The sequence below is a fragment of the Vibrio orientalis CIP 102891 = ATCC 33934 genome, assembly GCF_000176235.1.
Taxonomy (GTDB): Bacteria; Pseudomonadota; Gammaproteobacteria; order Enterobacterales; family Vibrionaceae; genus Vibrio; species Vibrio orientalis.
Genome location: NZ_ACZV01000004.1, coordinates 1,095,760 through 1,211,102, shown reverse-complemented (window position 1 = coordinate 1,211,102; position 115,343 = coordinate 1,095,760). Strand labels below are relative to the sequence as shown.

Below are 115,343 nucleotides of genomic sequence, written 5' to 3'. Positions count from 1 at the left end.
TATAAGCGTCCACTGCCTTCCGGTGAGATCAAATCAAGCCATGTGTTTGGTTTTGCTCTGGCGATCGGGGTGGTTGGGTTTGTTGTTCTTTATGCGGGAGTGAACGCTTTAACTGCTTGGCTTACCTTCGCGAGTTTACTCGGTTATGCAGTGGTCTACACGCTCTATTTGAAGCGCGCAACGCCGCAAAATATTGTCATAGCGGGGATTGCTGGGGCGATGCCTCCGTTATTGGGCTGGACTGCCGTGACAGGCGAGCTTCATGCCCATGCGTGGTTATTGGTTATGATCATTTTCATTTGGACGCCACCACATTTTTGGGCGTTAGCGATTCACCGTAAAGATGATTACGCTAAAGCAGACATTCCGATGTTGCCTGTAACTCATGGCGTGGAATACACCAAAACATCGATTTTGCTTTATACGGTACTGTTGTATCTGATTTGTCTGTTACCCGCTTTAGTCGGAATGACCGGGATCTTCTATCTTACTGCATCGACGGTACTATGTTCGTTGTTTGTCTGGCATGCGTGGAAATTGAAGTACACCAATGACGAGAGTCGAGCGATTAAGACATTTGTCTTCTCTATCTACCATTTGATGTTGCTTTTTGTCGCTTTACTGATCGATCACTACATTATGTAGTCAGCACTTACCTGCTAGAGCACCTTACCGTTGCAGGTGCTGAAGACTACGTTTTTCAATGCGCTTAAAGATAAAAGAAAGCGTCAGGCATAAGACTAGATAAGCGAGACCTACGATCAACCAAATTTCAAATATCAAACCGGAGGAGTTGGCCATTTCAGTGCCAACGAACGTCATTTCTTGAATCGAAATCAGCGACACAATGGAAGTATCTTTGACTAATGAAATGGCTTGTCCTGCTAGGGCCGGTGTGATTGCCGCCAATACTTGCGGGGCAATGACATAGCGGTATTTCACCCAAGCGGATAAACCTAACGAGTCTGCCGCTTCCCACTGGCCTCTTGGGATACTAGTTAATCCAGAACGTACGACTTCTGCAACATAGGCAGAAGAAAGTAACCCAACACATAAGATCCCTGAGAGTATGTTTTCCCATAGGTTAGCCGGACCAAACAGAACGCTTTGAATAACGTTAAGATTACCATGGTGGTTGCGAAGTAAATCGTTGAGACCAAGCAACGGGATAAGCTGGCTGGAGATGAAAAAATAGAAAATGAATACAAATACCAACGGCGGTATATTGCGAATTAGCTGAACGAACGCATTGGCAGGAAGGCGCAAGACAGCGACCGTTGATTGTCTTGCTAGGCCGAGAACCGTACCTAAGGTTAGGGCCAATAGCATCCCCCAAATGCTGATGCGTAGTGTCGAAATCAGCCCCTGAATAAAATATGGCAATGAGCCATCAGAGCGCGGTGTGAAGATTAATCCCAGCGCCTCTTGCCAGCGCCAGTTATAGTTTACTCCCACGGCTGAGCGGTCGTATAACCAATATGCTACAGCTAATAGAATCACAATGAGCACAACATCGAGCTTATTGAATGTGCGATTGGATTCATTTGAAGTTGGATGAGGGAGTAATTTAGCTTTTGACACGTTGAGTTATTTCCTAGCGTGATTTCTTAGCAGCAGGGCCCTACCCATTTAACTGGGTAGGGCGGCCGCAATTATTGACCAGAGGCGATTTGATTTTGCCAATCAAGGGTAGAGAACCAATATTCGTAGCGCTCTTTCAACCAGCCATCGTCGGTACGGGCTTGAATCCAAGCGTTGAAGAAGGCTTCTTTGTCAGCTTCGCCTAAGCGTACCGCAAACGCTTCGTTACCTTTTGACAGGCGCTCAGTGAAAGGAATAAACAGTTTATCGCTATTTTTTACTGTTTCATGTTCAGGTTTAGGGCTAGAGGCGATAACTGCATGAGCGTTGCCATTTAGCACTTCTTGGAATGCTTGTGCATCGTCGTCAAATTGAAGAATTTTTGCTTTCGGGAAAGTTTCACGAGCAACTTGAACAGTATGAGCACCGCGGCGAGCCGCTATCTTTATGCGGCGTGAATCAAAGTCACTAAATTCGGAGAAGCCGCTCGCTAGTTCTTTATTCGCAGCAATTTGAACGCCTGAATGAGAATAAGGAGATGTGAACAGGACACTCTTTGCTCGTTCAGGGGTAATGCTCATACCACCAATGATGACGTCGAACTTCTGCGCGAGAAGAGCAGGAATGATGCCATCCCAAGCGGTTGGAACAAATTCCACCTTCCAGCCAGAATCTTTAGCTAGCCTTTTCGCTACATCAATTTCAAAGCCGATTAAGTCACCTTGCCTGTCTCTCATCGCCCAAGGGACGAAGGTCGACATCCCCACTCTTAATGTCCCACGATCATTAATTTTATCGAGGTTAGGGGTTTCAGAGGCGATGCTCGGCAAGCTGATAGCTAAGCCTAGCAATGCGGTAATAGTAGCTTTGAAGCGTTTACCTTTTAACAAAGCTCTCCCTAAGTTTTGCATAGTTATTTCCTTTATTGTCCGCGCCAACTAGCGCCAAGTTTATGTTCCATCCAAACAGAAACCCCTGACAACATCAGCGTCAGAGAAAGATAAATAGCGGCAACAGTGAACCAAATTTCAAAAGGCATTGCCGTTTCTGAGACGATGTTACGTCCCTCTGTCGTTAAATCAAAAATAGCCATTACACTGACAATTGAAGAGTTCTTAATCAGTGAAATCACTTCATTGGTGAGAGGGGGTAAAGTCCGTTGTAAGAGCTGCGGTAGAATGACATCGTAGAAGGTGTAAAACGGGTTGAGTCCAAGCGATTTTGCTGCCTCAAATTGCTCTTTAGGAATACTATTTAGACCACCACGGAATATCTCTGCGGTGTAGGCGCCTTGGAAAAGAGAAAGCGCTAATACAGCTGTTGCAAATCGATCTAGGCCAATTACTGGGCCAAATACAAAATAAAGAACATAAATTTGCACCAGTAGCGGTGTGTTACGAATCACCTCTATATATAAATTTGCTATACCTCTACCCACCCAGGAGTCAGATAGCTTGAGCGCCGCTGTTGTTAGGCCAATCAGTAGGGTAAAGCAGAGGCTTAAAGCAGAGATTTTGATAGTCACAACAAGGCCATCTAATAGTTCCGCTGGCCACCACTCACCATCTTCAAAAAATAGGATGTAATCAGGGACGCGTTCCCATTGCCACTGGTAGCCCATGCTTCTTGCACCGGAATCTAACAGCCACACAATACCGATCGCTAAAAGGGCAATTTGCAGTAGGGCAGATAAAACAGGCTTAAGTACGTTCATCATGCCTTAGTGACTCAAAATCTGTTGCAGAAACTGCTGAGTTCTCGGATGACTCGGATTAGAGAACAATTGTTGTGGCGAGTTGACTTCGAGGATCTCCCCTTGATCCATAAAGATAACCCTATCGGCCACTTTACGCGCGAATCCCATTTCGTGAGTGACGCACATCATAGTGATACCGTCATTTGCCAAATCCATCATAACGTCTAACACTTCTTGGATGGTCTCAGGGTCTAACGCAGAGGTCGGCTCATCGAACAGTAAAATTTCAGGCTGCATGCACAGTGAACGCGCAATGGCGACCCGTTGCTGCTGACCTCCTGACAATTGTATTGGATACTTATTGACCTGATCTTCGATGTTCACGCGGCTAAGAAAATGCATTGCACGCTCAGTTGCTTCCGCTTTAGATAAGCCGAGAGTGCGAGTTGGTGCGAGAGTTAAGTTCTCGAGAACAGTGAGGTGCGGGAATAGATTGAAGTGTTGAAAAACCATCCCCACTTTGCCGGCTTTCGGTGCTATTTCACTACTGCCAAGTACTGAAATGTTGCCGTTAGAGATAGACTCCAAACGATTAACTGTACGGATTAAAGTGGATTTCCCAGACCCAGATGGCCCACAGACCACTAATATTTCACCCTTCGATACACTCAGGTTAATCCCTTTAAGCGCTTGGAATGTGCCGAACCACTTGTCGACATTATTAAATTCAATGGCGTTCATGCCTAATCTTATTTTGATTCTAGTTATATGCATACATTAGCAATATCAGCAAGATATTGCATCTTGCGTGCTGGCATTGTACGTAGAATCCATGAGGAATAGATCAATTACTTGATGTGTAATTTATTTTTTACATGTTGTGTAAATTGTAAAAATATAGGAAATATTGCCTTTTATTCAAAAAAGTGCTTGCAAGCTAAGTTTTTGCTAGATAAGTTACACAGAACAGGAACAATAAAGCATGAGCGTTTTTTCACCACCTCATTTCGGTGTAGCGTTCAAGTCGAGAGAAATAGGAAGAAGTAAGCGATGTTTCAAACTGATGATGTACGAATTAATAAATCAAAAGAATTATTACCACCAGTTGCGGTTTTAGAGAAGTTTCCAGCAACTGAATCTGCTTCTTCAACAACATTTCGTTCAAGAGAAGCGATCTCAAATATCTTAAAGGGTGATGATGATCGTCTGCTAGTTATCATTGGCCCTTGTTCAATCCATGATCCAGAAGCTGCGATTGAATATGGTAAACGCCTTAAAGTTCTTCGTGATGAACTTGGTGACCGTCTTGAAGTTGTGATGCGCGTTTACTTTGAAAAGCCGCGCACAACAGTAGGTTGGAAAGGTCTTATCAATGACCCGTACTTAAACGATACGTTCAAGATTAACGACGGTCTTCGTATAGGTCGTAAACTGCTGCTAGATCTGACTGATATGGGCATGCCAACGGCAAGTGAATTCCTTGATATGATCACGCCTCAGTACGTAGCGGATCTGATCAGCTGGGGTGCAATTGGTGCGCGTACGACTGAATCGCAAGTACACCGTGAACTAGCATCAGGTATTTCGTGCCCAGTCGGTTTTAAAAATGGTACAGACGGCAACATTAAGATTGCATCTGATGCGATTCGCTCTGCAAGTGCTTCACACCATTTCTTGTCGGTAACTAAGTACGGTCACTCTGCTATTATTGAAACCGCAGGTAACCCAGATTGTCATATCATATTGCGTGGTGGTAAAGAACCTAACTACAGTGCGGATCATGTTGGTGCCATCAAGCAAGAGCTTGAAGCATCAGGTCTGCCGCAAAAAGTGATGATTGATTTCAGTCACGCAAATAGCTCTAAGCAATACCAACGTCAGATGGTCGTTTCGGAAGATGTAGCGGGCCAAATCTCAGGTGGTGAAGATGCGATCTTCGGTGTCATGATTGAATCGCACCTTGTAGAAGGTCGTCAGGACCTAGTAGCAGGTGAAACACTTACCTACGGTCAGTCTATCACTGATGCATGTATTGGTTGGGATGACACAGAGAAAGTACTTCGTCAGCTAGCTGATGCCGTTGCTGAGCGTCGTAACAACAAATAATTGCGCTGTTAAATAAATCCTAGTTATAAAAATTAAAAGCTCCTTCGGGAGCTTTTTTGTTGTACCAGCAGTGTGTGACTATATAATCGGCGGGTTGTTGTTATTTGGGGTGATGTTATGTGGCGAAAACTTTCTTTAGTCTTATTAAGCTTAACGGCGGTAAGTAAAGTGACCGTTGCATCGGAAGATCTTTTCTTATACTCACTTCCCCAGTCGGATGATGTTCCAGCGCTAGAAGAGCCACTTAGTTCGAATTCAAAGCTATCAATGGATGCAGAGCATGCCAGTGAACTCGACTTAGATTACTCTGAGCCATGTGGTGTCAAATGTGGTTTAAGTAATACAGGACTATTTTTACTGCAAATGGTCGTTGAATCTAAAGCGGATCAAGAGTATCGCTATCAACTTATGAATCCGAACTACGAACCGTAACTAACCTCACCAGCTCATTAGAAATGTCGCAATTAACTTACGGTCCCCTTTTTAGGGTAATGGTTCTCAGCGTAATGGACTGCGCATTTCAGGCTTTGTGTTAGTTGACATATCAATCGGGCATGTATGCCCGTTTTTTTATCTTCCATAGCTTAATTATATTCACTCCGTTTCACTTATTCTTAGCATTCTCACTTTTGACACAATCCGCTCATTTTTCATCAGCATACATGTGTAGGTCACTAAATATTTCAAAAATTTCCTTATATTACCTATACTTATAATTAGCTGAGACTGAGTGCATAATTGGTGTAATTGACTGAAAAATAAGAAGTATGTGCTTTATTGTGTTACTCTTGGTTACAAAATTTATAAAAAATAAATCAGTTTAAAGGTTCTAAGTGTTTGAGGAGACCTTATGGACGTGGAAGTTGTACGCCAAGCTGCAATTGTAAAAGAAGTTTCCGGGGATGTGGTTGGGGTTAACCCTGATGGTAAAGCGCATAAATTGAGTGTCGGTGATCAGATAAACGCCGGCGGGATTGTCATTACATCTAATCGTTCGACGCTTGTTATTGAAACGGCACATTCTGATTTTCAGTTTGGGGAAAACTGTGTCGCCTGTGAGCAAGAGCAGGATGTTTGGGGGAATGCTCCAATCGCGGCCGAGGTGAATTTTGACATTCCTCAGCTCGACTCTGCATCATTTGGAACGGAAGATTTAGCTGCTATTCAGCAAGCTATTTTAGAAGGTGCTGACCCAACAGAATTACTCGAAGCGACCGCCGCTGGTGGAGGCGTTGGTTCCGCAAATGCTGGTTTTGTTACCATTGACTATAACGGTGCCGAGGTGCTTGCAAGCACTTTCTTTGAAACATCGGGTTTTGCCAATGACGATGACACCATTATTCGAGATGACGATATAGCGCCGTTAATTCTTGCTGATGGCGGGGAGAGCTTAACTGCTCAGTTAACCGAAGGTGACTTATCCGGCTCTACCTACCCAGTTTCAACAACAAGCTCGGCGACTATATTTGCTGGTGGTTTAGCTCTCGACCCTAGTTCATTTGTTCCTGACACACTTTCTCTTGCTTCTCTCCTCAATGAACTAAACTCAGACATTACCTCAAACGGTGAAGCGGTTTCATTTACTTACAATGCTGCAGATAATTCAATTGTCGGTGTATTAAACGGTGAAGAAGTACTCCGTATTGATATTGATGTTACCAGTGTTGGAAAAGACGTTAGCTTAGAACTGACAACGACCATTTCCCAACCTATTGACCACGTACCTTCAGTAGGAGGCGGTCAAGTTGCCTTCACGGATGATCAAATTACGGTCTCGTTTGAGATCACTGGTACTGATGTGGGTGGCAATCCGATCGAGGTTCCTATTGATGCGCAAGTATCGATTAATGATGGCTCGGCACCAGAATTTACCTCAATTGATGTTGCCAACGTTTACGAAGCTGGCTTAGGTGATGGCTCTAAAGTAGGTCCAACAGAGACTGAGTATTCCGGTTCGTTAACCGGCGAGCTTGGTAGTGATACGGTTACCGAACTTCAAATCGATGTTGAAGCATTTAATGCTTCTCAGCAATCTTCTCCTATTACTTCTCAGGGACAAACGATTGTTCTTGAAACCGTCGTGGGCCAACCAGGCAACTATGTCGGTTATATCACCTTAAATGGCGCTCGCGTTGATGTGCTTAAAGTGTCGATTGGTGATGTGGCGACGACGGAGACTACATTCAACGCCAACTACAAAGTTGAATTACTTGAAGAAATTGATCAAGGCGAGCAGGGGAGCGCAGTTCAAGGAGACATTGTTTCTATTTCATTGCCTGTGTTTGCTATCGATGCCGATAATGATCAATCGGCGCGCTCGGATCTCATCGTCAACGTTGGCGATGATATCCAGATTGTAGCTAATGGCAGCTTAAGCGTCATTGAACCTACGGTTGGTGATTCTGCTGAAAGTAATACCATCAACATTATTACCGAGGCGGGTGCAGACCAAGGCCAAGTGACTTCGTTTACCTTTGATGGCACTTCTTACACTCTTGAAGCGGGCAAAACCGAATACCCAGTGGTCGATGGTAAAGTGGTTATTACGCCAGACGGCACGCTTTCGTTTATTCCAAACAGCAACGTAGACCACGCTTCAAATGATGAAGTGAAACACACCATTGTGGTGACCGTGACGGACAACGACGGTGACAGCTTAACCAGTCAGGTTGAGCTGACCATTACCGACGGTAACGATCCGGTGATCACCCAAATTACCGAAGCTAACGTGTATGAAGCGGGCTTGGGTGATGGCTCAGGCGTCGGCTCCACGGAGACGAGTGCGAGCGGCACCATCACATTTGAAACCGGCAGTGACAGTGTTACGGCACTGAAGATTGATGTGGCCGAATTTAATGGCCGAGCGGATGCTGACGGCATCTTCTCTGGTGGGCAACGAGTGATCTTGGAAGAGAGCTCGGATGGTGTATATCGCGGTTATATTGTCGTGACCGAAAACGGTGTGACTAGCCAAGTTGACGTTCTGAGTATTACGTTAGACCAATCGAGCCTTGGCAACTACTCCGTTACCTTGCTGCAAGAGCTTGACCATAACGTTCAAGGTCAAGATAACCTAGAAGTTCACCTTCCTATTTACGCGGTAGACAGCGATAGTGATAAGTCGCCAAACAGTGATCTAGTGGTTAATGTGGGTGATGATATTCAAGTGGTGGCTAACGGTACGCTCAGTGTGGTTGAGCCTGACACTGATAGCTCGGCGCAAAGCAACATTATTGATGTGCTGACCGAAGCGGGCGCAGACCAAGGCCAAGTGACGTCATTTACCTTTGATGGTACTTCGTACACTCTTGAAGCGGGCAAAACCGAATACCCAGTAACCGATGGTAAAGTGGTTATCACGCCAGACGGCACGCTCTCGTTTATTCCAAACAGCAACGTAGACCACGCTTCAAATGATGAAGTGAAACACACCATTGTGGTGACCGTGACGGATAACGACGGTGACAGTTTAACCAGTCAGGTTGAGCTAACCATTACCGACGGTAACGATCCGGTGATCACCCAAATTACCGAAGCTAACGTCTATGAAGCGGGCTTGGGTGATGGCTCAGGCGTCGGTTCCACGGAGACGAGTGCGAGCGGTACGATCACATTTGAAACTGGCAGTGACAGCGTTACGGCTCTGAAGATTGATGTGGCCGAATTTAATGGCCGAGCGGATGCTGACGGCATCTTCTCTGGTGGGCAACGAGTGATCTTGGAAGAGAGCTCGGATGGTGTATATCGCGGTTATATTATCGTGACCGAAAACGGTGTGACTAGCCAAGTTGACGCTCTGAGTATTACGTTAGACCAATCGAGCCTTGGCAACTACTCCGTCACCTTGCTGCAAGAGCTTGACCATAACGTTCAAGGTCAAGATAACCTAGAAGTTCACCTTCCTATTTACGCGGTAGACAGCGATAGTGACAAGTCGCCAAACAGTGACCTTGTGGTTAATGTTGGTGATGATATTCAAGTGGTGGCTAACGGCACGCTCAGTGTGGTTGAGCCTGACACTGATAGCTCGGCGCAAAGTAACATTATCGATGTGCTGACCGAAGCGGGTGCAGATCAAGGCCAAGTGACGTCATTTACCTTTGATGGCACTTCGTACACTCTTGAAGCGGGCAAAACCGACTACCCAGTGACCGATGGTAAAGTGGTTATTACACCAGACGGCACGCTCTCGTTTATTCCAAACAGCAACGTAGACCACGCTTCAAGTGATGAAGTGAAACACACCATTGTGGTGACCGTGACGGATAATGACGGTGACAGCTTAACCAGTCAGGTTGAGCTGACCATTACCGACGGTAACGATCCGGTGATCACCCAAATTACCGAAGCTAACGTGTATGAAGCGGGCTTGGGTGATGGCTCAGGCGTCGGCTCAACAGAGACGAGTGCGAGCGGCACCATCACATTTGAAACTGGCAGTGACAGCGTTACGGCACTGAAGATTGATGTGGCTGAATTTAATGGCCGAGCGGATGCTGACGGCATCTTCTCTGGTGGGCAACGAGTGATCTTGGAAGAGAGCTCGGATGGTGTATATCGCGGTTATATCACCGTGACAGAAAACGGCGTGACTAGCCAAGTTGACGCTCTGAGTATTACGTTAGACCAATCGAACCTTGGCAACTACTCCGTTACCTTGCTGCAAGAGCTTGACCATAGCGTTCAAGGTCAAGACAACCTAGAAGTTCACCTTCCTATTTACGCGGTAGACAGCGATAGTGACAAGTCGCCAAACAGTGACCTAGTGGTTAATGTGGGTGATGATATTCAAGTGGTGGCTAACGGTACGCTCAGTGTGGTTGAGCCTGACACTGATAGCTCGGCGCAAAGTAACATTATCGATGTGCTGACCGAAGCGGGTGCAGATCAAGGCCAAGTGACGTCATTTACCTTTGATGGCACTTCGTACACTCTTGAAGCGGGCAAAACCGACTACCCAGTGACCGATGGTAAAGTGGTTATTACACCAGACGGCACGCTCTCGTTTATTCCAAACAGCAACGTAGACCACGCTTCAAGTGATGAAGTGAAACACACCATTGTGGTGACCGTGACGGATAATGACGGTGACAGCTTAACCAGTCAGGTTGAGCTGACCATTACCGACGGTAACGATCCGGTGATCACGAAAATTACCGAAGCTAACGTCTATGAAGCGGGCTTGGGTGATGGCTCAGGCGTCGGTTCTACGGAGACGAGTGCGAGCGGTACGATCACATTTGAAACAGGCAGTGATACTGTTACGGCACTGAAGATTGATGTGGCCGAATTTAATGGCCGAGCGGATGCTGACGGCATCTTCTCTGGTGGGCAACGAGTGTTCTTAGAAGAGAGCTCGGATGGTGTATATCGCGGTTATATTACCGTGACCGAAAACGGTGTGACTAACCAAGTTGACGTCCTGAGTATCACGTTAGACCAATCGAGCCTTGGCAACTACTCCGTCACCTTGCTGCAAGAGCTTGACCATAGCGTACAAGGTCAAGACAACCTAGAAGTTCACCTTCCTATTTACGCGGTAGACAGCGATAGTGACAAGTCGCCAAACAGTGACCTTGTGGTTAATGTTGGTGATGACATGGCTAAGATTGACGGCTTTGGTGATGGTAGCAAGTTTACCGTCAACGAAGATGACACTGTTTACGGATCTTCACCGGGGCAGGCGTTTGCTACAGGCACCTTCGACACCAATCAAGGCGCTGATACCGTCGTTAAGTATCAACTAACCAATATCAACACTTCCGAAAGTGGTCTGAAATCGGGTGGTGTTGATGTAGAGATCAAAGATGTTAGTGATGCGACTGGACCGACCGTTTATCACGGTGTGGCGAATGGCATTGTGGTCTTTACTCTTGAGTTATTTAGCGATGGTAGTTACATCTACAGCCAAATTAAAGCACTCGATCATGCTCAAGGCGAAGACAGCTTAACTATTCCATTTGATGTCGTCGCAATTGACCGCGACGGGGATGCTTCCCAGCCAATTCGCCTGCCAATTGAAGTCGCGGATGACAAACCTACATTGACTGGTACCACTGGTGATACACAAGTCGATGAAGATGATTTGTCTGGAGTGGGTTCAGATCAGAGTCACAGCACTCACGTTTCCGGTACGTTTACCGTAACCGAAGGGGCGGATAGTGTCGTTAAATATGAACTAGCCGATGCGGATAAGATTCTCGAAGATTTAACCAGTGGCGGTGAAGATCTTTCATGGCGACCAGTCGCACAAAATGGTACCGAGTTTAGTTATACTGCTGAAACCGCAAGTGGTGAAGCGGTGTTTACCATCATTTTTGATACGGCTGACAATAGCTACCGTTTCGAGTTGCTTAAATCCCTCGACCACCTTGCAGGCGACGGAGAAAACAGTCTTCAGATCGATTTCACTATCAAAGCCACTGACTTTGACGGCGATGAGAGTAATGTGATCACGTTGCCTATTCGAGTGGTTGATGATATTCCGACCTTAACGGGACAGTCGCTTACAGCGGAAGAGGGAGAAGGCTGGAGTAGTACGGTCAATATGTTTGCCGACCAGACTGATAAAGGCGCCGACAATGCTTCTCTGACTCAGGTTGAAGGCACTCAAGATAGTAATGGTGCACAAATTGTCTTTGCTGACGGCCATGGTGGTTACACTACCAGCGTAGATTTGGCGTCAGGTTCTCAGAACCTGTTTGTATTTGAACAGACTACAGGTTCAGATGGTCAGGTTAGCCAGCGCCATATCGGTTGGTTGGTGATTGATTCTGACGGCGAAGTGACATTCGCTGCGGCTAAAGATCTAGAGCACAGCGGCGAAGAAATCAACTTCACAGTCAATATCACTGCGACTGACGGCGATAAAGATACATCAGTCGTGCCGTTAGATATCACTATCACTGACCATGAAGCTGAGCCGATTGCACTTAAGGTTGTGACTTTCGAGGACGCTGGTCGCGACTCGCAAATCAACTATGCTCCGGGCGAAGCACCAGAGTGGGAAAACGCACAAGACAATCAAGATGGATTAGCTGACTCACCGGCTAAGGTCGAGTTGTCTGTTGACCTATTTGATAGAGATAACGCAGAAGATATCGGTCAGTTGACCATTGAAGCGGGTAATCACCGAGGGACCTTCTACTACGAAGATAACGGTGTGTTCTACAAACTAGAACCAAATGCTTCAGGGGATATCATCTTCGATGGTTCTGTTCTACAGCAGAGCTTTACGCAAAATGGCAACAATACCATTGCAACGATTGACAACCTCTACTTTGTTCCAGATCGTAACTTCTCGACGGGTGGTAAAGAGGTTGAAATTAACTATCAGCTACAAATTGATAATAATGGCACCATAGATCATACCCTTGATTCTAGCTTTAATATTGAGATTGAAAGTGTCGCAGATATCGCAACCTGGGATGATGCCAACAGCCAGTACCATTACTCGTTAACCGAAGATGGTGATAACGCAACAATTGATATTCAAGCGGTAACACAAGATAGCAGCAGACCAGAGACTATTAGCTATGAACTCCGTGTCACTGCTGGAGACGGCAATTTCGAGCTTGTCGACAAAGATGGAAATCCTCTGACTCCAGATAGTAACGGTGTTTATCATGTCTCATCGGCAGATATTAATACCATTCAGGTCAATCCAGTTGACCACTTCTCAGGTACCATTAAGCTTGAAGCCGTTGCGGTTACCAATGAGACTAAAAACCCTCTATCAGGTAAAAGTGAGGCACACTCTCAGCCACAAGAGCTGACCTTTGACGTTGCACCTGAAGCGGACAAAGGTAGCTTTAGCGTCAACCGTATCAACATCTTCGAAGATAATGCCGCCACTCAAGATACTCTTGATCCGACAACTGATCGTGACCCGTTCACTCTTGATGAAGTGATTTCAATGTCACCATCGCAAGATAGCGATGGTTCTGAAACTCTCTACGTGCGTATCTCAGACATTACTGAAGGTGCTGAACTCGCTTGGACAGGTAGCGGTGCTAGCCAGATCACTGAAGTGACGATCAATGGTGTAACCTACCAAGAAGTTCCTTATGACCAGATTCACAACGTAGAAGTTATTCCAAAGCTGCACAGCAATAATGACTTCAAATTTGACGTTACAGGAGTGGTCAAAGACAGTGCATCTCTAAGTAGTGGCACTCAGGTCAGTGAGCAAGTTCTTGGCACTAAAACGGTTAATGTTGAAGTGAAAGGTGTGGTTGATCTTCCTCAGGGTAATACCGCGGATTCGAATTGGACTAACTTCGAAGAAAATGGTGTTGATGGTGTCGAAATCATCATTAAGGAAGACCAAGAGGCAGCGCTGAACTTCACCATTCAGTCTGGGGAGCACGCTGACAACGCTAACGATACTTCCGAGTCGGTAACTGTATTGTTATCGAATATCCCTCATGGCGTTGTAATCGAAGACAGTGACGGCAAGGTAATTGATCTCAACTTCGTCGGTTATGAAAAAAATCCAGACGGTACGCCAAACCTCGATAAGCCGATTTATGAAGCCAACATTACTGGCGAACAGAACGAAACCGGTATTGTCATTAAGCCAGTTGCTTCTTCGACTGAAAATATTGATCTTAAGGCCACTGTGATCGTAACGGAAAACGATGGTCATAGTCGTAGCTTCGAACAAATTGTGCGAGTCAACGTTGAGCCTGTAATCGATACCAACTTGAGTTACGAAAATGAAACCTCAGTTGGTCTTGAAGACTCTGCTATTAACATCAACTGGTATCCAGAAGGTAAAGATTATCCAGATAGTGATGAGCACTTTACTTCGATTACTATTGGTGGCATTCAGCCTGGTTACACCGTCGAAGTCGCGGGAAAAACTGTCGCGGTCAACGCAGATGGGACAATTGTCATTGAACCTCAGCCGGGTCAGTCGTATGAAGACTTTACCACTCAGGCCCTCACAGACGGATTTATTCAAATCACGCCACCGAAGGATTCAAGTACAGACTTCGACCTGACGACGACAGTGGAAATCGAAGAGCGTGATCATGAATACACCAGCGATAATATTGTGGGTGAAGGTGGTCGTGTAACCGCAACTATAAACGGGTCGGTTCATGTTGAGGTGAGACCTGTCGTTGAACCTGATGATAAAGCCGATAACAGACTGGTTGTGACCAATGAAGCGGGAGATGCTATCCAGACGGCAATTCAAGCTGATAATAAAGGTCTGATTCGATTTACCACTAACAGCGATAATACGAGTACAAACGATGAGTACGTCGTTAAGTACCAAAACACTGACGCTTCATCGGACGAGTTGGTACAAGATGTCATTATCCAGCTGACCGATGAAAACGGCAATGCTTTGTCTGATGCTGTTCTTAGCCAACTGGTGGTGACGGGGGCTGCATATGAAGGTGATGGTCGCTGGGTCATTCTAAATGAAGACAACTTCAGTATTAGCGCGCCACACGGGCTTGATTTTGACCCTAGTAAGCCAAATCAACCTAACATCTATAATAAGCTTACTTTAGATGTGTTTACTCGAGTGATTGATGAAGGTGAAGACGCCAATGAGAATTCATTGGTCGCACGTCGCGAAACGTCTTTAGAGCTTTCTTTCCCTGAATTGGTCAATGCTGGCAACGAAGTTGCTGCGGAAATTGATATCGTTAATAACGCCGTTATCGATGCAACCGAAGATACGCAGGTAGATTTAGGTCATCAGCTTAACAACGTTATTACCTTAACTCCTCCGACTGGAAATGAGTCGGCTGATGAAGTGACTATTATTATTGCGGGTAACGTCATGATTGGCGGGCAATCCTATCCAGTAAATATCAGCGGTGCAGAAGTCGATTTCGTCAATGGAAACTATGTGTTCCAGACAAAAGTCTCTGCTGATGGTACGGTCGACCCGTTTGATGGTTTAACGCTTAATCTGCCTAAAGACTACTCTGGTGATTTTAAATTGCCGATTACCGTTATCACTAAAGATACCTCTTCCGGTGATGAGAACACCGATTCTACTGATCTGATTATCAAAGTTGATCCGGTTGCTGATGTTAATGGCGACAAACCTTCGATCACTGTTGAAGTGACGGGCTCACTGGATAGCGCGGGCAACCAGATTGATCAGAATGGTGATGGTAACCCAGACAAAGTAGGCTACGAAGACAGCTATATTCAGCTCGACTTTGACCAGCAATTGGGTGATACCAACAACGGTGGCGTCGAGGGCGGTAGTGAAGCGTTTAGCTCGATTACTCTGACGCTTGCCTCCCCAGCCGAGGGTGCTTTCTATGAAAAAGTGGTCGCGCCTGATGGCAGTGTGACGTTTAACAATCTCGGTACATCGGTTACCTTCGATAAGAGTGAGATTGATGCGCATGCGCTAGACAATATCCTGTTTAAGCCGACGAAGAACTACCCGACAGGAAACGATGACAACAAGGTCGCGATTAACATCACGGGTACAGTGACGGATACGGCGACCTTTAATGAAAGTGGTTCTACAAGCACCACCAGTCACTCTGGTGATTTCTCAACCAGTGTCGAATTTGAAGTGGTGCCAGTGCTGGATGAAGTGGTTATAACAGGTCCTGAGAACAGTTCTGGCCAGATAGAAGTATCTGGTACTGAAGATCAGCCTATTTCGCTGGGCAGTTCCGGTAATGTATCTATCTCACTGACCGATACCGATGGTTCTGAATCATTTGTATCAATTAAGTTTACGGATGTGCCAGACGGTTTCCAGTTCACTGCAGAACCTGGCAGCGGTTATACGGTTAAAAATAATGGCAATGGTGAGTGGAGTGTCAAATTACCTGCGGGCAGCGGTGACAGTCTGGATTTAACAGCGATATCGGTTGTTCCACCTAAACATTTCAGTGGCTCGGCAGAGTTTGGTGTTAGCGTGTTCACCCAAGAATCTTTGCTAGGTGTGCCGACGGAAGCTACGAATCTGCCCAACTTTGTTGTTAATGTGGCTCCAGAGGGAGACATCATTGATACCGATGTAACTGATTCGGTTAGCGGTAACGAAGGTCAGAACATTGATATCGCCATCAATGCGTCTGTGGTTGATAGAGCAATGTCAGCTACAGGAAGTGGCACATACAACGAAAATGATCCGGAAACCATTCGCGTTGAGGTAACTAACGTACCTACGGATGCGTCAATCCTCTATCCTGACGGTACTCCAGCCAGCTACAATGCTGCGACAGGTACTTGGGTACTGGAAGTGGATGCTCAGAAACTGGATAAAATCATCTTTAATTCAGGTCAGCACAACAGTGATGCGGGCAATGCGTTAGGTATTGATAGCCCGATTCATATCTCAGTTCAGTCAGTGGATAATGGTGCCCTTGGGCCTAAGTCTGAGTTCGATGTTGAATTGGTTATTGACCCAGTCAACGATCAGCCAACTTTCGTCAACGTGATTGATCTTGAGACCTCAGAAGATGTAGTGGGTGGTCTCGCGATTAACCAGTTTGGGATTGCTGATATAGATGCCACCTATGATGACCCTGATGCAACCTACGAGCTGACGCTGCAAGTGAATGCCGGAACGTTAGAGTTCCTGAGTGATGCCAAGGTTAACTTTACCATCGCTGCTGATGGCAGCCTTATTGCAACAGGTAAACTAGTCGACATCAATGCTGCGTTGGCTGCCGGGAAAGTTATCTTTAAACCTGATGCTGACTTTAATGGGCCAGTTACTGTGACCGCGACGGTCGATGACGGTGGCAATAACGGTACGATTGATCCGGGTAATAGCTCAACTTCTTCAACCAATCAGACAACCTTTGTGATTAACGTTACTGAGGTAAACGATGCGCCTGAGCCGAAAGACTTTGACTTAGGTGATTTGCAAGAAGAAGGCAGTCTAACCATCAGCGTACAAGACTTGATTGATGGTACTTTTGATAAAGAAGGCGACACCATCAGCGTTGACAGTCTGACCCTCGTGGAAGGTCAGGGTAGCTTGGTTCAACAAGGCGATAACTGGGTGTTTGTTGCTGCGAAAGACTACAACGGCCCGGTGAAAATTAGCTACGTGGTTAAAGATGATGGCACGACCGATGGTCAAGCGGATCATCAGACGGGGAACGCTGAGATTACCTTCGACGTAACTCCGGTTAACGACAAGCCGATATTGGATATAGACGATATTACCTCGCAGATTGATGAAGATGCGAACCAGCAGTTAAGCGGAATCTCTGTCAGTGATGTCGATTATGTTGGCGCTTCAGCTAATGACCTGATGACGGTCACTCTAAGCGTAGATGACGGCACACTCTCTCTCGTTGCTCCGGCTGGGTCGAGTGTCACTGCGACAGGGAACGGTAGTGGTACTCTGACTTTGTCGGGTACGCTCGCTGACCTGAACGCGTTGCTTGATAAGCCAAGTAGTAGCAGTGAAGGGGTGTTTATTGATGCGAGTTCTGTGTCAGGTAATAGTGTCGATCTGGAAGTCACAGCGAAAGATAGTTGGAACTCTTCAGGTCTTGCGCTAGAGGCTGATCCAAAGAATTACACCATTACCGTTAATCCAGTAGCGGATGCGCCAACCCTAGCACTTGATAGCAGATATAGCTTCAACAAGAACATTACTGCAACGCAAAGCGCTAGCACAAGCGGACTTGCGATTGTTGGTATTATGGCGGCGTTAACTGATGCAAGCGAAGCGCTCACATTAGAAGTGAGGGATGTGCCTGCCGGTGCGACCATTGAGAGCAGTACTGGTGATGTGACGCATGTGGGTGATGTGTGGAAGGTGTCCCCTGAGGCGATTGAAGGTTTAACCATTAAAGGTGCGACTGAGGGTGATCATACTCTGCAGGTCACTGCGGTATCGCATGAACTTGCCCAAGACGGAACCATCCTTGATCAGGCTGAGTCGAGTAACCATATCGCGATTAATCTCAATGTGGTCAACAATATTGCTGATTTAGTGATTAACCACGCATCGGACACCGAAGCGGTTCGCCTCGATGGTAGTGGCTCTAACAGCACGCTTACAGGTGGCAGTGGTAATGACCTATTAGTCGGCGGTGATGGTAACGATACGCTCATTGGCGGAGCTGGTGATGATTATCTAGAAGGTGGTGACGGTGATGACGTCCTTTATGGTGGACTAGGCTCTGACATTCTTGTCGGTGGTACTGGCATGGATACCTTTGTCTGGAATGAAATTGATGATGGTTCATTGGATACCATTAAAGATTTTAACGTCAGCGAAGGGGATAAAATCGATCTACGTGAAGTACTACCTGAGCTTAAATCTGATTCAGTGAATATGGACGAGTTACTGAAACACCTTGATGTGCAGGTGGATGGTGACAACGTTGAATTACGTGTTCACCCGCAAGGTGAGGGGACGCAAGATCAAGGCATCTTGGTTGAGAACCTTGTTCATCAGCTTGATAGTGGCTTTAGTGGGATGTCCCATGAAGATATGGTTTCATCGTTACTTGAACACGTGATGATTCACGACAATAACTAAAACAACAACGCCCCGTAAGGGGCGTTTTGTTTTGTGTAAACAAATCTAGTTCACTTTGTATGTCGCTACAAAGCTAGTTACTGCATGTGTAATTGTCTCTTTTACTTGCTCGCAGCTTGGCGGTGGAGCGTGAGTGATCAATTGAGGCCAGAAAATGACGGCTTTAATACTGCCAATGTACTGCTCAATCGCCAGAGGAATATTGGTAATCTCAAGCGCACCCGCATCAATCCCTTGCTGAGCCCAATTTTGCAGGCCGTAAGAGTCTTCAATCGATTCGAACTTTGACACCAGTACTTTCGAGGTTTCATGACAGCGAATACACTCAGCCATCACCAAGCGTGCGGTGATTTGAAAATCTTCATTATTGATGTAACACATCTGCTTGAGCGTTAATTCAGTTAACTGCTGCTCTATCGACACAGAAGGTTCAAATTCGACCTCGCAATGGCCATCAAAACGACACATGAGCTTATCTACAATCACCTCAAAGAGAGCATCTTTGTTTGGATAGTATTTGTAAAGCGTGCGTTTTGAGACCCCCGCATGCTTAGAAATACCTTCCATACTGGCTTGATCAAAGCCTTTCTGAGAAAAAACTTCGATGGCGGACTTGATGATATCTTCTTGTTTTATATCACTTCTTTTTATCATTGCTCGTTTTCCAGAATAGACAAAGTAAACGATGGTGTTTACTTTTTAATTCAGAGTAACTAAAGTATACACCATCGTTTACTTTCTTGGATAGCGAGAGATCATGAAAATGAGCAGTGTCTTAAAAGCATCAGTAATTTCTGCATTGGGTTTGGTTGGTTACAACCAGTATCAAGCTACGGATAACGCACAAGAGCGTAGCCAAAGTGCTCACCAACGCGCAGAGAAAGTTGCGCAGTCTGCGCAGTTCAAAGACGGAAAAGTTATCTCTCGTTTGCCTAGTTTTCCTTCCGAAGAAAGCATGTCTTCTGTTATGTGGAAGTTTTTCTTCGACCGCGGTGCGTTGAAGCCAAGCCACACTTTACCTCACCAGCCTGTAGATATTGCCGCATTAACGCAGAAAAGTGATGTTATGCGAGTTACATGGCTAGGACACTCGAGTCTTTTTATTGATATCGACCAAACACGCGTGTTGGTTGACCCAGTGTTTGAGTACGCTTCTCCTTGGGTTGCGAAGAAGCTGTTTAGTCGAAATGTTGAAGCGCCAGTGACTCGTGAACAGCTTCCAATGCCAGATGTCATTGTGATCTCTCATGACCACTATGATCATCTCGAAGAATCAACAATTCGTTATTACGCCAATAGCAATGTTCAGTTTTTCGTGCCTTTGGCCGTGGGTAAGCACCTAGAAGCTTGGGGTGTGTCTCCTAGCCAGATTACAGAATTTGATTGGTGGGAATCAGCGACGGTTAATGGTGTTGAGTTAATTGCGACTCCTGCAAACCATAACTCTGGCCGAACAGGGTTTGATTCAAACAGCACGCTGTGGGCGTCGTGGGTGGTCAAAGGTCGCAATGGCTCTTTCTTTTACAGTGGAGATACTGCGTACGACAGCCATTTTAAACAAATTGGTGATAAGTACGGTCCATTTGACTTGGCGTTTATTGAAGTGGCCGCCAATGTGAAAGAGGGTAAAGGCTTTCCAGTAGAAAATTGGGGCCACATGCAAGCTAAACATACCATGCAAGCTTTTAAAGACTTGAAGGCTGAAAACCTGTTTCCTGTTCACTGGTCAACGTATGAGCTGTTTGCCCATCGATGGGATGAACCAATGACAGACTTGATTGTTGAAGCCGAGATTTCGGGTGCTAATCTGGTGACACCTATGGTGGGTGAAACACTCAAGATGACTGATGATTTGAGAACCAGCTATTGGTGGCAAGAACAGGATTTTAAGCTAGCAAACCTGCCTATTACACTGCAAAACTAGATTATTTTTTAGTAACTTAATGCCTTTTCATTATTTGCCCGCTTTTAGCGGGCTTTTTTTGATAATCACTTTCATTTACAACCACCAAAAGTATACTGTTGCATAACAAATAGATAACAATATGGCTAGGGAAGGGGAGTAAATGAATAAGGATCAAAGCTTATTCCAGTGGGAGCGGGTACAAAGGTTTAATCTACCGGTTTGGACTGTGCTCGTCGGTGTGCTGATAGCGCGAACAAGCTTTTTTATGGCTTGGCCTTTCTTAGTGGTCTTCTTGTATCAAGATTATGGTGCCAGCGCGATTGAAGTTGGTTCTATGCTTGCAGCAGCCTCATTGTTGGGCTCTGGCGTTGGGTTATATTCAGGTTATTTGTCAGATAAGTTTGGCCGCAAATGGCTAATGGTTACAGGCTGCGTGATTGCTTTCTTTGCATACACTGGAATCGGACTTGCTGATCAAATGTGGCAGTTTTACATTCTTGTTCTGATGACGGGGCTAATGCATCCACTTATCGATGGCCCTGCTAAAGCGGTACTAGGTGATTCCCTTGCAGACCATAAGGATCGAGAGCTTGCCCTTAACATCCGTTACTTCGTCTTAAATATTGGTGGCGCTATTGGTCCATTGCTGGGTGTTACGCTGGCGCTTGCCAACCCGCAAGGTTTGTTCCTAGTCACAGGCCTTACTCACCTTGCTTATGCCTTTTGGGTTATCTTCGGTATTGAAAGAAAGCAGTCTCTGCGTGACAAAATTAAAGAATCTTCGGTACTGCCTAACTTTCGTCAAACTCTCAAAGTGATCAGCCAAGATAAAATCTTCATTTTGCTGTTAGTTGCTAACTTACTGCTGATGTTCGTCTATGCGCAGCTTGAATCATCAGTACCACAAGTGATTGTACGCAGCGGTATCGCTGACGCTGCAACGTTGATAGCGATGCTGATGTTTGTTAATACGGCCACCATAGTAACGCTGCAGTTTCCACTGCTCAAATTGATGGAATCCTTCCCGCTATTTACTCGAACTCGTATTGGTATGGTTGCCATTGCTATTGGTCAATTAGCCTTTATTGTGTCACCAAATGACTCAGCACTTGGTTGGGCTATTGCTTGTTTCATCATTAGTGTCGGTGAAGTGATTACCTTCCCAACCATTAACGTGCAAATCGACCGTTTGGCTCCTTCTCATCTGCGCGGCTCCTATTTTGGTGCGACGGGAATCTACACGCTAGGTTTTGCTATCGGCCCACTAGTCGGCGGGGTGATGATTGAATGGCTTGGATCTACTTGGCTGTTTGGATTGTGTTTTGTGGTGTGTATTGCAATGATTTGGCTCTATTTCGCAGCAGAGAGAGTGGAAGACACCATCGAGCGCGAAGTTGCACTGCAGTAGCCAAAGAACTGGCTACTGCATGATAGCTTGATTAGTTTAAGGCTGGTGGAACTTCAACTTCACCAGCTTTTTGTGGCTCTAGCTGAATAGTCTGAGTAGGGAAGGCAATGTCAGCGCCATGAGAGCGGATGATCTCATAGATTTTTAGCAGCACATCTTGCTTCACTTCATGGTAGCGAATCCAGTTAACCGTCTTGGTAAAGGTGTACACCAGTAGCGTCAATGAAGAAGGCGCAAAGCCGTTAAAGTTAACGATCAGTGTTTGTTTAGTATCAATGTCGTTATGGTTTTCTAGCATCGCTTTGATTTCAGCCACAATCAGCTCTACCTTCGCCCCATCTTGATAACGAATACCGATATTTTCATTGATACGTCGATTGAGCATACGAGAAGGATTCTCTACCACTATGCTGCTGAACACAGAGTTTGGGACGTAGATTGGTCTTTTATCAAATGTGCGGATGATGGTCATGCGCCAACCAATTCGTTCGACCGTTCCTTCAATTTGACGATCAGGAGAGCGGATCCAATCACCGACTTTAAATGGGCGGTCAAAGTAGATCATCATGCCGCCAAAGAAGTTGGACAGCAGGTCTTTAGCGGCTAAACCGACAATTAAACCACCGACACCACCAAAGGTTAGTAGGCCCGATAGGCTTAAACCAAATGCCTGCATAACCGTTAGAGCACCAATCACAATAAAGAACAGTCTTGCGACCTTAGCGACTGCTTGAACGGTGGTCTCGTCTCGGTTCTGGTTAGCGAGCACGTACTCTTCGATATTGTTGATTAGACGCATAGTGATCCAAACAAAGATCCCTATGACGAGTATCAGTTTGAGCGTACCTAGCCAGTTGAGCTTAGAACCCATGTAGTCTTGCAGCAAAAAACCAGCGGAGATGGTGGCAGGCCAGCACCAAATAAGCGTACTTATGGGTGTCTTTAGGGCCGATAAAGTAAGATCATCCCAGTGAAATTGAGTCTTACTCACCAATATTTCTAAGCGACCATAAACAATACGCCAAGCAATCCACACCAATAAACTGGCAATGGTGATAAACAGAACATTGGTATCCCAGCTGTTTAACATCTCAGCGATGGATGGGGGTAAATAGGTGAGCAAGTCGTTCATTTTTCAATTCTATTTCATTATTTTGTAGAGTAAGTATAAGACTTTGCCTATAGCCACACTAGTCTCTTTATTGAATATGTATTGTTGATATATTGGCAAGGTTAAAACTGTGTCAAGATTCTGGAATGGGTTTGATAACCGAAATCGACAGGCGCACACTTTGGCGCTTCTCTTCCCCTATCGAAAATAGGAACAATGATGAAATCAGCTGATAAACAGTTTGCTGTAATTGGACTAGGTCGATTTGGCCTTTCTGTATGTAAAGAACTTCAGCAAGCAGGCGCAGAGGTTCTTGCGGTTGATCTTGATGAAGAACGAGTAAGAGTTGCAGCGAGCTTTGTTAGCCAAGCGCTAGTGGCAAACTGTACCAATGAAGAAACCGTGGCAGAGCTTCGTTTAAGTGATTATGACATGGTGATGGTATCAATTGGTTCAGATGTAAATGCCAGTATTTTGAGTACCTTGGTGGTTAAAGAAGCCGGAGCGAAAAACGTTTGGGTCAAAGCTAACGACAAGTTCCACTCTAAAATTCTACACAAGATTGGTGCAGACCACGTAATTATGCCTGAAAGAGATATGGGCATTAGGGTGGCGAGAAAAATGTTGGATAAGCGTGTGCTCGAATTCCAAGAGCTAGGTTCTGGATTAGCGATGACGGAAATAGTTGTTGGTGCGAAGCTTATGGGCAAAACGTTAGGCGATCTCGCGCTATGCAAAGAGCAAGATGTGCAAGTCCTAGGCTTTAAACGAGGTCCAGCGATCAATAAAGTGCCCGATTACGAGAAGCGACTTGAAATTGGTGATTTGATCATCATCGTTGGTCCTCGTGATACGTTGGCTAAGAAATTGAGTTCATTATGAATCCGTTTTCCCGTACCGACACATTCTATGCGTTAGATTCGGACAAAAAGCAGCGTAAAGGCTCTGAACCGAGAGTCATTTTACTCAGTTTTCTGGGGGTTCTTCTTCCGTCTGCTGTGTTACTGACGCTTCCGGTTTTTTCAGTAACAGGGCTCTCGATTACCGATGCTCTGTTTACTGCAACTTCTGCGATTAGTGTTACGGGTTTGGGTGTCGTTGATACCGGAGAACACTTCACTATCGCTGGTAAAGTTCTATTGATGCTGTTGATGCAGATCGGCGGTCTGGGACAAATGACGCTCTCTGCAGTTTTACTGTATATGTTCGGTGTTCGCTTAACTTTGAAACAGCAGGCATTGGCCAAAGATGCATTAGGGCAAGATCGACGAGTCAATCTACGCCGTCTTGTTAAACGTATCATTATCTTTGCTTGTATGGCAGAGACCATTGGCTTTGCGATATTAGCGTACCGCTGGGTGCCAGAGATGGGTTGGAGTGAAGGCCTGTTCTATGCATTGTTCCATGCTATTTCTGCGTTTAACAATGCAGGTTTTGCGCTGTTTTCTGACAGTATGATGAGCTTTGTTGACGATCCGGTTGTGATATTCGCTTTGGCAGGTTTGTTTATCTTTGGCGGTTTAGGTTTTACCGTCGTTGGTGACGTATCAACAAACTGGCGTCGTGGTTTTCGAGCACTTCAGTTACACACTAAGATTATGTTGGTCGCAACGCCTGCCTTATTGATTGTTGGTACATTGTTGTTTTGGGCGTTAGAACGTGGCAATCAAGCGACAATGGCGGGACTAACCCCAGCAGGACAATGGTTGGCAGCATTCTTCCAGTCTGCTAGCGCGCGTACTGCGGGCTTTAACAGTGTTGATTTAGCGCAATACACTCAGCCAGCCTTACTGGTGATGATCATCTTAATGCTCATCGGTGCAGGATCGACCTCTACCGGGGGCGGTATTAAGGTATCGACTTTCGCGGTGGCTTTTGTCGCGACGTGGGCTTTCTTAAGACAGAAGAAGCATGTAGTGATGTTTAAGCGAACGGTTGGTTGGCCTGTGGTAACGAAGTCTCTGGCGATTATTGTCGTTAGTGGAGCGATCCTAACCGTTGCCATGTTCCTGCTGATGCTCACGGAAAAAGCGAGTTTTGATAAAGTATTATTTGAAACGATCTCAGCGTTCGCGACCGTTGGTTTAACCGCAGGTTTAACAGCAGAGCTCTCTGAGCCTGGCAAGTATATAATGATTGTAGTGATGACGATTGGTCGTATTGGACCGCTAACGCTTGCTTATATGCTTGCTAGACCTGAACCGACGTTGGTTAAGCATCCGGAAGGTGTCGTGCTAACCGGGTGATGGATAGCTATTTATTGCCAAAATGATCTGAGAGTGCTGCTCGGCGATGCTTAGCAGCACCTCCCCCTTGCATATCCACAGTATTCTCATATCCCTCTTTAATGAAGCGCTGTGTCGGGCTGTTTGGTTCAAGCCGTCTAAGTTGTGGTGAGTCAAAGGTTCCCGCAATTTGATAGACCGACCTACCACTGCCTGTTTGTACCGTTACTCGCTTACCGTCAAACTCAAATTGTGTGGAAATTAAGCGGTTGTTACGAAATACCCCTTGGGAGTTGAGTGTCAGTACTTCGGTTTGATACGGTGGAGCTCCCACTTCTATCCAACGACCATAAACATGTTTTGGGTGAACATAGTCTTGGTAGCTGAAATAGATCAGGCTAGAAAATCCCAGCAGTAATAAAAAAAAGACTAGGATGGCAGCAGTTTTAATCGCGGAAGTTTTAGTCATAGCAGCAGGGACTATCCCATTAATTTTTGATGCTTGGAAACCGTACAGATTGAAGGCTATTTAGTCCCAACACCAGTCAGACTGTAGGATATTGAGTACTAACGCAATTTTGCCCTACAGAATATTGAACCCCAGCCCAAACTTAGGTGTAGGAATTCGGTTGTTTCATTATAGTTTAGTGCTCATTTTGTTTGTTATGGAGTAGCAGATGAACTTTTTCATTTGCGCAAACGACTAGTTGATGATTCCTTATTCCGATAACAGGCTAATATTTTTCATTGCATAGTCGCTCTTTCACCTATAAATCATAAAGTTGGCTTTTAAATTAGGTGAAAATTATCTATTGCTGAATTGGTCCAGTTCGTATAAAACGATCGTTGAAAAATATTAGCTCGAAGGAGAGAAGGATGATCAAAGCGAACAGCTATTTTGAAGGACAAGTTCAGTCGTTAGGATTTACACAACAAGATGGTGATTCTAGTGTCGGTGTTATGGCTGCGGGTGAATACACTTTCGGTACGGCGGCTGCAGAACGCATGACTGTCGTAAAAGGCGCTTTGACAGTTAAGAAAGCGGGTGAAGAGCAGTGGGTGACTTACAATTCAGGTGAGTCATTCAATGTTGAAGCAAACTCGTCATTTGACTTACAAGTTGCAGTGTCGACTGCTTACCTATGTGAGTACCTAAGCGCTGAGTAAGTCGGTTGGAAAGACCCCTCCTTCTTAAAGAGGGTCTAACTGAAATTTCAATATAAAACAGAGTCCTAGTGGCTCTGTTTTTGTTTTTCTCATCCCAGTGGGCTTGGATTTCCTTCTTGTATTTACGTTTTGGTGTGATTCCTAAACTAAGTATGACAGTACTAAACGAAAGTCGTATTGATAGCAATGCTAGTTAGATACATGATAACCACTTTTAAAATATGGTAATTGAGGAGCTATTGATTAACCTGCTATTTTCAATGTTTAGTGATTAGTAATCTGAATCTGGATTTAAGTATCTGAGTTTAATTGCAATTTTTAAGCGCTAATTTTGGCAATTGTGATCTGTAGACTTTTCGAGTGGGTTATCAACTATTATAAAGCACATACTGAATTATTTGCATAAAGGTCAATTATGGCAGGACTAGCTGAAAACAGAAATCAGAAGAGTATCGACCTCGTTGCTGAAGAGGATCAACCAGAACAACACACAGCAGATCAATCGACGTCTATTCGTTATGGTGAAGATGCATTTCAGGACGTACTCCCTTTGTGTGAAGTTGCATGTATTGTCACGACACCGACTGGTAGGGTTCTGAAATGTCGCACCAAATACGTAGGGGTGCATTCAAACAACGTCTTGTTACTTGAAATGCCAACGGTTTCGGCGAAGGAAATGTCATTGTTCATGCAACGAGGCTATTCCATCAAGGCGTGTGTTATCTCTTCAAAAGGAGAGGGAGCCCGTGTGTATTTTAAGAGTAAGATTGAATATGTACTCAATGGAGGAGACACCGAGCTGCTGCTAATCAGTATGCCGAAGTCGACTCAGGTTGTAGTAGGACTCAGAGCCAGTGCACGTTTGGAAATCAGTCTTGATGGTGTTTTGTCACCCAATAAACACAAATACCCGTGCCAGATTAGAGATATCTCTCAACATGGTTGTTTGATCGTGGTAGATCGAGCGAAAACAAGTTATGGCGTTGGCTCAGTGATAGAGCTAACCATTGAAGCCAATACGTTGGATGAAACAAGTAGCCAGCAGTTTTTGAAAGCGATAGTAAAGAATGTATCTAAAACCTCGCATTATCATAAGTATGGCGTTCAGTTTGATGACGATAGCTTAATCCATGCGGGGGCTGTGATTGAAGCATTGCAGTTCTGTTCTCTGCAGCAAAAATTTACTTTATAGTTCATTTCTCTAAGCCCATTTTATTCGAGAATCTCGACTAAACTTACTAGTGAAGATACTCACTCTGAGAAGGAGCGCAAAGATGGAATTACGAAATGAGCGTGGTGAGAAAACGCAAGTTGCTGATAACCTCACAATAAAAGAAGTGCTTGAAATGGGTTATTCTATCGACCTATGTGACGAAGCGTTCGATCCAAATGAACATTGGGTTGCAAATGCGGACAGCCAAGCTGCGAAAGGGGAGTTCCCTGAATCCTAGGGAAGTCGCCTCATGGAACTTGAATCAAAAGAAATCCGAGCTTAGCTCGGATTTTTTGCATTTTAAAAGGGCTATGCACCAATATTGAATAGTAGCGTTGGTATCTATGCGCAAATTTTCGATATAAGGTATGATGAAAACCTCAATGATTTTAGCCTGCTGCCGATACAGATATGTAAACGGTAAAGTAAAACGACAAGAGAACGAATGAATATAATAGGGATTGCCATAGGAGCAACAGGGTTGCTTCTACTGGGTATGTTTATGTGGATGCTTGCTCTGTCACTTAGAAAGAAGCGACTAGAGCAAGAGCGTAAGCAAAAAGCTATCGCTTTTCGTAAAGCGGTAGAGAGAAACCGTCGGCAAGAACAAGAAGAGCGTGTGATAAAAGCCGAAGGTGGAGATATTCCGACGATTCTCTATCTTGCGAAAGAGGCTGAGCGAAAAAACATTAAGGAAGCTATCTACTGGTATACCAAAGCCGCGAAGCTGGACAGTGTGACGGGTATGTATGGTGTTGTTCGGATCAGTAACAAGATGCAGCAAGATGTCGTCTTAAAAGAACAAGCGAAGTTTTGGCAAACGTGTATTAATGCCTCTGAAGGAAGCTTACCGCATAAGTTTGAGATGGCACAGGCTTTGATTAACGGTCGAGGAACAGAGGTTAACACGCCAAAGGCAATCTCTGTCATGGAACAAGCGGCGAAAGAGAACTATGTTGATGCTCTTGTGTTTCTTGGCGACTGGTATTCACCAGAAAACAGCAACGATCCTAACATGTCGACTTCGTACTACCGTCGCGCAACCGAACTTAAAAGCAACGAAGGTCGCATGAAGTTAGGCTTGAACTATATCAATGGTATCGGAGTGGCGAGCAATTTCGCGCAAGGATGTTACTGGTTAGAACGAGCCGCTGAAAAAGGCCACCTAGAAGCGATGTATAAAGCTGGCGAAGTATGGATGGGTCAAAGGCCTAATGGCAATTCACTCAGCTATATTTGGTTGTTCCTCGCTGCGCAACTTGGCCACGAACCGTCACGAGTGTTGCGTGATCAAGTCGCGCTACAAATTGGCGTAGATACAGTGGTTGGCCTGCAAAGCTTATCTAAACCTATGTTGAAAAAGATTCGAGAGAATAAAGTTGGCAAGCATTCAATCATCAAGGCATTAAATAAGCTGTATAAGCGTAAAATCCCGATTGATGAAAATGGTACGTTGTTAGATGATCAGTCGCTAGAGTCCGTTGAGCCACAGCAAGCTTCCTCAGAACAAAAGCTCGATTTCTCGCAATCACCAATGGATAAACAGTAAAAAGAAAAACGCCCGATGAAATTCATCGGGCGTTTTTCTTATAAAGTAGTTGTGTTTCGCTGCGGCTTAAAAGTGCAGTTGGATAACTGAAGTGACAACGGCGCCTGGGCGGCGAACACCTTCAATTTCAACTTTTATTTCACGCTCAATTTCTAAACCTTTACGGACAGGTGTCACTTTAGATAGGGTGCTGACCGCGCGTAGGCGATTGTCTGCTTTAACAGGGTAAGGGAAACGAACCTGATTTAAGCCAATATTCACCACCATTTTAGCGGTAGGAAACATGTTCTTATCCGGATCAACGCTGTCAGTTAACTTAGGCAATAGTGCTAGCGTTAAGAATCCATGAGCAATCGTCGTTTTAAACGGAGACTCAGCTTCAGCGCGCTCTGGATCAGTATGAATCCATTGCATATCTTCAGTCACTTGACCAAATTGGTTGATACGCTCTTGTGACATGTCAAACCATTCGCCAGTGTGAATAACATCACCAATTTGCTGTTGAAGTTCTAGGTACAAAGCTTGCGCCTCTGGCTTCATTTCGATCGGCTTTGGCTGCTGCGGAACGACTGGATCAGGTTTTACTTCATCGTTTACTGCTGGAGTGTGAAAGTCACGCAGGCGTGTAAATAGATGGCGATTATGAGCCTTGTTAACAATCTCTCCCCAGTATTCACGCACAGTAGGCGTCATCCAGTGCATAAACTCTGAATGCTGTTTAGAATTTGTTAGACCGCGATGTTTAAATAAGTCAGCGACTTTCATAAAAACCTCAGATAAAGACCATACGACTCTGTTAATTCATTATTTTGAAACAGTTCACACTATTGTGCAATGACTTTCGGGCGTACAAGTGTTACTCGAAAGTGCTTTTTTATTTTAAAATCAATTGATTATAAATAAAACACTATTTTATTGTAACTTTGTCAATAGAGCTTTTAGCTTAGAAAATGAGGCGGGAATCACGTTATAAAGTGTGAGTATCTCTCAATAACTGCTTAGTTTATCAGCACTTAGACCACGGGTTGCGAATTAATGCTTTACAAGTTTAGGGCTTATACCTAATATACGTCCCGCAACGGAGAGATGGCTGAGTGGTTGAAAGCACCGGTCTTGAAAACCGGCATACGTTAATAGCGTATCTAGGGTTCAAATCCCTATCTCTCCGCCACATTCAGAAAGCTCGCATTTATTGCGAGCTTTCGTCGTTTTAGACGAATGGAATTGATAGGGATTTACCAAACCCTTAGTAGAGTGCACCCCCGACACTCCGTCACATTCAGCAAAAAGGCCGTTAAGAAATTAGCGGCCTTTTCGTATCTACAGTACTGACAATCATCTAACGGTATGTCTTTCTATGTGCTAAGTCTCCAAGTATTTTAGCTTTCTTCCCTGTAAGAAAATGCATTGACCAGAGTGAATAGAGCCTCAGATTAACATGTGATTTGGCGTTGGGTGTTTGAATCCACTTTGGAGATGAATTCTAGCCATTCGGCAACGGGCAGAGGGCGAGCGAAGTAATAGCCCTGAGCGCAAGAGCAGCCAATTTGGCGTAAGGTCTCTACGTGTGATTCGGTTTCTACACCTTCAGCAATGACTGAAAGCTCAAGCACCTCGGCAAGTTTGAGGATGGCACTGGTGATTTCGTAATCCAATTTGGATGTATTCACTTCTCGGATAAATGTACGATCAAGTTTGATGCAGTCTGCCGATAGGTTTTTGAGCATAGAAAGGGAAGAATACCCAGTTCCAAAGTCATCAATGGCAATTCGGTAACCTTTCGCATGCAGTTTTTCGATGGTGCGAGAACAGGTTTCAAAATCACGCATCATATCGCGCTCGGTTATTTCGAGCAGGAGTTGTTCAGGTTCACACTCAGTCTGGTCAAGAATTTCTTGTAATTGCTCAGCAAGATCGGTTTTATAAAACATTCGTGCGGAGAAATTGACGGAGATGATTAAATTGTCGATATTCGTACCGGCGCGTTTCCATTCAGTAATTAGCGTGGCGACCTTCCTGAACACCCATTTATCAATTTCGATAATGAGATCAGTTTTCTCTGCAACTTCTAAAAAGTCGAAAGGCGGCAGTAAGCCAAGTTTCGGGTGTTGCCATCGTACGAGCGCCTCCGCCCCTACTATACGCTGACTGTCCAGACACACTTTTGGTTGGAAGTGGACAACCAATTCATCGTTCTTGATGGCGTTGTGTAATCCCATGTTGATTTCGATGAGGTCAGTGACTTCATGTGTCATCTGATCGGCATAGATACGAAATTGATCTCTACCGTTTCTCTTCGCATGATACATGGCAGTATCAGCGTTTCTCACCAATGTTTCTCCATCCTCTCCATGAATAGGAAATTGACAGATCCCGATACTAGCAGAGACAAAAATCATTCTATCTTCAATATAATATGGCATTCTTAATGCCTTATTAATTTGATCGGCAACCCGTTCACCCTCTTCAGAATCCATATCAGAGAGCACGATCATGAATTCATCGCCCCCCATACGCGCTACGAACCCAGTATCGCCGATGAGCTTGGTAAGAATCTCTGAAATACTTACCAATAAGTTATCTCCAGAGGCATGACCGAGCGAGTCGTTAATGGTCTTAAACTCATCAACGTCTAGATAAAGGAGAAGGAACGGGCTGTTGTTTGATTGTGAAAATGCAATCTGTTCATCAAGCTTTTTGGTTGCTAACAATCGGTTCGCAAGCAATGTCAGTGGGTCGTGGTGAGCAAGAAAGTCGAAGTTCTTTTTCTCTTCCTGGAGCTCCAGATATGCTTCTGATAATCGTGATGACATATTGTTATAAGCGTTCTCAATGAGGCTCCATTCATCGGTACGCCCTAAGTCGATTGGCTTTTTGGTACCGTTGGAAACGAGTCTATCAAACCCGTCTTTTAGATCATCAAGCGGCTTTCTGATATGGAGGTTAACTACTCTATTAATCAACAATATAGAAAGCAGTATCGCAAATATACTAATCACGATGGCATTGAATCGTGATTGACCTATTTCTTTCTCAAGCTGCTGCGTCAATTCGATGGCTTGTGTTTGTACGCGTGTTTCTGTCCCTTCTACCATTCGCAGCAATTCATTTTGAGCGGCAACTAACGCGTCCATTACAAGCCAACGTTGTTCAAGGTTAGCCCGGATTCGACGTAGAGCGGCATTATAGCGCTTAACGGTTTTCTGAATTTTTTTCTTTTGAGCAACGACTGCAGGCGTGTGTATATCCACGTTTTCAAGATGAAGAAGAAGTATATCTAGCTCTTTTTCTACTTCTATTAACAACACCTTTTCAGTTTCAGGCGTGATTCGGCTATGGATATCGCCAATCATTTTACCCGTAGTGAGAAAGGCTTCCCGTAGCATATTCACAAGATCAATCTCGTTATTGTGGTGCTGAATACCCTGGTTATTTAGGTGGGCGATCTTACTGTCAGAAATAACAAATTCTAACTCATCAATTTGAATCGCGAGTCGAGTATCAATCTTATGAGTTTGTTTTAATATTCGATTGAGAGCGAGAGAACTTCCTAGAAAACGATGGAAGTTGTCGATAAATGCATCAATATTGTTGGAGAATGTTTTATTGGTTGAAAGGTCTCTCAGTTTTTGCAGTTGGAGATCAATATTGGATGCTTGGGCTGACAGGGTAGTTTCACTGAAAAGAAATGTCTGTTCGAGTAATTTGACTTTTGACGTTAGGTCAAATACGCGGCGACTGATTTCCGAATTAACGATCAGTTCCGATACGTGGGCACTGGTTTCTGTTTTTAACGTTGATTCAACGTAATAGAGTGATCGGATCACAATCAATACGGCGACACTTACGATCAGCAATGAGACCAAACTGGAAACAAGGAGACGCTGCGTAATATTTATGTTTTTAATAATCATTTCGGCTTCCAAATCTTTAAATAAGCTTCGCGATAACCGTTTTGCGGATCATAAATGCCACTGGCTTGCTGACTAACCAGTGCGTCGACGTTATCTGGAGTGACTAAATGCACAGGAGCGGAGTAACCACTGGGCTCTAAACTGTTAAAGGCCCGGTTAAGTTCGTCAATGATTTGCCAACCTTGCAAATACAAAGGCTCAGGAACGGTAGCCAGTTGAAAATCACCGTTGTTAATTCGTCTATATGCCGCTTTACTTCCATCTCCGGCTGATATGTTGCTCGGAACGTGATTGCGTTGTTTGCGGTTTGATTCTAAAGAGGGGATAGCATAATCAATGTAAAGGTCGTTGATGGCTAAAATATGGGTGATTTTTCTATCATATTTATCCCAAAGACTTTCCATTGTCTTAGGCATTAGATCTGAAACCTTGTCGAGTGGTAGATCGTTGACTTCCAACAGCTCGCAGTCCTCGCAACGTTTGATGGTGTTCGCCATGGTATCTGATTTTATCGTCGCTATTTTGTAGTTTGAGTCGGTGAAAATAAGCGCGTTCGCTTTGCCTTCTGAATTTACGATAGCAAGTAACGCGGCGATTTCTGCGACATCTAAAGGGTCGGTGGTGATGTTCATGTATAGACCTATGTCATCATTACCACCCGCTAACTCTGTTGCATGCCAACCGATAACGATAATGCCAAGGCTTTGTGCAAATTTTAGGACATCTTTATGTCTTACGGCATCAATACCACCAAGAACGATTGCGTCAGGCTCAAAACCGATCGCTTTTCGAATCGCAGCGCCTTGACGAACTTCGGAGCCAACGCCGTCGAGAAATCTCAAGTGCCAATCAAGATGCGAATTAGCTTCAGACATTCCTTTTCCGACACCATACACTCCGCCATTTCTGAGATCAGATGCAACGAAGATAATACTTTTTTCGTAAACTGCCTGCGGTCCATTAGTAGGACCGTCCCAAGTCGTATTACCGGAGACTGCTTTTTGTACTTTTGCTTTTGCGTAGTTAAGAAACGTTTCGCTACTGCTGCTCGCGTAGCTATAAGAGCTAATGCATATTGCACAAAAGAGTACGAGAAAGCGCCTAATCAATATCGTCATAAATTTATAATGTGTAATTTAACTTATAATTCGCGTGTATATATTTATAATAATGTTATTACACAATCAAACAATTGGTAACAATTATGGATAACTTGGTTGATAAAATAATAAAGAAGTGTTTCTTAGTAGTTCTTTCGTTTAGTACTTTAGCGGCATTAGCTCATGAATCAGATATGGATGAGAAAAGCCATATCTTCCATCATTTTCAATCTGCTGTTAGCGAAGAGCCGAAGTCAATCAAAAGTGACATAGCCAAGCAAACGATCCGAATTGCACTTATCTATCCGAGTGCGGATATCTCAGACTTCTGGGTTCGTAACTATACGGCACTCACTAAGCGCTTGTCGGCATTGAATATTTCGTATGAAATTACCGAGTTTTCATCTAAGCAAATTGAGCATTCTCTTCAAACCCAGTATGCAGACAAGGTGTTGAGCGCCGAAAAAGCGTACGACTTTGTCATTTTTGGACCGTCGGAACTGGATCTGCAAGCCAATAATATTCAAAAACTATCGGCTTCTAATGACTTCAAAACGTTCATATGGGCTTTCCATACACCTAATGAAAACTGGGAGTCTCAACCGGATGCATGGTTTGATTTTTCTAGCAGTATGGGCGCAGAAGTGCTTTGCGGTCATGTGATTAAACATTTGGGTAAAGATATCGAGTTTGCTGCGAATCGAGGGATTCCGGGCATTACAGATACCCAGCGCTCACAAGGATTTATTGATTGTGTAGAAGAGGAAGGCGATTGGTTAACCGTCTATGAGCATTTTGGCCAATATCAAAAATTGGGTGGTGCCGATGGGGTGAAACTCATCCTGGATAATTTCCCTGAAGTGACCATGATCCACAATGCAAACACTGCGATGACAATGGGAGCGGTTGGTGCGCTGCGAGACGCTGACAAACTTGACCCTATTTATGTCACTGGCTGGGGAGGCACCGCAAAAGAGATTGAAAAAATCCGTTCAGGAGAGTTAGATGCTACCCCAATGCGTATGAGTGATGATCTCGGTGTTGCGACTGCAGAAGCCATAAAATTTCATTTGGAAGGCCGTGCCAATGAGGTACCTTTAATCTACTTAGGTCGGATTACCGTGGCACATAACGAAATGAGTGATGCTGAAATTGATAATCTTACGCGTGAGGCTTTTCGGTATTCAGGCGTGAATGAATAGGCGTCGTTTTAGACCAACGGAATTGAAAGGGATTCGCGCAAATCCCTCCTTCAATGTAAGCCAAGCACTCTGTCTATCGTCAACGCCGGCCATTAACTCGAAATTGCTGTGGAGTGACATCAAAATACACTTTAAACGCTTTGATGTAAGAAGAGTCGTTTTGATACCCCACTTGGTCGGCAATGCTTTGAATTGATAGATCCTCGTCTAACAGAGAGAGTGAGTAAATCAGCCTGATTTGTTGTCGCCACAGCTGAAACGACGTATTGAACTCTTTGGAGAACAAGCGCGACAAGGTTCGTTCCGATGCACCGACTTTCTCTCCCCACTCTTTGAGTGACCAATCCAATGCTGGCGTCTCAGTCAGCGCTTCGAATATCAGCTTTAAGCGCCTATCTTCTGGTAGTAACAACTGAAACGTCTGTACGTTATCTTTCATGATTTGATCATGCAGGACTGCGAGAAGGTTAGATACTTCTTCATCAGTCACAAGCCCTTCACATTGGCGGCGTATTTCTTGTAGTAACTCATTCAAGAACGGTGTCAATGTGATGGTTCGAACTTGATGCTCATACTCAGTACCGAAAACAGGGTTAAGGTAAATGCCGACAAATATCGTATGGCTTAGTGCAATAGATTCATGCTGAATACCTGCAGGCACAAACAGCGCAGACGTATGGGGCACAAGATGCTGGTAGTGGTCAGTTTTGGTTTGCAGCAACCCTTTGATCGGGAAGATAACTTGATGCCACGTGTGTTGGTGCATGGCGTCGATATAACCTTTGGGCATGTTGATAGTCTTTACCAAAGCAGGTGAGTGAGGATTAGCAGCCATCATCTCATTTGAGGTCATAACACCGGAGTGAGTATCGATTTGGCGGGTTGGCGTCATTAGTTGTCCTTACGGCTCTACACTGACATATGTTCACTAGGCTATCATGCTCAACAAAGTGAATGAAGTCAGAATGTGCAATCAGGTTGCTAGCAATAGAGGGATGAATATGAAGAAGTTAGGTGTCGTAAACAGCGTATTAGCAGGTAAAACCGTTGCTTTCGCACATGGTGCAAACAGCGCGATCAACAAACAGGTTTTATCGCACCGTCAGCTCGCGACAGAACTTGGTTTCACTAATGACGAGCAAGGTGATCCGCGTTTTCATGGTGGCATTCAAAAAGCCCTACATATCTACCCGAGCGAACATTATTCTGTCTGGCAGCAAGATATTGGCGACAAAGCCGTTTTTAAATCTGCTGGTGCGTTTGGTGAAAACCTTAGCTCAAATGGTGTGACAGAAGAGTCGATTTGCTTGAAAGATAAGATTCGCATTGGCTCAACCTTATTGGAAGTATCTCAAGGACGTATGCCTTGCTGGAAACTCAATGTGCGTTTTGATCAAAACGATATGGCGAAAAGAGTGCAAGACACACTTCGAACAGGTTGGTATTTCCGAGTTTTGGAGCAGGGTGATATCGGTGCCGGTGATGAGATTATTTTGGTTGAAAGGCCATATCCTGACTGGCCACTGTCTCGCATCATGGGTGCCGTATTTACGGGCTGCCTAGATAAAGAAGAACTTAACCAATTAGCGGAACTACCGCTGGTCGACTCTTGGGATAAGCTTGTCGAACGCCGCCTAGAAACCGGCGAAGTTGAAGATTGGGAAATGCGCTTAGTTGGCCCCACCGCTGGGTAATTTCCTTCTAATGGCACCAAATTCATAAGCCACGTTTCAAAGCTAAGGACGTGGCTTTTCTATATCCATTTTTAAGCGTTGCGATTATTATCCAACCAAGTTTGTAATCTTTGAGAGTGCTCAAGCATCTCCTCAAGTTGTTTGTCATTCCATTGCTCAAAGCATTGGTCAACGGTGGGTAGAAAGCTAAAAAAAGCACTTTGAACCTTGTCCAACCCTTGTTGATTAATACAGATCCATTTTTTGCGTCCATCGTGATCGTCTTTGCGAATCTCTATCAAATCCATCTCAGAAAGCTTGTTCACCACCTTAGTAATGCCGGGCTGATTCATTTGCATCACTTCTGCTAGCTGACTGATCGTCTGCTCTTTGTCTGGGTGACGAGAGAAGTGATTGAGTAGATTGAACTGAGATTGATTAATGCCATGAGGTGTCAAAGCCTTACTTAACCAGGCGTCAGTTAGTTGATTTATTATTCCAAGTGATATCAATATCTTGAATGAATTTTGCTGTTTTTCTGTCAACATTTTATAGAATATCCTTGATTTATATTCCTTGGAATGTATATTCATTCCATGGAATGATTCTAGCAGAGCAAGGGATAACATGAACAGAAGAAATTTTATCAAAGTCTTAGGGGCAGGCGGCGTTGTTCTCGCGGCGAGTCCAATTTTAGTCAATCAGTTGAACACATCCAATGGTGCCACTTATCGGCCGACGCATACCTATGACGATATAAGAAAGACACTGTTAAGCTACGCAATGCTAAGTGCAAACCCACACAATATTCAGCCATGGAAGGTAGCTTTACCAAATCAACAACAGATTCTTCTTTATGTGGATTCCGAGCGCCTGTTACCTCAGACTGATCCGATTCATCGTCAAATTCATATCGGTCAGGGAACGTTTATTGAAGGGTTAGTGATTGCGGCGACTCGTTTTGGTATTCGAGCTGACGTTGAGTATTTTCCGCAAGGGGAGTACGACAATCAGAGTCTTGAAGAAAAGCCGGTCGCAGCGATTACCTTAATTCCCGATTCAGAGGTACAAGCCGATCCTCTGTTTGGTTACCTCGCAATTCGTCAATCGACAAAGACACCTTATCAGCCAGATATAGTAGCTGAGGAACAATTGGAGCGTATTAAGAGCATTGCTGGTGGTGATGGTTTCGCGATGAAGTTCATTGATGCAAAGAGTGACAATGGGGCCATGAGCCAATTTCTTACTCAAGCAATGACGATCGAAGAGCAGCAAGCGGCAAGGAGCTTGGAGACAATTGCCATGTTCCGTTTCAATGACAATGAGTTTGCTCAGCACCGAGATGGTTTTGGTCTGGCACAAAATGGCGTTTCTGGCGCGAAACGTTGGTTAGCTGAAAAACTGTTTGTGACTCGTGAAAACGCCGAGAGTGACCCGAAGCGTTTTGGTGAAGAAGGTATTAAAGCAACGCAAAAAGCAGCAGAGAACGCTCCTCACTTTGGCTTATTAGTGAGTAACGAAAATAGTCGTTTAGCGCAAGTCAAATGTGGGCGCATTTATCAAAGAATCAACTTAGTGACGACGTCGCTAGGGTTGGCTCAACATCCAATGAGCCAGATCCTACAAGAATATTCAGATATGTTGCCGTTACAAGATGAGTTCAAACAGCATTACTCAATTTCATCGAATCAAACCGTACAAATGTTGTTCCGTTTGGGTAAGTCAGAATTGACTCCCCCGTCACCGCGCCGAGAAGTGAGTGACATAGTACAAGTTTAATTCGAACGGATTTGGATTGAGCCACTTACAAAGCGTCAGAGACGTAAGTGGCTTCTTGAGAGGTTATTTCGATCGCGGAGCTTGGCGTTTCGGCTTACCTTGGAACTGCTTAACGCTCTTTTTAGCATTGGTTCGGCGGTTGGCTTTCTTATCACGTGGGGCACGTTTGCTCTCACCCGTTGACGGCTTGTCTGTCACCGGAAAGCCTTCAAGGTCTTGTGTTGCTAATTCTCGTTGAGTCAGCTGGCGAATGGCATTGAGTGCTTCAGTTTCGCCATGGCAAACTAAAGACATCGCCACGCCTTGTTTACCTGCGCGAGCAGTACGTCCGACGCGATGAACATAAGTCTCGGCGTGCATAGGCAGTTCAAAGTTTATGACCACAGGAAGCTGTTCGATGTGGATCCCGCGCGCTAATAGATCGGTTGCGATCAGTACGTTTGTTTTCCCCGACTTAAACAGAGTCAACGCTTCTTCACGCTCCACTTGACTCTTATTACCATGTAAAGCGTTAGTTGTAATACCGGCTTTATTGAGCTTTTTCGCTAAGCCATCGGCGTTCTCTTTCGCGCCAATAAACACCAATACCTGTGACCACGTATTCTGCTTGATAAGTTCAATCAAGGCTTTAGTTTTACTGCCCTTATTTACCAGATAGAGCGTCTCGGCAATATCTTGGTTGGTACTGTTTTCTTGATGCGCGGCGACCTGTTTTGGGGCGAGCATCAACTGCTGTGCTTTTTGCTTTAGGTCATCGGAGAAGGTCGCCGAGAACATTGCGGTTTGGCGCTTAGCTGAGACTTGTGATGCGATCGTTTGTACATCTGGCCAAAAGCCCATATCCAGTAGACGGTCAGCTTCATCCAAAACAAGATAATCAACTTGGCTTAAGTCCAAACCGTTATTGGCTAAATCAACCAGACGCCCAGTTGTCGCAACCAAGATGTTTGGACTGTCAGCTAACGCTTGTTGTTGCAGTTCTTTATCGACGCCGCCACATAAGCACACTGCATTTAGACCTAGCGTTTGACCAACTTGATTGAGCGCTTCGCTGACTTGAATCGCCAGTTCACGGGTTGGTACCAAAACCAATGCTTGCTGCTTGGTGTCTGCTTTTAGTTTTTCCAGCAATGGCAGTCCATAAGCCAGTGTTTTGCCACTGCCAGTATTTGCCAATGCCAATACGTCTTTACCCGCCATCAGTTCAGGGATCGCCAATGCTTGAATATCAGTTGGCTTTTGGAAGCCTTGAGGCAGTGCGTGGATAAGCTCAGAGCTGAATGAAAGAGTAGAAAATGACATATGCGAGGCCTTTTATTTAGCAGCATTGAAAACAATAAAGATACGGTAAAACGCAGCGGCGGACTTTAGCACAATCTCTATTATCTAGTGTAATGCTTTGACACTGAGTGTTGGCGTAATTGTAAAGTTGATTGATGACTTAATGGGCTTTTTGATTGCTGCTACTCGAACCCATAGATAGCAATTATCAATTGAATCCGACTAAATTGACTGTTTATCTTCGCTCTATCGATTGTTTGGATCGAAGCTTTTAGGATTTTGATGTTTTCATCAATAACACTGAGAGAGATATGAAACATCCCATCCCTAAAGTTATCACGTTGACCTTGTTTTCAGCGTTGTCTCATGCACAAGTAACGGATTCTAGCACAGACCAAGTACAAGACATGTCGGACCCATTAGCTGTGTACACTCAAGGAGGATTTGGTGTATCGGATAAAGGCCTAAACCTAAAACTTGGTCAAAGCTATGACACTGGCAATCCTGACACTATGGCGATGAACATCATTGAAGTAAAAGGCATTGCGGGTGAACAGTTAGGTTGGAGTGGCTCAAGCCAGCGTGACGATTCTATTGATAGCGTGCGCATTCGCAACTTTAGTGTCGATACTACCAATGGCCGCGGTGCGCAGTTAGATATGAACTATAACGTCGAGAAAGAGCTGCTAGATACGTCGTATAGCGTCATTCAAGCTTTGCCAAAGTGGGGGGCGCTACAACTCTATCCATTGGCCGGAGCGGGTGTACGAGTCAACAATGGTCAGGTGGACACCACATTAGATACCGAATCAGGAAGCTATCCCATTGATAGGACGGTTGGCTATACCATACCCGGTGTATATGGCGTGGTTGGGATGTACAGTAAACTTGCTATCACGGATAAGCTTTGGTTGAACTACAACCCAATGTGGTTAACCGCGATAGCAGGTTCGGATGACTTTATGGAATCCGCCTTCGGTCAAGGAAAGAGCGACGTGTTAGCCAATGAAGTATCACTCTCTTATCAATTTACGCCGAGATTTAATGTGCGCTATTTTGCTAACTGGACTCAAGATCAGTCGCTTAAAGAAGGCAATCAACGAGTTGAAATAAACTACCAGTTCTAGTCTCTTACAAAGCCAGTTATTCCCATGACTGGCTGTTACTGCTTACCTTCCACTTGCTGCCAGAAGCTATCGATCTTAGTGTACACCTCCGCCTGTCGGAGAATATCGCTATGGTTGTAGTTAAAGCCATAAATAGCTTCAGCTTGTAGTTGTGCTTCTTGTCTCAATTGACTGCTCAATAAGATGGTTCCATCGCTGCTGGCCCCAATATCTCCTGCGCCTTTGTTATAACCAAAGATTAATAAGTGTGGTGGACGTAGGCCGTTTATATCGGTTGGGAAAAGGTTTTTAATCGCATGGCCGTTTGGCATTATGCCTGTCCATGATGGCATCGCGACAGGAGAATATCTCACTCCGGACTCGGCAGATGGGACTCCCCCAAATGGTGAAGCAATGGAGGTGAACGATTGAATCGAATTGCAGCGGTTGCCCACACTACAAACATTCAAATATCGCTGCGTTAAAACCCCTCCCATACTATGCGCGACGATATGAACGGGGCGAAAATCATGTTGTTGCTTGAGTTGCCTCATCATACCGGCTACAGAATGAGATAAGAAAGTCAGCGACAACGCAGAAGGGTAATTCACTAACCATGGTTGATATTTATCCCGATCAAGATGGTGAATCATCTCTGCAAAGTCTTGAGCGCTGCCGCCCATCCCATGAATAAACAACACTGGTATTTTTTCTGGGCTGTACTCCTCTAAGAAGAAAATACCGGCATAGTCTTGCTCGATAAACTTCATCGGCTGCCACATGCCCATTTCTTTGGCGTTTTTGGAAAAAGCAGTGTTGTTTAGCGTCACTACGCGGCCAACGCGTTCTTGTTCAACTTTGAGTTCTAAATAGGGTATGACCGATAAACCTTTAAGGGCAGGGATTCCTTGGCTTAGTCGCAGTGACGGTGTGAGCAGAACGTGATTGTCGACCAGATTATCTTTTTCAAACAGGTAACTGGGTTCGTCAAGTTGATAGGTAAAGTCGAGGTTTTGATCTTGGAAGATAAAAATAGAGTCTGCTAAATCGAAAAAAGAGGGCAAGGAAGCTTGGTCGACTTTTTCCATTGAGTTGACCATCAGGACGCTTTGTTTATCAAGAGAACTGAGTTGGACGATGATATGGCGTTGTTTCTTATCTGCCTCAGGAACATGAATACTAAACTCTTCGTAGATGCTATCAACCGTCTTCAGATCAGAACGCAGTGACATGAGTTGACCGCAACCGACAAGGAGTAAACTCAGTGCCGTAATAAGAGGGAGTTTGAACATCATTTCCATATGTGCTCTGTGTGTGATGTTCTTATCATAGCGGTCTAAACCACTGTGTGTAAAACGGGTAAACCCACTTCCAATGTTTTTATTAACAAGTCGTTATGGCTTTGCGGGCTATGTTTGGCAATGGCTTGACGGATCGGTTGGGATCAAAAAAAACCCGTGGACTAGACGGGCTTTGACTTAAACAACTATTTGGTTTTTTATGCTTTACGGCGTGACAACACCGAACCACATATCAAATTGATCAAACACGGACATGAGTTTGTTGAATGCAACTTGATCAGAGACTCTAAAGTCACCAGCTTTGATTTCCTCTTGCAGTGTTGCTTGTTTGGTCATCATGTTTTCAAATGCTTGACGGGTCATAGTAATCGTCAGGTCAGCATCGCTAAATTGTTTGTCAGAGTAAGACTTAAGTACTGAGTTGCTTAAATCCATTGCGTATTGACCGTCGCCCTTCACGTCGATATTGACTTTAAGGTCTAATCCTTTGGCCGCGTCAGGTTTTACCGTAACACCTAAGTAGTTCATGAACTGGTCAAACGGCATGTTTTTAGCGATCGCCGCTGTGTTTGGCGTTGGGACTGGTTTGATACCTTGACGAAGCTCTTTTGCACCGCCTAGGTAGTAGTTACGCCATGGGCCAGATTCTGCTTGGTAACCTAGTTGCTCCATTGCATCTGCTTCTAGGTAGCGAGCATCCATATTTTCTGGATTTGCGAAGGTCACATTGTTCAGTAGCGTCACTGCCCAGCGGTATTCGCCTTTTTCAATTGCTGCTTCAGCGAGGTCGATAACCTTGTCTTCTCCGCCCATTGCTTCGACATATTTTGTGCCTTGCTCAGTTGGTGTTAGCGGGTTTAGGTTAGCTGGATTGCCGTCCCACCATGCGCCAAAGTAGAAGTCATACGTTGCACGTGCGTTGTGCGATACCGTGCCGTAGTAACCGCGGTTGTACCACTCTTTACCTAATGAATCTGGCAGCTTAATTGATGCTGAAATCTCATTGGGCGTGTAACCTTTGTTTGCTAGGCGAAGCGTTTGGTCATGGACAAATTTGTACATGTCGCGTGTTTTTTCTAGCTGGTTTTGGATCTTTTCTTTACCAAAGGTTGGCCAGTGGTGCGACGCAATCATGGTATCCGCTTTATCGCCGTAGGTATGCAGCGCTTCATCAATGTACTGTGCCCAAGAAGAGGCATCACGAGTCTTAGCACCGCGTAGCGTTGAAATATTGTGGATGGTGTGCGTCATCACTTCTGCTGCCATCATGGTCTTGTACTGTGGAAAGTAGAACATGAACTCCGATGGCGCTTCTGATTCTTGTGCCATCACGACTTCTAATTCAACACCATCAACTTCCATCTCTTGACCTGTGATATTGGCAATATGGGTCGGTTTTACAATCCCCGGAGCTCCTGAAGAAGTAGTTTTACCTAGACCACCATCGACTTGGCCCTTGCTGCTTGCATCAAGCAAGTTACCGTACATGTATGATGCTCGGCGTGACATGGTATTACCTGCCATTAAGTTCTCAGCAATGGAGTGAGAGAAGAAGCCCTCGGGCGCAAGGATATCGACCTTACCTGCGTCAATGTCTTCTTGGCTAGTTACGCCCAAGATACCGCCGAAATGGTCAACGTGCGAGTGAGTGAAAATAACCCCTGTAACCGGTAAGTCTTCAACGTTGTCACGCAGCAATTTTAAGCCTGCAGCGGCAGTTTCTGGGGAGATAAGTGGATCAACGACGACCCAGCCATCATCACCTCGAATGAAGGACATCACTGAAAGATCAAAACCGCGAACTTGGTAGATGCCTTCTTTCACTTTGAATAGGCCATCAAGGTTATTTAGCTTTGCTTGACGCAGTAGTGACGGGTTAATGGTCTCCGTATCTTTACCTTGATCGATAAAGTCGTATTTACTGAAATCCCAAATGATTTTGCCGCTGGCGTCTGTAATGGTTTTCTCTGGCCAAGTGGCAATGAAGCCACGAGAAGCATCGTCAAAGTCACTCTGATTGTCGAAGTTGAGGTATTGTTTCAGCTGGTCGTTTTTCGCAATAGTGAAGTTTGAAGCTTCTTTCGGTGCACTGGTTGTTGGTGCAGCGAAACTGAATGCTGGAGCAAGAGTAGCAACGATAGCTAAAGACACGATTGATTTTTGAAAGTTCATAACTTATCTCTCTCTGAAAGTGCGAACGGGTATGCGTTCGTCGATGAGGAGATAATAAAATGTCTTAATTTATCAATCGATGGCTTAAAGTTTAAATGTGGATTTAGTTTTATTTAATCCATATTTATATTATCGGTGTTCTTTAGTCACTGCCAGTAAGGACTCTTTTAACCATTGATGTCCCGTATCTTGTTGTTGAGAGTGGTGCCAAGTCATGTACACCGGCAAAGGTACTGATTCAAATGGGAGTTGAAACACCTGCAACTGGTGGCTAGGAGCAAGTAAGTCTGCATGCCATTGGCTTGTGACACATAACCAATCGGTTTGCGCGGCCATCATGACCGCATTACAGATCGAATCCGTTTTATAGACGATATTTCGTGAGGGTTGCGGTTTGCAGGCCAACGAGTCGAGGATATCTTGATTGAGGCGCTGCGTTCCCCACAGCAAATGACGTTCGGCAAAGAACTGCGCATGGTCGAGTGAGCGTTGGACTCGCGGGTGATCTTTGCTGCACACTACGACTAGTGGCAGGTTGAATAGAAATTCATTGTGATAGCCGTGCTCATCAAGAGGCGTCGTGGTGATAATCAGATCCACTTTACGCATACGTAAATCATCTTGGCGATTACTCTCATCAACGTGTTCGACATCTGCTGATAGTTTGACGTTTGGAGCGTATTGGTCTCGATACTCAATCAGCGGCGGCAATAATATCAAATCTAGGTCTTTGTGACTGGAGATACGAAATGTACGCTGACTCATTTCAGAATTAAAATGCTGCCTCGATTTAGCACCATTTAATAGTAGGTTTAAAGGTTGCTGGATCTCTTCATGCAATTCGATAGCGAAATTGGTGGGTGCAATTCCTCGTCCTTTACGAATAAACAGTGGGTCTTGATACTGTTCACGTAGTCGATTGAGCGCATGGCTGACGGCAGGAGCCGTAATCCCTAAGCTGTCAGCCGCTTCATTTACGCTACGTGTTTTCATAACCACATCGAATGTCTTAAGCAGGTTGAGATCCATATTTGTCCGTAGATTAACGTTTCAATTACGTGCCATTCTTATCGGAGTCAATAACGAGAGGCAAGGCTTTTCACCATAAAGTGGTTAAGGTTCTACAAATTACACTGATAAGGGTGCAACTCTATTCGTTAGCAAAGTAAGACCTTAGCTTCTCCCTTAGCCACATGTTGGATGGGCTTTTCCGCTCTCTATTGTGCGCCATCAATCGATAGCGAATTGGAATGTCAGTAAAAGGAGTTGGCAGAACTTGGATCTCTAACTTTTCAGCGAAACGCTTGGCAATGCTCTCAGTCATAGTCGCGATACAATCACTGGTTGAGACCATCGACATTTGTGACACTAATGAGGTGCATTCCGCCGCGACTTTACGATCATGTAAGCTCTCTTCTGTGAAATAGTCAGCAAGATAAGCGTCTTCGCGGCGCAGTTTTAGGGTGATGTGTTTCTCGCTATAGAACTGCTCGATAGTGAGCTGAGTAGACACGCGCGGGTGATCTTTTCTCGCAATGATGCAGATCTTGTCTTCAAACAAGGGCTCTGAAAAAAATGTACTGGTTGAATAATCTGCAAATTCGATAGCGAGATCCGCTTGGTGTTGATTTAGACCATGAAGTAGGTTGTCTTCATTGGAGTGAGTAGGCTGTAATTCGATCGTGACATTGCCAAGCGTGGTATCGGCTTCAATCTTAGGTAACAGCATCAGCATCACTGGCTCAGAGGTATAAATCACAAATTTCCGAGGGTTCTCTGTGCTAAATCCGTCGAGACTCTCAAGGGCATTATTGATCTGAATGAGTGCGGGTTCGATATGACGTATCAATTCTTGTGCGTGGTGAGTGGGGGCAATGCCTCGGCCAGAACGCACAAACAGTTGGCTGCCAACTTGTTGCTGCAGTCGCTTCAATAGGCCGCTTACGCCAGGTTGAGTCATACCCATCTCTTCTGCGGCTAGGGTTATGGACTTATGTCGATAAACGGCGACAAATACTTTAAGTAGGTTTAAGTCTAAATTGTTTAGCATGATCTCTAACACATAGCAGTTTGTGATGTATTAAATATAGTTTCATGCATGTATTGCTATGTGTCAACGGGGTAAATTAGCTTCATACCCGATATCAAACCCCAAGAGGTTCATCATGAAAACTCGATTTGCTCCTTCAGTTCTTTCTCTCGCAGTTGTAATGTCATTTGGCGCATCAGCCAATGACTATGCATCAATCGATACCTATGAAGGTAAACCTGCAACCGAGCATACAGTGAACGCGAATGCCGCGATGACTAAAATCCTACCATGGGAAGATACATCTGCATTTGAGCGTACAACTCGCGGCCTGATTGCTGAGTTCGGCACACACGAAGCGGGTGAACTAAAAAATCGTTTTGAATACATGACGGATATGTCAGTAGAAGATCTACCACCAAGCGTAAACCCTTCTATCTGGCGTCAGGGAATGCTCAACTACGCGGCTGGTGGCTTGTATGAAGTGACTGATGGCGTATACCAAATTCGCGGTGCTGACTTGTCTAACATGACTATCTACCGCACTGACAATGGCTACGTTATTCATGATCCGCTGTTATCAAAACAAGCGGCGGCGGCCTCTTGGGAGTTTGCCAAGGCTCACCTTCCTGCGATTAACGGCGAGCACAAAATCACCGGACTTATCTACTCGCACATGCACGCTGACCACTTTGGTGGCTCTCGTGGTGTTGTTGAATCTGGTGACTTTGCAGAAGATGCGCGAATCTATGCGCCAAAAGACTTTATTAAAGAGTTAGCCGATGAAAACGTGATCGCAGGTACTGCGATGGGTCGACGCGCCAACTACCAATACGGCACAACGTTAGACAATAACACCAAAGGTATTGTTGATAATGCTCTAGGCTTGGGGACGTCACGCGGTGAAGTAACGTTAGTTGCGCCAACGGATGAAATTCAAGAGCGCGAAAAAGTAATCACTATCGATGGCTTAGACTTCCATGCGATCAATATGCCAGGGGCAGAAGCACCTGCAGAGATTGTACTGTACGTCCCTGAATATCGCTCGCTCAATACCGCCGAGCTTACCTATGATGGTATGCACAATATCTACACCTTCCGTGGTGCAAAAGTTCGTGACTCTTTAGTTTGGACTAAGTACTTAACTGAGCTAAAAATGCGCTTTGTTGATAGTGGCTTGGTAGACAATATTCACGCGGCTCACTCAGCGCCGGTTTGGAACAATGCCAATACTGATGTTAATGAAATCTCAGAATACATGACGCTGCAGCGTGATAACTATGGCTTTATTCATAACCAAGCGATGCGTTTGGCTAACCACGGCGTAACGATTCATGATGTCGGCCGCGAGATTGAGAAGATTGTTCCTCAATCACAAATCGATACTTGGCATACTAATGGTTACCACGGTTCATACAGCCATAATGCTCGCGCAGTCGTGAATTTATACTTGGGCTACCATGACATGAACCCAGTGAACACTAATCCGTTACAAACGACCGAAAAGTCATGTGTTTATGTTAATGCGGCAGGCGCAGACACTTTGTACAAAGCAGGCATGAATCACTTTAACCAAGGTGAATACCAAGAAGCGTCTCAGCTATTTAATGACTTAGTGCAGTGTGACCCTAACAACATCGATTACCGTTTTGCACTGGCAGACAGTTTTGAGCAGCAAGGTTACCAGTCAGAAACTATGGCGTGGCGTAACAGCTACCTACAAGGTGCAGTAGAGCTACGTACTGGTGATATTCAACCGTCAATTAAACTAGCGTCTGAAGATGTAATTGCTAATACACCAACAGGTATGTTCTTAGACTTTATCGCAGTAAGTTTGAATGCACCGAAAGCAGAAGCAGCAGAGCTGAACTTCAACTTTGGTGTTTACCACCCAGACATTGAAGAGCGCTACTACGGTGAAGTATCAAACGCTAATATGTCTAACATTGAGGTAGAGAAGATCCCAGCGGTTGATGTTGAGCTAATCATTCACAAGTCAGACTTTACGCGAGTCGTTCTAGGTGAAACAACGCTAGATGAGTTAGTGAAGTCAGGCCAAGCGGGTATTAAAGGCGACGCGTCTCTTATCAAGCAACTAGGTGGTTCACTCGATAAGTTTGATGGTCTGTTTGAAATCTTACCGATGCCGACTAAATAGTTGAGTTAGAAGTAAAACTAAGCCCCGCAATTTGCGGGGCTTTTAGCTTAAGGGGCATAAGCGTAACAAAGTTCGCTTTAGTGAAACTCTGGTTCACTAGGGTCCTGAAACTGTTGAGGAAATTTTGTATAAAGTTCTTTGTCATTAATGTATTGAGATGAGTCTATTAACTCGTCGGTTAAATAGGATTTTTTCTGACAGGACTCTATAAATAGTGTTTCCTTTCCTTTGCTCACCGAAAGTACGCAACCACTTGCTACGGCTGTCATTGAATATCGATATTCTCCTATATAAAAGAAGATATCATGTCCTTGAGCGTTTGGTCCAAGTTGGATGTTATAAGTTAAAAATCGCCCTCTGGGAGCGTTATTATCTTGTGGGTACTCGAGTTCTATATCATTCACTTTTCCATAGCGATATTTTACATATCCCGTATCAGGACTTTTATGTTGATAACCACACAAAGAGACCAACTTACCGTTGTCAAGTAGGGCGTTATAATAGATATCTTCATCATCGTTACATAATGTCTTCGTTAAGCCATCTAATTCATCGCTGATTTGAGGATGTTTGGCATAAGCCGTAGAAGAACCGAGAGTAAGACAAGTTACAAAAGTGACTAGAGTCATTGTTATTTTCATCTAAATACCTGTTTTTCCCATAAATACTTAAAATTATTCCTGCGCGCTTGATAACTGTCAGTGTTCTCATTAATTATTTTTGTGGCCCTGTTTACTGACTCGTCAGTAGCACCATATTTGTCTGTAATAACGGCCATCCCCTTACTTACCCAAAACCACGCAGCAGAACGAGTGGCGTACTTTATATCTAATAACAGTTCAGGATGATTAATGGTATCAATTACATCACTAGGCCACTGAGATTGGTTAGTCGCGTGCCAGTTATTAAATTCTGTGTAATTATATCGGCCTGTAAGTTGTTTTAGGCCTCTCCCCCTAAAGTTCCAGCCATCATTTGTGGTGAGATAATCACCGTTCCTCATTTCGCGGCGCCCTCCATACATAACATTAAACAGTATCCTTTTATCGTCTAATGTTGGTCTGGTGCCATCTTTTTTAAGAAAAACCCCGTTTTTCTTCTCATGTATTCCGTGGACGTCAATGTACCTCTGTCCTGCATGTTTAGGGTGATCTTGGGGGTAATAACGGCCTCTCGCCGTAGAAAATGGGCCTTTATCAAGCGTCGTGATACGGTAGTTAGTATATTCCGCTACCTGCAAATTAGTCCCCGTTTCTTGCATAATTTGAGCGAAAAAATGGGTTCGTCGTAAAGGGGTATCCAGTTGATAAAACTCGATATGTGCATTGAGTTCATCGACGATACCTTGTAATTGCCTCTTATTAGATTCTTTTACTTCTGGGTAGATAAGCTGTAACACCTCAAGGGTAAACGTGAAGCTGTTCTTGGTCGACGTATTTAAAGGCCACCAGTTCCATACCTGTTTTGTTTTACTCAACGTCTGTGTATTAGGCATCCATATTAAGTTATCTATACGGTTCTTTTCATGCTCTATTAGCTTTTTAAAGTCATTGTTGCTGTATTTTTCAGTTAACTTATCTAAGAAAGGCTTTTCGCCTGACTTGATGGCCCATTCGCTAGCATGCCTAGTAATTGCATACTTACAACTATCCCAATCAGTTAAGTTCTCGATGATATCAGAGCCAGGGACATCTTCTGCACCAAGAGTGAGTTTTTTGAACAGAAGTTGGAAAAACTCTGATGGTTCATCTTGATCAAGAAAACCATCGCTTTCAAAACTGTCTTCAACGATTTTAAATTGAACAGTATCGTCATTATTGGCTTGTGTTGCGTCAGCAGAGGCTGGCTCAGTGTTTGATGTTTGACCAAAGAACATATCAATAAAAAACTGAGGTGGTTGTTCTGTTGAGAATACTTCAAAGTGAACTTGGTAACGACTCTTATAGGGTTTATTTTGGCCGAGTTGAGCAGCGTCAAAACGACCCAAGTAACCGATAGGATCTCCGGCTTTTACGGTTAGCTTCGAGCGACCACCAAAGCTGTTTACCTTGTGAGCCCCATCAGAGCTTAGCTCCACGGTTTTTGGTTGTACTACTTCTACTAAGTTGTCTTCAATGCAAACCCAAGCGGCAGGAACTGGTTGGCCGTCGTCACCCTTAACATCGTTATCAGGGAAGGAACAACGAGCCATGTGACGCTCAGTACTGCCGATGAATTGCATGCTGGAATCTTTAACTTTTGAATACTTAACTCGGGTTCCTTTAGTGATCGTGCAAATTTTTTCGCCTGCATTCAGCTCGCCATTTTTCGAAGTAGGATCAGATCTTCCAGTCAACTTATCGACTTTGACGCGGCCTTCAACTTCAGTATAGAGCCAGCTAGGAATAGCGTAGGTTTTGGTGAATGTGCTAAAGAGCTCTGTTGGCTCAGGATATTCAGAAACAGCCAGCCAAATGGTACTGCCTGCCGAAAGGTCGACATTGGTTGACCGTTCCCCTTTGTTGTCAATTATTTCATAGGCGGCCATAAGGTATTTACCGCTTCTTACTGGCTCAATGTTTTCTAGCCTCAATAGCTTACTCTCTACGGCTAAAGTATGAGCGACTTTGGACATGTCTGAGCTAGCTCGTGCTCTCCATCTTTGCGTTGTTTGAACACAAGGAATAACAGCCATGTCAAAGTCGCTGTTTTCCATGTCATAGGTAGTGTGACTAGAATCAGTCAGGAAGCTATCACTGATATCAACTGGTTGTTTTTCTTTATGTGTCGCTAGCCAGACAGTGTTCCCTTCAGCAGCGATTGTATCTGTGTTGTTCTGATTGTTGATAACGGTAAATGTTTTAAATATATAGCCATCGGCGGCAACTGCAGCATCATTCGTTGCTTCAATGACAGAGCTAGCCCTTAAAACTACCTCTTTGGCACTTAAACCGGCTTCGAGGCGAATGTTTTGGTTTTTTGTCAGTTCGTAGCGGGCATTTGCCGAAACCTCTCTATGAGGGGCGCATAGCGGGGCTAGATGCATATACAGTGAGTAAAACGTAAACGTATCGTCACTGTTCTGAGGGTTAGCCACTGAGTGTTGAATCAAACAGAAATCATTGCTGAATTGGAGCTCTTCTCCCATAAATTCAGACGTTTGATATTCTTTTCCTACACGGCAAGCGACAACAGTTCCATCTGCAATGGCTCTAACAGGTCGATCACTTTCAAGCCAAGGGGTATTTTGGTCGGTAAAATGAATACCGCCATGCCAAGATGAGTTATTCGGGTTAAATCCGAACTGGCCAATTTTTTCGTGTTGTAGCAGCGTTTCTAGTTCATTTTGATCTTTGAACTCGCTACCGTCTTCTTTGGTTAGAGGAAATACAAACTTCATGAATATGCTTAACCCGAAAAATTAAATGGAATGTAGTCTTGGTCGTCCGGTTTATTTTGAGTGGTAGTTGATGACGATGATTCCGACTCTTTTGGCTCTTCTGACGCTTTAGATTTCGGTTGTCTGTTTCCAGAGTCCAGTTTTGTACTTGTAATTGTACTCAGCTCAGTCACTACATTCGCATCGGCGGTTTGTTTAGTTGCAGTGACCGTATTTTTTTCAAGTTCGTTGACTACGGTATTATTGGTATGTGTAGTCGGTAATTCTGCTAGCTTTCCTGAGTAACCACTGCCTGAACCTGCACTGCCGCCTGAATTTAGGTTCACGCCAGCACCGACTAAGTGCACACCCGCTGGGTCGACTTTAACAAAGCTTCCTGCCGCTTTTAGGGTTATCTCACTACCTGCCTCAATGACGACTTTGTTGCCTGCCTTCACGTGAATTTCAGAACCGGAATCGTTGACCCATACACTGCCGGTTTTCAGGTGCAGACTGCCTTCAACAATCAGTGTTTGATCTTTTGAAACTTTGGCTCTTTCATCCCCTTCAACCGTTTGGTGCTGATTACCTAGAACCTGAGTTCGTTGGGTACCCGTAATTGTGAGGTGCTTATCGCGCTTGATATGCAAAGTACTGTCATTGTTAACTTCACTATCCCAGTCTTTTTGGGCGTGAAGATAAATTTGCTCTTGTCCTGATTGATCTTCAAAACTCAGTTCATTGAACCCTTCACCTTGATGGGTTTCAGTGCGGATAACCGTTTTGCTTTTATGCTCTGGAAGAGGGTAAGGCAGCGTATTGGTGAAGTGATAAGTTCGCCCGGTAATGATCGGCTGATCAGGGTCGCCATTAAGAAACTCGACAATCACTTCATGACCGATTCTAGGGATGGCGACTACGCCATATTGGCTGCCCGCCCAAGCTTGTGAAACACGTACCCAACAAGAGCTGTGTTCGTCTCCGTTTGAGTAGCGATCCCAAGGAAATTGAACCTTTACTCGTCCGTATTCATCACAGTAAATTTCTTCATTCTCTGGCCCGACAACAGTTGCCATCATAGGTCCGTGAATCAACGGCTTAAGCTCAGGAGTAGGCTGCCAGTTATATTGGCTTGGTATAACAGAAAATGTATTCGAATAGGTGGTTGCGCCCGATCCTGCTTCTTCTTCGAGTGCTTGCGGTTGCGAGCCAAAGTGGTCAACAGAAATAATGATCCAGTTTTGATTTATTGCGTCATCAAAGTGGTCTTGTAGCTCGAACTGATAACCAGCTTGAAGCATTGGCACATTGCTGGCGCCTTTTGCTAGGTGAGCATCTCTACGAAGGTACTCTAACCGTGTCTGAGTATATTTCTGACCAGACTGATCGTCTTTAAAGCGCCCAGGAGCATCAAAATGTTCATAGATTGAATCTGCTTGGTGGGCATCAGAGGTACTTACGTGTTGCTGGAATGAGTAGCGAGGCTTTTTAAAACTTCGATCTTGCATTCCTACGTGACTTGATTGGATAGACGCTGACACTTCAAAGTGGGAAATATAAGGTGTATCGCTTGTGCCGCCAGCAAGCGAGTTGAAAGATACTGGGGTTGCTAAGTTAGGCAGTGTGGCACTGTCGTCACTAAAGAGCAGGGTATGCTGACCATTTTTAAAGGCAAAACTGTAATTTATCCCTTCTTCTGCAGCTAAGCGCTGTAAAAAGGCAAGGTCGGTCTCCCGATACTGAACGCAGAATTCTCGTAGGCTGTAGTCATTTTTAAGTGAAAACGCGAAGTCTTCGATTTTCATCTCTTGAAGTAAGATTGAGAGAATTTCAGGAACGGATTTTAGCTGGAAGATTCGACAGTTATGTCTAAGTGATAGTCGCTCTAATGCTGGAACTAAGGTAAGGCGGTAAAAAGTATGGTGATGACCAGTGTCGCCTTTACTAAAGCTTCTCGCGATACCATGAACTCGGCGGGAAACTTCACCGTTACGATACAAGGTTAATTGGACAGGTTTGTCAACAACGTCCGGTGCCCATAAATCAGGTCGACGACTCGCTAACTCAATATCGTAATGGTATCCGTTGCAGATTTCGCCACTCTCGAATTGGTGCTGAGAGAGCGTTTCTGTGCCTTGAAACTCTCTGACCACGAAGGTATCAGAATTAAGTCCATCTACGGAGATTGTAAAGTTCAAAGTGGTCATTGGCGCGGTCCTACAAAATGACTAAAACTCTAATCAAGAGACAATGCAGATCATCTCTTGATTAGAGCAATAAATGGCCCACCGTAGGGTAGGCCATTGATCTCGTAGCGATTAAGCTTCGACAGGTTTACGCCAGTCGTCAGAACCAGACGTACCTGCGTTAACGTGATCCCAAGTGATCTTACGGTAAGACATTGAAACAGTAAGATTTTGAGTGAAGTCAGACATTGATGGGTCTTGGCAGTGCGGCATCTCGCAGTTGATGTCTACAATTGATGCGTTCTCAAGCTTAGTGGTAAAGAAGTTCTCTTGTTTACCTTCAATTGAAGTGCGGTACCACTTAAGCTCAACAGTCTTCATTTTTTCACCAGATGACAGTGCGTTGTACAGTAGAGGTACAGCTTTGTTCAGTGAAACAGTAAATGTGAACGGCTTATGTACACGTTGACCTGAAGGTTGACCAGATTGTGGATCTGTTGGAACTGTCACAGTGTGGTCAAACTTTTGTACTAGCATTTCATCTTCATGTCCCTCAACAAATGAGTCACCGATAGAGTCAGCAGTGCAAGCACCTGCAGTAATTAGGCCCTGAGTTTCACCATCAATAGAGATATAACATGGAGTTGGCATAGTATTTCTTCCTTTAGTAAGTTCAAATAACATTTAAGTGCGATTACTAAAGAGCAACTGCTATGCCTGATTTTTATTTTGTTAAAAATCAATGGGTTATGTTTTTGCTGCATAAGTGGTGAGCAAATCTTTACCTAACCTAAGCAATATTGTGAGGAGCACGGAGCAAGTATGTGCGAAATTACTCTGCGCGTTTAAATGGTTTGAGCATTTTGCTACCGAATACGTTGATGAGAGCGCCAGTAACGATCAAGCTTCCGCCTAGGTAAGTCCAAAAGGATGGAACCTCGTTAAATATCCACACGCCAAGTAGCGCTGAAAATACGATTTGAATATAGGAGTAGGCAGACGCTTTGCCAGCAGCTTGCGTTTGCATCGCCTTGGTTAACCCATATTGCCCAACTTGAGTAAATACGCCCACTAGAACAAGCATCAATGTTAGGTATAGGCTTGGCCAGATAAACTCATCCCACATTAAAAATACCGATGTAGGTAGAGCGACCAAAGGGAAATAGAAGATAATCACCGAGCTGTCTTCAGTTTGGCTGAGCTTACGGACAATGACGTAAGCAATCGAGCTACCCATTGCACCAATTAGTGCCGTCATCACGCTAAATAGCGGAAGATCATATGCGACGCTGCTGCTCAGGCTTGGTTGCACCATCACCATTAATCCCACTAAACAAAACGCAATACAAACCATGGTGGATGACTGAACGCGTTCTTTCAAAAATAGCACGCCCAACAGCGCAGTAAACACAGGGTGTACGTATTGCAAAATGGTGGCTTCAGCAAGGGGCAGCGTAGTTACCGAGTAATAGACGCACATCAGAGCAAGTGTACCCACTGTCCCACGAACTAGGAGGAGTGGCCTGTTGTTACCCCAAACAGAAATACGCTTACGTTTTACATCTAGATAGCTAATGATCAGTGAGACAAGTGCACGAGCGGCGACAATCTCGAAGACAGGAATTCCGTAAGTGCTGACATATTTAACGCATGCGGACATTAGCGCGAAACCAAGCGCTGAAAGGATCATGTAGCGTATGCCGACGGGAATTTGGTCGAAAGAAAAGGGAGATAGCGGCATGAGTGAACTTATTTTAGGAGATGTAACGACAATCATGTCATTTGCACCGTTAAGGTTCAATGGTTCTTATTTCATTGATGCTAGTCTCTCGTGAATTAAGTGAAGTGAGGATATTTACTCCAATGGATTAAGCGGATAGATTGAATGCAAACCTCTATCTAAGGAACGGACAATGAGTGTCGAGCTAAAGAAGCACTGCCATCTTCATTTACCGGGAAACCGAGAGTATTCTCCTGCCGAACATTTTACTCAAATGGCAGCTTGGTGCGCTGAGCACAATGTCAGTCACGATGTTTATGGTGATGGAGAAACGATTCAAGCGTTTGAGAAAAAAGTCGCAGATTTGTTGGGCTACGAGGCCGGACTGTTCGTCGTGACAGGCACGATGACCCAGCCAACGGTGCTGGACATGGTTGCGCGTAAGAAAAGAAACCCAATAGTGGCGATGCACTCTTCCAGTCATATTTGTGTGCATGAAAAGCAAAATTATCAGCTGCAAGACCGATTTAAAATCTTACCTATTGGCAACTCATATCAGCCATGGACGCTAAAAGACCTGCAAGCATGGCGGGATGAAATTGCTGCCGTTTTATACGAATTACCGATGCGTGAGATCGGTGGTCAACTCCCAAAATGGGAAGATCTTGAAGAGATAAAGTCTTACTGTGCAATCAAGGGTATTCACCTTCACATGGACGGAGCTCGTTTATGGGAATGTGCGGCTTACTATCAAAAGACATATCAACAAATTGCCCACGGGTTCGATACTGCTTACGTCTCTTTATATAAAGGAGTCGGCGGGTTAGGAGGATCGATGTTGTTGGGATCAAAAGAATTCATCGAAGAAGCTTCAATTTGGATGAAGCGACAAGGTGGTAACCTTTATCAACGCACTCCTTATATTGTCTCTGCAGCGATGCAATTTGATGACAGGTTGGCAAATTTGCCGAATTTGTTTGAGCGAACCCAGCAAATCTATCGACTGCTAGAGGCGTTTCCGTCATTGGTGGTGAACCCAGCGCAGCCTCAAGCCAATATGTTCCACCTGATTTTGCCTTGCAGCTATGAAAAAGCGTTAGAAGTGCAAAAACAGATGGCGATGGAAAAAGGCATCTGGTTTGGTACGCCTCAGCGTATGGAGCATCCAAATCACTGTAAAGTGGAATGGTATGTGGGGGATAATTTACAAGCTACCAGTGATGATGTGCTGTGTAATTTCTTTGCTGAACTACTTGAAATGACGACCTGTTAACACCACATCAAGATTAACCGCTCGCTCTATAATGAGCCCACTAATTTAAATTAGGTATTGTAATGAATCCAATTCTTGCGCTTTTGAAAGAGAACAACATCAGCGATGAGCAAATTAACGAGCTTTTTCAAACGTTAACCCAAAACCCACTCGCGGCGATGGCGACGATCGGGCAGCTTGGTTTGCCTCAAGATAAACTGCAACTACTTATGGGGCAGGTGATGCAAAATCCTGCACTTATCAAAGATGCCGTCGAAGAGCTTGGCTTGGATTTTTCAAAAGTAGAAGAAGCCAAACAGAAGCTGCAAAAGCAGCAATAACTTAGAACAGTGAAAGCCAGTCAAATCCATTGACTGGCTTTTTTCTTTACACTGTTTCTCAATTTGAGAGCCTAGTGAATAAGATAATTATTCAGCTTGGTATACTCACAAAAAATCGACAAGAGAGTGTGATGATATGTCAAAAACAGCGAAGCTCCGTAACGAAGATAAGTTAGTCAAAAAGGCGTTAGAAATTGGCGGGAAGATGGCCAAAATGCAAGGGTTTGACTTGCCGGATTCTCCGCAACCACTCAGAGTTAAAGCCATCTATCTGTTCTTGGTCGATGCTAAGCAAATTGCCCCTCTCCCAGAGAGTAAACTCGATGGGGCAAATATTAAACACAGATTAGCATTATGGATTCATAAGGCGTTGCCTGATAACGACCCTTTAAAGTAATTCCTTCCCTTGTGGTCTTGCTCTGTCGTCGGCTACACCACGTCAAGAAACTATTTAACATCGTTCCAAACATAATCCAAAACTAAACTTTTGGATTATGTTCTATCCTTATTGTTATAAAAATTATTAATACTTTTGTTGGCTTTGCTTGAACATGGCTTCATGTGTCGAGATATTTGCCAATGAAAGTTTTTCTTGTCGCCTCTATCACTGTTCTAATGACCGCCTGTAAATGGGAGTACCCGTGCGGTGACTTGTCTCCTGTGACGGAGGTGGTATCAAACTGTTCAACTTCTCATACTGAATCTGAATCTGAATCTGTCGCTGTAGCATCCAAAGCAAAACTCAATAGCATTCAACTTAATGGCTTAATGACCTTAGGCAGCACCGCTCAAGTCGTGATCAGTTGTGATGACTGTCCCGGGACTGTCTATTACCGATGGCTCATCGACAATACGGTAGTCAGTACCACGGATAGCCATGAGTTCACATTATCTGACCTTGGAAAAACAGTTCGTATTGAAGTTCAACTTACCGATTCTGAACAAGTGATAAGCCAGTCTGAATACGCGACATTCCAGAGTATTGTCGTAGAAGAGATCATCAGCAACGACTTTGCATTCGCGGCTAGGAAAACGGATGGTTCGATCGTTACTTGGGGGATATCAGCCAACGGAGGCGACTCGAGTTCTGTGGCGGGTGAGTTGGTGAGTGTAGAGACGATTGTACCCGGTAACGGCACATTTGCAGCAATTAAAACAGATGGTAGCGTCGTCACTTGGGGAGACGCATCGTATGGCGGCGACTCAAGTGCAGTTGCTGGCCAATTAAATGATGTTACCAGTATCACGGCTTCTAACTTTGCCTACGCTGCAGTAAAAGGAGATGGTACGGTTGTCGCGTGGGGAGATGCCACCCGAGGAGGGGATAGCTCTGCTGTTCAGGCTCAGCTAACCAATGTTCTTGATATCAGCAGCAACAGTTTTGCCTTCACCGCGCGTAAAGGTGATGGCAGTGTCGTGGTATGGGGTGATGCGCTCAGAGGCGGTGATTTGGAAGGGTTGGCGCCAAGTAATATCACCAACGTGATAGGCAACACCAGCTCTTTTGTTGCGATCGATAATAGTGGTTCTACATATTTTTGGGGACTAGACAGCTCTGGGGGCGTGCCCGTTTCTGTTATGCCAAACTATGCTGCGAGTGATGTTCAATCCGCTGTGGGTAATGACCTGGCTTATGCTCTGCTCAAAAATGATGGCTCTGTCACCAGTCATGGCTACAATCCGTATGGTGGTGACATGGCGACTTTAGCGGCAAGAATAACCAATGTGGGTTCTTTGTACAGTACTTGGTTTGGTTTCGCTGCTCTAATCAATGATGGCAGCATTGTTAGCTGGGGAAGTATTGACGGCGTCAGTTATGGGGTATCGGGCAACACCGCATTCTTAGAGCCAACGGTGACTAATGCGACTATGATTGCCGCCACAAGAGATGCCTTCGCCGCTGTTGAGTCGGCAGGTACGGTTGTGGCGTGGGGAGACGCTAATGACGGTGGTGATAGCAGCGCAGTGAGTGCCGACTTGGTTAATGTCGATTTTGTTGTAGCGGCACGCGGGGCATTCGCGGCCAAAAAATCAGACGGTAGTGTTGTTGCTTGGGGCGACGCGACCCGAGGTGGGGATACGTCACTCAATCTAACGGGCTCACTAAGCAATGTTGAGACCATCGTGAGCTCTCTTTACGCTTTCGCGGCGATTACTGATGATAAGCAAGTCGTGACTTGGGGGCTGCTTAGTCACGCTGATATCAGTTTGGTAACGGATGATCTTGAGCCAACAGTCATCCAGTTAGACAACTCTTATGGTCCTTAGAGCTACCCTCGGTATAATTGATTTACAAAACAGAATCAAAATTGCTAAAGATAAGCTCCTAGAAGCGATACAATGCTCGCGTTGCAAGATCGTAACCTGAATACTCATTCACAGAAACCTTAAAGTAATTATACATGTCTAAAGATTTCGACTTCACCACAGAATACACACTCGACAAGCCTTTCTTTGCAGAGTGTTATGATCAAACTAGTCTGCCTGCTAGGTTCCCACAAGCTTATTTGAAAGGGATACTCTTTCTTATTTTTGGTGTGGTGTTAGTAGAGTTTAAGCTGCTACCTAACGGTTACGTCGGTTGGTTCTTTATTGTATTGAGTGTGATTGAAACATGTAGTGTTTACTTCAAAAGAACATGGTGGCTATGGCGACAAACTATCAGCTCAAGCCGTGGTAGCAAGGTGGTTCTTCAAGTGAACGCGAATGGTGTGGGTTATAAAAGCGGTAAAATCGACCGACAAATTGCTTGGAATGAAATCGATCAACTTGAACAAACCGGCTTAGGCTTAATCCTTCATTTGGGTAAACAGCGTCAGTACATCAGTAAGTCCTGCTTAAATGAAGAAGTGATCGCGTTTATGGTAGAGCGGCACGAAGCTTCAAAAGCAAGTTAATACTGTTACGGGCAATAAGACTTTGCTGATAGGCGAGTCACTAAGTTTTCATTAAACAAAGTGATCAAATTGAGTAATACCACTTGCTCTTTAGTGAGTTGCATTAGGGCTATACAGTGGGCATTTTAAAAGTGTTAGTAGGAAGTTCGCACTATGCGTAAAACAGACAAGAAGACTGAAAATCAAATTCGAGACGTTTTAACCGAAGTTTGTGAAGATACGTTAAAAGGCTACGATGGTTTTCTTTGGGTGACTCATACGGTCAAACTCTCCTCTTTTCCACAAAGCTTAGAAATAGTCTGTGTATTCGAAACGAACCAAGATAGAGCAAGTTTTTTGGAGGGAGAAGGTCAACAGCATGTCTCAGCAACTATCCAAAATGCGTTTAATAAAGTTGGGGTCCAACTGAAGAATGTAGGTAAGCAAATCAGTTACGATACACAGCAAAATCGCGAGCACGGTCATCAAAGGAAGTGATTTGAGTTTGTGGTGGAAACTTGAGACTTTGTTTTACTAGTTTTGATATAAAGCCTGAAGGCTAATGTCAGTCCTCTAAAGCAGGACGATTAACGCTTGCCAATTTAAGGCTAGGGTATACCTTAGCTGTTTTGGTTAAATCGCCTTTGCCCCAAAATGAGTTGTAACTTCTCAGCCTAGTCGGAAATTTTTCAATCAGTCCCTTATTTTCTATATGATATTTATAATTGTGGTTCAATATATTCACAGGAGATTTCATGAAAAAACGCTTATGCGAATTGTTTTCGGGTACTGACGATAAACAAGCACAAGCATTGGTTGAGATCTGGGGAGAAGTCGTGGATCAGATATTCCATGAAATGGACAGGATTTCTGTACCTCAAATGACAGAGCTTCACATCAACTTACGAGAAGAAATGATCCTCGAACTCGCTAAGTTGAGGAACTACATTGAATCTAAGGTCATTGAAGCTCAAACCTCTGAACTACTGCCAAATGACATTGATTTAGAATTAGAAAGAGAACATTGTTTAGGTGAATTCGGGCAACAAAAGATACTGAATACAGGAAAAATTCTAGCCGAAAATGTATGGCTAGAAAAATATAATAACCGTTGGAAATTAAAAACAAGAGCAGCGCTTGAAAAAGAGAATACACCTTCATCAGCAAAGGCTTTGAAAATTAATAAAGTAAGAGACAATCACTTCATCCCTAAATCATTTATTAAAAAGTATTGGTCGGAAAAGGGCATAATCAGAAAGAACTCAATATCAAAAGGAGTTGTCAACTATATAGATACTTCATTTGGTAAGTGGGGATTTGTTCGAAATCTGTACTCGGATAGGTTAGAGGCATATTTCGGGTTAGTGGAAGGTGATGCTTCTATCCCCATAGAAAAAGTCTTAAAAGTTGAGCCTCTCAATATGCCTCAGAAGCAGGCGTTGGTTGGTTTTATTGTTATTCAACATATTAGAGACCCAGCATTTATCGAGTCACACAATGCAAAGTTGAAACCTGTCATTGAGCAGCACTATGGAGTAGAAAAAGCTAATGATACTAGCCATGTTCAATTCATTTATGAAAGTATTTTCAACAATCATGAAGTGTATCGAAAGCTATCTAAGCCGCTTTTTGATAACCAATGGGTTCTTATTCGTTCTCCACACAAAGCCATCGCACTACCAGATACGTGCAACATCTTCACTAGTATAAATAGTGAGCCTTTTATCGTAGTACCGATCTCGGTGTCAGAGTGTTTAGTTATTTTACCGCAGAAAGCTGATGAGTTTCCTTGGCCATGGTATGTAACAGCAACACCTGAATTAGAACGGTTGTTGCTTTGTTTTATAATAGAGTATAGCCACACTGAGTTTTTGAGCTGCATACAGCAAGATATCACCGTTATAGAGGCAGTTGAAAATAATGGTGAAAAGATCGTCGATTCAATTCTTAAATTAGCCCCTAAAAGAGGTGTACAGTAAGAATAATTGATTTAAATCTTTAGCTTTCTAAATCATTTTTGTCCAAAACTTTGTTGGCGGATTTGTAATGCCTATAAACTGGTGAACGGTAGATATACTGCTCACCAATCCATTCTAGTTATAGGTACAGCTTCGTAAGCTCATCCCACTTTTTCTTGCCGATAATCTTGGTTAGTTCCCCGATGGAAGCTTCAGAAAGGCTGCCATCTTTGTTGTAAGTCAGAGTCGGTAATCGCGAATCTAAACTCTCCCCTTTATCCATTAGGCTCTGGTCGAGCGCTTGCCAAAACGCAGGGCCCTTGACGTAAAACAGTGGGTAATATTGATACTGCTGTTCCGTCGATACAAGATTGCTGGCTTCAAAAAGTCCGGTTGATGCGAAAGGAAAGCTTTGAGCAAAACCGTCCCACTGAGCTTTCGGGTCTGTGAACTTATATTGAGTTTTATCGAGAGACTTGATGGCATAGTATTCAGCAAGGCTTTCAGATGCCCACAACGGTGAAGAGGTGTCGAGTAAATGCATTGATTCGTGAGCCGCTATCTTAAGCAGCATCGGCATTTCATCATCTTCGAACTGACCATTGTCTAAGATGGCATTGATAAGAATTTTATTGCTTCCGGCGGCGCCACTGACGCTGCCAGCTTGTTTATCTCGGCTAAAGAAAGCGATATCCCACTGATTCACCGAACTGTCAGGAAACAGGCTTATAAGGTAATTCAACTGGGACTCAAGTGCAGGTTTCCAGTCGTCCATAGTTTGCAAAATCTGCTCGGTGTCCGTGGTGACCTTAATCGTTTTTCCATTGATGTTTAGCTCGACTGGCTTAAGACCCCAAACAACAAACAGCGGTGGTCGGTCGGCATCAGGCATCCAGCCACATTGATTGTCAGGGGAGCAAACTTGCGCGGGAATAAGCTCATCATTGTGCGTAGCAAAACGTGGAAGGGAGTTAAATTCACTAACAAAACTCCAGCCCTTGATTGGCTCGTAGCTATCGATTTGTTTAGCGATATCGAAGCCGTCTTTGCCTATCGCCGCAAGCGGCAGTTGCCAAGTGACATGGTCACATTGGATAGGCGTTTGGTACTCAATCGCAGTCTGGCTTCCATTCGCAGTAACGCAGAATAAAGTGGGTTGCGTGTCGTTGGCGAGTGTTCTTGCTGGCAGAGCGTGAAACGTTCCAAGGGAGTTTGTCTCAACGCTGACGGTTACGGCGTCATGGCCAGTAGAAGTCGGTTCGATTTGGTATTTAAGTGTTGAGTCGGTAGAGGCAATGAGCGCAGTAGAGAGCAATAATAGAGACATAGATAGTGGCTACGGGAGATGTGTAATATTGGTTGGAGTAGGGACGCCAATATTAGTTCAATCGAGAATCCCTACACTAATAAACAATACGCGAATAAACAAAAACGGACTGGCAATGACCAGTCCGTTTTCTCATTTATGGCAACTAGAGAAATTAGATCTTCTTAAAGATGATCGAAGTGTTGATGCCACCAAATGCAAAGTTGTTACTCATTAAGTATTCAACCTCTAGTTCACGGCCTGAACCAGTAATGTAGTCTAAGTTGCCACATTGCTCGTCTAGCGACTCAAGGTTGAGTGTTGGGCTAAACCAGCCTGTGTGCATCATCTCTAGGCTTAACCAAGCTTCAATCGCGCCACACGCCCCAAGCGTATGGCCAAAGTAGCTCTTCAATGAACTGATTGGCACTTTACCCAGAGCGTTGGCAGTTGCATTACTCTCTGCGATGTCACCGCGGTCAGTTGCTGTGCCGTGCGCCGAAACGTAATCGATCTTCTCAGGTTCAATGCCTGCATCTTGCATCGCCATTTCCATACAGATTTGCATGGTTTCCATTTGTGGTTGAGTGACGTGGGCAGCATCGCAGTTGCTGGCAAAACCGATGATCTCAGCGTAGATCTTCGCACCGCGCGCTTTCGCATGTTCATACTCTTCCAGTACTAGCGTACCAGCACCTTCACCAATCACTAGGCCATCACGGTGGCTGTCATAAGGGCGTGGTGTAGACTTTGGCGCTTCGTTCTTTAAGCTGGTCGCAAACAGGGTATCAAATACCGCTGATTCGGTAGGGCAAAGCTCTTCGCCGCCACCTGCCACCATTACAGTTTGGTAGCCGTGTTTGATGGCTTCATAAGCGTAACCGATCGCTTGGCTGCCCGATGTACACGCGCTGCTGGTGGGAATCACACGACCTTTTAGGCCGAAGAATAGACCAACGTTAACCGCAGTCGTATGCGGCATCATTTGCACGTAAGTAGTCGCGGTGATCGCTTTGGTGGTTTTGTCATTGAGCATGACGCCGAAGGCACCAATCGCATCAGTACTGCCTGTTGATGAACCGTAGGCAATACCCGTTTGGCCGTTAGTCAGAACATCGTTACCAATCAGTCCTGATTGAATAAGGGCATTCTCAGTTGCCACAGTGGCGAGCTTAGAGACTCGGCCCATGCCGCGAACTTGTTTACGTTTGTAATGCTTTGGCAGCTCAAAGTCATCAACAGGCGCGGCCAGTTTGGTATTTAGGCCATCATATTGCTCGTAAGATTCCATGTATTGGGTAGCATTCTCACAAGCTCGAAGCTTAGGTTCTACCGTTTGCCAGTCGTTACCAAACGCGGTGACACCTGACATGCCAGTCACTACTACGCGGCGGCTCATACTAGGCCTCCATTTACCGAGATAACTTGGCGAGTCACGTAACCTGCGATGTCTGACATTAGGTAGCTAACAAGGCCTGCCACTTCTTCAGGTTCGCCCATACGACGCAGTGGAATCTGTGGCATCGCGTGTTCTTTGACGTGCTCATCAACCATACCGGTATCAATCAGACCCGGAGCGACACAGTTAACGGTAATTTTACGCTTAGCGAGCTCTAGCGCCAGTGACTTGGTTGCACCAATCACGCCGGCTTTTGCGGCGCTGTAGTTGGTTTGACCACGGTTACCCATTAAGCCAGATACAGATGCTAGGGTCACAATTCGACCACCTTTGCGTTTTTGTACCATTGGCATCACACAAGGGTGCAGTACGTTGTAGAAGCTATCTAGGTTGGTATGGATAACACCGTCCCACTCTTCTTCAGTCATCGCAGGGAAGGCGGTATCACGGGTGATGCCGGCATTGTTTACTACGCCATAGTATGCGCCATTTTGTTCAATATCGGCTTCAAGCTTTTCACGACACTCTTCGCGATTGCTGATATCAAATTGAATTAGACGACCATTGCCACCGTTTTTCTCGATGGTATCTAGGGTGTCTTGGGCACCCTTCATATCGCCCATATAGTGGACAACAATGGTAAATCCATCTGTCGCAAGCTGGGTAGCGATCGCTTTGCCAATCCCTTTACTTGCACCTGTGACTAGTACTTGTCGGGTCATTGTTGACTCCTGATTTTCATTTCTTGTAATTTTTCTTCTGTTGGTACGTATACGTTGAGTTGGCAGCTTGCCATTATTTGTTGTTCGAATTCGATACGTGCCGTGAATACTGCCATTCCGTTATCTTCCATTACTTTTTCAGCAAAAACATCAAGACGCTGTCCATTTTGGAATCTATCGCAATGAGAAGAGTAACGACGGCTGCCAAGTAGGAAGCCAATCGGTGGCTGTTCGCCTTTTTGTAAAGAGTGATAGCCAGACCAAGCGGCGACGGACTGAGCCATAAACTCGATACCGACGTAAGCCGGTAAAGTTTGCGACTCTTGGTCGAAGAACGGGTTTTTAGCCCCGATCTCTACTTGGCAATGAATGCTGTCTGCTTGAATATCTAGCGCTTCGTCGATCAGAATCATCGGATCGTCATGCGGCAATAGTTGATCAATTGAAGGGAAGTTAGTCATGGGTGTAACCAAAAATTAGACTAATGTTATTACCACCAAAAGCAAAAGAGTTGCTTAAAATTGCTTTGCCCGCCAGTTTAGTCGGAGCTTCAACCAGTGAAACTTCAATATCGTCAGCTTTATCTTGGCAATGCTGAATTGGTAGCTCTAAATCATGTTTTAAAATGTGCCATGCAATGGCGGCTTCAGTAGCGCTAGCTGCGCCAAGAGTATGACCAGTAAGCGGTTTTGTTGAACTGACTGGCACCTTTGAGCCAAACAGTCGATAGATGGCTTTGCTTTCCATGCTGTCGTTGAGCGGGGTTGCGGTTCCATGGGCGTTGATATATCCGATGTCATCAGCCGTCAAACTAGCATCAGTGAGCGCTTTTTGCATCGCCACTTCCGCACCATTGCCCTCGGGGTGAGGCGCTGAAATATGGTGAGCGTCAGAGCTGTCTCCGGCTCCAAGAAGTGCGACCGTTGAGGGTTCATTGCTGAGCAACATCAACGCGGCTGACTCGCCGATGTTGATGCCGTTGCGGTTAGCACTAAATGGCTGACATAAGGTTTGAGATAGCGCCTCTAGGCCATGAAAACCATTTAATGTCAGACGGCAAAGGGTATCGACACCACCGACGATGACGGCATCGACAATACCACTGCGAAGTAAACGCTGAGCGGTAATAAACACTCGACCACTTGATGAACATGCTGTTGATACCGCATAGCAAGGGCCTGATAGGTCGAAGTATTGGGCGATAAACTCGCTGGTATTGCCTAACTCTTGCTTGCGGTAGTGGTAGTCACTTGGAAACTCATCAGATTTAATTTTCTGTTGATAGGCCACCTCTCCATCAGAGATTCCAGAGGTGCTAGTTCCGATCACAACTGCAATTCGCGAATGACCAAACTGCTCAATTGCTTGCTGAACACTCTCTTCGATTTGCAGTAGCGCTGAGAGAGCCAATTGGTTGTTGCGCGTATTGAATTTGCTCAGGTGTGTTGGAATTGCAGGCAGTGATTTACTCACTTGGCCAACGACAGTTGCCGCTCCAGTATTTAAGCTGCGAGTGTCTGTCACCATGTTCGCTTGCTGCTGACCATTTAAACATTGATGGATTTCAGACTCGGCTGAGCCCATCGCACTGTGAAAGCCACAACTTTGTATAAAAATGGGTCTAGAAATGTTTGTTGTCATGGATATTACTGCGGTGTCAGTTGTACTTGTTGATACTGGAGCGTATTCACTTTTATAGTGTAGCCATCAATGAGATGGTGAAAGATAATTTCTCCATCTAGCTTCTCATTGTTACCGTATTTTATGTCGATAATTTGAGTGCCATTGCTATCGAAAATCGCTCGAGAGTCTGCTTTATCAATCACTTGCCACCTTACCTCATTTAAAGGACCTTCCCAAGCAGAAGAGGGCCAGAGAGTGATCATTAGATTAAATAGTACCTGTTCTGGTGCGGGAAGCGCGCTGCCTAATCCGGTTAGAACATCACTGGTTATCGCATCATCTTGATAAGTCAGCGACAAGATACGCGTTCCCCAAGAAGAAAACCCTGCGAGTACCAACTTATCTGCGCTGACTTGAAGTTGAACAGGTAATTGCTCTGAGCGCGCATTGTCATCAACTGTCCAAGTTGCGGTGATCAGTTGACTAGCATTCAGGCCATAACCAAGAGAGCTAGGCGAGGGCAGATTAACCATTTGACCTTGCGCGATTTCAACTTGTGGTGTGGTGTCCTTAGGCTTAGAGGCGCAGGCAGCAAGCACACCGCACATCGCGATCACGGTTAGTGTTTTTGTTATATGAACCAGTTTCACGAGTGCCTCTCTTTAATTGCTAATGGGGACAGCAGCCAAGCGACAAAGATGCCACTGAGTACAGTGATACCAAAGCTATGAATGGCGTGAGTCTCACTGAGTGACAGTAGGCCAAATGACAATAGTGTTGTCATAGCAGATAAGGTGATCGCGAGTAATGTACTAGGGCTACGTGCTTTTTCAGCAAAAAACAGTGTGTAGTCGATGCCAATCCCAATAATGAGAATAAGTGCGAGTAAATTGAACAGATTCAGTGTCGATCCAATCGCAGATGCTGCGGAAAGTCCCGCGACACAAGCAATCAGTGACGGAATCAGAATCGTAATTGCATGGGTAAAGCCATAGCGCTTGGTCAGCACGCCACTAATGACCAATAAGGCCACGGCGATAAGCTCCATCACCTTGATACGGTAATCAGCAAACAGAGCGGAGATTTCAGCCGCTTTGTTTAGGTAGCTCATATCTGGCTGGTAGGCGACATACTCTTTGACTGTTTCGATATTGTTTAGCTCTTTAAGCAGCACGACACTTGCGACTTTGCCCTCAACGTTACCGACATAGAGAAAACGAACAGGCTCGGAAACGGAGTGAGTCAAATAATCTTGCAGAGAGACTGGTTCTAAGGTTTGAGTTAACTGCGGAACGTCGGTGAGCTTTAGCATACTGGCCAGTACAGGGCCTTGGTTACGGTACAAGTCTTCAATCAGCTCATAGTCAGCCTTTTGAGTTGCTGTTGAGCTAATGTATTGCGTGAGGCTCTGAAAACCTTCAATCACACCTTGGTTTTGCCATTGCATCAGTTGGTTATTAAAGGCTTCGAGTTTTTGCAAAAGCTGCTCATCATCATCAGCAGTGACGACCACCATTTGTTGTGATGAGTTTAAGCCACTCAGTTGTGAGATAAAGGTTTCTTGCTGCTTCAACGATTCAGGCATTGCTTGAAGCTGGCGAATATCATCATCATATTGAAGGTTAGCCAGCGGAACTAATGCCACAATCAGACACGTAAGCGGTAGTGCTCGGCGCACCATTGGCTTCGACCACACATTGAGCCAGTGTTGCCAAATAGTCTGGCCGGGAAGTGGTCTGGTTTTACTTGGTTTAACCGCAAGGATTGGGTACCAAGCTACAACGGTGGCATAGGCTGCTGCTAAGCCAATCGATGAAAATAGCGCTAACTGTTGCAGGCCAGGGAATGGGGCGATCAGCATCCCCATATAGCCAATTAGACTTGTCAGTAGGCCCATCGTGATGGCAGCAAAGATATGCTTTAATCCTTTTTTGCTATCCCATTGGTTACCGGCAGCTAAACGTTCGGTGAGGTAATGAAACGCATAGTCGATGGAAACGCCAATTAGGCTTGCGCCAAACACTAAACTAAATAGATGAACGGTACCAAATAGCCATGTTGTCACCGAGAGTGCGGCAATCAAACCAATCGTGATCGAGAGCAATGCCAGTGAAAGAGGGGCAGCACTGCGAAATACGCCGATGATTAGGACGACGACACCGAGCAAAGAAAACAGTCCAATGGTGCTGATCTCAGATTTGGCGCTTTGTGTGCCGAATTCAGCGTAGAATAGAACCCCAGTATGATAAAACTCAACTTGATATTGCTCAGTCAGGCTTTGCTCAATTTGTTGGATCGTACCCACACCGTTTTGTGCATTAAGGCTGTAGGGGGAATCTTTTAGGGTTGCAGTGACCAGTATGTACTCTTGCCCTTGGTAGCTTGTAGAGAGAAAGCCATTGTTGAGGGTAAAGGCACTGCTAAGTTGGGTGAGCTGTGAAAGGTAGTCGCGAAAAATCAAAAATGGGTCGCTGTTAAGCTCATTGCCTGTTACGCCAGAAAACGGGTTATAGATTGACTGTAAGACATATTGGACTTGCGCCTGGGGCTGCTGGGTTAAGCGTTGACGTTGCGCTTCAGTGAGTTGCTGAAAGCGGTGCTGGAAGTAATAGGCGGCCCAGAGACTTTGCTGCTTTTCATCAACTTGGCCAACCACGTCAGCGAATAAGCCAGTATCACTAAGCTCTTGAGCCAGTTTGCCTGCTGCCGCGTAGCTGTTTTGACTTTCAGGCGCAGTAACAACAAACACGACCTTATCACTAAGGTTATTTGAAACGGCCTCGAAAGCTTGCTCTGCCACAGGGTTCTGTTGGTTTTTAGGTAGCAGTTTGAGGATGTCAGTTTCAATCGGTGATTGCGCTGACCATAGCCATTGATAGGACAACATGGCTAAGAACAGTCCCGCCATTCCTAGCCATGCAATTGCTATTCGTTTACCCATAAACCAAGGATCAGAAGTTGAACTGTTGCTTTTCAACATCGGTTAATCCTTCAGGCTGATGTGTTTGGTTGGTGAAGATAATGTCGGTTTTATCGCCACGAATCTCTAACAGTTCGAGTTGGTCGATATTGTCACTGCCTGACAGAGTAATCGATGTGAATACCGCATTAAGTGGCGCATTGAGTGGCGTCAGTTCGATTGTCCACTGGTCAGATTCAGTGTTGAAGGCAATATCAAACTGTTCTTTGAGCGCTTCTGTATCGCCGTGGAAAACAGCAAGGAAAACGTGGCTAAAGTAAAATGCCATTGGGTTTTCTTTCGCGGTAATAACTTGTGGTTGCTGACCCGCAAAGGTTTGACGCAGTTTGTCTTGAGTAAGTACTAAACCAACTGGGAAAGGTGTCTCTTGTTGCCACAGCAAACCTTGCTCTTTATTCAGGGTAAAGTGGCCTTCAGAGCTTAATGGCTGTTCAAACATCTCAATATGGCGTTGTTGAACAAAATCCCCTCGCACTGTCTCATGTTGAGAAAGTTGAGTTTGTAGCGAAGCCAAATCTGTAACTGATGACCATGCTAGGGGAGAGAGCAACATTAGCAGTGAAGCCAGACAGCGTTTGATCATATGACTTTTCCTTCTCGGTGCCATTGCTCGACTTTATCGATAAATACATGTGGTGAGGCGAAACACATCTCTTGTTCTTTGATAGAAACCGCCACTTGAGTGGTGTGCGCTTTACACATGCGTTTGCCTGTTTGAGCATCGTAAATGACGTAGTCGACACGCAAGCGGTTTTCCCATTCGGTAAGCTTGGCAGTCACGCGGATCTGATGATTAAACGGGATTGCTTTAACGTACTTTACACGCGTATCAATGATCGGCCACATATAGCCAGATTCATTCATCGCTAAGTATCCGTAGCCAATCTTGTCCATCATGATACGACGGGCTTCTTCAAAAAAGCGGAAGTAGTTACCGTGGTATATCACACCCATAGGATCGGCATCTTGGAAAGAGGTGACCATAGTCACCTCCGATTCAAGAGGAAAAAGGATCTCTTGCTCCATTACGCCTCCGAATAGAGCGACCAGTGACGCTGCTGGATACGCTCGATAAAGTGGCGCAAATCGTGCTCAAGTGGACGGTCTTCGATGACGAATTCGAATTCACTCAGCACCGCATCACGGATCATCTTCAAGTTGTCGCTCATGTGGTGCTCGTCGAGCTCATTATGACGGCGTCGAATTTCTACCGCCTGAATACTCGCAAGCAGAGACGCCGCTGCCACTTGTTCTGTTAGCTCTAGCACACGTAGACAGTCGCGCGCCGCAATGGTGCCCATGCTCACTTTATCTTGGTTGTGACATTCAGTTGAACGTGAGAACACGCTCGCTGGCATAGTGTGCTTAAGCGCTTCAGCTGTCCATGCTGAAATGCCAATTTGCACTGCTTTAAAGCCATGGTTGATTGGCTTACGCTCGCCTTCAGCACCGGTTAGGTTAAATGGCAGACCGTTATTGAATTTGTAATCCATCAACTGCGCCATTTGACGATCAAGCAGATCGGCAAGGTTAGCAATACCTGTTTTTAGCGTATCCATTGCCATTGCGATGTGACCACCGTAGAAGTGACCGCCATGCAGGACGCGTTCGTTATCACCGTCAATGATTGGGTTATCGTTGGCACTGTTCAATTCATTTTCAATCATTGAACGTAGCCACGGCAGTGAGTCTTGAACCACACCAATTACATGTGGTGCGCAGCGTAGTGAATAACGATCTTGTAAGCGGTCACTGTTGCGTGGTGGGCGTTCAGCTTTTAAGTCATCACGCAGCCAAGCCGCAACTTGCTGTTGGCCAGGGTGAGGTTTCACCGCAAACAACGCTTCGTCAAAGTGGAAGTCATTACCGTGCATACCAACCGATACCATCGCCGTAATCTTGGTACACAGCTGCGCGAGATACTCAGCACGTTTGTAAGCAAGACAAGCCAGCGCGGTCATTACCGATGTTCCGTTCATCAGTGCTAAGCCTTCTTTCGGCTTGAGATGAATAGGGTCAATGCCTAGCTCAGCGAACACTTCTGCCGTTGGGCGAGTTTCGCCTTTGTATAACACGTCACGCTCACCGATAAGTGCAGCAGCCAAGTAAGAAAGTGGCGTTAAGTCACCACTTGCCCCAACAGAGCCTTCTTGCGGGATGCGCGGCGCGATATCTCGGTTAATCAGCGTAACGATTTGGTTAAGTAAGTCGTGCGTGACGCCCGATACCCCTTGAGCCAGCGAACAAAGGCGAGTTGCCAGTACTGCGCGTGCTTGCTCATGAGATAGCACTTCACCGAGACCACAGCCGTGGAAGCGAGTCAGGTGCAATGGCAGCTCATCGACTAAGTTAGGCGGAATAGCAACCGTACATGAGTCACCGTAGCCTGTTGTCACGCCGTAGATGACGCCTTCTTCTTTTAGCAGTCGCTCCAGAAAAGCGACACCGCGGTCGATCTTAGCGGTAAACTCTGGCGAGCTGTTGATATCGGCATTGGCACCTTGAGCAATGGCTACCACATCTTCGATGGTTAAAGCCTGTGCGCCAAACGTAATGGTTTTATTGTTTTGCGTCGTCATCGTGCTGATTACTTAATGTCCAAAAATTGAAAAAATTATACCATTGTAAAGGGGCTTGTAGTGTGTAGTGCTCTAGGCGATTAGCGTAGTTTTGCACCACTTCTTGTAGCGCTTTCTGGCGCTCTTTTCTTGGTAATACGAGTTTGTCGCTAAAATGCTCAAAGTAGACGTTGAAGTGAGGTGTCTCACTTGAGTCATCTCTTAAGCCAAATAGCAAATATACAGGGGCTTTCAGCACAGAAGCCAACATAAATGGCCCTTGCGGGAAAGGAGCAGGTTTACCCAAAAAGTCAGCCCAAACAGAGCGGCTCTCTTTGCTGGTGGAGGTTCTGTCACCGACGATCACCACCCACTCACCTTGTTCGATCTTCTGTTGCAGCAAAATAGCGGTGTCTGGCCCCATCGAGCTTACCTGAATCAGATTCAAGTCTGACTTAGGGTTGACGGCTTTCATTACCGTGTTAAAGCGCTCAGCATGCTCGGTAAAGACCAGTGCGTTGATCTTAATATGCTTGTGTCGACGGCCAAGCGCTCGGCAAAGCTCGATATTGCCTAGGTGCGATCCTAGCAATAACACGCCCTGATTGTTGTCGACCATCTCTTGAAACTGCTCTTGACCATGGATTGTGAGGTTATCAACACTAAAGTCGCCTTTCCATGCGGCAAGTTTATCGATCATGGTGTGGCCAAAAGAGAGCAGGTGATGGTAGCTATCTATAGGCTGAGGCAATTCAATCTGCTGCTGAGACGCGTAGCTAGAGAGTTGAGCCAAGTAGGTTTCAGAAGCTTGTTTGGCATCTTTACCTGTCAGATGGTAGTAGCGTATGACTAGCTTAAGGATTAGGTTAAATGCCTTACGGCCCAGTAAACTGTAGATCGCCAACATCAGTTTAATGCCGATGATGGTGCCTTGCTCTTGGCGTTTTGACCAATGGGCATTGGCTGTCTTCTTACGCTTTCGTGCTAGCAACTTTGGGATTCTTGGCAACATGCCAAAGAACAGCCGTGTATGCATCCAACTGATCTTTACATTGTCCCAAAGTGCATCAAAGTGCGAGATGCCCCCTTCAGGGTAGATCACCCGAGTTTCGACAAAGTCGATGTCGACACCTTCCCAATACATACGGACTAAAATCTCGATGTCGAAGTCCATACGCGTGCCAATATCGTATTTATCGAGCACGGCGATGGTGCTTTTCACGGGGTAGGCACGAAAGCCGCACATGCTGTCTTTAATCGCAAAGGAGAGGGTTTCTATCCAGACCCAAATATGAGTGGCGTAACGTCCGTAAAGGCGAGCTTTCGGCACGCTTTCATCATAAACAGGCTGGCCTGAAATTAAATGCTCTGGGTATTGTGCGGAACGCTCCATCAGTGTCGGTAGCGCTTGGATGTCATGTTGGCCATCGGCATCAATTTGGATCACATGACTGTAACCCAGTTCGCTTGCTTGGCGAATGCCCGCCATCACAGCTCCGCCTTTACCTTGGTTCTGCTCTAAGGTAACCAGCGTGACATTATCTTGCTGCGAAACTTGGTCTAATGTGTGTTTTGTTTCTTGATTGCTACCGTCGTCCACAACGATAAAAGGGAGTTTAAAAGAGTCTAGTGAGGACACCACAGCGGCGATGGTGCTGCTGTGGTTGTAGCAAGGGATAAGAAAACAGGCTTGGTAATGGCTCACACTATCCACCTAACTTCATCTTGCCAGAAGAGTGAATGATCAGTCGGTCTGGGGTATGAGAGCGGTATTTGAACGCGAGCTTTTGTTTATCATCGTCCCAAGTGAGCTCAAGAGTCACTACGCTATCGGGCAGGATGGGTTCTTGGAACTTGATCACTTCCATTCCTTTGAAAAGAGGCGGAGTGCCTAAATACTCAATGGCGTAAAACAGCGCCCAATCAATTTGGCTGACACCAGGTAAGAGTGGGAAGTGGGTAAAGTGACCACGAAAATCCAAGATATTAGCATCGACTTTCATGATGATAGTCGCGCTTTTGTCTTCGACGTGCACTTCGGTAATGGTTGGTTTTCTTTGTTCCATTGTTATTTGTCTTTATTGGAATAATTTGGCTATTTCAGTGACTTGTCGTTTCCCTTGGCTATTCAAGGGAATCTCATCCACTAAGCGGTACTTTCTTGGAATCGCGATAGGCTCTAACCAATTTCGTAACGCTTTCCTAAGGGCAATCCAAAATTTTCCCTTACCTAGGGCATCGATCTCTTGCTGGCCTTTTTCCGTGAGGACGATAACGGCACATAGCGAGAGTCTGCTCTCCTCGGTTTTTGGAATTACGGCGCTCTCTTCAATCCATTCTAGTTGCTCTAGTCGTTTTTCGACTTCAACTAGCGAGATGCGCTTTTCTTCAACTTTAACAATTCGGTCAGTACGGCCTTTCAGTTCAAAGGAAACCTTATCATGAAAATAGCACTCATCGGCAGTTTGATACCATTCTTGGCCGTTGATATGTGGAGAGCGTAATCGTAAACAACGCTCTTCGTTCAATTGGGCTTCAATACCGGGGAATAATTGCCAAGGAGTCGATGCAGAGAACTGCTGCCTGTGTGCGATACCCCCGGTTTCCGTGCTGCCAAACACTTCAATAGGTAATTGATTAAACAGCTCTTCACTGTGAATAGCCGCTGAGTTTGCCAGTGGGCCACCAGAAGAGAATACAGCCCTCAGTGGGGTACGCTGGTGTTCTTGAGTTAGGCGTTTTAATAGTGCCGGACTGCTGACTAACACGGTGTCTGGGCTGGCATGGTGAACAATTTGTTCTGGGAACTCGAGGTTTTGCGTCGCGAATGGTCTCGCAGCACACAATGGCCATAAAAGGCGGAACAGCAAGCCGTAAATATGTTGGTGAGAGACGGTACTTTCAATTCGAGTCTCATCAATTTGCTCACCCCACAATGACTGCAAAATCGAAAGTTCGATATCAAGCTGTTCAAGGCTCTTGCTTATCGCTTTTGCTGAGCCGCTAGAACCAGAAGTAAACAAAGTGACAATCAGGTCTTCTGCAGCTAATGGTTGCCAGTCGAATGAGCATGCCTCAGTGCTTGGAGCGGATTGTTTGCTTATCGTTAAAGCAGTAAGCCCTGTTGCAATTGGGACTGCATCATCATGGAGCAATAAATCAAAGTGCTGTTGTAACTCTTTGACAGCTTCCGTCTGGTAGTTTCCTGGAAGGACGAGCGCTTTTTGTGCGTAGCAGGCAGCGAAAAAGCCGACTGCAAACAGGTAGCTATCACTAAAGCAGAGAGCGACGCGTTGAACGTCTTGCTGGGATAGTTTGTCAGTATAGTAAGCAACATCATGTTGAAACTCTGCCCAAGACATCACCTGCTGCTGATCAAAGGCAACCGGTGTTGATGATGCTCGGTGAGCACAGAGTAAGTTTTCAATTGACACAAAGTCAGTAGAAGCGAGTGGCATGATGTTTAGTGATCCCTACGAATAAACTGGCGAACTACCCATTCAGTACCCATAAGAGTGCCTGCAAGTAGATAACTGATTAGCCCGTTATAGAGCGTCCAAATCTCTAATGGCTGAAAGCAGGTATAGAGTGCTATCAGCCCATTGATTATGAAGAACGCACACCAAATTGCAGTAACTTTACGGGTGTAAGCTACGCCACTTTCAGGCAAGTTAGGCTCTTGAAGCCGAGCCAATCGTTCGATGATGGTTTGTGGTTGTTTAAAACTGGAGGCGAACACAATCAGCATACATAGGTTGACCACGACGGGGTAAAACGTCATCCATCCATGTTGTTTAAACAGGATGCTTAGGCCAACCAGTGAGATCCCAGTGATCGCGCTGATCTGAACAACGGATTTGAGTTCTTTCAACTGAGTTCGCTGAACGGAAAACAACCGCACTCCTAAGGCGACGATAAGCACTACCCCCACCAAAGAAATACCAAAACGTTCTATGCCAAAATAGATAGCAAATGGGTAAGCAAGCAGAACAACTGCGGACAATATTGTCAGCAATTGGCGCATTAGGCGTCCTTCAGAAGCTCAGTTACTGCGTTTACTACGTCATCTACTGTTCGAACAGTACTGAATTCCGCAGGTTTGATTTTCTTGCCTGTTACATTTTGTAGGTGGACCACAAGATCGACAGCGTCAATGCTATCTAGATCGAGGTCTTGGTATAGATGTGCTTCTGGCACAATATCCGTAGCATCAATTTCAAACAATTCTTCAAGTGCGTCCTTCACTTGGTCAAATACTTGTTCTTTGTTTACATCTGTCATGAAAGTACCTACGAATTATTCACTAGTTTGGGCAGAGATATAGCTTGCAAGATTGCTCACCGATGCGAAGTGCTCACGGGTATTAGAGTCATCCGCATCAATTACAATGTTGTACTTTTTCTTGATCGCCAAACCAAGTTCGAGTGCATCGATAGAATCTAAACCTAAGCCGTCGCCGAATAGAGGCGCGTCAGTTTCGATATCTTCAATGGTTAAATCTTCTAGATTAAGCGCATCAATGATGAGTTGTTTGATTTCGTTATGTAGTTTTTCCACTTGGACCTGCTTGTAACTATGGATTTTCAGGAAAGAGTGTTTCCGCTAAATGCTGTTGTAAACGGCGAGCCGCTAACGTTTGAGATGTAGTTTGCTTGATAAAAGGCTCAACCTCAACTTTATCCTTAACTTCAACAAGGAAAAAAGGCTTAGTTGGGGGCACTTGATACCACTTTTTCTCTTTTGTGAGAAAACTCGGAGAGACAGTAATATGTACTAGACGTAAATCTCTCTTTGTGCGTACCGCTATTTGCGCAGAACCACGTTGTAATTTTGATTGAACGCCTGGGGTTGTTCGCGTGCCTTCAGGGAAAACTAATAATACGTTCCCCTCGTCAAAGCGCTGCTCGCAAATAGATAACAGATCGTCCGGAGTTTCGTTGGGGATATATCCGGCTGCTTTGACGATATGCTTCATAAATGGATTGACCCATATTGCTGATTTTACCAAACAATCACAGCGCTCAAGTTGAGAAGCAATAAGCACATAATCAATTAGGCTAGGGTGATTGGCAACGATCAGACAATTTCTGTCTTGCTTCAAAATATCAGCGCCGATGATCTTATAATCAATCGCACCGGTAAATTTCATCGTTTGACAGAAAAAATTAAACGAACGTTGTATTGTTCCCTGGACTTTATATTCGGTTTCTTTTTGTCCCTTGGTCAATAATCGTATGACGGGAATGACAATAAAACTCAGAACTAAACCACCGAGTCCAAAAAGAGTAAAACAGAAACCAGTAGCGAACACTCGCCAATATTGGTTCATCTTCCTCATGAACGTGTCCAACTCCCCAATTGGCGAGGTGATTCAATCATCCAGTCCCGCTTATTTGACAAATATTGGCGGACAAACTCTAAACCTTGTGGGAGCGTCGCTTGGTGGTACTCGGTGTTGTCGGAAAAGGATACGGCGAACTGATGGCCGCTTGATAGCACTAATCCGAGCCCGTAACCCCGGTAGTCTTGGGTTTCAAAAGTTGTATACGGTTCTGGCAGCGGCTCATCGAAGTCGATAACCAGCACTTTGTGATCTGGGTTGTCGCTGAGGTACAACCAAGCTTCAAGTATTGCACTTTGGAAGGTATTTTCGGCAGCTGAGATCGACGTTAGTGGAATCGGTTTCTTTGTTGCAATCGTCGCGAGGCCTGCAGCGGTGTTATGGACAGACTGAGCAAAGGCCATTGGTGATGCTTCTTCACCTTGAATAATATCTTTGATCAGTGCTGCACTACGCTGTAATTCGCCGTGTCGACTGGCAAATACTAGGTAATCAACTTGATGCTCACTGAGCAATTCAATGGCGGTTTGTACTGCCAGTTTGGACAAATTACTCATTCGGCGGCGCATCATTGGCGGTATTGCGGACGTGATCAATTTGGTTTCTTCAGGCCACTGTAAACTAATTGCCCAATTGTCCCAATCTTGAGACTGCGAAAATCCGTTAGAATGCGCGAGCCATGAATCGATATTAAATGAAATGTTTTGAACTGATATTGGCATAAGAGATTGAATTGTTGTGTTTACAGCGAAATACTATTACTGACTAACAAACCTAATAAGGAATTATTAATATGTCACCACTTAAGTTACTCAGCTCACTATTGCTTGCATTATTACTTGTCGGTTGTGGGCGTGTTCAGCCAGTAATGAATGTTGAGGATACTCCAGTTGGATATAATCTTCAAAGTAAACAAGTTAAGATGGCGATTATGCAAGCAGCAACGAATCGCGGTTGGATTGTTGAAGAGGTTAATTCAGGTGAACTTAATGCAAAACTTCATGTTCGCTCGCATTATGCAGAAGTAAAAATCCCATTTAACTCTAAGTTTTACTCCATTCTTTATCTCAACTCAGATAATTTAAAAGCAGAAGATGGCAAAATCCATCGTAACTACAATCGTTGGGTGAATAACCTGAATGTAGATATTAAACGTCAACTGTCGCTGGTTGCGGCGGAACAGTAACCAAATTGAAGATAAATAGTTAGGTTTTTCGTGCTAGATAAAAATAAAGATCGATTTAACGCATTACAGGCAAAGACAGAAGCTCAGAAGCTTTCATTTGCACCCATCACATTTCATACCGCAAGGACGTTACGTGATATTGGTGTCTTGAAGGTACTCGATAGCGCAGGTAGCCAAGGTTTACCTGCTGAAACAATCGCGCAGCAAACGGGCATCTCGGAATATGGCGTGAAAGTGCTTTTGGATATGGCGATCAGCGCGGATATCGTTTTGTGGGAAAAGCCTAACTATTCTTTAGCCAATTTAGGCTATTTCATTCTTCATGATGGCATGACTAATGCGAATATGGATTTTACCGCTGATGTTTGTTACGCAGCGATGATGCATTTAACCGAATCTATTGTTGAAGGTAAGCCTGCAGGCCTTAAAGAACTTGGCGAGTGGGAAACCATCTATCAAGGGCTTTCTCAACTACCTGAACAAGCTAAACAGAGCTGGTTTAAGTTTGATCACTTCTATTCTGACCGTTCATTCCCCATTTTGCTGGAAGAAGTGTTCAAAGCGAAGCCCAAAACCCTAGTTGATATCGGTGGTAACACGGGCAAGTGGGCCATGCAGTGCTGCAACCATGACGCCGATGTTTCGATTACCATTGTTGATTTGCCACAGCAACTTGAAATGGCGATGGCCAATGCAGAAAAAAATGGCTTCACAGAGCGCGTAACGCCGTTTCCAGCCAACATGCTTGATAAGCAACAAACTCTTCCTGAACATGCTGATGTATGGTGGATGAGTCAGTTCCTAGACTGTTTTTCACCGATGGAAATCTTAAGCATTTTGAAACGGGTCAAAAATCAGCTGCGAAGCGGTGACTCTGTTTATATTCTTGAGCTGTTTTGGGATGCACAAAAGTATGACGCTGCATCGTACAGCCTTAACGCAACGTCACTCTATTTCACTTGTCTAGCGAATGGTAATAGCCGTTTCTATCGCAGTGATGATTTTCTTGAGATCATAGAAGCTGCTGGCTTAATGGTTGAAGAGAGAACCGATAACATCGGTCTAGGCCACACACTATTAAAATTAAAAGCCCAGTAAGCGGTCGAATGACCGTGAGCAATATGATTAGTTGTTATGCATAAAGAAAATACTCAAGTTTTAGTTGTTGGAGCAGGGCCGTCAGGCTCTACCGTTTCTGCGTTACTTCACGCGCAAAATATTAAAGTCACTGTGATTGAAAAAGCGCAGTTTCCCCGTTTCTCAATAGGCGAAAGTCTACTGCCCGCTTGTATGGAAGTCGTTGAGCAAGCCGGTATGTTAGATGCTGTTAATGAGGCCGGCTTTCAATACAAAGATGGCGCGGCATTTAGGCGTGACGGGATATACACCCAGTTTAACTTCACTGACAAGTTTACGCCGGGGCCGGGGACGACTTTCCAAGTCCAACGCGGCACGTTTGATAAAGTGTTGGCAGATAGCGCGTCAGACCAAGGTGTTGAAATTCGCTATCAACATGAGCTGTTAGAGATGGAGTTTGTCGGTGAACGTTCACTACTGACAGTGAATGATCAAAACGGCAACCCCTATCAAATTGAAGCGGATTACGTGTTAGATGCCAGCGGTTTCGGCCGTGTGTTACCACGTATGCTCGATCTTGAAGAACCTTCATGCTTGCCGCCGCGTAAAGCGATCTTCACTCACATCGTCGATAATATTGATGTGACAGATACCGAATATGATCGCAACAAGATCCTTATCTCGGTCCACCCTGATAACCATGACGTCTGGTATTGGTTGATCCCTTTCTCGAATGGTATTTGTTCATTCGGAATTGTTGGCGAACCGGCGTTCTTTGACAATTACCCAGACGATAAGATTGCGGCGATCAAACAACTTGCCAGCGAAGAATCTGGTTTAGCTGCGTTACTTGCTAATGCTGAGTATCCAAACCCTGCCGGTGAACTTGGTGGCTATTCTGCTAATGTAAAACACCTTGCAACACAGCATTACGCACTGCTTGGTAATGCGGGCGAGTTTCTTGATCCTGTGTTTTCTTCGGGCGTGACCATTGCAATGAAGTCAGCTCAGTATGCGGCAGAGTGCGTGATTCGACAGCTAAATGGTGAAAAAGTCGATTGGCAGCAAGATTACGCTGAACCGCTAATGGTCGGCGTCAATACGTTTAGAACCTACGTTGAAGGCTGGTATAACGGTACATTGCAAGATGTGATTTTCTATCAGAAGCCCAACCCGAGAATTAAGCAGATGATCAGCTCGATCCTTGCTGGATACGCTTGGGATACCGATAACCCTTACGTAAAAAATAGCCTGCAGCGCTTGCAAACCTTAGCCGAAGTCGTTCGAGCCGAATAACTGAGCCAGGTTTGATTTATCTCAAGGGTTGAGATAGCGAAATTCTCACTCATTGCTCATACTTTAAACATTAGAGTAAGGAGGGGGTGATATGAAAAACGAACTCGACCCGGGAAAAATCTTGCAGGCGTATGAAACGGTCATGGCGAATGGTTCACCCACCGAACATGGCAAGATGTATGAAGGCGTTGAAGCGTTCTCCGATTACGATGGCTATAACGTTTATATGCGTGGCAATGGTGTTGAACTCAAAGTAGGTTTTCACAATACGTACCATCTGGAGTACGACCAAGAGCATCTACGCGACAGCTTCCTTAAAAAAGTCGCCTTACTGGCAAAATAATATAAGCCCGCTAATTTTAGCGGGCTTTTTATTTGTAGGATAATCAGCTCATTAACGCCAAACTCCCCACTCCCCGGTCGTGCCAGGCTCGTCGCCTGTTGTCCACCATTGTGCAGTCCACTCTTTGCCATTGTGGGTGACGACGTCACCAGCATTATAGATTGCGTTTGGATCCCATAGGTTGACTGGGTCGACGGGTGGTGTCTCTCCTTTAATCAGAGACAGAGCGTAGCTAAATGAGTTGTCTGGAGCGAACACTTGGTTGGAAGCGATGTTGTTGCTATCAAACATATAGTGATTCATTTCTTGATGCCAAATCCCTACATACCAATCGCCAGTTTGTTGAGCGTTAAACTGGTCGGCCATTTCTGCTGGCCAAGTTTGAGTATTAGTGGCTGAAATAGGCAGAGTTAGGTCAACAATCTCGCTACCACTTGCGTCAAATGTGCGAAAACGGATGGTATCCCCGGCTTCGACTGGGCCGAAACCTTGTGGAATAAAGTACCCAAGAGATGCGAGGTTGTTGCCTGGCTCTGTCGGTTCTCCGGGGCCAGTCGGTGGCGTAGTGCCTGATGAGGCAAAAGTGATGTCGCTACAGTTGTAAAAACCTTCACCTGCTACATCGATACGTTGCCAGCGAGTGTAGAGAATAGCATCACCTGAACGATCGGCAGGGAAGGTGACTTTCATGCGGTAACGTTTTTCGGCATCTACGTAGATGTCACCCGCGGTATCAATCAACTCCAGATCATCCCACTTGAGTGGTTTTGAAAAGTCGTGGTTCGGTTTGGTTAAATAGAACTCCCAGTAAGATGGGTTATGAGGGGCTTTGCCAAAGAAGACGAAATCAATCTGGTTGTTTTCATCTAGGGCAATGTCTGTGCGCTGCCAGTGGGGTGAGGCAATGCTTAGTCCTTTCTTCGCTGCATCACCCGCCGAACACAGCTGCCCATCAGGGACAATCGCTTTCACATGCGCCATATCACGATAGTTAGGGACATTGGCTGCGGTTTCACTACGTTGCACAAACGGGTAAGCACCAGACATGTCGTACGAAGCCTGACACGCTAGGTTTGGGATCTCATTGGTCCAAAAACCACCATCTTCGTAACAAATGTTTTGACGAGCATTTGGGTATTCAACCCAGCCATGAGCCGCAACATTAAATGAGCTAAGCGCGGCAAGAGCACTTGCTGCAAGGAGTGGTGTGATGACTTTGACTTTCATTATTCATCCTTAAATTAGACTGATAAAATATGCAAATGAGAACTGTTAAGTTATTTGCATAGTAAATCTAGCTGTGTGGATGAAATTTAATCCAAGTAATGAGTGTGGGGATTGTAAGAGTAAAAGACGCCTCTAAACATTTTTGTCGGGCAGTGGAATGGTTAGTCTACTGTTTCGAGTGACTTCAAAAGTTACCAAGAAGAACAAGCTCCTGATAAAAGCTTCGCCAGTATCAGGAGCTTAGGTGTTAGTCTTCTTCTACCAAGCTCACATCATCTGCATAGTCTTCGATGCTGCTAGCATCAGGCTTAGTGCGACCATTTAGTGTGTGGAAACGCTTGCGACCACGAGCTAGTTGAACATACTTTAGCCAGACGCGTTCTAGTTTTGACTTCGCTTTGCCTGGATGAACCAGTACTTTAACGAAGTGTTTCTCTTCGGCGTTCTCTGGTTGTAATTCACCAGACTCCAAACCAAGCATGGTGTCACCATAAAGGGTTAGGATTTCTTCCTCTACAAGCGTAAAATCACCCGACTTGGCAAAGCCTCGTGGGAATTTAGTGTTGTCGTAAAAACGTTTTTTGCCATGACGAAATTGAGTGTCTGACATTGTGGTAGCCTCTATAAATACCTACATGGGGAACTAGAGCGAAAAGTAGGCGGAAAATTCATAAAAGAAAAACAAAACCTTTTTATCTTAACTATTGAATAGTTTTATTAAATTTAGATAACACTTTAGTGATTGAAAGATTAAAAAATTTCACCGTACTTGCTAACCTTACAAGATCGTCGGTAGAGGTAACCCAATGGACGTAAAAGTCTTCAGAACGTTTTTAGAACTGGCTCAAGTCAGACATTTTGGTAAAGCTGCAGAAAACCTATACATCACCCAAGCAGCGGTGAGTGCTCGCATCAAACAGCTAGAAAGCTACTTTGATACTCAGCTGTTTATTCGTGACCGTAACAACATCAAATTGACTTCATCGGGTGAACGGCTTATTGGCTACGCCGAAGTTATGGTGAGCACTTTGCAGCAAGCGAAGTTAGAGCTCTCTCTAGAAAGTGGTAAAGCATTACAACTCACCTTAGGTGGTACTCCGAGCGTCTGGGATGCCTACTTACAAAACTGTCTAAGTCTCGTGACTGACCAGTTTGAAGGTTATGGTTTCATGGCCGAGATCATGGGTCGTGAAGTGCTTAATCGCCAATTGCAAGAACGTACGCTCGATATGGCGTTTGCGTTTGACCAGATTAAAGCGGATGAGCTTAACTGCAAAAAAGTCGCAGACGTAGTGTTGATCTTGGTTTCGACGCGAGAAGAAGCGTTAGAAACTGTATTCGAAGATAAGTACGTCTATGTTGATTGGGGTACTAAGTTTGCCTCTGAGCATGCTGAGCGACACCCTAAGATTCCAGCGCCTTATCTACGCACATCGACAGCACGTATCGCTCTAGACTTCATCCTTGAAAAGGGGGGAAGTGCTTACTTACCTGCCTCCTTAGTTGAACCGTTCTTGGCGAGTGGACAACTGCATAAAGTGCAAGGGGTTGAAGATTGGTATCGCCCAATCTACCTCAGCTACCGTAAGGCGAGCACTTCGGTTGAAGCGATTAAGCAGGTCGAAGAATTAGTGAAGACCATCGATCCAGTGACGGCTTATAGTCTACAACAGATGGCCGATCTGCCTGTTGATGATGAATAACCGATGACGCATAAAAAAGCCTCGAAATATCGAGGCTTTTTTACAATATGTTTTAGTCTATAAACTCATCAAGCTTTCTATTGATTCCTCAATGCTCATTTCGTGGTAGGAACGTATGGATTGACCATCTGAAGCATCAATCAAGATACGGTCAATGTTGGTAGGGCCGTGCTGGTCAATTATACCGAGTGTTTGTTCAACATCATCACACGTCATGGTGAGATTATCTTTAAGCACAACAGTGCAAGAGTGCAGGTTCATAGCCAACTTCCTTCTTATTTATTTTGTCTGCAATTCTAATCCTAGAAGAAGAATATTGGTTCGCAAATGGTCTTGAGTTCCGAAAATGGCTAGTATTTAGTAGATGAAGTTTTAAACTTTATCTAACCGTTTGAACAATAGTAGAAAGATCATGGAAGTCAGCTTAAACAAATTAACGCAAAAAGATTGCCATATCGCACGGATGGCGCGAGACAGACGTTTTGATGGTCGCTTCTATGTGGCGGTGAAAACCACGGGTATCTTCTGTCGGCCTATCTGCCCGGCGAATTTACCCAAGGAAGAGAATGTCGAATATTTCCTTGATAAAGCACAAGCCTTGCAGGCAGGGTACCGACCTTGTCTTCGCTGTAGGCCAGACAGTGCGCCAAGCTCATGGGCTTGGAAAGGCGTAGAGGCGACGTTTCAAAGAGCGGTAAAGCTGATTGAGCAAGGCGATTTAACTCACTCCTCGTTGACTGAGCTATCTGAGCGTCTGGGTATTTCTGATCGTTACCTGCGTAAACTTTTTAACCAGCACATCGGTATGTCACCTAAGCAGTACGCGATTTGTTATCAGTTGATGTTTGCCAAGCAATTGCTGCATACGACGAAACTGACGGTTACGGACATAGCCCTTGCGAGTGGGTTTAACAGTGTTCGCCGCTTTAATGATGCATTCAAGCAGACGCTAAAGCTTGCGCCGAGTCAGATACGTAAAGAGACCAACCTTGATAATCGCGTGAATCACGTTGACTTGGCGTTTCGAGGAGCGTTTGATTGGCAGCATATGCTCGACTTCTACCAATTAAGGGCGATTGAGGGGTTAGAGCGAGTAACATCGGATTCCTATCAACGATACATACAAATTGAAGATTGCCGCGGGTGGTTTTCTATTTCTAACCCAAAATCGGGTGTCATGAGAGTTGAATTCAAATTGGATGATATGAGCAAGCTACGTGAACTGATTAACCAAGTTCGCCGTATGTTTGATTTAGACAGTGACGTTTTGCAAATTGAGTCTCATCTTAGTTCTATTGAGCCTGAGTTGATTAAGCGTTCTGGAATTCGTATTCCCGGAGTGTGGAGCCCATGGGAAGCAGGTGTAAGAGCAATCTTAGGTCAGCAAGTCTCGATTAAAGCGGCGATTGGCCAATTGAACTTGCTTACCCAGACACTTCAGTCAAATGGTGTGACGCACTTTCCGACTCCGCAGGAGATCAGTCAAGCGGATCTGTCATTCTTGAAAATGCCGCAGAGCCGAAAAGAAACATTGGCGAGGTTTGCCTGTTACATGATGGAGCACGCGGATGCGCCACTGGAACATTGGCTAGACCTGAAGGGTATTGGTCCGTGGACCGTGAATTATGCGCGCCTAAGAGGTAACAGTGAGCCTAACTGCTTCCTCGATAGCGACCTTGTGGTAAAAAAGTCCTGCCAGAATTTTACCAATTTAACCACCGAGACAGTTTCTCCTTGGGGAAGCTATGCGACATTTCATTGTTGGAGCCACGCATGAATAAATTTTATACCACTTATACGTCACCGTTAGGTGTAATGACCCTACAAGCTGATGATGATGGCATGCTTGGTGCATGGTTTGAGACTCAGACCACACAACCTGTAACTTTGGGTCAGTATACTGAGTCTAATTTAATACTGATGCGTACAATCAAACAGCTAGATGAGTATTTCGCAGGTCAACGTACTGAGTTTGATTTGCCTTTAGCAGCTAAAGGTACGTCATTCCAAATGCAGGTTTGGCAGGCACTAACCTCTATTCCGCATGGACAAACTTGGAGCTACCAAGATTTAGCCAATGCAATTGGTAATCCCAAAGCGGTCAGGGCTGTCGGGTTGGCAAATGGCAAAAATCCGATATCAATTATAGTTCCTTGCCATCGAGTCATTGGCAAAAATGGTAAGCTAACAGGCTATGCGGGTGGCGTTGAGCGAAAAGCGAAGCTTCTAGAACTGGAGAAAACGAGGTAACGAATGGAATCAAAGCAATGGAACATAAAACTAGGTGTTGTTGGCATCTTGTCCACTGCTTTACTTGGCTGCTCAGAGCAAGAAGCCGAGAGAATTATTAATAAGAAAACATACTCGTTTGTTGGTATTTATGACAATCAGTATAACGGTGACTTACTAGAGTTCAACGACGCAATACTAACCGTAGTTAAAGATAATGGTGAGAGTTTTTCCAAGCCATTTGAAGTCGACGACGGCAAACTAATTATACGCATGCGCAATAGCTCAAAAGAAAAGCGTGATGACATCGTGATGCGTATCCACGGTGATAATGAGCTTTTAACCTGTAGTGTTTGCGCTAAATATCAACTCTCAAGTACTTGGTTGAAGCGTCTCGACTAACTCGATAGGTTATATACAAAAAGAGCTGCAGTTACGCAGCTCTTGTTGTTTTTACCAAGTTTAACCTTCTAGCTAAAGAGAGCAGAGTTCATCATTAGGTGGACGGCAATACTGGCGGCGTAGCCAATGGCGATCACGGGCATCCATTTTAGGTGCCCAAAGAAGGTGTATTTACCGTGCGCTGCGCCCATCAACGCCACACCAGCGGCTGAACCAATTGAGAGTAAGCTACCACCCACACCCGCTGTGAGTGTTACCAATAACCAGTTGCCCATGTCCATGGTAGGCTCCATAGTTAATACAGCGAACATCACAGGGATGTTATCGACAATCGCAGAGAGAATACCCACCATGACGTTTGCCCAGATAGGATCCCATTGGGTGTACATCACCTCTGAGATAAGACCTAGGTAACCCAGTAAACTTAGCCCGCCGACACACATTACTACCCCGTAGAAGAATAGCAGCGTATCCCACTCGGCATGAGAGACTCTTCTAAACACATCAAATGGGACAACAGAGCCTAAGCGTTTTAATGCGTGATCGTCTCGATTCTCGATCGCGATGGCTGCTTTCTTATGTAGGGAAGCCTTGAGGGTTCTACGAAGGAAAAATCCAAAGAACTGCAAATACGCAAGACCCATCATCATGCCAATGACTGGCGGAAAATGGAGCACAGCATGGAAAGCAACCGCTGTAGCGATGGTAAGGATAAACAGGGCGACAATACGACGAGCGCCACGTTTAAGCTCGACATGCTGGTGGACAACATTTGGGCTGGTGTCGGGAACAAAAAACGACATGATTAACGCAGGGAGCACGTAATTGACCACCGAAGGGACAAACAGTGGCATAAATTCAGCAAATGAAACGTGCCCAGCCTGCCAAACCATTAAGGTCGTGATATCACCAAATGGACTAAAGGCGCCGCCAGCGTTAGCGGCAACGACAATATTGATACAGGCAAGGTTAATAAAGCGAGGGTTGTCCCCGCCTACTTTCATCACTACCGCACACATTAGAAGAGCGGTAGTTAGGTTATCGGCAATAGGTGAAATAAAGAATGCCAAGATACCGGTTAACCAGAATAGGGTCTTGAAGTTAAACCCTTTGCCCACCATCCACGCTTGCAAGGCATCGAAAAGACGTCTTTCTTCCATCGCACTGATATAAGTCATTGCGACTAAGAGGAATAACAGCAACTCCGCATATTCAAGTAAGTTGTGTTCAAGGGCTGCTTTAGCGATTTCAATTTGGTCATACTGAGAGTAGACATAGCCAATCATTGCCCAAATCACACCTGCTGCAAGTAAGACAGGCTTTGATTTACGCAGTTGCAGATATTCTTCAAGCATCACAAGGGCGTAGGCGACAGCGAAGATGATTAACGCAGCGTAGCCGATGGTTGACTCGGTTAAAGGTAAGGTTTGGTTTGTAGTGGTGGCGGCAAAACTAGATAAGGGCAGTAAAAAAAGGGTAACAATAAAAATGAACCACGGCACTCTCATACTTTCACTCCTTGAAAGTTATTGTTTTTATGATGAATCCATTCTAATGAGGAATTGATAATCGGTATGTGAGGTAGGTTTGATCTGTTTGAATTGTCACCGATTAATTAACTGATTATGACTAAAGTATGAATCTTTTTGATATGCAATGTTGATATTTATCGTTGGGTTGATGTTCTGTTTATGGTGGTAATCACAAAATATGATAATAAATTAAAAGTCATTAATAGTTTGTATCACTGTTTGATTCTGATCATCACTGTCGTTATCACTTTGAATCAAGATCCTATGTGTTCTGTTCCACATAAGAAAAACATAGGTGAATTATGTCCGATCCAACTCAAAAAGAGCGCAAGGTTACGTGGGGTTGCTACGTTGCTCTAGCGTTCGCAGTGGTATTCTTCTCTGGCTTAATGAAGTCAAATGACTGGTACGGTGTGCTCGACTTTACAACGTTAAATGGCTCATTTGGTAAGGTCGCATATGACGTAAAAGAGACAGCAGAAGGCGTAGAAGCGGCAACGACCTCGCTACGCGGTAAAGGCGGCAGCGGTGCTCGTGATGGCTTTATCTTTGCGTTAACTCTAATCCCAACGGTTATGTTCGCATTGGGTGTTATTAACGTACTTGAGCACTACGGCGCGTTAGATGCGGCGCGTAAACTTTTGACTCCTCTACTTCGTCCATTAATGGGCATCCCTGGTAGCTCAGGTCTCGCACTTATCGCTTCATTACAAAGTACCGATGCCGGTGCCGCAATGACTCGTCAGTTAAAAGATGAAGGGCGCCTAACAAAACGTGAAACCGATGTTTTCACCATGTTCCAATTCACTGCCGGTGCTACCATCGTTAACTTCTTCTCATCTGGTGCAGTGTTATTTACTTTAACTTTAGCGGATGGCTCTCTAGCGGTGACCTCTTCAATCGGCTTAGCCGTCGCGATTATGTTCGTATTTAAGTTTGTTGGTGCGAACCTATTCCGTATCTACCTAAACCTAACGGAAGGTAAAGCGAATAAAGAAGACAAAGAGAGTGAGAACCTAAAAGAGGAGACAGCATAATGAGCGAAGTTAAAGCAAGAAAACCTATGGTAACGGATATTTTCGTTGAAGGTGCTAAAAAAGGCTGGGTGATTGCCACTACCTCTACCGTTCCTAACGTATTGATGGCTTTCGTTATCATCAAAGCGCTACAAATTACGGGTGCTTTGGATGCAATGGGTACGATCTTCTCACCAATTATGGCGGTATTTGGCCTTCCGGGCGAAGCTGCAGCAGTGTTAATTGGCGCATGGATGTCGATGGGCGGCGCGGTTGGCGTTGTGATTACTCTATTCGACCAAGGCATTCTTAATGGTGCTCATATTGCTATTTTGGCACCTGCTATCTACTTAATGGGCTCTCAAGTTCAGTACATGGGACGCATCATGGGCCCAATCGGTACTGAAGGTCGCTACATCCCAGTGATGATTGCTATCTCAGTTTTGAATGCATTTGGCGCAATGCTTGTGATGAATTTATTCGTGTAAGGCTAGAATATGAACTTTTCGTTGAATGATTACTTACAAGAGCTTCGTCCACTGATTGATGTCGACTGTGGTACTTATACTGTCGATGGTATTACATTTATCGCTGATCAGTTTGAAGCCAAATTTGCTGAGTTAGCAGGTTGGCAGGTAAAGCGTATTGATTGTGGTAAAGCGGGTGTTGGCTTAGAGATTCGCAATAAGCCTGAAGCAGAACAGATCGACGTGATGTTGATTGGTCATATGGATACCGTTTTCCCTGTTGGTACAGCGGAACTGCGCCCAATGACCACTGATGCTGAAAAAGCTTACGGTCCGGGTGTGTCGGATATGAAATCTGGCCTACTTAATGTGGTCTACGCAATGCGTAACCTTGATCAAACGGTACTGGATAAACTGTCTATCTGTATTTGTATGAATCCCGATGAGGAGACTGGCTCGCTTGACTCGGTCGAGTGGATTCAAGCAACAGCGAAACAAGCGAAAAACGTTTTGGTTGCAGAAGCAGCACGTGCAGATGGTGGCTTAGTCAAAGCTCGTAAAGGCATGGCGCGTTACAAGCTGACATTCAGCGGTGTTGCGGCTCACGCGGGTAATGAACCAGAAAATGGCCGCAGCGCGATCACTGAAATGGCCAATTGGATCATCGCGATTAACGCTATGACTAACTTTGAGTCAGGTACTACACTGAACGTCGGTATTGTTTCTGGTGGCGCTGGTGCAAACATTGTCCCTGAACATGCGGAAGCGATCGTTGATGTGCGCTTCTGGAGCAATGCTGAGTATGATGATGTTGATACTGAATTGAATGGTCTCACTCAACGTCCGTTTATTGATGGTGTTTCAATCCAACTAGAGCGTGAAGCGTACAAGCCTTCTATGGTGCCAAGCGAGCAGACTGAATCCTTAATGGCGTTAGTCGAACAAGCGGTTGAAGAGTTATCCATCGACATTAACTGGAAAGAAGTTGGCGGTGGTTCAGATGCGAACAATACTGCCATCTTAGGTGTGCCAACGCTGGATGGTTTAGGGCCAATAGGGGCGGGTTTTCACAGTGACCAAGAGTACTTATTACTTGAGTCGATTGAGCCTCGTATCAAGATGTTGATGCGAGTACTGGAAAAGCTCGCTAAGTAATCTCTTCCCCCTCCCCAAAAAAGATGAACAAATCCTCAAGTGAAAGCTTGGGGATTTTTTATTGAGGTGCGTTGGTTAATCTCTGGTTCATGTTTACATCGGTACAATCTTTGCCATCAATAGGAAATTTGGAGGCAAAGATGGACTCAACTTCGACTCTAAAAGCATTTTCAGACAATACCGCTCAAGCACCAGATGAGAAAACTTTCTGGGCCAAGATGAAAGGTTCAGTCAAAAAGGCGGGCGAAGAGTTGGCCATTATGGGCATTAAATCATGGCTTGCGATGACTGATTCAGAAACATCGGTAAAGCATAAAGCGGTTCTTGGCGGCGCGTTAGCCTACTTTGTATTACCTACCGATATGGTGCCGGATGTGATTGCTGGTGTGGGTTTTACCGATGATATGGCAGCACTAACGTTAGCTGCGAATTCGGTTGGCAGTGCGATTAAACCAGAACATGAACAGCAAGCTAGAACAAAGCTGCAGGCAATGACTGAATAGTTTGCTAGTAAAGAAAGCCCGGATTAGTTCCGGGCTTTTTTGTGCTTGTTTTATAAGTGGATAATTGGATCTGGATTACCGTCAGGGTCTCCACTAGCACTTCCACTGGTCGCTGGTGGCGCTGAGTTCATCATTAGAAGTACACCACAAGCATGAGGGGCTGCCATTGATGTACCGCTATAGGTGACAGTACCACCACCTGCACGCGTAGAAAGAACGCTAACGCCAGGTGCCGCATAATCGACTGGTGGATTGCCGTAGTTAGAAAAATAAGCGAACACATCATTTCTGTCCGTAGCTGAGATTGTATAAATGTTGGCGTGATTTGCGCGTGCTGGCGAAGACGTATCGGCACGATTACTACTGTTACCGGCTGCAAGGGATACGAGTACACCAGTTTCTGCTAATCTAATAACCGCAGCATCAAGTGATGCACTCGCGCCACCGCCTAAACTCATATTGGCACAATGGCCCGAACCTGCATTGGCTGCGACATGATCAACGCCCGCAATTACGCCCGAAGTAGTCCCTGAACCACGTCGATTGAGCACTTTTACTGGAACCACGGTTGCGCCTGCGGCTACACCGACGACATCCCTATTATTGTCTAAAGCGGCTACTGTGCCCGCAACGTGAGTACCGTGCCCATGGCCATCATTAGGGCTGCTATCCCTGCCGCTACTAAATGCACTAAATCCATTGTTAGCATCTACATTGAGATCAGGGTGATTTAAGTCAATGCCAGTGTCGATAATCCAAGCGACTTGACCGCTCCCATTTACCGGGCCGCCGACTCGAGTAATCCCCCATGGAGTGGTTTGGCTGGTCTCTTCTGGTGGATCTCCAGAATCATCCTTATTTTTACCTTTTCCCGGAGGAGGCGCCAAGGCAAAGATGAGGCTGTCTTGCTCAAAGCTGACAATATCCGGGTCGTCACCAAAGACGTCTTGTGCTTTAACACAAGGCATATTGACCGCAAAGCCTTTAATTGAGTGCTTATAAATGTGTTTGGCTTGAGCGTTTGACGCGACAAGCATACCTCGTGTTCGTCCTTCTACATCAAATTTGCTGATCGAGTCATCAAATCTGACAATACAGGTATTTTGAGCTTCTGATAGCATTTGACCCATTTGAAAGGTAGGGGGCTCTGCGGAAGCATTCAATGCCAAAGGTGCAAGGGTGAACGCTACTAACTGAGCGATTATCGTGCTTTTCATTTTGCCTACCTTACTCTCATGAGTTATGACCACTAATACTATTGATAATAGTATAGATACAGTAATATTCGACGAGTTTGGCTAGCTAAAATAGGTGAAGAATGCTCAACGAGTGGTTAGTACTTTCTTATGATTAGATATAAGTGTCTGATATCTATTAGTCTCACTTAGGCTATAAAACCATGTTGTAACAAGGGTTATGGGGCAATTATTTTTTATTATTGGCAAGTCTGTTCATTGTGATCTTTTTGTCGTGATAGCAACTTTACGTGGATGTTGGCGCCATGGGGACAAAGTTGGGTACAGAAGGTACAAAAAAAGCCCTCAACCGGAGTTGAGGGCTTTGTGATCTTAGAAGTAGTGATTAAGCTTCAGAGCGCTTTAAGTGGACTTCTTCTTCTTCAACACCCGCCATTGGGTCGTTAAAGCGATTTTCATCCAGTGCACCTTCTGATTTAGCGACGATGATAGTCACCGCACTGTCACCAGTAATGTTTACCGCAGTACGAATCATATCAAGTAGACGGTCAACACCCATGATAAGTGCGATACCTTCTAGAGGCAGACCTACTTGGTTCAATACCATCGCGAGCATGACGAGACCTACACCCGGAACGCCAGCTGTACCAATCGAAGCCAGTGTTGCTGTCATGATGACCATTAAGTAGTCACCCATCGTCAGGTCAATATTAAACGCCTGAGCAATGAAGGCTGTCGCAACACCTTGCATGATTGCTGTACCATCCATGTTCACTGTCGCACCAAGCGGAATAGTGAATGAAGATACGCGGTTTTCTACACCCATGCGATTCTTAGCCGTTTCCATCGTAACTGGAATTGTCGCGTTTGAAGAAGCAGTAGAGAAGGCAAACATGATCGCGTCTTCCATCTTCTTCAAGAAGGTAATTGGGCTTAGACCAGTGAAGCCTTTTAGCATCACGCTGTAAGTAACCAAACCATGTAGCAGTAGTGTACCCGCTAGAACAAGGAAGTATTCAGCTAAGTTGAGGATAGCGCCTAAACCAAGGCCAGTAAAAAGCTTCGCCATTAGGAAGAACACACCGTAAGGCGCAAGGTTCATCAAAATCGCAACTAGCTTCATGATTACTTCGTTTAAGTCAGAGAAGAAAGAAGCGATGCGCTCACCTGGTTTACCAGCGGCACTGATTGCGATACCAAATAGAACCGCAAATACGATAACCTGGAGCGTTTTACCTTCTGCCATTGCACTGATTGGGTTGGTCGGGAACATATCAATGATCACTTGACCCAGTGACGGTGCTTCAGCAGATTTGAATGAGCTCGCTGCAGTTAAGTCTGCACCGGCACCTGGCTGGAAGAGATTACCCATAGTTAGGGCAAGAGTGATAGCAACGGCTGTAGTCGCTACGTAGAACGCGAGTGTTTTACCACCCATACGGCCCAGTGTTGAAAGATCTTTTAGTGAGCTTGTACCGCAAACAAGTGAAACGAACACGAGTGGGACGACAAGCATTTTCAAGCTAGCGACAAATATTTGGCCGCCGACTTCAAATAGTCCATTAACGATGTATGCATCGACAAATCCGTTGTCAGCAAATAGGCTGCGAATCGCAAAGCCTGTCAAGATACCTGCTATCATGCCGAAAATTACACGGCTAGTTAGCGACATCGGTTTCTTGGTATTCATAGTGAACACTCCTTATAGTTATGCACCTTGAGTTCACTTCAAGGCGAGCAGGAGGTTAGCAGGCGATTTTGAAAATCAAAAAGAGAAATAATCGCTCAGATTTATAGATGTGATGGTAGTCACTAGAAAATTGACCTATTTAACGGAGTGTTAACCAAATATATCACTATAAATTAACGTTAATTAATGAGTTGTAACATGTTTATTCCTAATTATTAAAAACGTTGTCTTTCTCATTACCTGAGAAATCAAGTGCATATATACATGGTCGCTAGTAGGGAGTGCATATATAGTCAGGAGTTATGCACCTATGTCGATGCTTTTCCTGCCTCTTGTCCAAATTTAAAATCTCTTAACCAACTCATAAAGTGTGCCAGTGTGTGGCTGTTGATGAACTCATTCTGATTCAAGCAGTGAAAAATTTCGCTATTAAGCCATTATGTTTTGCGGTCTAATGGCTCAATAGAGATACCTTAATAGAAAGGAAATTCAGTTTGATGAAGATTTGGGTCGATGCGGATGCCTGTCCAGTAGTGGTTCGTGATATTTTGTTCCGTGCATCTGAGCGCACTGGCGTAGAGGTGACTTTGGTTGCCAACCAGTTTATTCGCACGCCGGCATCACCGAAAGTCACTATGCTGCAAGTCCAAGCAGGCTTTGACGTGGCAGATAACGAGATAGTTAAACGCTGCGAGACGGGCGATCTTGTCATCACCAGTGACATACCATTAGCAGATGAGATCATTACTAAAGGTGGTCATGCACTGAGCTCTCGTGGCGAGCTGTTTACCAAAGAGAACATCAAATCGCGTTTAAATATTCGTGACTTTATGGAAACGATGCGCAGCAGTGGTATTCAAACGGGCGGCCCAGCACCATTGAGTCAAGCTGACCGCCAGCAATTCGCTAATCACCTTGATAAGTGGTTGGTGCAATGGCAGCGGGCGCAAAAGTAGGCGTTAACTATGGCGTTAGTGAATCAACTCTCCCTGTTTATTGATGTTGTGCAGCAAGGATCGTTTACAAAAGCGGCTGCACTGCATGATATGGATAATTCTTCGCTCTCTAAGCAGATCAAAAAGCTGGAATCAGAGTTAGGGGTTCAACTGTTAAACCGCTCTACGCGCTCTTTTTCTCTAACACCAGCAGGGGAAGAGATCTTAGAGCAAGCGCATAGTATTGTTGGGACGCTGAATCATGTTCAATCTATTGCGGATTCCTACCACGCTCAGCCGAAAGGACGGATTCGAATTACGGCACCTTATCATGTTGGACGAAACCACCTTCGACCTGTAATCACCCAGTTTATGGCAACGTATCCAGACGTTGAGATTGAGCTGCTGCTCGATGATAAACGCTCTGACATTATCTCTGACCATTTCGATGTCGCATTCCGCCTCGGTCGTTTAGATGATTCGAGTTTGATTGCAAAAAAAATCGCCAATATTCGGCCTGTTTTGCTCGCTTCGCACAGCTTTATCGAGCGCTATGGTGAGCCTAAAACACCGGAAGAGCTCGCCAAGTTACCCGCGGTGATCTACAGCAATCGTTCAATCATGGTAGATACCATGAGGCTAGGCGAAACGCCGCAAGCAAACGTCGCGACTAGCTACAAAATGACGGGTAATTGCCGCGTTAATGATACAGAGGTGTTGTTAGAGGCGGTCTCTGATGGCTTAGGGTATGCGTGGGTGGCGACATCGAACATCAACACTAATATCGAAACCATGCAGTTACAGCCGTTACTGACGGATCATCTATTGTGTAATCATGAGTTGGCTCTATACGCCTTATACCCTCATAGAAAGCAGACCGCACTGGTGCGTGAATTTATTGCAGCGGTGCAGGCCTATATTGGAACGCCACCCATATGGGAGCAGCATATCCCGGACTTTGATCGCCTGTACAAGGCTCGATCGTGATGTGATAAGAATAAAAAAACCGCTAGAAGATAGCGGTTTTTTCTTTATGGCGTGTAGGGTTCTATTTAGAGGTTTGAATCGCTTCGATTTCTTTCTTCGCCGCCTTCTCTTGTTGAGCCTTTTCTATATTCAACCACCAAACGAAAAGTTCATACCAAATTGCTAGGATAACGGCACCTAAGAACAGACCGACAATACCGTAGATCAGCATGCCGCCGATTGCACCCAGTAGGATCACAGGCATCGGAATATCAACGCCACGGCCCATCAACATTGGCTTGAAGATGTTCTCAGACAGTGCTGCCACTACAACCCATACAGTGAACAGCGTTGCGGTAGTGGTATCTTGAGTCATGTACATGTAGCCGACGATCGGCAGTACAACCAGTAGTGCTGGTAATTGCGCAATACAAAGAATCATCAAGATTAGGGTCAGTATGCCCGCTCCTGGAATCCCGAATACGAAGAAGCCTGCGCCAATCAATAGTGATTGAATGGCAGCAACACCAATAACGCCAAGAAGAACGCTCTTGATTGTCGCAGCGATCATTGAGGCCCAACTTTGCGCGTTGTCACCGGCAACACGAACAGCAATTGTTGTAAGACCAGCTGATAAAGACTTTGAATAGGTCATAAAACCAGCGGCAATGGCCAACGATAGAATCGATAGCAGTAAGCTACCCAGTACGTTGCCAACCATACCGAGCAAGTATGTGAGCGCCGATTTGATTTGTGGCATGAAGGTCTGAATCGCTTTCTCTAAATTGTTAGCAAACAGAGACCAGACTTCATGGAGTTTTTCACCGACCAATGGCCATTCAGCAACGGAGGGTTGTGGCCCCGGAATTTTAATGTTCCCTTCCTGGAGTACATGAAGCGCATGAGTCGAACCATCGACGATCGAGCCTGATACCATAACCAATGGTGTCACCAGCAGCGCAATACCTGCTAGAGCGATAGTGGTAGCCGCTAAACCACGTTTTCCACCATATAAACTTTCAAGCTTCTGACAGACTGGCATAAGCGCAACTGCAATGATAGCGCCCCAAATGACAGGAAGAATGAAGGGTTTAATGATGTCATAAGTAAACATCAGCAAGATGACTATCAAGCCGATGCGTATTGCCGACTCCACCATGTTACTGATGAAAATCTTGTTTGTGATTGATTCCGATTGTTTATCCATTTTTGTTTACCTGATGTTCAATGTTGGAACTGACGAGACTTGAAACAACAATCGCCATATAAAACACACCTACGATGGCCTCTAAATACACAACGACTTGCGCCAACGGAGTTAGAGGACTAATGTCGCCATAACCGAGAGTGGTTAAAGTGACAAAACTGAAATATGCTGCGTTGGAGAAGTTCTGCCCCCAAGAGATCGCTTCCATACCAGTGAAAGCATTTGGCGAGAACTCAAGTAGGATCAAATAAGCGATTGCCCACATGAGCCCCAGCAGCAGAAAAAGAGCAACGGAGCCGATGACTTTGTTGCTATTAACACGGCCCGTAAATAAAATTTGTCGTGCGATAGATTTAAATGTGCCAAAGAAGAACGCGAAGGTGAGGGCAAGCATCACCACATCCATCTCTTTTATTCCTAGTAGAGCTTTAATCGCGAGTACGGCGATCCATGTGCCGAGCAGTGAGTGCAAAAAACGTGACCAGTTTTTATCAAAACGTAGACTGGCTAAGCAGACGATAAATGTCACGATGGTAAATCCCTGTAGAACATACTCCACTGCACCTTCATTGACGACTTGTACAAAGGCACTGCCAATCAGTAACCCAATCAGCGCCAAAGTGAGATAGAAGAAGTTGTTTTCTTCGTTAATATTTTTGAGTTTTTTCCCAATGGCCATAGTTAATCCTGTCGTTTAATTATTCGTCATCTGATGAAGAGTCCTTCATCACCATGATCGAAGCTGAAAGCCCAAATCTCAGAACCACGCCTTCAGGCAGCTCTTTTAATGAAACCCGAACGGGGATACGTTGCGCTAAGCGAATCCATTGAAAAACAGGGTTCACATTTGGGAGTAAGTTATAGCCAACCGTGCCATCCTTTGGCGCGATACCCCAGCCAATCGAATCAACCGTTGCTACAATCGGTGAGTCCGGATGAGACATTAAGGTCACACGAGCTTCATTCCCAGGAGCAATGTGTGCCAACTGGTTTTCGCGGAAGAAGCCAAATACCCAGAAGCTGTGTTTATCGATAAGCGCCACTAAAGGTTGGTTTGCGACTGCTTGCGTGCCGTTGCGAATATCAAGGTTTGATACAAAACCATCGACGGAAGCGTAAACCTTGGTGTAGCTAAGATTTAAGCGTGCCGATTTGAGCTGTTCTTCGGCCGATTTGATTTGCAGCAGTGATTCTTGATACGTGATTTCACGTCGAATTAGGTCTTTGTGCGATACTGCTCCCTTATCTCGCGCGCGAATATCTTTCAAGCGGTCATATTCAATCTTTTTACCACGTGAGCTGACGGTCGCTTTCTCTAGCGTAACTTCCGCTTGCGAGAGCGCCACTTCATAGGTCGTAGGGTCAATCTCAAATAACAGATCACCTTTTTTCACCTCTTGGTTGTCGAGAACCGCGACATTGACGATTGGGCCTGAAACGCGCGGAGCCACTTTAATAACGTTCGCGCGAACTTGCCCATCGCGAGTCCAAGGGTTATTAAAATATTCATCAAATTTTTGGTAGCCGAACCAAGCTGCGCCACCAAGAATGACAAGGTTGAGGCCAATAATGAGGAGTTTTTTCATCTTGTTGGGCACCTAAAACTGTAGATAAAAGCTGTCGATTGCTACGACGTAACACACCATGATGGCAATGAACGTGAGCGATGGAAACGTGATAAAACGAGACAAACGGGTCTTGTTTAAAATGATGACGGTTATCCATGTGGCCGTGACCGCAAGGAATAGCACCAATAAAAAAGGCGAGAAGTAAACATCACCCCAAGAGAGTTCATGTGGCATCACTGCTGCTCCTCTTGTTGTGAATCACCTTGCTGTCCTTTCTTTGCTGGTGGCTCAATGTAAATTTCCGGCAGCTGACGGCCTGGTTCATCTAAATCGCCACCCCAGTTATTACGGTCGATCATTTGCTGCGCAACAGGCTCAGATAAGAAGGCTTTACCAGTTTGAGCTTCCCAGCCACCACCCAATGCTTTGTATAGTGCAATGACTTGGTTGGCGACGTTACCTTTGATGCTGGCGTAGCTATCTTCAGCGCGCGTCATTTTCTCTACAGAGCTGAGCAGGCGTTGAAACGATATCTGGCCATTTTCATACTGAGTCATCGAGATGTTGTAAGCACGAATTGAAGAATTCACCGACTGAAGACGCAGAGATTGCTGCTTGAGATACAAGTCATAAGCATCAAGGGCATTGGTCACTTCATTGACCGCTTGCAGTACCTTCTTGTTGTAGTTGGTGAGCGTTTCTTGGAAGCGAGCATCTTCAAAACGGATGTTATTTTTCACTCGGCCATACTGGAATATATTCCATTGGAAGGTCGGACCGATGGCCATCGTTAGTGAGTCACTAAAGCTAAAGCTGTTGCCATCTGGAACGGTACTGTCGATGCCGATAGAGCCAAACAGCGAAAAGTTTGGATACAGCGCCGTTTCAGCCACGCCTATCTTCGCGCTTTGAGCTCTGGCTTGCATCTCTGAAACGAGTAAGTCAGGCCTTCTCATTACCAGGTTGGCATCGACCTGTTTATCGAGCATCGGTGGGTGGGGCACAATAGAGCGGTCGTTGTTACCCGATAGCGCAGGCTTACGGTTTGATGACTTGAACTGAGCTTCATAGTCGGCCATCTGTTGGTTGAAGCGTTCTGAAGAAAGTAACGCCTCAATTTCGCTTGGCAGAACACCAAGCAACATAGACAGAGCCATGCGAGACTGCTTCATCGCAATTTCTAGCGAAGGCATCGCTGCTTTGGTATTGAACAGTTGGTTTTTAGCTTGCTGAACATCCAGCTCGGTGACGTTGCCAGAATCAAACTGAACTTGCGTAATATTCACCACGCGCTGTTGTATTTCTATATTACGTCGAGAGAGCAAAAGGCGCTCTTGGAACGTACGATAGTTAATGTAGTTGCGGGCGACTTCTGAGGTGATAGTAACCATAATATCGTGGTAAGAGGCGACAGAGGCGTAATAGCTTGCTTCCGCAGATTCAATACCGCGCGCGTATTTGCCCCATACGTCCATTTCCCAACCCGCATCAAACGACAGTCCGGCGTTGTTAACCCCTTGGTCATTCACATAAGCACGAGTCAAGTTACCAGATACGGCTTGGACTTGTGGATATTGCAAACCGGTTGAGATCCCGAGTAATGAGCGAGCTTGGACAATTCGCAATCCCGCTGCTTCAAGATCGAGGTTCTGTTGGCTTGCCATTTCAACCAACTGATTGAGCGTGGGATCGTTGAACTGTTGCCACCACAAGTGCAGTTTTTGCTGTGACTTTTGAGAGTCACTGTCGGTTTGTTCAACTGACCAATCACTTGGCAGTGGCCTTTGCTCTGGTAGTGTAAAGTCGGGGCCAACCACAGTACATGCACTGAGGCCAAGTAACGACAGTATGGCAAAGCTTGGTTTTGAGAGTTTTAGAAGCATACTATCCCTACCTTTAAAATCGCTTCTGACGTAAGTTTACCCAATCGATATCCTCGTAGGTTTGCTTGCATTGCTGCAATGCTTCGAACACATTTCTTTTTAGATTCAGTAAGATATAAAAGCTGGCGATCTCTGAGTAAGCGTAGTCAGATAATTCCAACTCACTAAAGAAATTTTCCAATCTGTTTTCAAAGGATTGATAGTCTTGGTCATATTGCTCAAATACCGAGTTGAGTTGTTCGCTGCTCTGGTGTGTGGCTAACGCACTGGCCATTTGCGGCAATATAGAATCGGTATGCTTACTGCGTAATTGTTTGATTAGTGGGTTGCTGAGCAGCTTTTTCTCTGCCGTGACCAGTATGTTGATGTGGTTACTCAGCACTTCACACGATTTATTGAATGCACCGATTGACTCAGGAGTGGTGTTGCTAAATAGCTTGTGATTGATTTTAGAGCCCCAAACTTTGAGTTTTTGGGTCGTCACGTTTAGCGTCACGATATGCAGTGAACGTTTGAGCGAGTTGAGGCTAGATTCAGATTGTTTTTGATAGGTAGTGAACAAATCACCAATATGCCTGAAATAGCGCTCTTTCATGGTCAAGAACAGGTGCTCTGGACGTGAATTAAATGGAAAGTAGTGGGCAAAGATGATCATAAAGACCACCATATAAAACATCGTCATAATGCCCATCAGGATGCCAAAATGGTAATTCATGGTGTTATTTAGACCGAGAACAAATAAGCCGACCATATAGAAGATCGTGACGGGCCCTTTGAACAGGTAGAAGCCAATAAAGGTATAAATGAAGATAAACAGGCCTAGCTCTGCCCCCAACTCCAACCCGGGTAAAATGAACACGTAAGAGGGTATTGCAAAAACAAAGCCCATGGTAAAGAGGACCAACAGCATCAATGGATGAACGGGTACAAACGACAGCAGTGACATGTAGATAGTCGAAAATACCACGAATGAGTAACCACCCGGAGGGTTGAAGTAAATCCAAATTAGCCCTGCGACCCAGTAGGTTGTGAAGGTCTTGACGGCGGTCTTAAAGTTTTCCGCATCCCACCAGAGAAATTTCCCTTGTTGTTTAGGCAGTTCTTGAGAGAACGAGATGTTATTGGTGACCGAATCGATGCAACTGATGCTTTCTGCTATGCGTGACAAGCTTTGGTGTAGCGTTTGTAATAAGTGCCCTAGAGTAAGCGCCGAGCCTTTGACTAGGTGAGTTGCATCACTAAGGGCATCTTTGTCGTAATCAATGGTAAGTTTTTGTGCGCGGTAGGCTGGACCTTCGTTGTCCCACATCTGTTGGCAGGTGTTAAATAGAGCTTGAATTTGTTCTATCGCATCATCAAAGTTATTCACGCAATTACGGTCCTGTTGGTGACTGAAATGGCTGTGCGTTGCCACACTAAGGGCTTGAGTGACTTCTTTATTGAGGTGAACAGTAAGCTGCCACTCTTTTATGTATGCCGACACATCACTACACTCGGCACTTACGGTAGAAAATCGTTGCTCAAGTGCGTTTTGGGCAGTGAACACTTCATCGAGTAGGTCATCGATGGAAGGTTTATCTCGCGCTTCGTTGTCTTCATGCTCATTATCACGACTCTTCGCTGACGGTGAGACCTTCTCCTCAAACCTTTCGACAATCGCTTTAAATAGAGCTTGCTGGGTATGATTCAACTGTTCGCATAGCTTGCGTAAGTTTTGTTCGGTCTTTGTTGGCCATAAAAACGTACCGACTAAAGTAAAGATGACCACGCCGAACACGGTCATGAATGCACGGTCTACGCCATATATAAACGCGCCTTCCGCATCGCCACCATTCGACATCATTAAGGTCATCACCCCTGTGAGAGCTAACAGAGTGGGGTCTTTTTTGTAGGCATTACGGAAATAGAAAAGAATCGAGACAACGACCGACACGCTCAGCATATAAAGGATTCGCTCTTGGGCGAACATACCAACAAGGAGTAATCCAATCACTGCGCCCACTAGGGTGCCCACGACACGTAAGGTTCCTTTAGCAAGGGACTCTCTCCGACCACCAATAGAGGCAATAAGCATGACGGTTGTGGCCGCCGTCGATGCTTGCGGCCAGCCCATAGCAAAAGGAATCAGGTACGCGAGCGTCAGACTCAGAGCAACTTTTGTGGCGAATTTAAGTTTGTCGTTCATTGTGGCCTATATGCTCAGGGGCGATATTAGTAATAAATCTTCAGTACAATCAAAACTATACATAGAAGAGATGCATCAACGGTAAGAATAGCCACTGAAATGTGTTTATTTGTAAACGGTTGGTCAAAAAATGAGACACAAAGCGCATAGAGTAAGGAAAACGGTGAAATTGAGGCAATTCTTACACTATGGCTGAGGCAGTTTGAGTCGCAGAGTTTATGAGTTGTAGCTGTTTTCTGAATAATTGCCGATGGTCTCCACTTATACCTATTTTGAAAGTCAGTCCTATTTCTCGAATCCATCCGTCTTACTAACTGAGACTTAAAAATTAAATGTTAATGAAATGTTTCATTGTGAGTCGCTTGGAGACTAGATTGAGGTGAACGCAAAGTTGCGTTGGTCAAGAAGACAATCCTCATTTGAACTATCAAAGATAAGTAGAGTTAAGATGGAACTTAAGAAGTTAGCAGTCGCTGTAGCAGGCGCGATTATTAGCCTAAGTGCTCATGCGCTTAGTGAACCTGTCCCGCAAGTAGTCGACCGATCACCAATCCATGAACATGATCTTCATCATGGTGTGGAAGATAGCACTCCGGAGTATGCTCCAACCAAACAATTGGCACAAAAGCCAGAGCCGATGATGCGGACACTATCTGTCATGTCAGCGGAAGAAGCGATGGTTTGTGATGTTGAGGCATTTGCAACGTCAAGCAGTAGTAGCTTAATCGCGGCGATAACAGGTCAGGGAAGTGATTGCGTCAATGAATTATTCTCTGCAGAAAGCCGAATTCAAGAGAGTGCTTTCGCATCGGCTAATATGCACGATGTTGCCAAACACACGACATCGTTAGCCAAAACTTACCAAGGAGGGGGCAGTGATGAGCTTGAAGCGCTGTTTCTTTACTTAAGGGCTGGTTATTACGCTGAGTTCTACAATGACAAGTTAAGTTTTGTTTCTTGGGTTCAACCAGCAGTTAAAGAAGCGATTGATGCGTTTGTCGCGAGCAGTGCGTTCTATGAAAATAGCGATGCACACGGCAAGGTGCTTAGTGAAGTTATTATCTCAATGGATAGCGCCGGTCTACAGCATGAGTACCTCGACGTGGTTACCCAATGGCTGACACGTTGGAACGGTGATTATGCCCAGCAATGGTATATGAGAAATGCGGTTAATGGTGTGTTTACGATTCTCTTTGGCGGTCAGTGGAATGATGAATACGTCCAGCGTATAGGTTCGCAGACCGCGTTGGTTGACGCTCTAGGCAGTTTCGCGGCGAACAGAGATGCGCTTGGTCGAGGCGATGAATTTATGGCAGCGAATGCGGGTCGAGAGCTTGGTCGATTGCTGCAATATAAAAACGCACCGATAGAAGCTAGCGTTAAAGCAAAGGTACAGAACATATTCAGCCAATATGAAATGTACGGTACTGGTGACAGTATTTGGCTTGCGACTGCCGATACGGCTTCTTATTACGGGCAATGCTCAGAGTTCGGTATCTGCAACTTTGATCAACAGTTGAAATCGCTGGTATTGGCGCAAAGCTACACTTGTAGCCCTACCATTCGCATTCTATCGCAGAATATGACGCAGGCTCAGCATCAAGCTGCGTGTGACAAAATGGGTTATGAAGAAGGCTACTTCCATACTCGCCTAGAGACAGGTAATCAACCCGTCGCCGATGACCACAACACTCAGCTGCAAGTGAACATTTTTGATAGCAGTGACGATTACGGTAAATACGGCGGGCCTATCTTCGATATCAATACCAATAATGGCGGGATGTATCTAGAGGGGGATCCTGCGACGCCAGGTAACATTCCTAACTTTATTGCTTATGAGGCTTCCTATGCCAATGCTGACCATTTTGTATGGAACTTAGAGCACGAGTACGTGCACTACCTTGATGGTCGATTTGATATGTATGGTGGCTTTGGTCATCCAACTGAAAAAGTCGTGTGGTGGAGTGAAGGGGTCGCTGAATACGTCGCCAATGAAAACAACAACCAGCGTGCGCTCGACACGATTCTCGATGGTTCAACCTATACGCTGCAAGAGATCTTTGAAACCACTTATGACGGTTTTGATGTCGACCGTATCTATCGCTGGGGCTATTTAGCGGTTCGTTTCATGTTTGAGCGTCATATGGATGATGTTAACCACATGCTAGTGGAAACGCGCGCAGGCAATTGGGGCGAGTATAAGGTGATTATCACTCAATGGGCGACGCAGTATCAAAGCGAGTTCGAACAGTGGCAGCAACAATTAGTTAATGGGCAGACGGGCAGACCAACGGCAGTCATTAACACAGTCAATCAAGGTAAAGTCAATGAATCCATTTCATTCAGCAGTGCAGGTAGCCAAGATCAAGACGGCGAAATTACCCAATACCTATGGGACTTCGGTGACGGCTCGACCAACACATCGGCCAATCCGACGCACCAATTCACAAGTGCAGGGAGCTACACGGTCCGCTTAACCGTCACGGACAATGATGGTCATACGGGAACGACCACCACAGCGATTACGATTAGCGGCTCTGAAGGGGTTATTGGCCTACCGAGTGACTGTGTTGTACAAGGCAAAATCAGTGAGGGTCGTTTGATTGCTTCAGAACCAGCATGTTTAGCCTCTCAATCCGTTATCTGGTTAAGTATTGAAGGGGTTGATCAATACTCTTCAATGGCGATCACCGCAGGCAATGGTTCTGGTGAACTTAAGCTGCAATACAGTAACTATGGTTGGCCGAATGACCAAGGCTCTAATCTACATGGCTGGTCTGATAATCCGGGCACAAACGAGTGTATTACCATTGGACGTCAAGCGAATTACTGGGGCTATCTGAAAGTGTCTGGTGATTTTGAAAATGCCGCGATTGCGGTCGACTTTGATACCGAGAGTTGTCGTCAGTAATTTTTACGCGTAACACCTTCTAACACCAAAGCCAGTAATGGGTTTACATTGTAAATCGTTACTGGCTTTTCTCTTATTTATCCTTCCTCTTCGGCTGCTTCCTTACATGGGCTTACGTCAGCTTACACACAAGCAAAGTACTGGTTGTTATGATTTGTGGCAACAACACGGCAATTCATTGTGAAAGGTAATTTTCTGCTTTTTCTGTTTTGCATAGGGCAAGGACGCCCGACCTTTTTATCTGTATTTAGTAGCTCCAAAGAGCTCGTTATTTTAAGGCCAAAGTCTATGAACAAACGCCATCTATCTTTAGTTCTCCCGCTGTTATTGGCAGTGACTGCTTGTGATGACGATTCATCAACCAATACTAAGCCTGCAACATCTAATGCTCAGGTCTATAGCAAACTTGATTGCTATCAAAAGAGTTATGGTGTGGAGATCTCTCAGTCTGTTGATGTCGCCAACTGCGCATTTGAAGATGGCATCTATGTTTTGCCGATGAATACAGCAACACAGAAGCAGCACGAAACGGTAACTAAGCAAATTGCTGACTTCCTGCATATGGCGTCTAAAGAAGTTAATCAGAGGTTTGCGAACCGCACTGTGGTTATTGGCGTAACGAATGGCGAACCTAACGGTAGTACGCTGGACGAAGAGTTTATCTTTGGGCTTTCTGACTTTGCTGATAGCAGTTCGACCCTTGAAGGTATCGAGTTAATCTATACCGATATTGGTGGTAAAGACGAAACACTGACCACTACGGCTTATCAAAAGTTGATGCAATTGTTTGATTACTATATTGATGGTGACGATAACCACCAATTAGGCATGAAGTTGAAGAACGCCTACGACGATCATATCGCACTGATTAATTATGACAGTTCACTCTATTACAACGAATGCAATTACGGTAATGGCCATGTTACTACGCCACGAGTTAAAGGCACAGATACCGATTGTGATGAAGACTCGAGTGATGGGATTGATGAGAGCAACGGAAAATTCGATGAAATTCATGATATTGCAGCTAACCTAAACCCAGGTGCTAGCTTTGGTGTGGTCTATGAATACATGCTGACTGGCAAGCACAAGACCAGTGCGGAATGGAGCTCTACGCCATCGAGTAAGTTGGAAACAACAGATGGTCTAACGGCAGGCTCTGGTGCGAATGACGCACCTAACTTTTCTAATTCGGCATTTGTGCCAATTGCTAAGTATCTCAATGAAAACTTCTTCGTCAATAAATCGAAGATATACAAGTGATTATTTAAAGAGGGGGCGATTGTTCCCTTTTTTAGCGACCAGTCGTTAACGATGAGCTTTCTCAAGGTATAAAAAAGCCGACCCAAAGGCCGGCAAAACTTAAGTTGTAAACACAACAAAAGGAGATTTATATTGGTTGAGTTGCTTTAGTCAGCCACTCACACTCCTGAGCCGAAAGATAAGGGGAAAGCTCGCTTAGACACTGTTGATGATAGTTGTTGAGCCACGCAATTTCGCTTGCGTCTAGCATCGACTTATCAATCATGGCTGTAGCAATCGGAGCAAGGGTGATGGTTTCAAAACCGTAGAAAGTACCGAATTCATTCTCTTCGATCTCAACCACTTTCATGATGTTTTCGATGCGAACGCCGTGAATACCTTCACGATACACTCCCGGCTCATTCGTTATCACCATTCCCGGTAGCAAAGCGACTTCGCGTGGATTTTGTGAGAAGTTCTGTGGCCCTTCGTGAACATTCAAGCAAATACCAACTCCATGCCCAGTGCCACACTTGTAGTCAATACCATGTTGCCAAAGGACGCCACGCGCCATAATGTCGAGATTAGCGCCGGTTGAGCCTTTCATAAATCGCGCTTGGGTCAGGCGAATGACTGCTTTTAGCACTAAGGTGTAGTCGCTTTTTTCTTGCTGGCTTGGCATGCCAAAGTGGAAGGTACGGGTAATATCTGTCGTACCTCCTGGGTATTGACCGCCAGAATCGACTAACAAGAAATGAGCTTCACCAACAGCGTAGCTGCTCTCTTCGTTGGCGGCGTAGTGCATCTTGGCGCCATGTTCAGCGTAACCCGCGATGGTTCTAAAGCTATCACCAATGTAGCCATCGATTTGCTTTCGATAACCCATTAGTGTTTGCTCAGCACTCAGCTCGGTAACATTGCCGCTAGGGACTTGTTCATCGAGCCACTTCATGAACTTGACCACAGCGGCGCCGTCTTGACGAAGGGTTTCTTCAAGACTACTAAGCTCGGTGGGATTCTTCTGCGCTTTGATTAAAGTGATAGGGCAGGGCTTATCGATAAGGGTGAGCTCTGATTTCACTTGACTGATAAGTAGACTGTCGCTGTTTTTTGCTGTGTAGATAAGTGAAGATCCTTTATCTATCAGGTTTAGCGCTGTATTAAGGTGTTCGTAATCATGGATGTGAATCTGATGCTGTTCGAGCTCCAGACTCACGGTGTGAGTTAACTTTCTTTGATCAATGAACAGGCGACTACTGGTATGATCTATCAGTAAATAGCCTTCAGAAATCGGGCAGTAAGCGGTGTCGCCACCACGAATGTTGAGTGTCCACATTACGTCATCAAGGGTGCTGATAAGCAGAGCGTCTGCAGATTGCTCAGTAAGGAACTCACGGATCTGGGCTACTTTTTGTGATGCACTGAATCCGGCAACGCTGATCGGGTGGTTGAACAAAGGCGCAGATGGTCTTGCTGGGCGGTCATGCCATATCGGTGAGATTAGGTCTTGGTCAAGAACAATTTGTATCGATTTGTCGGCAAACGCCGCTTTAAGCTCGGTATAAAACTGCTGGCTGATGCTGCGGCCATCGACACCCACGGCGGAGTTTTCCGGTAGCGTTTCAGCTAGCCACTCTGCGATGGTTGGGGTTTCTGGTAGCCTCGCTTTAAATAGCTCTAGCCCAGAGCCTTCAAGCTGCTCAGCGCCTTGAATATAGTAACGGCCATCTGTCCATAGACCGCCGCCATGTTTGGTAACGACGACATCTCCTGCCGAGCCTGTAAAACCGGAAACCCATTGGCGAGCTAGCCAGTAATCAGCAGAATATTCACTCGCATGAGGATCGTTGTTGGTGACGATATACGCATCCAACTCGTACTGGTTCATGCCTTCTCGTAAAGCATCAAGGCGTTGTGGAACCGTGGTGATTGTCATAATTGTGGGCTTCCTAGCAAAGTATGTGTACAGAAAATATGGTGATCATTGTGACCACTCTTAGTTGGTTTTTGTGCGCCGCATAGCTCTGTGGCACTTGGGCAACGAGTGCGGAAGACACAGCCACTGGGTGGATTCAGTGGTGAAGGTAAATCTCCCGGCAATAATTGAATATCCCGATTACGCGCTAACGTTGGATGAGCGATTGGTACCGCAGACAACAGCGCTTTGGTATACGGGTGCCGCGCATCGTCGAAGACTCTGTCGTAGCGTCCTACTTCCATCGGTTTACCTAAGTACATGACCATGACACGATCACTGATATGACGAACCACGCTAAGATCGTGGGCGATCATCACCAGTGTTAGTCCCATCTCTTGTTTAAGGTCATCAAGCAGATTGATCACTTGAGCTTGAATGGAGACATCCAGCGCGCTGACAGGCTCATCACACACGACTAAATCTGGCTTGAGAATCAGTGCGCGAGCGATCCCAACACGCTGACACTGTCCGCCAGAAAATTCATGGGGATAGCGGTTACGTTGGCTTGCGAGTAAGCCGACTTTATCCATCATAGCGATGACTCGGCCCTCTACCCCTTTGCGCGTCAATTGTGGTTCATGGGTCAGCAACGGCTCGGCGATGCATTCGGCAATTGTCAGGCGCGGATTTAAACAAGCGGATGGATCTTGGAACACCATTTGGAACTCACGGCGGCGCTGGGCTAATTGTTGCTTTCCAAGGGCGCGCATATTCTCGCCTTTCCAATGCAATTGTCCATCAGTGGGCTCGATTAGGCGTAATAAACCACGTGCGAGTGTTGATTTTCCGCAGCCAGATTCACCCACAATACCAAGGGTTTCACCACGGTATACATCTAGGTCAATGCCATCGACCGCTTTAACCACTTTACGTTTACTCGGCAGGATATGCTTGTTGATAGCAAAGTGGACTTTAAGATCGCGTGCTGAAAGCAATATTTCTGGTTTTGTCATATGTCCTCCTATGCTGAGCGGGCAATATTGGCGATGGTCGTTGGTGCGTTGACATGACATGCAAGACCTTGGCGATGAGAAAGCGAACGAAACGGAGGCACAGTTGCACTGCATTCCGCTCTATAGTTCCCACAACGCTCTTTAAACGGACAGCCTTTATTGTGAATCAATGCACTTGGTGGATTGCCCGGAATGGTCGGCAGCCTATCCATATCCTCAGTAATAGAAGGAATCGCTTTCAGTAAGCCTTGGGTATACGGGTGAGCGGGAGAATCAAAGATTGAATCGGTATCGGCCTCTTCCATTTTTCTTCCGCCATACATGACTAAGACTCGGTCACACATTTCCGCGACCACGCCCATATCGTGGGTGATCAGCAAAATTGCCGTGTTAAATTCAGCCTGAAGCTCACGCAGTAAAGTTAAGATTTGCGCTTGCACCGTCACATCAAGGGCAGTGGTGGGTTCATCGGCAATAAGCAGCTCTGGTTTACACAGCAGTGCCATGGCAATCATCACGCGTTGGCGCATGCCGCCCGACATTTCATGTGGATACTGAGCCATACGAGTCGCCGCAGAGGGAATACGTACCGCATCAAGCATCGCAATCGCTTCGTTTTCTGCTTCTCGCTTCGACATACCTTTGTGGATCATCAGTACTTCTGCCAACTGCTTACCGACTTTCATAAATGGGTTAAGCGAGGTCATTGGGTCTTGGAAGATCATGCCAATCTTCTCGGCGCGAATGTGATTGAGCTGTTTTTTCGACATTGTGAGGAGGTTTTCACCGTGGAAATTGGCTTCACCTGTCACCACGCCGTTGTCTGCGGTTAACCCCATCAACGCGAACACCGATTGGCTTTTGCCTGAACCAGACTCGCCGACAATACCGAGCGTTTCACCTTGCTTGATTGAGTAAGAAAGATCGCTAACCGCTTGGACCAAACCGTCAGGGGTTTGAAAGCGTACGTTCATATTGTTTATTGAAAGAATACTCATCACTACTCCTTAGCGATCTTTCGGATCAAGTGCGTCACGTAAGCCGTCACCAATAAAGTTAAAGCAAAACAGCGTGGCGACAAGAAAGATGGACGGGAACACTAACTGCCATAGGGCGACATCAATGGTTTTCGCCCCTTCGGCGATTAGAATGCCCCAGCTAGTATCAGGCGGCTGAACCCCTAGGCCTAAGAAGCTTAGGAAGGACTCAAACATGATGAAGCCAGGTACCATCAGCGACGAGTAAACCATCACGATGCCAAGTACGTTAGGCAATACATGGCGACGAACAATGGTCAGTCGAGAGACCCCAATCGAATGGGCCGCTTCAATGAATTCGCGCTTCTTAATGCTGAAGGTGACGCCACGTACTACTCGGGCGATGCCAAGCCAAGAGACCATGCCTATCACAACGAAAATGAGATAGATATTGTTGCCAAATAGAGTGACAAATAGGATCACCAAGAACATAAAAGGAACAGAGTCGAGCACTTCAATAATGCGCATCATGGTGCTATCAACCATGCCGCCAAGGTAGCCAGAGAGCGCGCCCCAAGCGGTACCAATAACTACGGCAACCAATGCGCCCATAAATCCAACCATGATAGAGAGCCGGCCACCTTGCATAGTTCGGGCGAAGATATCTTGGCCGAGGTCATCGGTACCAAAATAGTGACCGGAGCTGATTGATGGTTTGCCGAGTTCATAAGGATCGGCGACCACGTTCCAGTCAATCTCATCATGACCGAAAGAAGCCAAATGAGGGCCAAAAACAATGCATAAAACAATGAACATTAAGACATAGATTGAGGTCATCGCAGCGCGATTTTTACGAAATCGCGCCCATGCATCTTGCCATAGGCTTCGACCTTCAACTGCTTCAATGTTGGAGCTCATTTGGTCTGCCAGCTCCTTAGCATCAATTTGTTTGGTTAACATTCGCTACCTCCTAAACACGAATGCGCGGGTCGATGACGGTATAAAGAATGTCGACCACCAAGTTAAAGAAGATCGTTAGTGCTGCGACGATCAAAGTAATGCCCATGACTAAGCCGTAGTCACGGTTAAGCGCGCCAGAGACAAAATGCTGTCCCATTCCGCCTGTGCTAAAGAAAATGTCGATAATCACGGAACCGGTCACCACGGCAACAAAGCTTGGGCCAAGCATGGCAATAATTGGGATCAGAGATGGACGCAGTGCGTGATGGAATAATATGTAGCTGGTGGAAAGGCCTTTGGCTTTGGCTGTGCGAATATAGGGTTGATTGAGCGTTTCGATCATGGCGCCGCGCATAACACGAGCGATACTCGCGACTGAACCAATGGCAAGACTGAGCACCGGGAGAACCAGAAAGGCCAGCTTGCCACCTTCCCAGCCACCAGCAGGTAGCCAGCCTAAATGGATAGAGAAGATCGTGACTAATACAGGTGCCAATACAAACGCGGGGATCACTACGCCGGTCATTGAAAGTGACATCAGTAAGTAGTCGAGCTTGCCATTACGATTAAGTGCAGCAATGGTGCCCAGTACCATGCCTAACGGTACGGAAATACAAAATGAAATCACGCCAAGTACAGCCGAAACAGGCCATGACTGGCTGACTAACTCGGTAACACTAAAATCTTGATAAACAAAGCTTGGCCCTAAATCGCCTTGAATGAAGTTACCAATGTAGATAAAAAACTGAATGATAAAAGGTTCGTTAAGATGGAACTTAGCTTCAATATTGGCGCGTACCACTTCTGGCATTGGGCGCTCCATATCGAAGGGGCCACCGGGTGCGATGTGCATCAGCCAAAATGAGACTAGCGCGATAAACAACAGCGTAGGCACTGCAATCAGCAAGCGGCGAAGAATATACAGCAACATGACCTATCCTTTCCTTAGAAAAAAGCCCGCAACCTACGAGGACTTCGAGGTGCGGGCAAACCGTCCCAATTAACGGGCCATAACGTAAACGTTTTTGCGGTAGTATGAAGATTCTGGGTTGGTGCGCTCATAGCCACCTACGTGCGCTTTAATCAGGTATTGATCGTTACCATTGCGATACATAGGGATGATAGCCATATCTTCGATAAGCAATTTCTCTGCGGCAATGTACTCTGCTGATGGGTCACTGAGGCTTTTTGACTCTGCCATTAAGCGATCGTACTCAGGGTTGTCATACTTGGAGTCGTTGTATTCGCCTGTTGAAACGAAGATGTCTAACCAAGTTGATGCTTCATTGTAATCAGCAGTCCAACCGCCACGGCTGATGTTGCCCGGATCTTTCAATGCATAGAATACTTTAGGCTCAAGCTGTTTGATTTCGATCTGTGCACCTAGCACGCTTTTCCACATACCAGCCATAGCCGTTGCCATTTTCACGTCTTTTGAAAACGTCGGAACAGTAAACGTCAGCTTAAGAGGGTTCGATGCGTTGTAACCAGCTTCTGTGAGTAGCGCTTGTGCTTGTTGGTTGCGTTTAGCTTGCTCCCAAGTCGCGAACTCTGGTGTGTGAGTCTTAAAGCCATCGGTTTGCGGTGGCACTAGAGTGAACATTGGAATGCCGCCATTTTTGGCAATTGCCTTAGTGATGATGTTACGGTCGATCGAGTAAGAAAGTGCCTGACGTACACGAAGGTCTTGGGTTGGCCCTTTTTCCGTATTTAGGTAATAGAAGGTTGAGCCAAGCGAGGCACTGGTGTCAGCCACTTGCT

General features: G+C 45.2%; 98 protein-coding genes and 1 tRNA gene (2 of these 99 only partly in view). 41 read left to right on the top strand and 58 right to left on the bottom strand.

The window, feature by feature from the left end:
* On the top strand, positions 1-645 hold the 3' portion of the coding sequence (cyoE, locus tag VIA_RS08930; RefSeq protein WP_004412537.1) for a heme o synthase. 252 nt of this gene lie to the left of the window's left edge; only the last 645 of its 897 coding nucleotides appear in the window; the start codon falls outside the window, past its left edge; it ends in the stop codon at positions 643-645.
* A gap of 24 nt (positions 646-669) precedes the next feature.
* Here cyoE and VIA_RS08925 read toward each other — a convergent pair whose 3' ends face one another.
* The 4 genes from VIA_RS08925 to VIA_RS08910 all read right to left on the bottom strand — a co-directional run bounded on the left by VIA_RS08925 (position 670) and on the right by VIA_RS08910 (position 4,018).
* Positions 670-1,581 (bottom strand): amino acid ABC transporter permease, encoded by a 912-nt coding sequence (locus VIA_RS08925; protein ID WP_004412536.1) that lies wholly within the window; start codon positions 1,579-1,581, stop codon positions 670-672.
* Between the two features lie 71 nt (positions 1,582-1,652).
* The gene (locus VIA_RS08920) at positions 1,653-2,492 is read right to left on the bottom strand and encodes a transporter substrate-binding domain-containing protein (protein ID WP_004412534.1); all 840 of its coding nucleotides are present in this window, start codon (positions 2,490-2,492) and stop codon (positions 1,653-1,655) included.
* Positions 2,493-2,503: 11 nt separating this feature from the next.
* Positions 2,504-3,298, bottom strand: coding sequence for an amino acid ABC transporter permease (locus VIA_RS08915; RefSeq protein ID WP_174269819.1), 795 nt, complete (start codon positions 3,296-3,298; stop codon positions 2,504-2,506).
* Between the two features lie 3 nt (positions 3,299-3,301).
* Entirely contained in the window at positions 3,302-4,018 is a 717-nt protein-coding gene (locus VIA_RS08910; RefSeq protein ID WP_004412532.1) for an amino acid ABC transporter ATP-binding protein, read from the bottom strand.
* A 309-nt stretch (positions 4,019-4,327) separates the two neighbouring features.
* Between VIA_RS08910 and aroG the strand changes: the two genes are divergently transcribed.
* From aroG to VIA_RS08895, 3 genes are all read left to right on the top strand, one after another.
* A complete protein-coding gene (gene aroG / locus VIA_RS08905) occupies positions 4,328-5,383 on the top strand; it encodes a 3-deoxy-7-phosphoheptulonate synthase AroG (protein ID WP_004412530.1) in 1,056 nt (351 codons plus the stop codon).
* A 117-nt stretch (positions 5,384-5,500) separates the two neighbouring features.
* Complete coding sequence (locus VIA_RS08900; protein ID WP_004412529.1) at positions 5,501-5,815, top strand: hypothetical protein; 315 nt, start codon at positions 5,501-5,503, stop codon at positions 5,813-5,815.
* A gap of 418 nt (positions 5,816-6,233) precedes the next feature.
* Positions 6,234-18,881 (top strand): retention module-containing protein, encoded by a 12,648-nt coding sequence (locus VIA_RS08895; RefSeq protein WP_004412528.1) that lies wholly within the window; start codon positions 6,234-6,236, stop codon positions 18,879-18,881.
* A gap of 45 nt (positions 18,882-18,926) precedes the next feature.
* Here the strand turns inward: VIA_RS08895 and VIA_RS08890 are convergent, their stop codons facing one another.
* Complete coding sequence (locus tag VIA_RS08890) at positions 18,927-19,535, bottom strand: TetR/AcrR family transcriptional regulator (RefSeq protein ID WP_004412527.1); 609 nt, start codon at positions 19,533-19,535, stop codon at positions 18,927-18,929.
* Between the two features lie 103 nt (positions 19,536-19,638).
* On the opposite strand from VIA_RS08890, the gene VIA_RS08885 reads away from it, so the two are divergent.
* Positions 19,639-20,805, top strand: a complete 1,167-nt coding sequence (locus tag VIA_RS08885) for an MBL fold metallo-hydrolase (RefSeq protein WP_004412525.1) — start codon at positions 19,639-19,641, stop codon at positions 20,803-20,805.
* A gap of 142 nt (positions 20,806-20,947) precedes the next feature.
* Positions 20,948-22,195, top strand: coding sequence for an MDR family MFS transporter (locus VIA_RS08880; RefSeq protein ID WP_004412523.1), 1,248 nt, complete (start codon positions 20,948-20,950; stop codon positions 22,193-22,195).
* A gap of 31 nt (positions 22,196-22,226) precedes the next feature.
* Here the strand turns inward: VIA_RS08880 and VIA_RS08875 are convergent, their stop codons facing one another.
* On the bottom strand, positions 22,227-23,327 hold the full coding sequence (locus VIA_RS08875) for a mechanosensitive ion channel family protein (protein ID WP_004412521.1): 1,101 nt from the start codon (positions 23,325-23,327) through the stop codon (positions 22,227-22,229).
* Between the two features lie 198 nt (positions 23,328-23,525).
* Here VIA_RS08875 and VIA_RS08870 point away from each other — a divergent pair, with 198 nt between their 5' ends.
* Both VIA_RS08870 and VIA_RS08865 read left to right on the top strand, forming a co-directional pair.
* On the top strand, positions 23,526-24,188 hold the full coding sequence (locus VIA_RS08870) for a potassium channel family protein (RefSeq protein WP_004412519.1): 663 nt from the start codon (positions 23,526-23,528) through the stop codon (positions 24,186-24,188).
* Positions 24,185-25,552 (top strand): TrkH family potassium uptake protein, encoded by a 1,368-nt coding sequence (locus VIA_RS08865; protein ID WP_004412516.1) that lies wholly within the window; start codon positions 24,185-24,187, stop codon positions 25,550-25,552. Before VIA_RS08870 ends, VIA_RS08865 begins: the two co-directional genes overlap by 4 nt.
* A 7-nt stretch (positions 25,553-25,559) precedes the next feature.
* On the opposite strand, the gene VIA_RS08860 is transcribed toward VIA_RS08865, so the two are convergent.
* The gene (locus VIA_RS08860) at positions 25,560-26,000 is read right to left on the bottom strand and encodes a DUF2850 domain-containing protein (protein WP_004417275.1); all 441 of its coding nucleotides are present in this window, start codon (positions 25,998-26,000) and stop codon (positions 25,560-25,562) included.
* Between the two features lie 407 nt (positions 26,001-26,407).
* Between VIA_RS08860 and ppnP the strand changes: the two genes are divergently transcribed.
* The 4 genes from ppnP to VIA_RS08845 all read left to right on the top strand — a co-directional run bounded on the left by ppnP (position 26,408) and on the right by VIA_RS08845 (position 29,460).
* Positions 26,408-26,698 (top strand): pyrimidine/purine nucleoside phosphorylase, encoded by a 291-nt coding sequence (gene ppnP / locus VIA_RS08855; RefSeq protein ID WP_004412514.1) that lies wholly within the window; start codon positions 26,408-26,410, stop codon positions 26,696-26,698.
* A gap of 415 nt (positions 26,699-27,113) precedes the next feature.
* The gene (locus tag VIA_RS08850; RefSeq protein WP_004412512.1) at positions 27,114-27,890 is read left to right on the top strand and encodes a PilZ domain-containing protein; all 777 of its coding nucleotides are present in this window, start codon (positions 27,114-27,116) and stop codon (positions 27,888-27,890) included.
* 82 nt (positions 27,891-27,972) lie between these two features.
* Complete coding sequence (locus VIA_RS22335; RefSeq protein WP_004412510.1) at positions 27,973-28,149, top strand: hypothetical protein; 177 nt, start codon at positions 27,973-27,975, stop codon at positions 28,147-28,149.
* A 207-nt stretch (positions 28,150-28,356) separates the two neighbouring features.
* Positions 28,357-29,460, top strand: a complete 1,104-nt coding sequence (locus VIA_RS08845; protein ID WP_038211135.1) for a tetratricopeptide repeat protein — start codon at positions 28,357-28,359, stop codon at positions 29,458-29,460.
* A 66-nt stretch (positions 29,461-29,526) separates the two neighbouring features.
* On the opposite strand, the gene VIA_RS08840 is transcribed toward VIA_RS08845, so the two are convergent.
* Positions 29,527-30,225: a MaoC family dehydratase gene (locus VIA_RS08840; RefSeq protein ID WP_004412506.1), complete on the bottom strand. Its 699-nt coding sequence runs from the start codon at positions 30,223-30,225 to the stop codon at positions 29,527-29,529.
* A gap of 315 nt (positions 30,226-30,540) precedes the next feature.
* On the opposite strand from VIA_RS08840, the gene VIA_RS08835 reads away from it, so the two are divergent.
* Positions 30,541-30,631, top strand: a tRNA-Ser gene (locus VIA_RS08835).
* Between the two features lie 262 nt (positions 30,632-30,893).
* Here the strand turns inward: VIA_RS08835 and VIA_RS08830 are convergent.
* Positions 30,894-33,374: a putative bifunctional diguanylate cyclase/phosphodiesterase gene (locus VIA_RS08830; protein ID WP_004412504.1), complete on the bottom strand. Its 2,481-nt coding sequence runs from the start codon at positions 33,372-33,374 to the stop codon at positions 30,894-30,896.
* Entirely contained in the window at positions 33,371-34,492 is a 1,122-nt protein-coding gene (locus VIA_RS08825; protein WP_004412502.1) for a substrate-binding domain-containing protein, read from the bottom strand. Before VIA_RS08825 ends, VIA_RS08830 begins: the two co-directional genes overlap by 4 nt.
* 176 nt (positions 34,493-34,668) lie before the next feature.
* On the opposite strand from VIA_RS08825, the gene VIA_RS08820 reads away from it, so the two are divergent.
* Positions 34,669-35,676, top strand: a complete 1,008-nt coding sequence (locus VIA_RS08820) for a substrate-binding domain-containing protein (protein ID WP_412774852.1) — start codon at positions 34,669-34,671, stop codon at positions 35,674-35,676.
* Positions 35,677-35,755: 79 nt separating this feature from the next.
* Here the strand turns inward: VIA_RS08820 and VIA_RS08815 are convergent, their stop codons facing one another.
* Positions 35,756-36,568 (bottom strand): AraC family transcriptional regulator, encoded by an 813-nt coding sequence (locus VIA_RS08815; protein WP_004412498.1) that lies wholly within the window; start codon positions 36,566-36,568, stop codon positions 35,756-35,758.
* Positions 36,569-36,677: 109 nt separating this feature from the next.
* Between VIA_RS08815 and VIA_RS08810 the strand changes: the two genes are divergently transcribed.
* Positions 36,678-37,370, top strand: coding sequence for an MOSC domain-containing protein (locus VIA_RS08810; RefSeq protein WP_004417279.1), 693 nt, complete (start codon positions 36,678-36,680; stop codon positions 37,368-37,370).
* Between the two features lie 71 nt (positions 37,371-37,441).
* On the opposite strand, the gene VIA_RS08805 is transcribed toward VIA_RS08810, so the two are convergent.
* Positions 37,442-37,897: a MarR family winged helix-turn-helix transcriptional regulator gene (locus tag VIA_RS08805; protein ID WP_004417280.1), complete on the bottom strand. Its 456-nt coding sequence runs from the start codon at positions 37,895-37,897 to the stop codon at positions 37,442-37,444.
* Between the two features lie 79 nt (positions 37,898-37,976).
* Here VIA_RS08805 and VIA_RS08800 point away from each other — a divergent pair, with 79 nt between their 5' ends.
* Entirely contained in the window at positions 37,977-39,128 is a 1,152-nt protein-coding gene (locus VIA_RS08800; RefSeq protein ID WP_004417282.1) for an Acg family FMN-binding oxidoreductase, read from the top strand.
* Positions 39,129-39,191: 63 nt separating this feature from the next.
* On the opposite strand, the gene VIA_RS08795 is transcribed toward VIA_RS08800, so the two are convergent.
* Positions 39,192-40,430, bottom strand: coding sequence for a DEAD/DEAH box helicase (locus VIA_RS08795; protein ID WP_004412489.1), 1,239 nt, complete (start codon positions 40,428-40,430; stop codon positions 39,192-39,194).
* 290 nt (positions 40,431-40,720) lie between these two features.
* On the opposite strand from VIA_RS08795, the gene VIA_RS08790 reads away from it, so the two are divergent.
* The gene (locus VIA_RS08790) at positions 40,721-41,536 is read left to right on the top strand and encodes a hypothetical protein (protein WP_004412488.1); all 816 of its coding nucleotides are present in this window, start codon (positions 40,721-40,723) and stop codon (positions 41,534-41,536) included.
* A 35-nt stretch (positions 41,537-41,571) separates the two neighbouring features.
* Here the strand turns inward: VIA_RS08790 and VIA_RS08785 are convergent, their stop codons facing one another.
* The 4 genes from VIA_RS08785 to VIA_RS08770 form a co-directional block, all read right to left on the bottom strand.
* Complete coding sequence (locus tag VIA_RS08785) at positions 41,572-42,816, bottom strand: alpha/beta fold hydrolase (RefSeq protein WP_004417287.1); 1,245 nt, start codon at positions 42,814-42,816, stop codon at positions 41,572-41,574.
* 204 nt (positions 42,817-43,020) lie between these two features.
* The gene (locus VIA_RS08780) at positions 43,021-44,988 is read right to left on the bottom strand and encodes an alkyl/aryl-sulfatase (RefSeq protein WP_004412486.1); all 1,968 of its coding nucleotides are present in this window, start codon (positions 44,986-44,988) and stop codon (positions 43,021-43,023) included.
* Positions 44,989-45,117: 129 nt separating this feature from the next.
* On the bottom strand, positions 45,118-46,017 hold the full coding sequence (locus VIA_RS08775) for a LysR family transcriptional regulator (RefSeq protein WP_004412485.1): 900 nt from the start codon (positions 46,015-46,017) through the stop codon (positions 45,118-45,120).
* Between the two features lie 121 nt (positions 46,018-46,138).
* Positions 46,139-47,038 carry a LysR family transcriptional regulator gene (locus VIA_RS08770; protein ID WP_004412484.1) on the bottom strand — a complete coding sequence of 300 codons (900 nt, stop codon included), beginning with the start codon at positions 47,036-47,038 and terminating at the stop codon, positions 46,139-46,141.
* A gap of 115 nt (positions 47,039-47,153) precedes the next feature.
* On the opposite strand from VIA_RS08770, the gene VIA_RS08765 reads away from it, so the two are divergent.
* Positions 47,154-49,175: an alkyl/aryl-sulfatase gene (locus VIA_RS08765; RefSeq protein ID WP_004412483.1), complete on the top strand. Its 2,022-nt coding sequence runs from the start codon at positions 47,154-47,156 to the stop codon at positions 49,173-49,175.
* Positions 49,176-49,252: 77 nt separating this feature from the next.
* Here VIA_RS08765 and VIA_RS21545 read toward each other — a convergent pair whose 3' ends face one another.
* The 5 genes from VIA_RS21545 to VIA_RS08740 form a co-directional block, all read right to left on the bottom strand.
* Positions 49,253-49,816 (bottom strand): hypothetical protein, encoded by a 564-nt coding sequence (locus VIA_RS21545; RefSeq protein ID WP_004417289.1) that lies wholly within the window; start codon positions 49,814-49,816, stop codon positions 49,253-49,255.
* Positions 49,813-52,554: a glycoside hydrolase family 19 protein gene (locus VIA_RS08755; RefSeq protein WP_004412482.1), complete on the bottom strand. Its 2,742-nt coding sequence runs from the start codon at positions 52,552-52,554 to the stop codon at positions 49,813-49,815. Before VIA_RS08755 ends, VIA_RS21545 begins: the two co-directional genes overlap by 4 nt.
* Before the next feature lie 8 nt (positions 52,555-52,562).
* Positions 52,563-54,740 carry a type VI secretion system Vgr family protein gene (locus VIA_RS08750; RefSeq protein WP_004412481.1) on the bottom strand — a complete coding sequence of 726 codons (2,178 nt, stop codon included), beginning with the start codon at positions 54,738-54,740 and terminating at the stop codon, positions 52,563-52,565.
* 111 nt (positions 54,741-54,851) lie between these two features.
* The gene (locus tag VIA_RS08745; protein ID WP_004412480.1) at positions 54,852-55,370 is read right to left on the bottom strand and encodes an Hcp family type VI secretion system effector; all 519 of its coding nucleotides are present in this window, start codon (positions 55,368-55,370) and stop codon (positions 54,852-54,854) included.
* A gap of 181 nt (positions 55,371-55,551) precedes the next feature.
* Positions 55,552-56,460 carry a DMT family transporter gene (locus tag VIA_RS08740; RefSeq protein WP_174269825.1) on the bottom strand — a complete coding sequence of 303 codons (909 nt, stop codon included), beginning with the start codon at positions 56,458-56,460 and terminating at the stop codon, positions 55,552-55,554.
* 172 nt (positions 56,461-56,632) lie between these two features.
* On the opposite strand from VIA_RS08740, the gene VIA_RS08735 reads away from it, so the two are divergent.
* From VIA_RS08735 to VIA_RS08700, 7 genes are all read left to right on the top strand, one after another.
* Positions 56,633-57,712 (top strand): threonine aldolase family protein, encoded by a 1,080-nt coding sequence (locus tag VIA_RS08735; protein ID WP_004412477.1) that lies wholly within the window; start codon positions 56,633-56,635, stop codon positions 57,710-57,712.
* Between the two features lie 62 nt (positions 57,713-57,774).
* The gene (locus VIA_RS08730; protein WP_004412476.1) at positions 57,775-58,032 is read left to right on the top strand and encodes a DUF2999 family protein; all 258 of its coding nucleotides are present in this window, start codon (positions 57,775-57,777) and stop codon (positions 58,030-58,032) included.
* Between the two features lie 136 nt (positions 58,033-58,168).
* The gene (locus VIA_RS08725) at positions 58,169-58,429 is read left to right on the top strand and encodes a DUF5062 family protein (protein ID WP_004412475.1); all 261 of its coding nucleotides are present in this window, start codon (positions 58,169-58,171) and stop codon (positions 58,427-58,429) included.
* A gap of 182 nt (positions 58,430-58,611) precedes the next feature.
* Positions 58,612-60,300 carry an RCC1 domain-containing protein gene (locus tag VIA_RS08720; RefSeq protein WP_004412474.1) on the top strand — a complete coding sequence of 563 codons (1,689 nt, stop codon included), beginning with the start codon at positions 58,612-58,614 and terminating at the stop codon, positions 60,298-60,300.
* A 134-nt stretch (positions 60,301-60,434) separates the two neighbouring features.
* Positions 60,435-60,929: a YcxB family protein gene (locus VIA_RS08715; protein WP_004412473.1), complete on the top strand. Its 495-nt coding sequence runs from the start codon at positions 60,435-60,437 to the stop codon at positions 60,927-60,929.
* Between the two features lie 153 nt (positions 60,930-61,082).
* Positions 61,083-61,406 carry a hypothetical protein gene (locus VIA_RS08710; RefSeq protein WP_004412472.1) on the top strand — a complete coding sequence of 108 codons (324 nt, stop codon included), beginning with the start codon at positions 61,083-61,085 and terminating at the stop codon, positions 61,404-61,406.
* A 257-nt stretch (positions 61,407-61,663) separates the two neighbouring features.
* The gene (locus VIA_RS08700; RefSeq protein ID WP_004412471.1) at positions 61,664-62,887 is read left to right on the top strand and encodes a DUF4238 domain-containing protein; all 1,224 of its coding nucleotides are present in this window, start codon (positions 61,664-61,666) and stop codon (positions 62,885-62,887) included.
* A 118-nt stretch (positions 62,888-63,005) separates the two neighbouring features.
* On the opposite strand, the gene VIA_RS08695 is transcribed toward VIA_RS08700, so the two are convergent.
* The 18 genes from VIA_RS08695 to VIA_RS08610 all read right to left on the bottom strand — a co-directional run bounded on the left by VIA_RS08695 (position 63,006) and on the right by VIA_RS08610 (position 79,517).
* The gene (locus VIA_RS08695; protein ID WP_004412470.1) at positions 63,006-64,193 is read right to left on the bottom strand and encodes a hypothetical protein; all 1,188 of its coding nucleotides are present in this window, start codon (positions 64,191-64,193) and stop codon (positions 63,006-63,008) included.
* 154 nt (positions 64,194-64,347) lie between these two features.
* Complete coding sequence (locus VIA_RS08690; protein ID WP_004412469.1) at positions 64,348-65,571, bottom strand: beta-ketoacyl-ACP synthase; 1,224 nt, start codon at positions 65,569-65,571, stop codon at positions 64,348-64,350.
* Complete coding sequence (locus VIA_RS08685; RefSeq protein ID WP_004412468.1) at positions 65,568-66,293, bottom strand: 3-ketoacyl-ACP reductase FabG2; 726 nt, start codon at positions 66,291-66,293, stop codon at positions 65,568-65,570. The genes VIA_RS08690 and VIA_RS08685 overlap by 4 nt, the downstream gene beginning before the upstream one ends.
* Complete coding sequence (locus VIA_RS08680) at positions 66,290-66,754, bottom strand: hotdog family protein (RefSeq protein ID WP_004412467.1); 465 nt, start codon at positions 66,752-66,754, stop codon at positions 66,290-66,292. The genes VIA_RS08685 and VIA_RS08680 overlap by 4 nt, the downstream gene beginning before the upstream one ends.
* Positions 66,747-67,934, bottom strand: a complete 1,188-nt coding sequence (locus VIA_RS08675; RefSeq protein WP_004417300.1) for a beta-ketoacyl-[acyl-carrier-protein] synthase family protein — start codon at positions 67,932-67,934, stop codon at positions 66,747-66,749. Before VIA_RS08675 ends, VIA_RS08680 begins: the two co-directional genes overlap by 8 nt.
* A gap of 5 nt (positions 67,935-67,939) precedes the next feature.
* Positions 67,940-68,566 (bottom strand): DUF3261 domain-containing protein, encoded by a 627-nt coding sequence (locus VIA_RS08670; protein ID WP_004412465.1) that lies wholly within the window; start codon positions 68,564-68,566, stop codon positions 67,940-67,942.
* A complete protein-coding gene (locus tag VIA_RS08665; RefSeq protein ID WP_004412464.1) occupies positions 68,563-70,896 on the bottom strand; it encodes an MMPL family transporter in 2,334 nt (777 codons plus the stop codon). The genes VIA_RS08670 and VIA_RS08665 overlap by 4 nt, the downstream gene beginning before the upstream one ends.
* Positions 70,868-71,479: a LolA family protein gene (locus VIA_RS08660; RefSeq protein ID WP_004412463.1), complete on the bottom strand. Its 612-nt coding sequence runs from the start codon at positions 71,477-71,479 to the stop codon at positions 70,868-70,870. Before VIA_RS08660 ends, VIA_RS08665 begins: the two co-directional genes overlap by 29 nt.
* The gene (locus VIA_RS08655; RefSeq protein WP_004412462.1) at positions 71,476-71,922 is read right to left on the bottom strand and encodes an acyl-CoA thioesterase; all 447 of its coding nucleotides are present in this window, start codon (positions 71,920-71,922) and stop codon (positions 71,476-71,478) included. Before VIA_RS08655 ends, VIA_RS08660 begins: the two co-directional genes overlap by 4 nt.
* Positions 71,922-73,475 (bottom strand): HAL/PAL/TAL family ammonia-lyase, encoded by a 1,554-nt coding sequence (locus VIA_RS08650; protein ID WP_004412461.1) that lies wholly within the window; start codon positions 73,473-73,475, stop codon positions 71,922-71,924. The genes VIA_RS08655 and VIA_RS08650 overlap by 1 nt, the downstream gene beginning before the upstream one ends.
* Positions 73,456-75,159 carry a glycosyltransferase family 2 protein gene (locus tag VIA_RS08645; RefSeq protein WP_004412460.1) on the bottom strand — a complete coding sequence of 568 codons (1,704 nt, stop codon included), beginning with the start codon at positions 75,157-75,159 and terminating at the stop codon, positions 73,456-73,458. Before VIA_RS08645 ends, VIA_RS08650 begins: the two co-directional genes overlap by 20 nt.
* A gap of 1 nt (position 75,160) precedes the next feature.
* Positions 75,161-75,520: an ApeI family dehydratase gene (locus tag VIA_RS08640; protein ID WP_004412459.1), complete on the bottom strand. Its 360-nt coding sequence runs from the start codon at positions 75,518-75,520 to the stop codon at positions 75,161-75,163.
* A gap of 12 nt (positions 75,521-75,532) precedes the next feature.
* The gene (locus tag VIA_RS08635; RefSeq protein WP_004412458.1) at positions 75,533-76,912 is read right to left on the bottom strand and encodes an AMP-binding protein; all 1,380 of its coding nucleotides are present in this window, start codon (positions 76,910-76,912) and stop codon (positions 75,533-75,535) included.
* Between the two features lie 5 nt (positions 76,913-76,917).
* Entirely contained in the window at positions 76,918-77,478 is a 561-nt protein-coding gene (locus tag VIA_RS08630) for a COG4648 family protein (protein ID WP_004412457.1), read from the bottom strand.
* A complete protein-coding gene (locus VIA_RS08625) occupies positions 77,478-77,735 on the bottom strand; it encodes an acyl carrier protein (RefSeq protein ID WP_004412456.1) in 258 nt (85 codons plus the stop codon). Before VIA_RS08625 ends, VIA_RS08630 begins: the two co-directional genes overlap by 1 nt.
* A gap of 15 nt (positions 77,736-77,750) precedes the next feature.
* Positions 77,751-78,011: a phosphopantetheine-binding protein gene (locus VIA_RS08620; protein ID WP_004412455.1), complete on the bottom strand. Its 261-nt coding sequence runs from the start codon at positions 78,009-78,011 to the stop codon at positions 77,751-77,753.
* A gap of 16 nt (positions 78,012-78,027) precedes the next feature.
* Entirely contained in the window at positions 78,028-78,792 is a 765-nt protein-coding gene (locus tag VIA_RS08615) for a lysophospholipid acyltransferase family protein (RefSeq protein WP_004412454.1), read from the bottom strand.
* Positions 78,789-79,517 (bottom strand): beta-ketoacyl synthase chain length factor, encoded by a 729-nt coding sequence (locus VIA_RS08610; protein WP_004412453.1) that lies wholly within the window; start codon positions 79,515-79,517, stop codon positions 78,789-78,791. Before VIA_RS08610 ends, VIA_RS08615 begins: the two co-directional genes overlap by 4 nt.
* A gap of 71 nt (positions 79,518-79,588) precedes the next feature.
* On the opposite strand from VIA_RS08610, the gene VIA_RS08605 reads away from it, so the two are divergent.
* The 4 genes from VIA_RS08605 to VIA_RS08590 all read left to right on the top strand — a co-directional run bounded on the left by VIA_RS08605 (position 79,589) and on the right by VIA_RS08590 (position 82,697).
* The gene (locus VIA_RS08605) at positions 79,589-79,981 is read left to right on the top strand and encodes a hypothetical protein (RefSeq protein WP_004412452.1); all 393 of its coding nucleotides are present in this window, start codon (positions 79,589-79,591) and stop codon (positions 79,979-79,981) included.
* Positions 79,982-80,011: 30 nt separating this feature from the next.
* A complete protein-coding gene (locus VIA_RS08600; protein ID WP_004412451.1) occupies positions 80,012-81,079 on the top strand; it encodes a methyltransferase in 1,068 nt (355 codons plus the stop codon).
* Between the two features lie 36 nt (positions 81,080-81,115).
* Positions 81,116-82,354, top strand: coding sequence for an NAD(P)/FAD-dependent oxidoreductase (locus VIA_RS08595; RefSeq protein WP_004412450.1), 1,239 nt, complete (start codon positions 81,116-81,118; stop codon positions 82,352-82,354).
* Between the two features lie 91 nt (positions 82,355-82,445).
* Complete coding sequence (locus VIA_RS08590; RefSeq protein WP_004412449.1) at positions 82,446-82,697, top strand: DUF3081 domain-containing protein; 252 nt, start codon at positions 82,446-82,448, stop codon at positions 82,695-82,697.
* A gap of 51 nt (positions 82,698-82,748) precedes the next feature.
* Here the strand turns inward: VIA_RS08590 and VIA_RS08585 are convergent, their stop codons facing one another.
* Both VIA_RS08585 and VIA_RS08580 read right to left on the bottom strand, forming a co-directional pair.
* Positions 82,749-83,924: a lytic polysaccharide monooxygenase gene (locus VIA_RS08585; protein WP_004412448.1), complete on the bottom strand. Its 1,176-nt coding sequence runs from the start codon at positions 83,922-83,924 to the stop codon at positions 82,749-82,751.
* 247 nt (positions 83,925-84,171) lie between these two features.
* On the bottom strand, positions 84,172-84,534 hold the full coding sequence (locus tag VIA_RS08580; protein ID WP_004412447.1) for a MaoP family protein: 363 nt from the start codon (positions 84,532-84,534) through the stop codon (positions 84,172-84,174).
* Between the two features lie 196 nt (positions 84,535-84,730).
* On the opposite strand from VIA_RS08580, the gene VIA_RS08575 reads away from it, so the two are divergent.
* The gene (locus VIA_RS08575; RefSeq protein WP_004412446.1) at positions 84,731-85,627 is read left to right on the top strand and encodes a LysR family transcriptional regulator; all 897 of its coding nucleotides are present in this window, start codon (positions 84,731-84,733) and stop codon (positions 85,625-85,627) included.
* Between the two features lie 57 nt (positions 85,628-85,684).
* Here the strand turns inward: VIA_RS08575 and VIA_RS08570 are convergent, their stop codons facing one another.
* Positions 85,685-85,888, bottom strand: a complete 204-nt coding sequence (locus tag VIA_RS08570) for a hypothetical protein (RefSeq protein ID WP_004412445.1) — start codon at positions 85,886-85,888, stop codon at positions 85,685-85,687.
* 151 nt (positions 85,889-86,039) lie between these two features.
* On the opposite strand from VIA_RS08570, the gene VIA_RS08565 reads away from it, so the two are divergent.
* Genes VIA_RS08565 through VIA_RS08555 form a run of 3 tightly spaced genes read left to right on the top strand, consistent with a single transcriptional unit; the run spans position 86,040 to position 88,258 of the window.
* On the top strand, positions 86,040-87,404 hold the full coding sequence (locus tag VIA_RS08565; protein WP_004412444.1) for a DNA-3-methyladenine glycosylase 2 family protein: 1,365 nt from the start codon (positions 86,040-86,042) through the stop codon (positions 87,402-87,404).
* Complete coding sequence (locus tag VIA_RS08560) at positions 87,401-87,877, top strand: methylated-DNA--[protein]-cysteine S-methyltransferase (RefSeq protein WP_004412443.1); 477 nt, start codon at positions 87,401-87,403, stop codon at positions 87,875-87,877. The genes VIA_RS08565 and VIA_RS08560 overlap by 4 nt, the downstream gene beginning before the upstream one ends.
* Positions 87,878-87,880: 3 nt before the next feature.
* Positions 87,881-88,258 (top strand): hypothetical protein, encoded by a 378-nt coding sequence (locus VIA_RS08555; RefSeq protein ID WP_004412442.1) that lies wholly within the window; start codon positions 87,881-87,883, stop codon positions 88,256-88,258.
* A gap of 68 nt (positions 88,259-88,326) precedes the next feature.
* Here VIA_RS08555 and nhaD read toward each other — a convergent pair whose 3' ends face one another.
* Positions 88,327-89,766 (bottom strand): sodium:proton antiporter NhaD, encoded by a 1,440-nt coding sequence (gene nhaD / locus VIA_RS08550; protein WP_004412441.1) that lies wholly within the window; start codon positions 89,764-89,766, stop codon positions 88,327-88,329.
* A 326-nt stretch (positions 89,767-90,092) separates the two neighbouring features.
* On the opposite strand from nhaD, the gene VIA_RS08545 reads away from it, so the two are divergent.
* The 4 genes from VIA_RS08545 to VIA_RS08530 all read left to right on the top strand — a co-directional run bounded on the left by VIA_RS08545 (position 90,093) and on the right by VIA_RS08530 (position 92,931).
* A complete protein-coding gene (locus VIA_RS08545; protein ID WP_004412440.1) occupies positions 90,093-90,827 on the top strand; it encodes a nucleoside recognition domain-containing protein in 735 nt (244 codons plus the stop codon).
* Positions 90,827-91,294, top strand: a complete 468-nt coding sequence (locus VIA_RS08540; RefSeq protein WP_004412439.1) for a YjiG family protein — start codon at positions 90,827-90,829, stop codon at positions 91,292-91,294. The genes VIA_RS08545 and VIA_RS08540 overlap by 1 nt, the downstream gene beginning before the upstream one ends.
* Before the next feature lie 9 nt (positions 91,295-91,303).
* A complete protein-coding gene (locus tag VIA_RS08535) occupies positions 91,304-92,428 on the top strand; it encodes a M20 family metallopeptidase (protein ID WP_004412438.1) in 1,125 nt (374 codons plus the stop codon).
* A 140-nt stretch (positions 92,429-92,568) separates the two neighbouring features.
* Complete coding sequence (locus tag VIA_RS08530) at positions 92,569-92,931, top strand: YkvA family protein (protein ID WP_004412437.1); 363 nt, start codon at positions 92,569-92,571, stop codon at positions 92,929-92,931.
* A 50-nt stretch (positions 92,932-92,981) separates the two neighbouring features.
* Here the strand turns inward: VIA_RS08530 and VIA_RS08525 are convergent, their stop codons facing one another.
* On the bottom strand, positions 92,982-94,148 hold the full coding sequence (locus tag VIA_RS08525; protein WP_004412436.1) for a S8 family serine peptidase: 1,167 nt from the start codon (positions 94,146-94,148) through the stop codon (positions 92,982-92,984).
* Between the two features lie 364 nt (positions 94,149-94,512).
* Positions 94,513-95,817 (bottom strand): dicarboxylate/amino acid:cation symporter, encoded by a 1,305-nt coding sequence (locus tag VIA_RS08520; RefSeq protein ID WP_004412435.1) that lies wholly within the window; start codon positions 95,815-95,817, stop codon positions 94,513-94,515.
* A 497-nt stretch (positions 95,818-96,314) separates the two neighbouring features.
* Here VIA_RS08520 and VIA_RS08515 point away from each other — a divergent pair, with 497 nt between their 5' ends.
* Both VIA_RS08515 and VIA_RS08510 read left to right on the top strand, forming a co-directional pair.
* Positions 96,315-96,773, top strand: a complete 459-nt coding sequence (locus tag VIA_RS08515; RefSeq protein WP_004412434.1) for a YaiI/YqxD family protein — start codon at positions 96,315-96,317, stop codon at positions 96,771-96,773.
* 9 nt (positions 96,774-96,782) lie between these two features.
* On the top strand, positions 96,783-97,739 hold the full coding sequence (locus tag VIA_RS08510; RefSeq protein WP_004412433.1) for a LysR family transcriptional regulator: 957 nt from the start codon (positions 96,783-96,785) through the stop codon (positions 97,737-97,739).
* A gap of 61 nt (positions 97,740-97,800) precedes the next feature.
* On the opposite strand, the gene VIA_RS08505 is transcribed toward VIA_RS08510, so the two are convergent.
* From VIA_RS08505 to VIA_RS08480, 6 genes are read right to left on the bottom strand one after another with little or no spacing between them, the layout of a single operon-like run.
* A complete protein-coding gene (locus VIA_RS08505) occupies positions 97,801-98,925 on the bottom strand; it encodes an AI-2E family transporter (protein WP_004412432.1) in 1,125 nt (374 codons plus the stop codon).
* Positions 98,918-99,604 (bottom strand): potassium channel family protein, encoded by a 687-nt coding sequence (locus tag VIA_RS08500; RefSeq protein WP_004412431.1) that lies wholly within the window; start codon positions 99,602-99,604, stop codon positions 98,918-98,920. The genes VIA_RS08505 and VIA_RS08500 overlap by 8 nt, the downstream gene beginning before the upstream one ends.
* A gap of 19 nt (positions 99,605-99,623) precedes the next feature.
* Positions 99,624-100,511: an HlyD family secretion protein gene (locus tag VIA_RS08495; protein ID WP_004412430.1), complete on the bottom strand. Its 888-nt coding sequence runs from the start codon at positions 100,509-100,511 to the stop codon at positions 99,624-99,626.
* Positions 100,512-100,523: 12 nt separating this feature from the next.
* Complete coding sequence (locus tag VIA_RS08490; RefSeq protein WP_004416057.1) at positions 100,524-100,727, bottom strand: DUF1656 domain-containing protein; 204 nt, start codon at positions 100,725-100,727, stop codon at positions 100,524-100,526.
* Positions 100,727-102,376 carry a TolC family protein gene (locus VIA_RS08485; RefSeq protein WP_004412429.1) on the bottom strand — a complete coding sequence of 550 codons (1,650 nt, stop codon included), beginning with the start codon at positions 102,374-102,376 and terminating at the stop codon, positions 100,727-100,729. The genes VIA_RS08490 and VIA_RS08485 overlap by 1 nt, the downstream gene beginning before the upstream one ends.
* A gap of 13 nt (positions 102,377-102,389) precedes the next feature.
* Positions 102,390-104,561 (bottom strand): FUSC family protein, encoded by a 2,172-nt coding sequence (locus VIA_RS08480; RefSeq protein WP_004412428.1) that lies wholly within the window; start codon positions 104,559-104,561, stop codon positions 102,390-102,392.
* Positions 104,562-105,009: 448 nt separating this feature from the next.
* Here VIA_RS08480 and VIA_RS08475 point away from each other — a divergent pair, with 448 nt between their 5' ends.
* Together VIA_RS08475 and VIA_RS08470 are read left to right on the top strand one after the other, a co-directional pair.
* A complete protein-coding gene (locus VIA_RS08475) occupies positions 105,010-107,472 on the top strand; it encodes a collagenase (protein WP_004412427.1) in 2,463 nt (820 codons plus the stop codon).
* Between the two features lie 288 nt (positions 107,473-107,760).
* A complete protein-coding gene (locus tag VIA_RS08470; protein WP_004412426.1) occupies positions 107,761-108,735 on the top strand; it encodes a hypothetical protein in 975 nt (324 codons plus the stop codon).
* A gap of 127 nt (positions 108,736-108,862) precedes the next feature.
* Here VIA_RS08470 and VIA_RS08465 read toward each other — a convergent pair whose 3' ends face one another.
* The 6 genes from VIA_RS08465 to VIA_RS08440 form a co-directional block, all read right to left on the bottom strand.
* Entirely contained in the window at positions 108,863-110,650 is a 1,788-nt protein-coding gene (locus tag VIA_RS08465; protein ID WP_004412425.1) for an aminopeptidase P family protein, read from the bottom strand.
* Positions 110,647-111,645, bottom strand: coding sequence for an ABC transporter ATP-binding protein (locus VIA_RS08460; RefSeq protein WP_004412424.1), 999 nt, complete (start codon positions 111,643-111,645; stop codon positions 110,647-110,649). Before VIA_RS08460 ends, VIA_RS08465 begins: the two co-directional genes overlap by 4 nt.
* 8 nt (positions 111,646-111,653) lie before the next feature.
* The gene (locus VIA_RS08455; protein WP_004412423.1) at positions 111,654-112,643 is read right to left on the bottom strand and encodes an ABC transporter ATP-binding protein; all 990 of its coding nucleotides are present in this window, start codon (positions 112,641-112,643) and stop codon (positions 111,654-111,656) included.
* A 9-nt stretch (positions 112,644-112,652) separates the two neighbouring features.
* Entirely contained in the window at positions 112,653-113,582 is a 930-nt protein-coding gene (locus tag VIA_RS08450) for an ABC transporter permease subunit (RefSeq protein ID WP_004412422.1), read from the bottom strand.
* Between the two features lie 10 nt (positions 113,583-113,592).
* Positions 113,593-114,513: an oligopeptide ABC transporter permease OppB gene (gene oppB / locus VIA_RS08445; RefSeq protein ID WP_004412421.1), complete on the bottom strand. Its 921-nt coding sequence runs from the start codon at positions 114,511-114,513 to the stop codon at positions 113,593-113,595.
* Between the two features lie 69 nt (positions 114,514-114,582).
* A protein-coding gene (locus tag VIA_RS08440) for a peptide ABC transporter substrate-binding protein (protein ID WP_004412420.1) crosses the window boundary here: on the bottom strand, positions 114,583-115,343 show its end. The gene runs 850 nt beyond the window's last position; 761 of the gene's 1,611 nt are visible here — the last part of the coding sequence; the start codon falls outside the window, past its right edge; its stop codon occupies positions 114,583-114,585.

Excerpts from the sequence above, each read along its gene's own strand:
- VIA_RS08920 (WP_004412534.1), bottom strand. The coding sequence starts at position 2,492 with ATGCAAAACTTAGGGAGAGCTTTGTTAAAAGGTAAACGCTTCAAAGCT.
- VIA_RS08915 (WP_174269819.1), bottom strand. The coding sequence starts at position 3,298 with ATGATGAACGTACTTAAGCCTGTTTTATCTGCCCTACTGCAAATTGCC.
- VIA_RS08910 (WP_004412532.1), bottom strand. The coding sequence starts at position 4,018 with ATGAACGCCATTGAATTTAATAATGTCGACAAGTGGTTCGGCACATTC.
- aroG (WP_004412530.1), top strand. The coding sequence starts at position 4,328 with ATGTTTCAAACTGATGATGTACGAATTAATAAATCAAAAGAATTATTA.
- VIA_RS08900 (WP_004412529.1), top strand. The coding sequence starts at position 5,501 with ATGTGGCGAAAACTTTCTTTAGTCTTATTAAGCTTAACGGCGGTAAGT.
- VIA_RS08895 (WP_004412528.1), top strand. The coding sequence starts at position 6,234 with ATGGACGTGGAAGTTGTACGCCAAGCTGCAATTGTAAAAGAAGTTTCC.
- VIA_RS08890 (WP_004412527.1), bottom strand. The coding sequence starts at position 19,535 with ATGATAAAAAGAAGTGATATAAAACAAGAAGATATCATCAAGTCCGCC.
- VIA_RS08885 (WP_004412525.1), top strand. The coding sequence starts at position 19,639 with ATGAAAATGAGCAGTGTCTTAAAAGCATCAGTAATTTCTGCATTGGGT.
- VIA_RS08880 (WP_004412523.1), top strand. The coding sequence starts at position 20,948 with ATGAATAAGGATCAAAGCTTATTCCAGTGGGAGCGGGTACAAAGGTTT.
- VIA_RS08875 (WP_004412521.1), bottom strand. The coding sequence starts at position 23,327 with ATGAACGACTTGCTCACCTATTTACCCCCATCCATCGCTGAGATGTTA.
- VIA_RS08870 (WP_004412519.1), top strand. The coding sequence starts at position 23,526 with ATGAAATCAGCTGATAAACAGTTTGCTGTAATTGGACTAGGTCGATTT.
- VIA_RS08865 (WP_004412516.1), top strand. The coding sequence starts at position 24,185 with ATGAATCCGTTTTCCCGTACCGACACATTCTATGCGTTAGATTCGGAC.
- VIA_RS08860 (WP_004417275.1), bottom strand. The coding sequence starts at position 26,000 with ATGACTAAAACTTCCGCGATTAAAACTGCTGCCATCCTAGTCTTTTTT.
- ppnP (WP_004412514.1), top strand. The coding sequence starts at position 26,408 with ATGATCAAAGCGAACAGCTATTTTGAAGGACAAGTTCAGTCGTTAGGA.
- VIA_RS08850 (WP_004412512.1), top strand. The coding sequence starts at position 27,114 with ATGGCAGGACTAGCTGAAAACAGAAATCAGAAGAGTATCGACCTCGTT.
- VIA_RS22335 (WP_004412510.1), top strand. The coding sequence starts at position 27,973 with ATGGAATTACGAAATGAGCGTGGTGAGAAAACGCAAGTTGCTGATAAC.
- VIA_RS08845 (WP_038211135.1), top strand. The coding sequence starts at position 28,357 with ATGAATATAATAGGGATTGCCATAGGAGCAACAGGGTTGCTTCTACTG.
- VIA_RS08840 (WP_004412506.1), bottom strand. The coding sequence starts at position 30,225 with ATGAAAGTCGCTGACTTATTTAAACATCGCGGTCTAACAAATTCTAAA.
- VIA_RS08830 (WP_004412504.1), bottom strand. The coding sequence starts at position 33,374 with ATGATTATTAAAAACATAAATATTACGCAGCGTCTCCTTGTTTCCAGT.
- VIA_RS08825 (WP_004412502.1), bottom strand. The coding sequence starts at position 34,492 with ATGACGATATTGATTAGGCGCTTTCTCGTACTCTTTTGTGCAATATGC.
- VIA_RS08820 (WP_412774852.1), top strand. The coding sequence starts at position 34,669 with ATGGATGAGAAAAGCCATATCTTCCATCATTTTCAATCTGCTGTTAGC.
- VIA_RS08815 (WP_004412498.1), bottom strand. The coding sequence starts at position 36,568 with ATGACGCCAACCCGCCAAATCGATACTCACTCCGGTGTTATGACCTCA.
- VIA_RS08810 (WP_004417279.1), top strand. The coding sequence starts at position 36,678 with ATGAAGAAGTTAGGTGTCGTAAACAGCGTATTAGCAGGTAAAACCGTT.
- VIA_RS08805 (WP_004417280.1), bottom strand. The coding sequence starts at position 37,897 with ATGTTGACAGAAAAACAGCAAAATTCATTCAAGATATTGATATCACTT.
- VIA_RS08800 (WP_004417282.1), top strand. The coding sequence starts at position 37,977 with ATGAACAGAAGAAATTTTATCAAAGTCTTAGGGGCAGGCGGCGTTGTT.
- VIA_RS08795 (WP_004412489.1), bottom strand. The coding sequence starts at position 40,430 with ATGTCATTTTCTACTCTTTCATTCAGCTCTGAGCTTATCCACGCACTG.
- VIA_RS08790 (WP_004412488.1), top strand. The coding sequence starts at position 40,721 with ATGAAACATCCCATCCCTAAAGTTATCACGTTGACCTTGTTTTCAGCG.
- VIA_RS08785 (WP_004417287.1), bottom strand. The coding sequence starts at position 42,816 with ATGGAAATGATGTTCAAACTCCCTCTTATTACGGCACTGAGTTTACTC.
- VIA_RS08780 (WP_004412486.1), bottom strand. The coding sequence starts at position 44,988 with ATGAACTTTCAAAAATCAATCGTGTCTTTAGCTATCGTTGCTACTCTT.
- VIA_RS08775 (WP_004412485.1), bottom strand. The coding sequence starts at position 46,017 with ATGGATCTCAACCTGCTTAAGACATTCGATGTGGTTATGAAAACACGT.
- VIA_RS08770 (WP_004412484.1), bottom strand. The coding sequence starts at position 47,038 with ATGCTAAACAATTTAGACTTAAACCTACTTAAAGTATTTGTCGCCGTT.
- VIA_RS08765 (WP_004412483.1), top strand. The coding sequence starts at position 47,154 with ATGAAAACTCGATTTGCTCCTTCAGTTCTTTCTCTCGCAGTTGTAATG.
- VIA_RS21545 (WP_004417289.1), bottom strand. The coding sequence starts at position 49,816 with ATGAAAATAACAATGACTCTAGTCACTTTTGTAACTTGTCTTACTCTC.
- VIA_RS08755 (WP_004412482.1), bottom strand. The coding sequence starts at position 52,554 with ATGAAGTTTGTATTTCCTCTAACCAAAGAAGACGGTAGCGAGTTCAAA.
- VIA_RS08750 (WP_004412481.1), bottom strand. The coding sequence starts at position 54,740 with ATGACCACTTTGAACTTTACAATCTCCGTAGATGGACTTAATTCTGAT.
- VIA_RS08745 (WP_004412480.1), bottom strand. The coding sequence starts at position 55,370 with ATGCCAACTCCATGTTATATCTCTATTGATGGTGAAACTCAGGGCCTA.
- VIA_RS08740 (WP_174269825.1), bottom strand. The coding sequence starts at position 56,460 with ATGCCGCTATCTCCCTTTTCTTTCGACCAAATTCCCGTCGGCATACGC.
- VIA_RS08735 (WP_004412477.1), top strand. The coding sequence starts at position 56,633 with ATGAGTGTCGAGCTAAAGAAGCACTGCCATCTTCATTTACCGGGAAAC.
- VIA_RS08730 (WP_004412476.1), top strand. The coding sequence starts at position 57,775 with ATGAATCCAATTCTTGCGCTTTTGAAAGAGAACAACATCAGCGATGAG.
- VIA_RS08725 (WP_004412475.1), top strand. The coding sequence starts at position 58,169 with ATGTCAAAAACAGCGAAGCTCCGTAACGAAGATAAGTTAGTCAAAAAG.
- VIA_RS08720 (WP_004412474.1), top strand. The coding sequence starts at position 58,612 with ATGAAAGTTTTTCTTGTCGCCTCTATCACTGTTCTAATGACCGCCTGT.
- VIA_RS08715 (WP_004412473.1), top strand. The coding sequence starts at position 60,435 with ATGTCTAAAGATTTCGACTTCACCACAGAATACACACTCGACAAGCCT.
- VIA_RS08710 (WP_004412472.1), top strand. The coding sequence starts at position 61,083 with ATGCGTAAAACAGACAAGAAGACTGAAAATCAAATTCGAGACGTTTTA.
- VIA_RS08700 (WP_004412471.1), top strand. The coding sequence starts at position 61,664 with ATGAAAAAACGCTTATGCGAATTGTTTTCGGGTACTGACGATAAACAA.
- VIA_RS08695 (WP_004412470.1), bottom strand. The coding sequence starts at position 64,193 with ATGTCTCTATTATTGCTCTCTACTGCGCTCATTGCCTCTACCGACTCA.
- VIA_RS08690 (WP_004412469.1), bottom strand. The coding sequence starts at position 65,571 with ATGAGCCGCCGCGTAGTAGTGACTGGCATGTCAGGTGTCACCGCGTTT.
- VIA_RS08685 (WP_004412468.1), bottom strand. The coding sequence starts at position 66,293 with ATGACCCGACAAGTACTAGTCACAGGTGCAAGTAAAGGGATTGGCAAA.
- VIA_RS08680 (WP_004412467.1), bottom strand. The coding sequence starts at position 66,754 with ATGACTAACTTCCCTTCAATTGATCAACTATTGCCGCATGACGATCCG.
- VIA_RS08675 (WP_004417300.1), bottom strand. The coding sequence starts at position 67,934 with ATGACAACAAACATTTCTAGACCCATTTTTATACAAAGTTGTGGCTTT.
- VIA_RS08665 (WP_004412464.1), bottom strand. The coding sequence starts at position 70,896 with ATGTTGAAAAGCAACAGTTCAACTTCTGATCCTTGGTTTATGGGTAAA.
- VIA_RS08660 (WP_004412463.1), bottom strand. The coding sequence starts at position 71,479 with ATGATCAAACGCTGTCTGGCTTCACTGCTAATGTTGCTCTCTCCCCTA.
- VIA_RS08655 (WP_004412462.1), bottom strand. The coding sequence starts at position 71,922 with ATGGAGCAAGAGATCCTTTTTCCTCTTGAATCGGAGGTGACTATGGTC.
- VIA_RS08650 (WP_004412461.1), bottom strand. The coding sequence starts at position 73,475 with ATGACGACGCAAAACAATAAAACCATTACGTTTGGCGCACAGGCTTTA.
- VIA_RS08640 (WP_004412459.1), bottom strand. The coding sequence starts at position 75,520 with ATGGAACAAAGAAAACCAACCATTACCGAAGTGCACGTCGAAGACAAA.
- VIA_RS08635 (WP_004412458.1), bottom strand. The coding sequence starts at position 76,912 with ATGCCACTCGCTTCTACTGACTTTGTGTCAATTGAAAACTTACTCTGT.
- VIA_RS08630 (WP_004412457.1), bottom strand. The coding sequence starts at position 77,478 with ATGCGCCAATTGCTGACAATATTGTCCGCAGTTGTTCTGCTTGCTTAC.
- VIA_RS08625 (WP_004412456.1), bottom strand. The coding sequence starts at position 77,735 with ATGACAGATGTAAACAAAGAACAAGTATTTGACCAAGTGAAGGACGCA.
- VIA_RS08615 (WP_004412454.1), bottom strand. The coding sequence starts at position 78,792 with ATGAGGAAGATGAACCAATATTGGCGAGTGTTCGCTACTGGTTTCTGT.
- VIA_RS08610 (WP_004412453.1), bottom strand. The coding sequence starts at position 79,517 with ATGCCAATATCAGTTCAAAACATTTCATTTAATATCGATTCATGGCTC.
- VIA_RS08605 (WP_004412452.1), top strand. The coding sequence starts at position 79,589 with ATGTCACCACTTAAGTTACTCAGCTCACTATTGCTTGCATTATTACTT.
- VIA_RS08595 (WP_004412450.1), top strand. The coding sequence starts at position 81,116 with ATGCATAAAGAAAATACTCAAGTTTTAGTTGTTGGAGCAGGGCCGTCA.
- VIA_RS08590 (WP_004412449.1), top strand. The coding sequence starts at position 82,446 with ATGAAAAACGAACTCGACCCGGGAAAAATCTTGCAGGCGTATGAAACG.
- VIA_RS08585 (WP_004412448.1), bottom strand. The coding sequence starts at position 83,924 with ATGAAAGTCAAAGTCATCACACCACTCCTTGCAGCAAGTGCTCTTGCC.
- VIA_RS08580 (WP_004412447.1), bottom strand. The coding sequence starts at position 84,534 with ATGTCAGACACTCAATTTCGTCATGGCAAAAAACGTTTTTACGACAAC.
- VIA_RS08575 (WP_004412446.1), top strand. The coding sequence starts at position 84,731 with ATGGACGTAAAAGTCTTCAGAACGTTTTTAGAACTGGCTCAAGTCAGA.
- VIA_RS08570 (WP_004412445.1), bottom strand. The coding sequence starts at position 85,888 with ATGAACCTGCACTCTTGCACTGTTGTGCTTAAAGATAATCTCACCATG.
- VIA_RS08565 (WP_004412444.1), top strand. The coding sequence starts at position 86,040 with ATGGAAGTCAGCTTAAACAAATTAACGCAAAAAGATTGCCATATCGCA.
- VIA_RS08560 (WP_004412443.1), top strand. The coding sequence starts at position 87,401 with ATGAATAAATTTTATACCACTTATACGTCACCGTTAGGTGTAATGACC.
- VIA_RS08555 (WP_004412442.1), top strand. The coding sequence starts at position 87,881 with ATGGAATCAAAGCAATGGAACATAAAACTAGGTGTTGTTGGCATCTTG.
- nhaD (WP_004412441.1), bottom strand. The coding sequence starts at position 89,766 with ATGAGAGTGCCGTGGTTCATTTTTATTGTTACCCTTTTTTTACTGCCC.
- VIA_RS08545 (WP_004412440.1), top strand. The coding sequence starts at position 90,093 with ATGTCCGATCCAACTCAAAAAGAGCGCAAGGTTACGTGGGGTTGCTAC.
- VIA_RS08540 (WP_004412439.1), top strand. The coding sequence starts at position 90,827 with ATGAGCGAAGTTAAAGCAAGAAAACCTATGGTAACGGATATTTTCGTT.
- VIA_RS08535 (WP_004412438.1), top strand. The coding sequence starts at position 91,304 with ATGAACTTTTCGTTGAATGATTACTTACAAGAGCTTCGTCCACTGATT.
- VIA_RS08530 (WP_004412437.1), top strand. The coding sequence starts at position 92,569 with ATGGACTCAACTTCGACTCTAAAAGCATTTTCAGACAATACCGCTCAA.
- VIA_RS08525 (WP_004412436.1), bottom strand. The coding sequence starts at position 94,148 with ATGAAAAGCACGATAATCGCTCAGTTAGTAGCGTTCACCCTTGCACCT.
- VIA_RS08520 (WP_004412435.1), bottom strand. The coding sequence starts at position 95,817 with ATGAATACCAAGAAACCGATGTCGCTAACTAGCCGTGTAATTTTCGGC.
- VIA_RS08515 (WP_004412434.1), top strand. The coding sequence starts at position 96,315 with ATGAAGATTTGGGTCGATGCGGATGCCTGTCCAGTAGTGGTTCGTGAT.
- VIA_RS08510 (WP_004412433.1), top strand. The coding sequence starts at position 96,783 with ATGGCGTTAGTGAATCAACTCTCCCTGTTTATTGATGTTGTGCAGCAA.
- VIA_RS08505 (WP_004412432.1), bottom strand. The coding sequence starts at position 98,925 with ATGGATAAACAATCGGAATCAATCACAAACAAGATTTTCATCAGTAAC.
- VIA_RS08500 (WP_004412431.1), bottom strand. The coding sequence starts at position 99,604 with ATGGCCATTGGGAAAAAACTCAAAAATATTAACGAAGAAAACAACTTC.
- VIA_RS08495 (WP_004412430.1), bottom strand. The coding sequence starts at position 100,511 with ATGAAAAAACTCCTCATTATTGGCCTCAACCTTGTCATTCTTGGTGGC.
- VIA_RS08490 (WP_004416057.1), bottom strand. The coding sequence starts at position 100,727 with ATGCCACATGAACTCTCTTGGGGTGATGTTTACTTCTCGCCTTTTTTA.
- VIA_RS08485 (WP_004412429.1), bottom strand. The coding sequence starts at position 102,376 with ATGCTTCTAAAACTCTCAAAACCAAGCTTTGCCATACTGTCGTTACTT.
- VIA_RS08480 (WP_004412428.1), bottom strand. The coding sequence starts at position 104,561 with ATGAACGACAAACTTAAATTCGCCACAAAAGTTGCTCTGAGTCTGACG.
- VIA_RS08475 (WP_004412427.1), top strand. The coding sequence starts at position 105,010 with ATGGAACTTAAGAAGTTAGCAGTCGCTGTAGCAGGCGCGATTATTAGC.
- VIA_RS08470 (WP_004412426.1), top strand. The coding sequence starts at position 107,761 with ATGAACAAACGCCATCTATCTTTAGTTCTCCCGCTGTTATTGGCAGTG.
- VIA_RS08465 (WP_004412425.1), bottom strand. The coding sequence starts at position 110,650 with ATGACAATCACCACGGTTCCACAACGCCTTGATGCTTTACGAGAAGGC.
- VIA_RS08460 (WP_004412424.1), bottom strand. The coding sequence starts at position 111,645 with ATGACAAAACCAGAAATATTGCTTTCAGCACGCGATCTTAAAGTCCAC.
- VIA_RS08455 (WP_004412423.1), bottom strand. The coding sequence starts at position 112,643 with ATGAGTATTCTTTCAATAAACAATATGAACGTACGCTTTCAAACCCCT.
- VIA_RS08450 (WP_004412422.1), bottom strand. The coding sequence starts at position 113,582 with ATGTTAACCAAACAAATTGATGCTAAGGAGCTGGCAGACCAAATGAGC.
- oppB (WP_004412421.1), bottom strand. The coding sequence starts at position 114,513 with ATGTTGCTGTATATTCTTCGCCGCTTGCTGATTGCAGTGCCTACGCTG.